The sequence below is a fragment of the Oceanimonas aquatica genome (assembly GCF_030732065.1).
Taxonomy (GTDB): domain Bacteria; phylum Pseudomonadota; class Gammaproteobacteria; order Enterobacterales; family Aeromonadaceae; genus Oceanimonas.
In genome coordinates, this window is sequence record NZ_JAVBHX010000006.1 from 111,470 (window position 1) to 222,789 (window position 111,320).

113 protein-coding genes and 6 tRNA genes (2 of these 119 running past the window's edge) are annotated in these 111,320 nt (G+C 61.6%); 59 read left to right on the plus strand and 60 right to left on the minus strand.

What is annotated here, in order from left to right; translation table 11 throughout:
* From Q9290_RS10125 to Q9290_RS10135, 3 genes are all read right to left on the minus strand, one after another.
* Positions 1–96, minus strand: the 5' end (the start) of a protein-coding gene (locus Q9290_RS10125; RefSeq protein WP_306079532.1) for a hypothetical protein. It extends 249 nt beyond the left edge of the window; only the first 96 of its 345 coding nucleotides appear in the window; its start codon is at positions 94–96; its stop codon lies off the left edge, out of view.
* Positions 97–177: 81 nt separating this feature from the next.
* Positions 178–1,641: an aminoacyl-histidine dipeptidase gene (locus Q9290_RS10130; RefSeq protein ID WP_306079533.1), complete on the minus strand. Its 1,464-nt coding sequence runs from the start codon at positions 1,639–1,641 to the stop codon at positions 178–180.
* Positions 1,642–1,719: 78 nt separating this feature from the next.
* A complete protein-coding gene (locus Q9290_RS10135) occupies positions 1,720–3,354 on the minus strand; it encodes a methyl-accepting chemotaxis protein (protein WP_306079534.1) in 1,635 nt (544 codons plus the stop codon).
* A gap of 324 nt (positions 3,355–3,678) precedes the next feature.
* On the opposite strand from Q9290_RS10135, the gene gpt reads away from it, so the two are divergent.
* The 6 genes from gpt (at position 3,679) to Q9290_RS10165 (ending at position 8,902) form a co-directional block, all read left to right on the plus strand.
* The gene (gene gpt, locus Q9290_RS10140; RefSeq protein ID WP_306079535.1) at positions 3,679–4,149 is read left to right on the plus strand and encodes a xanthine phosphoribosyltransferase; all 471 of its coding nucleotides are present in this window, start codon (positions 3,679–3,681) and stop codon (positions 4,147–4,149) included.
* Between the two features lie 48 nt (positions 4,150–4,197).
* Positions 4,198–5,445 (plus strand): esterase FrsA, encoded by a 1,248-nt coding sequence (frsA, locus tag Q9290_RS10145; protein ID WP_306079536.1) that lies wholly within the window; start codon positions 4,198–4,200, stop codon positions 5,443–5,445.
* A gap of 106 nt (positions 5,446–5,551) precedes the next feature.
* Positions 5,552–5,950: a sigma factor-binding protein Crl gene (crl, locus tag Q9290_RS10150; protein WP_306079537.1), complete on the plus strand. Its 399-nt coding sequence runs from the start codon at positions 5,552–5,554 to the stop codon at positions 5,948–5,950.
* A gap of 102 nt (positions 5,951–6,052) precedes the next feature.
* Positions 6,053–7,156 (plus strand): glutamate 5-kinase, encoded by a 1,104-nt coding sequence (gene proB, locus Q9290_RS10155; RefSeq protein WP_306079538.1) that lies wholly within the window; start codon positions 6,053–6,055, stop codon positions 7,154–7,156.
* A gap of 8 nt (positions 7,157–7,164) precedes the next feature.
* Positions 7,165–8,421 (plus strand): glutamate-5-semialdehyde dehydrogenase, encoded by a 1,257-nt coding sequence (locus Q9290_RS10160; protein ID WP_306079539.1) that lies wholly within the window; start codon positions 7,165–7,167, stop codon positions 8,419–8,421.
* Positions 8,422–8,473: 52 nt separating this feature from the next.
* Positions 8,474–8,902, plus strand: coding sequence for a hypothetical protein (locus Q9290_RS10165; RefSeq protein ID WP_306079540.1), 429 nt, complete (start codon positions 8,474–8,476; stop codon positions 8,900–8,902).
* Positions 8,903–8,936: 34 nt separating this feature from the next.
* Here the strand turns inward: Q9290_RS10165 and Q9290_RS10170 are convergent, their stop codons facing one another.
* The 8 genes from Q9290_RS10170 to Q9290_RS10205 all read right to left on the minus strand — a co-directional run bounded on the left by Q9290_RS10170 (position 8,937) and on the right by Q9290_RS10205 (position 14,263).
* Positions 8,937–9,422: a protein disulfide oxidoreductase gene (locus Q9290_RS10170; RefSeq protein WP_306079541.1), complete on the minus strand. Its 486-nt coding sequence runs from the start codon at positions 9,420–9,422 to the stop codon at positions 8,937–8,939.
* Positions 9,419–11,458 (minus strand): protein-disulfide reductase DsbD family protein, encoded by a 2,040-nt coding sequence (locus Q9290_RS10175; protein ID WP_306079542.1) that lies wholly within the window; start codon positions 11,456–11,458, stop codon positions 9,419–9,421. Before Q9290_RS10175 ends, Q9290_RS10170 begins: the two co-directional genes overlap by 4 nt.
* A 52-nt stretch (positions 11,459–11,510) precedes the next feature.
* Entirely contained in the window at positions 11,511–11,828 is a 318-nt protein-coding gene (locus Q9290_RS10180) for a hypothetical protein (RefSeq protein WP_306079543.1), read from the minus strand.
* A gap of 11 nt (positions 11,829–11,839) precedes the next feature.
* Positions 11,840–12,442: a LysE family translocator gene (locus tag Q9290_RS10185; protein ID WP_306079544.1), complete on the minus strand. Its 603-nt coding sequence runs from the start codon at positions 12,440–12,442 to the stop codon at positions 11,840–11,842.
* Positions 12,443–12,558: 116 nt separating this feature from the next.
* Positions 12,559–13,104 carry a DUF1439 domain-containing protein gene (locus Q9290_RS10190; protein WP_306079545.1) on the minus strand — a complete coding sequence of 182 codons (546 nt, stop codon included), beginning with the start codon at positions 13,102–13,104 and terminating at the stop codon, positions 12,559–12,561.
* Positions 13,105–13,190: 86 nt separating this feature from the next.
* Positions 13,191–13,628, minus strand: a complete 438-nt coding sequence (locus Q9290_RS10195; protein WP_306079546.1) for a YaiI/YqxD family protein — start codon at positions 13,626–13,628, stop codon at positions 13,191–13,193.
* A complete protein-coding gene (locus Q9290_RS10200; RefSeq protein WP_306079547.1) occupies positions 13,628–14,029 on the minus strand; it encodes a DUF2750 domain-containing protein in 402 nt (133 codons plus the stop codon). The genes Q9290_RS10195 and Q9290_RS10200 overlap by 1 nt, the downstream gene beginning before the upstream one ends.
* 33 nt (positions 14,030–14,062) lie before the next feature.
* Positions 14,063–14,263, minus strand: a complete 201-nt coding sequence (locus tag Q9290_RS10205) for a DUF2061 domain-containing protein (RefSeq protein WP_306079548.1) — start codon at positions 14,261–14,263, stop codon at positions 14,063–14,065.
* 213 nt (positions 14,264–14,476) lie between these two features.
* On the opposite strand from Q9290_RS10205, the gene aroG reads away from it, so the two are divergent.
* On the plus strand, positions 14,477–15,532 hold the full coding sequence (aroG, locus tag Q9290_RS10210; protein ID WP_306079549.1) for a 3-deoxy-7-phosphoheptulonate synthase AroG: 1,056 nt from the start codon (positions 14,477–14,479) through the stop codon (positions 15,530–15,532).
* A gap of 148 nt (positions 15,533–15,680) precedes the next feature.
* Here aroG and lipA read toward each other — a convergent pair whose 3' ends face one another.
* From lipA to leuS, 14 genes are all read right to left on the minus strand, one after another.
* The gene (lipA, locus tag Q9290_RS10215; protein ID WP_306079550.1) at positions 15,681–16,646 is read right to left on the minus strand and encodes a lipoyl synthase; all 966 of its coding nucleotides are present in this window, start codon (positions 16,644–16,646) and stop codon (positions 15,681–15,683) included.
* On the minus strand, positions 16,643–17,296 hold the full coding sequence (gene lipB / locus Q9290_RS10220) for a lipoyl(octanoyl) transferase LipB (RefSeq protein WP_306079551.1): 654 nt from the start codon (positions 17,294–17,296) through the stop codon (positions 16,643–16,645). The genes lipA and lipB overlap by 4 nt, the downstream gene beginning before the upstream one ends.
* Positions 17,297–17,305: 9 nt before the next feature.
* Entirely contained in the window at positions 17,306–17,569 is a 264-nt protein-coding gene (gene ybeD, locus Q9290_RS10225; RefSeq protein WP_306079552.1) for a DUF493 family protein YbeD, read from the minus strand.
* Positions 17,570–17,736: 167 nt separating this feature from the next.
* Positions 17,737–18,909, minus strand: a complete 1,173-nt coding sequence (locus tag Q9290_RS10230; RefSeq protein ID WP_306079553.1) for a serine hydrolase — start codon at positions 18,907–18,909, stop codon at positions 17,737–17,739.
* 70 nt (positions 18,910–18,979) lie between these two features.
* Positions 18,980–19,804 (minus strand): septal ring lytic transglycosylase RlpA family protein, encoded by an 825-nt coding sequence (locus Q9290_RS10235; RefSeq protein ID WP_306079554.1) that lies wholly within the window; start codon positions 19,802–19,804, stop codon positions 18,980–18,982.
* Entirely contained in the window at positions 19,788–20,759 is a 972-nt protein-coding gene (mltB, locus tag Q9290_RS10240) for a lytic murein transglycosylase B (protein WP_306079555.1), read from the minus strand. Before mltB ends, Q9290_RS10235 begins: the two co-directional genes overlap by 17 nt.
* 18 nt (positions 20,760–20,777) lie before the next feature.
* Positions 20,778–21,878, minus strand: a complete 1,101-nt coding sequence (gene rodA, locus Q9290_RS10245) for a rod shape-determining protein RodA (protein WP_306079556.1) — start codon at positions 21,876–21,878, stop codon at positions 20,778–20,780.
* Positions 21,868–23,757 (minus strand): penicillin-binding protein 2, encoded by a 1,890-nt coding sequence (gene mrdA, locus Q9290_RS10250; RefSeq protein WP_306079557.1) that lies wholly within the window; start codon positions 23,755–23,757, stop codon positions 21,868–21,870. The genes rodA and mrdA overlap by 11 nt, the downstream gene beginning before the upstream one ends.
* Positions 23,758–23,760: 3 nt before the next feature.
* Complete coding sequence (gene rlmH, locus Q9290_RS10255) at positions 23,761–24,231, minus strand: 23S rRNA (pseudouridine(1915)-N(3))-methyltransferase RlmH (protein WP_306079558.1); 471 nt, start codon at positions 24,229–24,231, stop codon at positions 23,761–23,763.
* Entirely contained in the window at positions 24,228–24,572 is a 345-nt protein-coding gene (gene rsfS / locus Q9290_RS10260) for a ribosome silencing factor (RefSeq protein WP_306079559.1), read from the minus strand. The genes rlmH and rsfS overlap by 4 nt, the downstream gene beginning before the upstream one ends.
* Positions 24,573–24,604: 32 nt before the next feature.
* Positions 24,605–25,252: a nicotinate-nucleotide adenylyltransferase gene (nadD, locus tag Q9290_RS10265; protein WP_306079560.1), complete on the minus strand. Its 648-nt coding sequence runs from the start codon at positions 25,250–25,252 to the stop codon at positions 24,605–24,607.
* Positions 25,249–26,271 (minus strand): DNA polymerase III subunit delta, encoded by a 1,023-nt coding sequence (holA, locus tag Q9290_RS10270; RefSeq protein WP_306079561.1) that lies wholly within the window; start codon positions 26,269–26,271, stop codon positions 25,249–25,251. Before holA ends, nadD begins: the two co-directional genes overlap by 4 nt.
* On the minus strand, positions 26,271–26,759 hold the full coding sequence (locus tag Q9290_RS10275) for an LPS-assembly lipoprotein LptE (RefSeq protein ID WP_306079562.1): 489 nt from the start codon (positions 26,757–26,759) through the stop codon (positions 26,271–26,273). Before Q9290_RS10275 ends, holA begins: the two co-directional genes overlap by 1 nt.
* Before the next feature lie 89 nt (positions 26,760–26,848).
* Positions 26,849–29,428 (minus strand): leucine--tRNA ligase, encoded by a 2,580-nt coding sequence (leuS, locus tag Q9290_RS10280; RefSeq protein ID WP_306079563.1) that lies wholly within the window; start codon positions 29,426–29,428, stop codon positions 26,849–26,851.
* A gap of 115 nt (positions 29,429–29,543) precedes the next feature.
* Here leuS and Q9290_RS10285 point away from each other — a divergent pair, with 115 nt between their 5' ends.
* Positions 29,544–30,029 (plus strand): zinc ribbon-containing protein, encoded by a 486-nt coding sequence (locus Q9290_RS10285; protein ID WP_306079564.1) that lies wholly within the window; start codon positions 29,544–29,546, stop codon positions 30,027–30,029.
* A gap of 130 nt (positions 30,030–30,159) precedes the next feature.
* On the opposite strand, the gene lnt is transcribed toward Q9290_RS10285, so the two are convergent.
* The 5 genes from lnt to miaB form a co-directional block, all read right to left on the minus strand.
* Complete coding sequence (gene lnt, locus Q9290_RS10290) at positions 30,160–31,677, minus strand: apolipoprotein N-acyltransferase (protein ID WP_306079565.1); 1,518 nt, start codon at positions 31,675–31,677, stop codon at positions 30,160–30,162.
* Positions 31,678–32,559, minus strand: coding sequence for a CNNM family magnesium/cobalt transport protein CorC (corC, locus tag Q9290_RS10295; RefSeq protein ID WP_306079566.1), 882 nt, complete (start codon positions 32,557–32,559; stop codon positions 31,678–31,680). It lies immediately after the preceding gene.
* Positions 32,560–32,562: 3 nt separating this feature from the next.
* Positions 32,563–33,030, minus strand: a complete 468-nt coding sequence (gene ybeY, locus Q9290_RS10300; protein WP_306079567.1) for an rRNA maturation RNase YbeY — start codon at positions 33,028–33,030, stop codon at positions 32,563–32,565.
* A complete protein-coding gene (locus Q9290_RS10305; protein WP_306079568.1) occupies positions 33,027–34,091 on the minus strand; it encodes a PhoH family protein in 1,065 nt (354 codons plus the stop codon). Before Q9290_RS10305 ends, ybeY begins: the two co-directional genes overlap by 4 nt.
* A 102-nt stretch (positions 34,092–34,193) precedes the next feature.
* Positions 34,194–35,624 carry a tRNA (N6-isopentenyl adenosine(37)-C2)-methylthiotransferase MiaB gene (gene miaB / locus Q9290_RS10310; RefSeq protein ID WP_306079569.1) on the minus strand — a complete coding sequence of 477 codons (1,431 nt, stop codon included), beginning with the start codon at positions 35,622–35,624 and terminating at the stop codon, positions 34,194–34,196.
* A gap of 171 nt (positions 35,625–35,795) precedes the next feature.
* Here miaB and Q9290_RS10315 point away from each other — a divergent pair, with 171 nt between their 5' ends.
* Positions 35,796–36,965 carry an FAD-dependent monooxygenase gene (locus Q9290_RS10315; RefSeq protein ID WP_306079570.1) on the plus strand — a complete coding sequence of 390 codons (1,170 nt, stop codon included), beginning with the start codon at positions 35,796–35,798 and terminating at the stop codon, positions 36,963–36,965.
* A 170-nt stretch (positions 36,966–37,135) separates the two neighbouring features.
* On the opposite strand, the gene Q9290_RS10320 is transcribed toward Q9290_RS10315, so the two are convergent.
* From Q9290_RS10320 to pth, 8 genes are all read right to left on the minus strand, one after another.
* Positions 37,136–37,210: transfer RNA gene (locus Q9290_RS10320), tRNA-Gln, on the minus strand.
* Between the two features lie 9 nt (positions 37,211–37,219).
* A tRNA-Leu gene (locus tag Q9290_RS10325) sits at positions 37,220–37,304 on the minus strand.
* Positions 37,305–37,311: 7 nt separating this feature from the next.
* Positions 37,312–37,388 (minus strand) — tRNA-Met (locus Q9290_RS10330).
* A 134-nt stretch (positions 37,389–37,522) separates the two neighbouring features.
* A tRNA-Gln gene (locus tag Q9290_RS10335) sits at positions 37,523–37,597 on the minus strand.
* Between the two features lie 46 nt (positions 37,598–37,643).
* Positions 37,644–37,718: transfer RNA gene (locus Q9290_RS10340), tRNA-Gln, on the minus strand.
* 4 nt (positions 37,719–37,722) lie between these two features.
* A tRNA-Met gene (locus Q9290_RS10345) sits at positions 37,723–37,799 on the minus strand.
* A 228-nt stretch (positions 37,800–38,027) separates the two neighbouring features.
* Positions 38,028–39,119, minus strand: coding sequence for a redox-regulated ATPase YchF (gene ychF / locus Q9290_RS10350; RefSeq protein WP_306079571.1), 1,092 nt, complete (start codon positions 39,117–39,119; stop codon positions 38,028–38,030).
* A gap of 15 nt (positions 39,120–39,134) precedes the next feature.
* Entirely contained in the window at positions 39,135–39,731 is a 597-nt protein-coding gene (pth, locus tag Q9290_RS10355) for an aminoacyl-tRNA hydrolase (protein ID WP_306079572.1), read from the minus strand.
* 202 nt (positions 39,732–39,933) lie between these two features.
* On the opposite strand from pth, the gene Q9290_RS10360 reads away from it, so the two are divergent.
* Positions 39,934–40,662: a TSUP family transporter gene (locus Q9290_RS10360; RefSeq protein ID WP_306079573.1), complete on the plus strand. Its 729-nt coding sequence runs from the start codon at positions 39,934–39,936 to the stop codon at positions 40,660–40,662.
* A 120-nt stretch (positions 40,663–40,782) separates the two neighbouring features.
* Here Q9290_RS10360 and Q9290_RS10365 read toward each other — a convergent pair whose 3' ends face one another.
* The 3 genes from Q9290_RS10365 to lolB all read right to left on the minus strand — a co-directional run bounded on the left by Q9290_RS10365 (position 40,783) and on the right by lolB (position 43,419).
* Positions 40,783–41,730, minus strand: a complete 948-nt coding sequence (locus Q9290_RS10365) for a ribose-phosphate pyrophosphokinase (protein WP_306079574.1) — start codon at positions 41,728–41,730, stop codon at positions 40,783–40,785.
* 283 nt (positions 41,731–42,013) lie between these two features.
* The gene (gene ispE / locus Q9290_RS10370; RefSeq protein ID WP_306079576.1) at positions 42,014–42,844 is read right to left on the minus strand and encodes a 4-(cytidine 5'-diphospho)-2-C-methyl-D-erythritol kinase; all 831 of its coding nucleotides are present in this window, start codon (positions 42,842–42,844) and stop codon (positions 42,014–42,016) included.
* Positions 42,841–43,419 (minus strand): lipoprotein insertase outer membrane protein LolB, encoded by a 579-nt coding sequence (gene lolB / locus Q9290_RS10375; RefSeq protein ID WP_306079577.1) that lies wholly within the window; start codon positions 43,417–43,419, stop codon positions 42,841–42,843. The genes ispE and lolB overlap by 4 nt, the downstream gene beginning before the upstream one ends.
* A gap of 125 nt (positions 43,420–43,544) precedes the next feature.
* Here lolB and hemA point away from each other — a divergent pair, with 125 nt between their 5' ends.
* Genes hemA through kdsA form a run of 5 tightly spaced genes read left to right on the plus strand, consistent with a single transcriptional unit; the run spans position 43,545 to position 48,410 of the window.
* A complete protein-coding gene (gene hemA, locus Q9290_RS10380) occupies positions 43,545–44,804 on the plus strand; it encodes a glutamyl-tRNA reductase (RefSeq protein ID WP_306079578.1) in 1,260 nt (419 codons plus the stop codon).
* A 24-nt stretch (positions 44,805–44,828) separates the two neighbouring features.
* Positions 44,829–45,914: a peptide chain release factor 1 gene (gene prfA, locus Q9290_RS10385; protein WP_306079579.1), complete on the plus strand. Its 1,086-nt coding sequence runs from the start codon at positions 44,829–44,831 to the stop codon at positions 45,912–45,914.
* Positions 45,914–46,756: a peptide chain release factor N(5)-glutamine methyltransferase gene (prmC, locus tag Q9290_RS10390; RefSeq protein ID WP_306079580.1), complete on the plus strand. Its 843-nt coding sequence runs from the start codon at positions 45,914–45,916 to the stop codon at positions 46,754–46,756. The genes prfA and prmC overlap by 1 nt, the downstream gene beginning before the upstream one ends.
* A complete protein-coding gene (locus Q9290_RS10395; RefSeq protein WP_306079581.1) occupies positions 46,749–47,555 on the plus strand; it encodes a SirB1 family protein in 807 nt (268 codons plus the stop codon). Before prmC ends, Q9290_RS10395 begins: the two co-directional genes overlap by 8 nt.
* Before the next feature lie 9 nt (positions 47,556–47,564).
* Positions 47,565–48,410, plus strand: a complete 846-nt coding sequence (kdsA, locus tag Q9290_RS10400) for a 3-deoxy-8-phosphooctulonate synthase (RefSeq protein ID WP_306079582.1) — start codon at positions 47,565–47,567, stop codon at positions 48,408–48,410.
* Positions 48,411–48,518: 108 nt separating this feature from the next.
* Here the strand turns inward: kdsA and Q9290_RS10405 are convergent, their stop codons facing one another.
* A complete protein-coding gene (locus Q9290_RS10405) occupies positions 48,519–49,319 on the minus strand; it encodes a slipin family protein (RefSeq protein WP_306079583.1) in 801 nt (266 codons plus the stop codon).
* Positions 49,316–50,665 (minus strand): NfeD family protein, encoded by a 1,350-nt coding sequence (locus Q9290_RS10410; protein WP_306079584.1) that lies wholly within the window; start codon positions 50,663–50,665, stop codon positions 49,316–49,318. Before Q9290_RS10410 ends, Q9290_RS10405 begins: the two co-directional genes overlap by 4 nt.
* Positions 50,666–50,795: 130 nt before the next feature.
* On the opposite strand from Q9290_RS10410, the gene Q9290_RS10415 reads away from it, so the two are divergent.
* Positions 50,796–51,230: a GNAT family N-acetyltransferase gene (locus Q9290_RS10415; RefSeq protein ID WP_306079585.1), complete on the plus strand. Its 435-nt coding sequence runs from the start codon at positions 50,796–50,798 to the stop codon at positions 51,228–51,230.
* On the opposite strand, the gene Q9290_RS10420 is transcribed toward Q9290_RS10415, so the two are convergent.
* Entirely contained in the window at positions 51,227–52,651 is a 1,425-nt protein-coding gene (locus tag Q9290_RS10420; protein WP_306079586.1) for a vWA domain-containing protein, read from the minus strand. The two genes, Q9290_RS10415 and Q9290_RS10420, sit on opposite strands and share 4 nt — an antisense overlap.
* A gap of 1 nt (position 52,652) precedes the next feature.
* Positions 52,653–54,107 carry an AAA family ATPase gene (locus tag Q9290_RS10425; RefSeq protein ID WP_306079587.1) on the minus strand — a complete coding sequence of 485 codons (1,455 nt, stop codon included), beginning with the start codon at positions 54,105–54,107 and terminating at the stop codon, positions 52,653–52,655.
* Between the two features lie 183 nt (positions 54,108–54,290).
* Here Q9290_RS10425 and lpcA point away from each other — a divergent pair, with 183 nt between their 5' ends.
* Genes lpcA through Q9290_RS10445 form a run of 4 tightly spaced genes read left to right on the plus strand, consistent with a single transcriptional unit; the run spans position 54,291 to position 58,876 of the window.
* Positions 54,291–54,872 carry a D-sedoheptulose 7-phosphate isomerase gene (lpcA, locus tag Q9290_RS10430; RefSeq protein ID WP_306079588.1) on the plus strand — a complete coding sequence of 194 codons (582 nt, stop codon included), beginning with the start codon at positions 54,291–54,293 and terminating at the stop codon, positions 54,870–54,872.
* Positions 54,873–54,877: 5 nt separating this feature from the next.
* Entirely contained in the window at positions 54,878–55,669 is a 792-nt protein-coding gene (locus tag Q9290_RS10435) for a class II glutamine amidotransferase (RefSeq protein ID WP_306079589.1), read from the plus strand.
* Positions 55,670–55,715: 46 nt separating this feature from the next.
* Positions 55,716–58,121, plus strand: a complete 2,406-nt coding sequence (locus Q9290_RS10440; protein WP_306079590.1) for a Lon protease family protein — start codon at positions 55,716–55,718, stop codon at positions 58,119–58,121.
* A complete protein-coding gene (locus tag Q9290_RS10445) occupies positions 58,118–58,876 on the plus strand; it encodes a hypothetical protein (RefSeq protein WP_306079591.1) in 759 nt (252 codons plus the stop codon). The genes Q9290_RS10440 and Q9290_RS10445 overlap by 4 nt, the downstream gene beginning before the upstream one ends.
* A gap of 72 nt (positions 58,877–58,948) precedes the next feature.
* On the opposite strand, the gene purN is transcribed toward Q9290_RS10445, so the two are convergent.
* On the minus strand, positions 58,949–59,587 hold the full coding sequence (gene purN / locus Q9290_RS10450) for a phosphoribosylglycinamide formyltransferase (protein WP_306079592.1): 639 nt from the start codon (positions 59,585–59,587) through the stop codon (positions 58,949–58,951).
* Entirely contained in the window at positions 59,584–60,621 is a 1,038-nt protein-coding gene (purM, locus tag Q9290_RS10455; protein WP_306079593.1) for a phosphoribosylformylglycinamidine cyclo-ligase, read from the minus strand. The genes purN and purM overlap by 4 nt, the downstream gene beginning before the upstream one ends.
* Before the next feature lie 290 nt (positions 60,622–60,911).
* Between purM and upp the strand changes: the two genes are divergently transcribed.
* From upp to hda, 4 genes are all read left to right on the plus strand, one after another.
* A complete protein-coding gene (gene upp, locus Q9290_RS10460) occupies positions 60,912–61,538 on the plus strand; it encodes a uracil phosphoribosyltransferase (RefSeq protein ID WP_306079594.1) in 627 nt (208 codons plus the stop codon).
* A gap of 57 nt (positions 61,539–61,595) precedes the next feature.
* Positions 61,596–62,864, plus strand: a complete 1,269-nt coding sequence (locus Q9290_RS10465) for a uracil-xanthine permease family protein (RefSeq protein ID WP_306079595.1) — start codon at positions 61,596–61,598, stop codon at positions 62,862–62,864.
* Positions 62,865–62,926: 62 nt separating this feature from the next.
* Positions 62,927–63,889: a DUF2066 domain-containing protein gene (locus tag Q9290_RS10470; RefSeq protein WP_306079596.1), complete on the plus strand. Its 963-nt coding sequence runs from the start codon at positions 62,927–62,929 to the stop codon at positions 63,887–63,889.
* A complete protein-coding gene (gene hda, locus Q9290_RS10475; protein ID WP_306079597.1) occupies positions 63,886–64,608 on the plus strand; it encodes a DnaA inactivator Hda in 723 nt (240 codons plus the stop codon). The genes Q9290_RS10470 and hda overlap by 4 nt, the downstream gene beginning before the upstream one ends.
* A 19-nt stretch (positions 64,609–64,627) precedes the next feature.
* On the opposite strand, the gene Q9290_RS10480 is transcribed toward hda, so the two are convergent.
* Together Q9290_RS10480 and arsC are read right to left on the minus strand one after the other, a co-directional pair.
* Positions 64,628–65,005: a DUF2069 domain-containing protein gene (locus Q9290_RS10480; protein ID WP_306079598.1), complete on the minus strand. Its 378-nt coding sequence runs from the start codon at positions 65,003–65,005 to the stop codon at positions 64,628–64,630.
* Positions 65,002–65,352, minus strand: a complete 351-nt coding sequence (gene arsC, locus Q9290_RS10485) for an arsenate reductase (glutaredoxin) (RefSeq protein ID WP_306079599.1) — start codon at positions 65,350–65,352, stop codon at positions 65,002–65,004. The genes Q9290_RS10480 and arsC overlap by 4 nt, the downstream gene beginning before the upstream one ends.
* A gap of 50 nt (positions 65,353–65,402) precedes the next feature.
* Between arsC and Q9290_RS10490 the strand changes: the two genes are divergently transcribed.
* Positions 65,403–65,852, plus strand: coding sequence for a TlpA family protein disulfide reductase (locus Q9290_RS10490; RefSeq protein WP_306079600.1), 450 nt, complete (start codon positions 65,403–65,405; stop codon positions 65,850–65,852).
* On the opposite strand, the gene bepA is transcribed toward Q9290_RS10490, so the two are convergent.
* A complete protein-coding gene (gene bepA, locus Q9290_RS10495) occupies positions 65,849–67,291 on the minus strand; it encodes a beta-barrel assembly-enhancing protease (protein ID WP_306079601.1) in 1,443 nt (480 codons plus the stop codon). The two genes, Q9290_RS10490 and bepA, sit on opposite strands and share 4 nt — an antisense overlap.
* A gap of 116 nt (positions 67,292–67,407) precedes the next feature.
* Here bepA and Q9290_RS10500 point away from each other — a divergent pair, with 116 nt between their 5' ends.
* The 3 genes from Q9290_RS10500 to Q9290_RS10510 are packed head-to-tail and all read left to right on the plus strand — an operon-like array spanning position 67,408 to position 70,080.
* Positions 67,408–67,629 (plus strand): sulfurtransferase TusA family protein, encoded by a 222-nt coding sequence (locus tag Q9290_RS10500; RefSeq protein ID WP_306079602.1) that lies wholly within the window; start codon positions 67,408–67,410, stop codon positions 67,627–67,629.
* An 11-nt stretch (positions 67,630–67,640) separates the two neighbouring features.
* Entirely contained in the window at positions 67,641–68,711 is a 1,071-nt protein-coding gene (locus tag Q9290_RS10505) for an AI-2E family transporter (RefSeq protein WP_306079603.1), read from the plus strand.
* 31 nt (positions 68,712–68,742) lie between these two features.
* Positions 68,743–70,080 carry a sodium-dependent transporter gene (locus Q9290_RS10510; RefSeq protein ID WP_306079604.1) on the plus strand — a complete coding sequence of 446 codons (1,338 nt, stop codon included), beginning with the start codon at positions 68,743–68,745 and terminating at the stop codon, positions 70,078–70,080.
* 96 nt (positions 70,081–70,176) lie between these two features.
* On the opposite strand, the gene Q9290_RS10515 is transcribed toward Q9290_RS10510, so the two are convergent.
* Positions 70,177–71,013, minus strand: coding sequence for a tetratricopeptide repeat protein (locus Q9290_RS10515; RefSeq protein ID WP_306079605.1), 837 nt, complete (start codon positions 71,011–71,013; stop codon positions 70,177–70,179).
* A 12-nt stretch (positions 71,014–71,025) separates the two neighbouring features.
* A complete protein-coding gene (locus Q9290_RS10520; RefSeq protein ID WP_306079606.1) occupies positions 71,026–71,742 on the minus strand; it encodes a 4'-phosphopantetheinyl transferase family protein in 717 nt (238 codons plus the stop codon).
* A 152-nt stretch (positions 71,743–71,894) separates the two neighbouring features.
* Between Q9290_RS10520 and Q9290_RS10525 the strand changes: the two genes are divergently transcribed.
* Complete coding sequence (locus tag Q9290_RS10525) at positions 71,895–72,338, plus strand: NlpC/P60 family protein (protein ID WP_306079607.1); 444 nt, start codon at positions 71,895–71,897, stop codon at positions 72,336–72,338.
* An 86-nt stretch (positions 72,339–72,424) separates the two neighbouring features.
* Here Q9290_RS10525 and Q9290_RS10530 read toward each other — a convergent pair whose 3' ends face one another.
* A complete protein-coding gene (locus tag Q9290_RS10530; protein WP_306079608.1) occupies positions 72,425–74,278 on the minus strand; it encodes a DUF3413 domain-containing protein in 1,854 nt (617 codons plus the stop codon).
* A 33-nt stretch (positions 74,279–74,311) separates the two neighbouring features.
* Positions 74,312–74,539: a YejL family protein gene (locus Q9290_RS10535; protein ID WP_107851616.1), complete on the minus strand. Its 228-nt coding sequence runs from the start codon at positions 74,537–74,539 to the stop codon at positions 74,312–74,314.
* A gap of 77 nt (positions 74,540–74,616) precedes the next feature.
* Between Q9290_RS10535 and yejK the strand changes: the two genes are divergently transcribed.
* Positions 74,617–75,612: a nucleoid-associated protein YejK gene (yejK, locus tag Q9290_RS10540; protein WP_306079609.1), complete on the plus strand. Its 996-nt coding sequence runs from the start codon at positions 74,617–74,619 to the stop codon at positions 75,610–75,612.
* A gap of 61 nt (positions 75,613–75,673) precedes the next feature.
* Here yejK and ahpF read toward each other — a convergent pair whose 3' ends face one another.
* Together ahpF and ahpC are read right to left on the minus strand one after the other, a co-directional pair.
* Positions 75,674–77,215 carry an alkyl hydroperoxide reductase subunit F gene (gene ahpF / locus Q9290_RS10545; RefSeq protein WP_306079610.1) on the minus strand — a complete coding sequence of 514 codons (1,542 nt, stop codon included), beginning with the start codon at positions 77,213–77,215 and terminating at the stop codon, positions 75,674–75,676.
* 95 nt (positions 77,216–77,310) lie between these two features.
* Complete coding sequence (gene ahpC / locus Q9290_RS10550) at positions 77,311–77,877, minus strand: alkyl hydroperoxide reductase subunit C (RefSeq protein WP_306079611.1); 567 nt, start codon at positions 77,875–77,877, stop codon at positions 77,311–77,313.
* 850 nt (positions 77,878–78,727) lie between these two features.
* Between ahpC and Q9290_RS10555 the strand changes: the two genes are divergently transcribed.
* From Q9290_RS10555 to Q9290_RS10575, 5 genes are all read left to right on the plus strand, one after another.
* On the plus strand, positions 78,728–80,326 hold the full coding sequence (locus tag Q9290_RS10555) for an isocitrate lyase (protein ID WP_306079612.1): 1,599 nt from the start codon (positions 78,728–78,730) through the stop codon (positions 80,324–80,326).
* A 144-nt stretch (positions 80,327–80,470) separates the two neighbouring features.
* Positions 80,471–81,655, plus strand: a complete 1,185-nt coding sequence (locus tag Q9290_RS10560; RefSeq protein ID WP_306079613.1) for a thiamine pyrophosphate-dependent dehydrogenase E1 component subunit alpha — start codon at positions 80,471–80,473, stop codon at positions 81,653–81,655.
* Positions 81,655–82,632, plus strand: coding sequence for an alpha-ketoacid dehydrogenase subunit beta (locus Q9290_RS10565; protein WP_306079669.1), 978 nt, complete (start codon positions 81,655–81,657; stop codon positions 82,630–82,632). Before Q9290_RS10560 ends, Q9290_RS10565 begins: the two co-directional genes overlap by 1 nt.
* 9 nt (positions 82,633–82,641) lie before the next feature.
* Entirely contained in the window at positions 82,642–83,892 is a 1,251-nt protein-coding gene (locus Q9290_RS10570; RefSeq protein WP_306079614.1) for a 2-oxo acid dehydrogenase subunit E2, read from the plus strand.
* A 17-nt stretch (positions 83,893–83,909) separates the two neighbouring features.
* Positions 83,910–85,733, plus strand: coding sequence for a protein kinase domain-containing protein (locus Q9290_RS10575; RefSeq protein WP_306079615.1), 1,824 nt, complete (start codon positions 83,910–83,912; stop codon positions 85,731–85,733).
* Positions 85,734–85,951: 218 nt separating this feature from the next.
* Here the strand turns inward: Q9290_RS10575 and Q9290_RS10580 are convergent, their stop codons facing one another.
* Positions 85,952–86,560 (minus strand): acyl carrier protein phosphodiesterase, encoded by a 609-nt coding sequence (locus Q9290_RS10580; protein WP_306079616.1) that lies wholly within the window; start codon positions 86,558–86,560, stop codon positions 85,952–85,954.
* Positions 86,561–87,073: a CBS domain-containing protein gene (locus Q9290_RS10585; protein WP_306079617.1), complete on the minus strand. Its 513-nt coding sequence runs from the start codon at positions 87,071–87,073 to the stop codon at positions 86,561–86,563.
* A gap of 183 nt (positions 87,074–87,256) precedes the next feature.
* On the opposite strand from Q9290_RS10585, the gene queA reads away from it, so the two are divergent.
* From queA to nlpI, 6 genes are all read left to right on the plus strand, one after another.
* Positions 87,257–88,318 (plus strand): tRNA preQ1(34) S-adenosylmethionine ribosyltransferase-isomerase QueA, encoded by a 1,062-nt coding sequence (gene queA, locus Q9290_RS10590; RefSeq protein WP_306079618.1) that lies wholly within the window; start codon positions 87,257–87,259, stop codon positions 88,316–88,318.
* Positions 88,319–88,397: 79 nt separating this feature from the next.
* Positions 88,398–89,540: a tRNA guanosine(34) transglycosylase Tgt gene (gene tgt / locus Q9290_RS10595; protein WP_306079619.1), complete on the plus strand. Its 1,143-nt coding sequence runs from the start codon at positions 88,398–88,400 to the stop codon at positions 89,538–89,540.
* A gap of 32 nt (positions 89,541–89,572) precedes the next feature.
* Complete coding sequence (gene yajC / locus Q9290_RS10600) at positions 89,573–89,902, plus strand: preprotein translocase subunit YajC (protein ID WP_306079620.1); 330 nt, start codon at positions 89,573–89,575, stop codon at positions 89,900–89,902.
* Positions 89,903–89,926: 24 nt separating this feature from the next.
* Positions 89,927–91,780, plus strand: coding sequence for a protein translocase subunit SecD (secD, locus tag Q9290_RS10605; protein WP_306079621.1), 1,854 nt, complete (start codon positions 89,927–89,929; stop codon positions 91,778–91,780).
* Between the two features lie 12 nt (positions 91,781–91,792).
* Positions 91,793–92,737 carry a protein translocase subunit SecF gene (secF, locus tag Q9290_RS10610; protein ID WP_306079622.1) on the plus strand — a complete coding sequence of 315 codons (945 nt, stop codon included), beginning with the start codon at positions 91,793–91,795 and terminating at the stop codon, positions 92,735–92,737.
* A gap of 143 nt (positions 92,738–92,880) precedes the next feature.
* Positions 92,881–93,756: a lipoprotein NlpI gene (nlpI, locus tag Q9290_RS10615; protein WP_306079623.1), complete on the plus strand. Its 876-nt coding sequence runs from the start codon at positions 92,881–92,883 to the stop codon at positions 93,754–93,756.
* Between the two features lie 23 nt (positions 93,757–93,779).
* On the opposite strand, the gene Q9290_RS10620 is transcribed toward nlpI, so the two are convergent.
* Both Q9290_RS10620 and ubiU read right to left on the minus strand, forming a co-directional pair.
* Positions 93,780–94,679, minus strand: coding sequence for a U32 family peptidase (locus Q9290_RS10620; RefSeq protein ID WP_306079624.1), 900 nt, complete (start codon positions 94,677–94,679; stop codon positions 93,780–93,782).
* A 9-nt stretch (positions 94,680–94,688) separates the two neighbouring features.
* Positions 94,689–95,684, minus strand: coding sequence for a ubiquinone anaerobic biosynthesis protein UbiU (gene ubiU, locus Q9290_RS10625; RefSeq protein WP_306079625.1), 996 nt, complete (start codon positions 95,682–95,684; stop codon positions 94,689–94,691).
* A 149-nt stretch (positions 95,685–95,833) separates the two neighbouring features.
* Between ubiU and ubiT the strand changes: the two genes are divergently transcribed.
* The 18 genes from ubiT to hisS form a co-directional block, all read left to right on the plus strand.
* Complete coding sequence (gene ubiT / locus Q9290_RS10630) at positions 95,834–96,355, plus strand: ubiquinone anaerobic biosynthesis accessory factor UbiT (protein ID WP_306079626.1); 522 nt, start codon at positions 95,834–95,836, stop codon at positions 96,353–96,355.
* 59 nt (positions 96,356–96,414) lie between these two features.
* Positions 96,415–97,143 carry a tRNA (cytosine(32)/uridine(32)-2'-O)-methyltransferase TrmJ gene (gene trmJ / locus Q9290_RS10635; RefSeq protein WP_306079627.1) on the plus strand — a complete coding sequence of 243 codons (729 nt, stop codon included), beginning with the start codon at positions 96,415–96,417 and terminating at the stop codon, positions 97,141–97,143.
* Positions 97,144–97,226: 83 nt separating this feature from the next.
* Positions 97,227–97,724 carry a Fe-S cluster assembly transcriptional regulator IscR gene (iscR, locus tag Q9290_RS10640; RefSeq protein ID WP_306079628.1) on the plus strand — a complete coding sequence of 166 codons (498 nt, stop codon included), beginning with the start codon at positions 97,227–97,229 and terminating at the stop codon, positions 97,722–97,724.
* A gap of 51 nt (positions 97,725–97,775) precedes the next feature.
* Complete coding sequence (locus tag Q9290_RS10645) at positions 97,776–98,990, plus strand: IscS subfamily cysteine desulfurase (RefSeq protein WP_306079629.1); 1,215 nt, start codon at positions 97,776–97,778, stop codon at positions 98,988–98,990.
* 29 nt (positions 98,991–99,019) lie between these two features.
* Positions 99,020–99,406: a Fe-S cluster assembly scaffold IscU gene (gene iscU / locus Q9290_RS10650; protein ID WP_306079630.1), complete on the plus strand. Its 387-nt coding sequence runs from the start codon at positions 99,020–99,022 to the stop codon at positions 99,404–99,406.
* A gap of 12 nt (positions 99,407–99,418) precedes the next feature.
* Positions 99,419–99,742 (plus strand): iron-sulfur cluster assembly protein IscA, encoded by a 324-nt coding sequence (iscA, locus tag Q9290_RS10655; RefSeq protein WP_306079631.1) that lies wholly within the window; start codon positions 99,419–99,421, stop codon positions 99,740–99,742.
* Between the two features lie 10 nt (positions 99,743–99,752).
* A complete protein-coding gene (hscB, locus tag Q9290_RS10660; protein ID WP_306079632.1) occupies positions 99,753–100,271 on the plus strand; it encodes a co-chaperone HscB in 519 nt (172 codons plus the stop codon).
* 5 nt (positions 100,272–100,276) lie between these two features.
* A complete protein-coding gene (hscA, locus tag Q9290_RS10665) occupies positions 100,277–102,121 on the plus strand; it encodes a Fe-S protein assembly chaperone HscA (protein WP_306079633.1) in 1,845 nt (614 codons plus the stop codon).
* A 2-nt stretch (positions 102,122–102,123) separates the two neighbouring features.
* Complete coding sequence (gene fdx, locus Q9290_RS10670) at positions 102,124–102,462, plus strand: ISC system 2Fe-2S type ferredoxin (RefSeq protein WP_306079634.1); 339 nt, start codon at positions 102,124–102,126, stop codon at positions 102,460–102,462.
* A 32-nt stretch (positions 102,463–102,494) separates the two neighbouring features.
* Entirely contained in the window at positions 102,495–102,695 is a 201-nt protein-coding gene (gene iscX / locus Q9290_RS10675) for a Fe-S cluster assembly protein IscX (protein ID WP_306079635.1), read from the plus strand.
* Between the two features lie 153 nt (positions 102,696–102,848).
* Positions 102,849–104,147 (plus strand): aminopeptidase PepB, encoded by a 1,299-nt coding sequence (gene pepB / locus Q9290_RS10680; protein WP_306079636.1) that lies wholly within the window; start codon positions 102,849–102,851, stop codon positions 104,145–104,147.
* A gap of 113 nt (positions 104,148–104,260) precedes the next feature.
* Positions 104,261–104,692: a nucleoside-diphosphate kinase gene (gene ndk / locus Q9290_RS10685; RefSeq protein WP_019934284.1), complete on the plus strand. Its 432-nt coding sequence runs from the start codon at positions 104,261–104,263 to the stop codon at positions 104,690–104,692.
* 186 nt (positions 104,693–104,878) lie between these two features.
* Positions 104,879–106,396, plus strand: a complete 1,518-nt coding sequence (locus tag Q9290_RS10690) for a nucleobase:cation symporter-2 family protein (protein WP_306079637.1) — start codon at positions 104,879–104,881, stop codon at positions 106,394–106,396.
* Positions 106,397–106,549: 153 nt separating this feature from the next.
* Complete coding sequence (rlmN, locus tag Q9290_RS10695; protein WP_306079638.1) at positions 106,550–107,668, plus strand: dual-specificity RNA methyltransferase RlmN; 1,119 nt, start codon at positions 106,550–106,552, stop codon at positions 107,666–107,668.
* Positions 107,669–107,696: 28 nt separating this feature from the next.
* A complete protein-coding gene (gene pilW / locus Q9290_RS10700; RefSeq protein WP_306079639.1) occupies positions 107,697–108,476 on the plus strand; it encodes a type IV pilus biogenesis/stability protein PilW in 780 nt (259 codons plus the stop codon).
* Positions 108,466–109,431 carry a cytoskeleton protein RodZ gene (rodZ, locus tag Q9290_RS10705; protein ID WP_306079640.1) on the plus strand — a complete coding sequence of 322 codons (966 nt, stop codon included), beginning with the start codon at positions 108,466–108,468 and terminating at the stop codon, positions 109,429–109,431. Before pilW ends, rodZ begins: the two co-directional genes overlap by 11 nt.
* A 21-nt stretch (positions 109,432–109,452) precedes the next feature.
* Entirely contained in the window at positions 109,453–110,571 is a 1,119-nt protein-coding gene (ispG, locus tag Q9290_RS10710) for a flavodoxin-dependent (E)-4-hydroxy-3-methylbut-2-enyl-diphosphate synthase (RefSeq protein WP_306079641.1), read from the plus strand.
* Positions 110,572–110,612: 41 nt separating this feature from the next.
* Positions 110,613–111,320, plus strand: the 5' portion of a protein-coding gene (gene hisS, locus Q9290_RS10715) for a histidine--tRNA ligase (RefSeq protein ID WP_306079642.1). The gene runs 570 nt beyond the window's last position; only the first 708 of its 1,278 coding nucleotides appear in the window; the start codon lies at positions 110,613–110,615; its stop codon lies beyond the right edge, outside the window.

The following is a 111,320-nucleotide window of genomic DNA, read 5'->3' on the forward strand; positions in this document are numbered from 1 at the left end:
CTCGCGGCCAAAATCGACCGCCCGGCTGAGAATGTTGTCGGCCAGGGCCGGTGTGGCGACCAGCGCCAGCATCAGTAACAGAGCTTTTGATTTCATGACGCCTCCTGAGCATTGAACTGCTCAAAGCATAAGCGAAAACGCACGGGCTGAATACGCCCGCCTGATGGCGGTTTGTCGTTAGCTGACGCGCGCAGGAATGCGCTCCAGCACTTGTACCAGCAACTGCCAGAAGCGAGCCACCGCGTCTATGCTGACCCGCTCGTCCGGAGAGTGGGCGCCCTGGATGGTGGGGCCGAAAGACACCATGTCCCAGTGGGGATAGACGCTTTTCAGCAGGCCGCATTCCAGCCCGGCATGGATCACCTTGACCGCCGGCAGATGACCAAACACCTGCTTGTGGGTGTCGAGCACCAGCTGCATCACCGGCGAGTCCGGATCGGGCTGCCAGCCCGGATAGGCGCCGTCAAACTGTACCTTGGCCCCGGCCAGCTCAAAGGCCGCCGCCGTCATGGCTGCCACTCGCTGACGACCGGCGTCGTTCAGGGAGCGGATCAGACATTGCACATGCACGTGATCAGCGTGGGTTTCAATGACGCCCAGGTTGGTGGAGGTCTGGGGTACGTCCGCCATGGTGCGGCTCATGGCCATCACCCCGTGAGGGCAGGCCAGCAGGGCGCGGGTCAGCCGCTGCTGCATGGCCTTGCTCATGACGCGGGCGGGCGGCTCGGCCGGGTTCAGTTCAAGGCGAATAAAATCATCCACGCCGGCAAACTCGGCGGCGTATTGCTGCCGGCAGGCTTCAAGCAGGAAGGGCAGACGTTCGCATTCGGCTTCGGGCACCAGCAGCAGGGCCGAGGCTTCCCGGGCGATGGCATTGCGCAGGGTGCCGCCGCTGAGGCTGGCCAGGCGCACGCCGTGCTCTGCCGTGACGGCGTGCAGCAGCTCGGCCAGCAGCTTGGTGGCGCTGGCCCGGCCTTCATGAATGTTGATGCCGGAATGGCCGCCGCGCAGACCGGTGATGGCGAGCCGGAAGGCCTGATAACCGGCGGGCACCGGCTCGGCCTCATAGGGCAGGGTGATATTGGCATCCACGCCACCGGCGCAGCCCATGTACACATCGCCGTCCTGCTCCGAGTCGGTGTTCAGCAATATCTCTCCCGTCAGCAGTTCTGGTTTCAGGCCAAAGGCGCCGGTCATGCCGCTTTCCTCATCCACCGTCAGCAGCACTTCCAGCGGGCCGTGCTTGAGCTGGTTGGCGGCCAGCACCGCCAGACAGGCGGCCATGCCGATGCCGTTGTCGGCACCCAGGGTGGTACCGGTGGCATACACCCAGTCGCCGTCGATACGCGGACGAATGGGATGCTGAGTAAAGTCGTGCCCGGTGTCGGCATTGGCCTGGGGCACCATGTCGAGATGGGCCTGCAGCACCACGCCCTTGCGGTTTTCCATGCCGGGACTGGCAGATTTTTTAATGATGAGGTTGCCGATGTCGTCCTGATGCACAACCAGACCCCGCTCGCGGGCCCAGTCGGCTATCCAGCGGCGCAGCGCCGCTTCGTGGCCGGAAGGGTGGGGAATGCTGCAGATGGTGTCGAAAAAGCCCCACAGGCTGGTGGGGGACAGGCTACGAATGGACATCATGGGATCACCGGCAAGAAAACGAATGCGGTAAGCTTACCTCGCTCTTGCCGGTGTTCGCCATGGTTATCACTGTGGTGGTCAGGCCTTGAAGCCGTTTACCTCGTCGGTCAGGCGCTGGCCCAGGCTGAACAGGGCCTCACCGGCGCTGTCGGTTTCCTGGGTCTTGCTGCGTACCTCTTCCGCCAGCTCGCTCAGGCGCGTGAGGTTGCGGCTCATTTCCTCGGTGGTCTGGCGCTGCTGCTCGGCGGCGGTGGCAATCTGGTTGTTCATGTCGTTGATCAGCCCCATGCGCTGGGTGATGGTGGCCAGGGCCTCGCCCGCCTGCACCGCGCTGCCCTGGGTCTCCTCGGCCCGCTGCATCAGGGTGTTCATGCGGCTGACAGTGTCATCCGATTCCTTTTGCAGTCCGAGAATGATCTGCTCGATTTCGTTGGTGGAGCTTTGGGTGCGGGTGGCCAGCTCACGTACCTCGTCGGCCACCACCGCAAAGCCCCGGCCCTGCTCGCCGGCCCGGGCCGCCTCGATGGCGGCGTTCAGGGCCAGCAGGTTGGTCTGCTCGGCAATGGTGCGAATGACTTCCAGCACTGTGCCAATGGTCTGGGTACGCTCGGCAAGAGCCCCCAGCCGCTGCTGGGCCTGCCCCAGCTCCTCCACCAGCGCCGAGGAATATTCACAGGTGTCGGCCACCCGTTGCGAGCCCTGCTCGGCCGCCTGGGCCGATTCCTCGCTGGCGCTGGCGGCCTGCTCGGCGGAGCGGGCCACCTCGCTGCTGGTGGCCAGCATTTCCTGCATGGCGGTGGCCACCTGCTCGGTTTCTTCCGACTGCTGCTCCGACACGCTGCGGTTGTGGCGCACTATGTCCGACAGCCGGCTCGAGGCCTGGTTGACCTCCTGACTGATGGGGGAAAGCCGGCGAATGGTGTCACTCAGACGAGAGCAGAACTGGTTGAAGCTTTGGCTGAGCTGGGTGATCTCGTCCCGCCCGCTTTCATCCAGCCGGCGGCGCAGATCCGCCTCACCGTGGGAAATATCGCGCAGGGCGCTGACGGTCTGGCCCACCGGGTTCAGTATGCTGCGGATCAGCACCACGGCCACCAGCACCGCCAGAGTCCCCAGGCCCAGCATCAAGGTCATCACCTTGCCGGCCAGGGCCATCAGCTGGGTTTCCACGTCGTCGATATAAATGCCGGTGCCGATGATCCAGCCCCAGGGCTTGAACAGCTGCACGTAGGAGACCTTTTCTACCGGCGCCTCATGGCCGGGCTTGGGCCAGAGATAATGCACAAAGCCCTGGCCGGCCTCGTCGACCCGGCGCACCATTTCCACAAACAGCTTTTTGCCGTCGGGATCCGCAAAGCCGCTCAGGTCGCCGCCATTGAGCTCCGGTTTCATGGGATGCAGTATCATGCGCGGCTGATGATCGTTGATCCAGAAGTAGTCGTTGTCGCCGTAGCGCAGGCCGGCAATGGCTGCCATGGCCTGCTCCTGAGCCTGGGCCGCGGACAGCTGACCGCCCTGCTGCAGTTCATGGTAGTGGCCGGCGAGGCTCACCACCGACTGCACCTGGCGCATGGCCTGCACGCGTTTTTCTTCCACCAGGCCCTGGTAAAAGAACCACAGCATCAGCAGGGTGACCCCGAGAATGCCGGCGGAAAGCAGTATCAGATTGAGGTAAAGCCGTTTTGCGATGGTCAGAGAGCGTAGCCAGTTCACATTCATCTTCCTTGATTGAGTCCGGGAATGCCGCATGTTCACGCATTTTAGACAGCCGCGAGAGGGAGGGATGTAAGCAAAATGTAAAAACGGGATCTGGTCGTCTGAGACTTTGGTCTAACCTATAAGCGTTGTGGCCCGCCGGCAAAAAAAGCTGTTTAGCTGGTCAAGAATGGGCGTGATCTCTATAATGCGCCCATTGTTTGCTCGCTGCTTTCAATGGCAGGCGTTTCTTCGTTCGTGAAGGGGTGTCGGCTGGCGCCATTTTGCGTGAGGCGGCAAGCGGCCATTCTGTTTTAAAGCCAACACCCAAAGGTTCTCTCTATGTCCAACAAATTCGTCGTCACCTGGGACTCATTTCAGCGCGAAGCGCGTAAGCTGGCCGCCCGTCAGCTGCCCGCCAGCCAGTGGAAAGGCATTATTGCCGTCAGCCGCGGTGGTCTGGTACCTGCCGCCATTCTGGCCCGTGAGCTGGGCATTCGCCACGTCGACACCCTGTGCATCTCCAGCTACGACCACAAGCAGCAGCGTGATGATCTGCAGGTGCTGAAGCAGGTAAAGGGTGACGGTGAAGGCTTCCTGATCGTTGACGATCTGGTGGACACCGGCAACACCGCCCGGGTGATCCGCGAGCTTTACCCCAAGGCCAAGTTCATTACCGTGTTTGCCAAGCCCAAGGGTGAGCCGCTGGTGGATGACTTTGAAGTGCGCGTGGGTCAGGACACCTGGATTGAACAGCCCTGGGACATGAGCGTGACTTTCTTACCGCCCCTGTGCGAGCAGGACGAGGCGTGATAAAAAGGCTCTTCGGAGCCTTTTTTACGTTTTAACGCCGGAGTCTTCATGACAAGCCAGCAGAGCAACCTGAGCGAGCGGCTGTTTTCCACCGTGCAGCACGCCCCGGAAACCTCCACCATCGCCTTTGTCGGCCGCCGGCCGCATACGCAGCAGGAGCCGGCGCCCTACGTGGATGGTGCCGACCTGCCCGGTTTTTACCGCTTGCAAAAGCGGGCTTTCTGGCACTGGCTGGGGTTCGACAGCATCGAAGTCGAGGCGACCCTGGCCCGCATGGCGGCCGCTCCCGGGCCCCGCTCCGTGGATGGCTGGCTCGACACAGTGAATGAATACCGGCCCGGCAACTGGGTGTTTGAGTGGAGCCGGCTGGGCGCGGAGGCGCAACAGCGCGCCCGCGAGGCCGACACCCCCGAACAGACCCGGCGAGAGTGTCTGGCGGCGGCCCGTTATTTTTCCCTCGCCAGCTACCCGCACCTGAAGGGCGATCGGCTGGCGCTGCAGGCCCAGTTGCTGGCCAATCAGGCCTACCGGGAAGCGGGCCGGCTGCTGCCGGTGCCACTGAAGGAGTTGCGCATTCCCTTTAACGGCAAGGAGGTACAGGGCTACCTGCACCTGCCGGCCAACGACCGGCCGCTGCCATTGGTGATCGTCAGCGGCAGCCTCGACAGCCTGCAGCTCGACTTCTGGCGCTTTTACGAGCGTTACCTGGCGCCCGCCGGCATTGCCATGCTCACCGTTGACATGCCCGGGGTGGGGTATTCGTCCCACTGGCCGCTGGTGCAGGACAGCAGCCGGCTGCATCAGGCGGTGCTGCATCATGTACCCAACATTCCCTGGGTGGACGAGCGCCGGGTGGCCATGCTGGGGGTGCGCATGGGCGGCAATGTGGCCGCCCGGCTGGCCAGCCTGGAGCCGTTTCGGCTGCGGGCCGTGGTCAGCATTGCCGGCGCCGCCAACCTGTTCTTTACCGAGCGGGACCGCTTTATGCGGGCCCCGGCCATGCTGCGGGACAGCATCGCCAATCGTATGGGCATGAAAAGCAACGACTGGGAAGGGGTCTATCAGCACTGTCGCGGCCTGTCTCTCAAGACCCAGGGGCTGATGGGGCGTTCCTCACCGGTGCCCCTGCTCAGCATTGGTCATCGCCACGACTTTCTTTGCCCCGAGCCCGAGATCCAGGCCCTGGCCGCCGCCAGTCGCTGCGGTGAAGCGCTGGTGCTCGACAAGCTGCCCCTGCTTCAGGTGTATGAAACCTCGCTGGCCCGTACCCGGGATTGGCTGTTAGCCCACCTTTAACCCCTGCACAAGCCATGGCTGCGGCTTTTTTGGCCACCAAGGGCGGCCAACCTTTATTATTGGGTGAAAAAGCGTTACATATAGGCCAGTTACCAGGGAGGTGGTTATGAGTACTGAAACGGTGAGTCATCAGAAACTGTTGCGCGTGTTTACGGCCATTGGTCCTTACCTGCGCAGTGAGCAGTCTACGGAAAACAGCTATTTCTTTGATTGCCTGGCGGTGTGCGCCAGTGCCAAGGCCGCGCCGGAAAAACGCGAGTTCTGGGGCTGGTGGCTGAAACTGTCGCCCAAGAGCGAGCAACACTTTGAATTCCACTACCGGCTGGGCTATTACGACGTCGATGGCCAGTGGCGGGATCGGGCGATTCCCCGCAAGCACGAAGACGAAGTGGCGCGCACGTTGCGCGATTTTTACGACAAGCTGGCCACCTGCCTTGATGAACTCTCCCTCAGTGCCGGCCCGGCGCCGGAGCTTGGCGACAAGCACCTGCTGAGCCCCGCCTGATGGCCCGGCGGCCGAGCGCCGCGAGGGCCGTATTCTGTCCATCTTGATTCTGCCGGCATCATGCCGGCATTGCTGTGTTGTAAAGGAGCCGCAGGGCGTTCCATGAAAGGCAAAACCATTGTTGTAAAACTGGGTACCAGTGTGCTCACCGGCGGCACCCGCCATCTCGACAAGGCACACATGGTGGAGCTGGTGCGCCAGTGCGCCAGTCTGCACCGGGCTGGCCACCGCATTATTGTGGTGACCTCGGCGGCCATTGCCGCCGGGCGCGAGCATCTGGGCTTTCCCGAGGTGGCCGGCACCATGGCCAACAAGCAGATGCTGGCGGCGGTGGGGCAGACCCAGCTGATCCAGACCTGGCAGTCGCTGTTTAATATTTATGGCCTGCACGTGGGCCAGCTGCTGCTGACCCGGGCCGATCTGGAAGACCGGGAGCGCTACCTCAACGCCCGGGACAGCCTGCGCGCCCTGCTCGATCACCGTATTATTCCGGTGATCAACGAAAACGACGCCGTCGCCACCAACGAGATCAAGGTGGGCGACAACGACAACCTGTCGGCCCGGGCCGCCATTCTGGCCGAGGCCGATCTGCTGATCCTGCTTACCGATCAGCGTGGCCTGTTTACCGCCGATCCGCGCAACAACCCCGACGCCCAGCTGATCGAGGAAGTACAGACCATCGACGATACCCTGCGCAAACTGGCCGGCGGCAGCGTCAGTGGCCTGGGCACCGGCGGCATGGCCACCAAGCTGCAGGCCGCCGACGTGGCCCGTCGCGCCGGGGTGGACGTGGTGATCGCCACCGGCCAGATCCCGGAAGTGGTGGGCCGGCTGGCCGCCGGTGACCGGGTGGGCACCCGCTTTCCGGCCCTGGCCACACCGCTGGAAAGCCGCAAGCGCTGGATCCTGGCGGGGCCGCCCCCTCACGGCGAAATTCATATCGACGCCGGTGCGGTCAGGGCGGTGATGGACAAGGGCTCCAGCCTGCTGCCCAAGGGCATAGTACAGGTGGAAGGACGCTTTCGCCGGGGTGAGGCGGTGCGCATCGTCAACCCCGACGGCCGCGAGCTGGCCCGGGGCATCTGCCGCTACGACGCTCAGGATCTGGAGCGCATCAAAGGACAACACTCAGACCAGATTGAAACCCTGTTGGGCTATGGCTACGGCAGCGTCGCCATTCACCGCGACGATCTGGTGCTTTTGTAGGAGATACCATGGATTTGCAACACATGGGCCGAGCGGCCCGCGACGCCTCGTACCTGCTGGCCGAAGCCAGCACTCAAACCAAGAACGCCGCCCTGGTGGCCATGGCCGACGCCCTGGAAACTCATGCCGAGGCCATTCTGGCGGCCAACGCCAGAGATCTGGATGCCGCCCGGGCCAATGGCACCGGTGACGCCATGCTCGACCGGCTGATGCTGAACTCACAGCGGCTCACCGCCATTGCCGATGATGTGCGCAACGTGGTGCGGCTGCCGGATCCGGTGGGCGCCGAGCTGGAGTCCCGGGTGCTGGAAAACGGCATGCGCCTGTCCCGCCGTCGGGTGCCCCTGGGCGTGGTGGGGGTGATCTACGAGGCCCGTCCCAATGTCACCATCGACATTGCCGCCCTCTGCCTGAAAACCGGCAATGCCAGCATTCTGCGCGGTGGCCGGGAAACCTTTCACACCAATCAGGAGCTGGTGAAGGTCATTCGTCAGGCGCTGGCGGCCTGTGAGCTGCCCGAGTCCTGCGTCCAGTACATCGGCGAGCCGGGCCGGGAATGGGTGAGCGGTCTGCTGAAACTGGATCAGTACGTGGACATGATCATTCCTCGTGGCGGCCCCGGTCTGCACCAGCTCTGCAAGGAGCAGGCCACCATACCGGTCATTATCGGTGGCTTTGGTATCGGCCACATCTTCGTGGACCAAAGCGCCGATCTGACACGGGCTGTGGACGTAATCGACAACGCCAAGACCCAGCGCCCCAGTGTGTGCAACGCCATCGATACTCTGCTGGTGCATGAGCAGGCCGCCGCCGAGCTGCTGCCGGCCCTGAGTGCGCGCATGGCCGACAAGGGCGTGACCCTGGTGGCCGAGCCCAGGGCGCTGGCGCTGCTGAAGGACGGTCCGGCGACCGTGCGCGCCGCCGAAGACGGCGATTTTGATACCGAGTGGCTGGGCCTGACCCTGGGGGTCAAGCTGGTCAGCGACGTGAACGCGGCACTGGCACACCTGCGGGCGCACAATGCGGCGCATTCCGATGCCATTCTCACCAACTGCCTGACCAGCGCCGAGCGCTTTGTAAACGGTGCCCCGTCGGCGGCGGTGTATGTGAACGCATCCACCCGCTTTACCGACGGTGCCCAGTTCGGCCTGGGCGCCGAGGTGGCGGTCTCCACCCAGAAGCTGCACGCCCGGGGCCCCATGGGGCTGGAAGAGCTGACCAGCTATAAATGGGTGGGTCAGGCGGATTACCTGATCCGCCAGTAAGAGCCAGGGGTCGGCAGACCCCGGTTTTTTGTTGCGAGGGGAGAGGAGTATTATGCCGTCCAAGTTGCTGGATGCCCTGTTGCTGGCGATGCCCTTGTCGCCCACGCTGGAGTCCTGGCGTCAGCACCTGATCAACCATCTTAATTACCCGGTCCAGGGCGCCCAGAGTCTGTTTATCGGTGACCCTGTGCTGGTGATAGTGTCGTTTCAGCAGGACAGGGCCGAGGTACTGTTGCCGTCCATGGAATGGCGCCATCACGACATGCAGACCACCAAACCCAGCTCACGGGGCGTGGTGGATGAGCACAGCGGCAGCCTGGAGCAGTTGCTGGCGCTGGTGGAGGAATGCATTGCGTTGCGGCTGAAGTCGTTTCATGAATGCAGCCGCTGCGGCAAGCGCTGCGCCCCCGAAGCGCTGGGATCCTTGATGGGCGAGCCCACCTGCCGGGACTGCCTCAAGGGCCGGCGAGTATTGTTCTGATCAAAAAGGGAGCCTGAGGCTCCCTTTTTTGATCCTACAGCCAGCTTATCAGCCAGCGTCTGAGCAGCATGCCCGGCAATGTGGTGAAACCGGTGGTGGCCAATTTCAGCTCGCCCTGGTGCACCACCATCAGGGTGGGGGTGACGCCAATGCTCAAGCTGCGCGCCAGCCGGTTGTCGGCGTCGTTAATCACCGCAAAGTCATACCCTTTTCCGCGCATATACGCCGTGACCCTGGCATCGCTGCCCGAGGCGATGGCAATGCTCATGACCGGGCCGGGCACCAGGTTCACCATGGGGGAAACCAGCCGGCAGATGCCGCACCAGCTGGCCCACACATAGAGCAGCACGGGCTCACTGTGGCTTTGGGCGGCCAGATCCACCGCCTGGCCTTTCAGGGTGATCTGTTCGCCCAGTATGCCGGCCGAGGCAGGCAGATCCCGGCTGCGCCACAGATCCACCGCCGTCATGAGCACCAGCCCCACCAGGCCATAGCCCAGCCACCGTGTCAGTGACCTCATTGGGCGGCATCCAGCGCCGACAGCACCCGCTCCGTGGTCAGCAATACCTCCAGCTCCCGGCCGTCGGGCAAACCCGGGCCAAACACCTGATTAAAGGGAATGCCGGCCCGGCCGTGAGCGCGCAGGTAGTCGGTGATCACCGGATCGGGACGAGTCCAGTCGCCGCGCATCAGCACCACATTGGGCTGTTGCAGGGCGCTGTACACCGGATCCCGCTGGATCACGCCAATCTTGTTGGCCTGGCAGGTAATGCACCAGTCGGCGGTAATGTCCACGAATACCCGGTTGCCGGCGGCCACTTCCCGTTCGATGCGGGGAATGTCCAGGGGCTGCCAGGCCAGCTCCGGCTTGGCCGGGCTGACCCAGCGCTCCTGAGTCAGCAGTGCCACGCCGCCGAGCACGGCACCGGCCAGGCTGAGCCCGGCCAGGCCAAACACCAGCGCCTGGGCGCCGTGGCGACGCAGCAGTGACCACAGCGGCAGCACCACCAGCAGAGTGCCCAGTAACAGGCTCAAGGTAGAGCCCAGGGTGGAAGAAAGCAGCGACAGCAACCACAGGCTGGTGGCCAGCAACATGAGGCCAAACAGCCACTTGACCTTCACCATCCAGGGGCCGGGGGTGGGCATAAAGCGCACAAAGCCCGGAAAGGCCGCCAGCAGCAGCCAGGGCAGGGCCATGCCCAGCCCCAGACCGGTAAAGATGGCAATCAATATTAACGGTGAGGACGCCAGCGCCGCGGCCACTGCCGTGCCCAGAAAGGGCGCACTGCAGGGCGTGGCCAGCAGGGTGGCGAACATGCCCTGCATCAGATGGCTGCCGCCGCCGCCGGGGCCCGTGGCCAGCCAGGTGCTAAGCCGGCTGGGCAGGTGAATTTCAAACAGGCCAAACAGGTTGAGGGAAAACAGTGCGGTGACCGCCAGCATAAAGCCGATAAAGCCCGGCTGCTGAAACTGGATGCCCCAGCCCAGTTGCGCGCCGGACCAGGTCAGCGCCAGCATAAAGGCGGCCAGTCCCCAGAACGACAGCAGAATGCCGGCGGCCGAAAGCAGCAGCGGCCGGCGCACCTCGGCGCGGCTGCGATGGCCCAGCAGCAGGCTGTTGAGCTTGAGCCCCAGCACCGGCAACACGCAGGGCATGATGTTGAGAACAAGGCCACCCAGCAGGGCATAGCCGAGCGCCAGCCACAGCCCGGGCTGCGTGCTGCTGTTCGGCAGGGCGCCCCTGGCCAGGGTCACGCTCAGCTCTTCGGCCAGGTTGGTGTCGGCCACGGTCACGGTGAGGGACTCGCCGTCAAGGTTGAGCCCGGGATCCCAGCTGCTGACCAGAAAGCGGGCGTCCAGCCGGTCGCCGTCCACGCTGAGATCGGGCTGACTGAACACCGAGGTGTCGGTGTCGTCGATAAACACCACCGGCTCATTCCAGCCGGCGGGGTTCTCAAGGATCACCGAGACCCGTTCCTGGCTGGCATCCCAGCGGCCGTCGGTCGCCTGTATGCGGCTGGCCGGGCGCGGCACTCGGGACAGGGCCTGCTGAAACGCGTGGTTGGTGGTTTCATTCAGGGCAAGACCGGGATCGAGCGGCAGCGACAGGGAATACTCGGTGAGCACGCAGATGGTGGTACAGCTCGGCAGGGTCAGGGTGGCGTTCAGCATCGCCGGCTGGCCGGCATTCGCCGGCGTGATCAGCAGCGGAAAGTTTACATCGTGCTGATAGCCCTGGGTTTCTATGCCCAGCAGGTGAAAGCGGTCGGGCAGGGGCCAGCGCCAGTCCAGCCCGGCAATGTTTTGCGAGTCCTGCCACTCCAGCCGGGGCGCAATGCCACCTTCACCGGGGGAGCGCCAGTAGGTTTTCCAGTCGTCGGCCAGTTTTACCTGCAGCAGGGCGGCATATTGTCCGCTGGTATCATTCAGCGGGCCGTTTTGCACCAGCCGCACCTGCACCGGTGGATGGTCGGGGGACTGCAGCCAGCCGGTGTCGGCGGCGTGCGCGGTCAGGCTGGCAAGCAGCAGTAAGCACAGTGAAAAAAGTCGGTACACGTTAAATTCTCCGGTCGTCAACGCCAAGCATAAGATGAGAGGGCCTTGACTGTCATTCCCGGAATACGCAAAGCACCAGATGGCGCCGCTGTTCGGGCACCGGCTCGGGAGGCGGCACGGGCCGGCGGCCAGGGCGGCCGGCCGGAGCCAGCCACCAGCAGAGCAGGGCGATCAGGCCCAGCAACAGACTGTCGGCGTGATCCCAGAACTTGGTGAGCAACTGCTCCGACAGCGAGCAGCCTTCACTGTCGGCCGTGCCGGCAGTGTCATGGGGTTGTTCTACCTGGGCCTGCTGGCCACAGTGGTCCATGAGGCCGATGCGCTGGCCCAGGCAGAGCACGCCCACCAGCAGTACCAGTGCAATGGCCACACGGCCACGGTTCAGCCCAGTGCCAGCCACAGAGCGACTCCCAGCATCAGGCTGCCGGCAATGCGGTTCATCAGCTGAACCTTGCCTTTTTGCTGCAGCACCCGGCTGAGGGTGCGGCCGCCGCTGGCGTACAGCAGCAGGCAGATAAATTCCAGGGTCAGAATGATCGACACCAGGGTGGCCAGCTGGCCGGCCAGGGGCGCCTGGTTATTGATAAAGGGGGGCAGCAGGGCGATAAAAAAGGCCCAGCCCTTGGGGTTGGCAATGGCGGTCACAAAGCCCTGGCTGATCAGGGTGGCGGCGGGAATATGGCGCGGGCCGGCGTCCATCGGACTCAGGGCCAGCTTGCCCCGGGAGCGCCACAACTGAATGCCGAGCCAGGCCAGGTACAGGCCGCCGCCGTACTTGAGCAGCAGAAACAGCTCGGGGTATTGCAGCATCAGCGCGGCCACACCGATCACCGCCAGGCAGGCCACCAGGCCCACACCGGCGAGCTCGCCCAGCATCATCCACAGGGCGCGCTTCACCCCGACCGTCATGCCCAGAGACAGGGCCAGGGTCATGCACATGCCGGGGGTGATCGACACAAAGAAAAAGGTGGGAACAAACACCATTAAAACTGTCGCGTTAATAGGTCACCTGCCTGACAATATCGCTGAAGTTAAACACAATCTGCGCCATTGTAGGTCAGGTGCCGTATATTAAGCCAGCCTTGATAGTGGGGATTGCATCAGTCGCTGAAGCGGGGGCTGAACACCAGCCGGCCGGGGGCGATGTCCATGGCCACAGGCACATTTTTCAGCCAGCTGTAGCGGCCGTCGTCGAGCCGGTACACCGGCTGGTTTTCCAGTACGGCGCGCACCAGCTGCATCATGCCCGCCGAGGCGGCTCCCACATCGCCCTGATAGCCAAAGGCGTTGACCCGGCTTTGCAGCAGGTCGAGATCCCGAATAAAGATGGCGTTTTTCTGCCGGTCGTACACCGGGCGGCCTTCAATCTGCAGATCCAGGGCGGCGGGAAAGCGGGCAATCAGGGCATTGATGGCGGTTTCGCCACGAATGTCAAGGCGCACTACCTGACGGTTGTCGGGCCCGATGGTGAGGTCGAGTTCGTCGATGCGGGTTTCCACCAGCCCCTGGGTAAAGCGGGGCGCCTGCTCTTCCAGTTGGGTGTAGAGCGCCTTTTCCAGCTCGGTTTCGGAGACACTGTACTGGCTGAAACTGGCGCAGGCGCTCAGTAGCAGCGCACTCAGGGCAAGGGTAAGAGTTCTGAACATGGTGTTACCTCTTTAAAAAGTGTGAGGAGTGAGGGGAAGGGGTGAGAAGACCCCATTTATCCCTCACACTTTACTCCTCACCGTCGTTAACGCAGCAGCCGATCGAGCTGGTTGGCAAAGACCTGGCGGTCGGCCTGGCTCAGGGTGGGCGGGCCGCCGGTCTGCACGCCGCTGGCGCGCAGGGTATCCATAAAGTCGCGCATGGTCAGCTTGGCGCGAATGGTACCTCTGTCAAAGCGCTCACCCCGGGGGCTCAGTACCTCGGCGCCCTTGTCCAGGGCCTCGGCCGCCAGGGGAATATCGGCGGTGATCAGCAGATCGCCGGGCTCAATACGTTGCACTATCTCGTTATCGGCTACGTCAAAGCCTTTCGCGACCTGCAGCTGGCGCACCAGTTTTGACGCCGGCACCGGCAGCGCATGGTTGGCCACCAGGATCATTGGTGTGCCGGTACGCTCGGCGGCGCGCAGCAAAATCTCCCGAATGACCTTGGGACAGGCGTCCGCATCCACCCAGATCTGCATCAGTTACGCCGCCCCAGTGACTTTTTGCGATCCAGGGCGTCTTTCAGTTCATAAGGGTCTACCACCACGCCGGTTTCGTTGGGGGTGGGGAACACCGCCACCAGCAGTTCGTCGTCGGTCATGCCCGGCACCCAGCGCTTGAGCCACACATTCAGGCTGATGGCCTCGGGGATGCAGTGTTGCCAGTCACCCTCTGCCCAGTCCCGCGCGAAGTCGGCATGGGGCCACACCGGAATGCAGTCTTCGTCATCGTCTGTGGTCAGCATCATGCAGCCGTGCTCGTCGGTCAGGATCCAGATTTCATCCTGCTCGCACACCCGGTTGACGAAATGGTTGAAACGCTCGTCATCGCGCAGGGCGAGCACGGCGGCCTTGTCTTGTTCGGTGAGGGAATAACTCATGCAACTTCTCGCTAAGGGATATGTGACGCATGTTCACATTGCCGCCCCGGTCTTGTCCAGCTTCGCCTTGTCAAAGCGGCGCCAGGCCTGCTCGTGAAAGAAATAGGCCACGGTGTTGATCATGGGCTCCACCAGGGCGATAAGACCGCCTACCAGCAGGCTGCCGGACAGCAGCCAGGCCACACTGAAGGCCACGGTAAAATGCACCAGGGCAAAGGTCAGGGTCTTGTACATGACACACTCCTTATGCGTCGAAGTTATGGTATAGATAATAATGATTATCACTTAATTCGCTAATCGTTCTTTTTTATCGGGCCCATTGGTGTTTCCTGTCAAACAAATGGCGTGCGGCGGCAATCCAGCGTTTACAGCCGGTCCCCGCTCGGGATAGATTGAAAACAGTTTTTAATACGGGCCAGGGGCTCATCAGTACAAGCAGGGTTGCTCATGCATTTTCAGACCGACGATATCCGCATTAACGAAATCAAAGAATTACTGCCACCGGTGGCGGTGCTGGAGAAATATCCGGCCACCGATACCGCGTCGGCCACGGTGTTTGAATCGCGCCAGGCAATCCACCGTATTCTGGCCGGCGAGGATGATCGTTTGCTGGTGGTGGTGGGTCCCTGCTCCATTCACGATACTCAGGCCGCCATTGAATATGGTAAGCGCCTCAAGGTGCTGCGCGAGCGTTATGCCGATACCCTGGAAGTGGTGATGCGGGTATATTTTGAAAAGCCGCGCACCACAGTGGGCTGGAAGGGACTGATCAACGACCCCTATCTCGACAACAGCTTTCAGATCAACGACGGTCTGCGCATCGGTCGCAAGCTGCTGCTGGATCTCAACGACATGGGTCTGCCCACTGCCAGCGAATTCCTCGACATGATCACGCCCCAGTATTTGGCGGATTTGATGAGCTGGGGCGCCATTGGCGCGCGTACCACCGAATCCCAGGTGCACCGTGAGCTGGCTTCAGGTCTGTCGTGCCCGGTGGGCTTCAAGAACGGCACCGACGGCACCATCAAGGTGGCCGCCGACGCCATTGGCGCCGCCAGCGCTTCGCACCACTTCCTGTCGGTGACCAAGTTCGGCCACTCGGCCATTGTGTCCACTGCCGGCAACCCGGACTGCCACATTATTCTGCGTGGCGGCAAGGAGCCCAACTACAGCGCCGATCATGTGGCCACCGTGTGCACCGGACTGGAAAAAGCCAGCCTGCCGCAAAAGCTGATGATCGACTTCAGCCACGCCAACAGCAGCAAGCAGTACCAGCGCCAGATGGTGGTGGCCGAGGATGTGTGCGGCCAGATCGCCGCCGGTCAGCAGGCTATTATGGGGGTGATGGTGGAAAGCCACCTGGTGGAAGGCCGCCAGGATCTGAAGGAAGGCTGCGAGCTGACTTACGGCCAGAGCATTACCGACGCCTGCATTGGCTGGGGAGATACCGAGAAGATGCTGGCGCAACTGGCCGAGGCCGTCGCCGCCCGCCGTCAGGCCTGACTGATGTGAGGGGTAAGGTGTGAGGCCTTGCCCTGAGCTGAACGACAAAAAGGAGCCGAAAGGCTCCTTTTTTATGTCTGATGGGTCTGACCAAAGGGCGAGGAATGTTTCTCCCCACCCCTCACGTCGACCCCCTCAGATGTGAGGCTTACTTTACTTCCACACCCTGCGCCTGCAGATCGGCGTGGTAGGACGAGCGCACGAAGGGGCCACAGGCGGCGTGGGTAAAGCCGATGCTGTCTGCAATCTCTTTCAGCTCGTCAAACTCGGCGGGCGGCACATAGCGCTTCACCGGCAGGTGGTGACGGCTGGGCTGCAGGTACTGGCCCAGGGTCAGCATGGTGACGTTGTGCTCGCGCAGATCCTTGAGCACTTCCACGATTTCCTCGTTGGTTTCACCTAGGCCCATCATCAGGCCGGACTTGGTGGCCACCTGAGGGTGCATTTCCTTGAACCGGCGCAGCAGCTCCAGCGACCACTTGTAGTCGGCGCCGGGGCGGGCCATGCGGTACAGGCGCGGGGCGGTTTCCAGGTTGTGGTTGAACACGTCCGGCGGCGTGTCCTTGAGGATCTCCAGCGCGGTGTCCATGCGGCCACGGAAGTCCGGGGTCAGGATCTCGATTTTGGTGTTGGGGCTCTGCTCGCGAATGGCGCGAATGCAGTCGGCAAAGTGCTGGGCACCGCCGTCGCGCAGATCGTCCCGGTCCACCGAGGTGATCACCACGTATTTGAGGCCCAGCTCCTTGATGGTCTTGGCGAGCTTGGCGGGCTCTTCCGGATCCACCGGCAGCGGGCGGCCGTGGGCCACATCGCAGAAGGGGCAGCGGCGCGTACAGATGGCACCCAGGATCATAAAGGTGGCGGTGCCGTGGTTGAAGCATTCGGCCAGGTTGGGGCAGGACGCCTCCTCACACACCGAGTGCAGCTTGTTCTCGCGCATGATGTTTTTGAGGCCCTGTATGCGCTGGCTGCTGGGAGGAAGCTTGATCTTCATCCACTCCGGCTTGCGCAGCACTTCCTCTTCCTGATCGGGCAGGTGTTTGACCGGAATAAGGGCCATCTTGTCGGCGTCACGCAATTTTACGCCGGGTTCGACGCGTACGGGTTTGCTCATAATTTTACTTTCTCTGTGGTGTAGAAGAGATGTTGATAGCCAAGCCGGTCCGCCAGCAGGGGCACCAGGCGGGACTGGGCTTCTTCGAGGGTCTGGGGGCCACCCAGGGTGCTGCACTGGGTCATGGCCATGCCCGCATAACCACAGGGGTTGATACGCAGGAAAGGGCTCAGATCCATATTGACGTTCAGGGCCAGGCCATGAAAGGAGCAGCCCCGGCGCACTCGCAGGCCGAGCGAGGCGATCTTGCTGTCGGCCACATACACGCCCGGGGCGTCGGGCTTGGCATAGGCCTCAATCCGGTATTCATTCAGCAGGCTGACAATGGACTCTTCCATGGCGGTCACCAGGTTGCGCACGCCCAGTTTCTTGCGGCGTACGTCCAGCAGCAGATACAGCACCAGCTGGCCGGGGCCGTGATAGGTCACCTGGCCGCCGCGGTCGGCCTGTACCACCGGTATATCACCGGTATTGAGCACATGCTCGGCCTTGCCGGCCTGCCCTTGAGTGAACACCGGCAGGTGCTCCACCAGCCAGAATTCATCGCCGGTGTCTTCATCACGCTGATCGGTGAAGGTCTGCATGGTGTGCCAGACGTGCTCGTAAGACGAAAGGCCCCAGTGCCGAATGGTCAGTTTATCCTGCTGCATGAGTCAGCCTCAGAGCACGTATTTGACCAGCTCGATCTTGCCGAGCTCGGTATACAGCAGCTCGACATGCTCCTTGCTCTGCACCGTGACATGCACGCTCACAGAGTGGTAGTTGCCCTTGCTGCTGGGGCGTACCTGGGGGCTGTAGTCACCGGGAGCGTGTTGCTGCAGTACTTCCACTACCAGTCCGGGCAGGCGCTCATCGGCCAGGCCCAGTACCTTGAACGGAAAACGGCAGGGAAATTCGAGCAACTCATCAAATTTGGTATTCATGGCAACCTTTGAAAACGGCAGTATTCAATTGGGAATGGAGGCAATTTCCACCATCCTTGTCGCATTTTTATCATAAATGCGGTTAATCTGAAACCGACAACTTGCAGGGTCTTTTGAGGGTGGGGCAGGGCAAGTGGGGCCGAATGAATATCGGCCCCGTGGTGCTATCAGTCGAACAGCCCTTGAATCAGCAAGGTGATGTAGTCGATCAACCGGCTGAACAGGCCACCCTGTTCAATGTCTTCCAGCGCCACCAGCGGCACAGTGGCCACGTCCTTGTCACCCAGCTTGAGGTGCAGGGTGCCTACCTGCTCGCCCTTGGCCAGCGGCGCTTTCAGAGCCTGATCCAGAGTGAAGTCGGCCTGCAGGCTCTGGGCCTGACCGCGGGGAATGGTGACCGCCACGGCCTTGTCCACCCCCAGGGCGACCGTACTCTTGTCGCCCATCCAGATCTTCTGATCCACCAGCTTGCTGCCAGCCTCGTAAGGAGTCAGGGTCTGGTAGAAACGAAAGCCGTAGGTCAGCAGCTTTTTGCTTTCCGCCGCCCGGGCGCGTTCGTTGGCGGCCCCCATGACCACGGCGATCAGACGCATGTCATCCTTGGTGGCGGACGACACCAGGTTGTAACCCACGGCGCTGACGTGACCGGTCTTGATGCCGTCCACGTTGAGGGACTGATCCCACAGCAGCGAGTTGCGGTTGTGCTGGGTGATGCCGTTAAAGGTAAACGACTTCTCGGCGTAGATGGCGTATTCCTCCGGCACATCGCGGATCAGGGCCTGGCCCAGCAGCGCCATGTCGTGGGCGGTGGTGTACATGTCATCGCTGTGCAGGCCGTGAGGGGTCACGAAGTGGCTGTCGTTCATGCCCAGTCGCGCGGCCCAGGAGTTCATCAGATCGGCAAAGGAGTTGACGCTGCCGGCCAGATGTTCGGCCACCGCCACGGTGGCGTCATTGCCGGACTGAATAATGATGCCGCGGTTGAGATCGTCAATGCTGACCTGCTTGCCCACTTCCAGAAACATCACAGAGGAGCCGGGGAAGTTCTGGGCCCAGGCGGCCTCGCTGATGGTCACCAGGTCGTCACGCTTGACCTTGCCTTCTTCCAGGGCCTGGCCCAGCACATAAGAGGTGAGCATTTTGGTCAGGCTGGCCGGGGGCAGCTTCTGATCGGCATTTTCTGCCACCAGCAGCTGGCCGCTGGCGTAGTCCATCAGTACGTAGGATTTGGCGGCAATGGCCGGCGGCTCGGGGATCATGGACACCGAGGTTTGTGCCTGGGCGGCAAAGGACATCAGGCCGGCAATGGCGAGACTGGACAGAGTGTTAACCGTACGCATAAGGTGAGTCAGACCCTTGTTTGAAAAATAAATGGGCAGTGAATGCCGTTGAAAATACATCGAAATCCGTTCACTTCAGGAAATATGCCTGTTCGTAGCCGGCGGCGATCAGCCGGGTCAGAATGTCGTCCGTCTGGGTGACCGGGATAGGTCCCATTTGCAACTTGTACCAGTCGGACTGGTGCTCTACCCGGGCCGGAAAACCATACTCTCTGCTCAGCCGGGCCGCAAGCTCCCTGGCCTTGTCGCCGGAGCGGGTGGCCAGCAGCTGAATGTGCCGGCCCGGCCCCTGGTTGGCCAGACGAACGTCTTCCTTGCTGGGGGCCACCTTGATCAGCTCCACCTTTACCGGTGCCGTGCCCTTGCCGAGCATGCCCAGCTTCCAGGCGGCGGCGTAGGACAGGTCGATAATGCGGCCGTCGTGAAAGGGGCCCCGATCATTGACCCGCACCAACACCTGCTTGCCGTTCTCGGTATTGGTCACTTTGACAAAGGAGGGCAACGGCAGGTTCTTGTGGGCGGCGGTCATGGTGTACATGTCGTACACCTCGCCGTTGGAGGTGTGATAGCCGTGAAACTTGGCGCCATACCAGGACGCCATGCCTTCGTCCTTGTAGTTTTGCACGTCGCGCCACACCTGGTAGTCCTGGCCCCAGACATTGTAGTCCTTGTTGCCCTGGCGGCTGTAGGGTTCAAAGCGGGGCTGGGCATCCTTGACGTGAGACATGTCCGGCATTTCGCCCGGGGCCTTGTCCTGGCGCAGGGAATAACGGCCGCCGGCAGTTTCCCGGTCGTAGCTGTCGTCCTGAGTCTGCTCGGGGGGCTCGGGCTGGCTGCCGCAGGCGGCCAGCAACAGGGCGGCCAGCGGAAGTAGACGTTTAAGGTTGTTGTTCATGGGCTTGCCTGATTGCCTCGCTCAGTTGGTAGACCGCCATGGCATAGAGCGGGCTGCGGTTGTAACGGGTGATCACGTAAAAGTTGTGGCGTACCACCCAGTATTCCGGGCCGTCGGCGCCGTCCAGCTTCAGCAGCTTGACCGGGGTGTCCGGTGCCAGCTCGGCGTCGGTGCTGACGCCGGCAGCGGCCAGTTCGGCCCAGCTGTAGTCGAGCTCCAGCGCAGGCGAAAGCAGCGCCTCGGCGGCCTGTTCGTCGGTGACCACCGCCCGGTGGGCCACGGGCTCGCCCGGTTGCCATTTATGCTCGTGAAAGTAATTGGCGACGCTGCCGATGGCGTCGGTGGCGTCAAACAAATTGGTGTGGCCGTCTTCGTTGAAGTCCACCGCATAGTGGCGGTAGCTGGAAGAAATAAACTGGCCCATGCCCATGGCTCCGGCGTAGGAGCCCTTTTGTTCATCCAGGCTCCACTGCTGCTGTTCGGCCAGCTTCAGATAATGGCCCAGCTCGGAGCGGAAAAAGGCCCCCCGGGGCGGATAGTGAAAGCCGAGGGTATAGAGGGCATCGAGTACCTTGTAGGTGCCCATGTGGGCGCCGTAATAGGTTTCCACGCCGATGATGGCGGTGATGATCTGCGCCGGCACCGCCAGCTCTCGCTCGGCCCGGGCCAGCAGCGTATCGTGCTCGTGCCAGAAGGCCGCGCCCTGTTCAATGCGCTTGTCGGTAAGAAAGATGGGCCGGTACTGGTGCCAGGGCTTGCCTTCGGCGGGCCGGGTCATGGCGTCGATGATGGCTTGCTGGTACTGCGCCTCAGCCAGGGCCTGGTTTAATGCGTCCTGGCTCAGTTCGAACTTGCCGGCCAGCTCATCAAGCCACTGTTGTTGCTCGGGCACGGTCGGTGCCGCCGAGGCTGCCGTTGATAACCACACTGCCGCAGAAAGAAGGGCGAGGCGCATTAAAAGGTTCCTTGTCTGTTATTTCGCCAACAGGCGTTTGTGAGTATGAACGGACATGAGAATGCCAAATCCCGCCATCAGTGTCACCATGGAGGTACCGCCGAAGCTGATTAACGGCAGGGGCACCCCCACCACCGGCAGCAGGCCGCTGACCATGCCGATGTTGACGAACACGTACACGAAAAAGGTCAGGGTCAGGGCGCCGGCCAGCAGGCGGGGAAAGGCCCCCTGCGCCTGTACCGAGATCTGCAGGCCGCGGCCGATAATAAACAGGTACATCAGCATCAGCAGGCTGACCCCAACCAGGCCGAATTCCTCGGCCAGCACCGCGAAAATAAAGTCGGTATGGCGCTCGGGCAGGAACTCCAGCTGGGACTGGGTGCCGTGCAGCCAGCCCTTGCCCCACAGGCCGCCGGAGCCGATGGCAATCTTGGACTGAATGATATGATACCCGGCGCCCAGGGGGTCGCTTTCCGGGTTGAGCAGGGTCAGCACTCGTCGCTTCTGGTAGTCGTGCATCAGAAAGTACCAGAGCGCCGGCAGAAAGGCGGCCAGGCCCGCCAGCGCCAGCAGGATCAGCCGCCAGGGCAGGCCGGCGAGAAAGATCACGAACAGGCCGGAGGCGGCCACCAGCAGCGAGGTGCCCAGATCCGGCTGTTTGGCGATCAGCAGGGTGGGTACCATCACCAGCAAAAACGCCAGAAACACGTGCAGCAGGCCGGGAGGAAGGGGATAGCGGCTGATGTAGGCGGCAATGGTGATGGGCATGGCGAGCTTGAGGGCTTCCGATGGCTGAAAACGGAAACTGCCGATTTCCAGCCAGCGCTGGGCGCCCTTGCCGATGTCCCCCACCAGCAGCACCAGTACCAGCAGGAGCACCCCGATAATAAACACCGGCGGTGCCCAGCGGGCATAAAAGCTCGGGGAAAACTGGGCCAGTACCATCATGACGGTGAGCGACAGGCCGATACGCATGCCCTGGCGGGTGACCGCCTGCAGATCCTCACCGGTGGCGGAATAGAGGACCACCATGCTGGCGCCGAGCAGCAGCAGCAGGCCCGCCAGCAGCGGCCAGTCCAGGTGCAGGCGCTCTCCCAGAGTACGGCGATCATTGTTCATGGGCGATGACTTCCTCGTTGGGCAGGGATTCCGGGGCCAGGTAGGCGTCGAGCATGGCGCGGGCGATGGGGGCGGCGTGGGAGCTGCCGCCGCCGGCGTTTTCCAGCACCACCGACACCACCGCCTGTGGATTTTCAAAGGGCGCAAAGGCCACGAACAGGGCGTTGTCGCGCAGGTGTTCGCGCAGGCTCTTGTGATCGTACTGCTGATTTTCCGCCAGGCTGAACACCTGAGCGGTGCCCGACTTGCCGCCGGCCACATAGGCGGTGTCCTTGAAGGCCTTGCGGGCCGTCCCTTCGCTGCCGTTCACCACCCGCCACATGCCGGTCAGGGCCACCTTCCAGTAGTTTTCCTGTTTAAGCCGAATGGGCTCGCCGTGGCTGATGGGCATGCTCACCTTGTTGCCGTTGAGCACGATGCCGTTGAGCAGGCGCGGATGCACGGTGTCGCCGTGATCCACCATGATGGAGGTGGCCCGGGCCAGCTGCAGCGGGGTGGCGGTCCAGTAGCCCTGGCCGATGCCCACCGAGATGGTGTCGCCCTGATACCAGGGCTGCTTGTGGCGGCGCTGTTTCCAGTCCCGGGACGGCATGGTGCCGGAGGCTTCCTCGTGCAGATCGATGCCCGAGGCCTGGCCAAAGCCAAAGCGGCTCATGTAGTCGTGAATGGTGTCGATGCCGGTGCGGTAGGCCAGATCGTAGAAAAAGGTATCGGCGGAGATTTCGATGGCCCGGTACACGTCCATCCAGCCATGGCCCCAGCGGCGCCAGTCGCGGAACTTGCGTTTGGTGTTGGGAATTTGAAAGTAGGGGCCCCCGAAATAGCGGGTGGAGGGCGTGATGGCGCCCTCGTTCAGGCCCATCACCGACATCATGGGCTTGACCGTGGAAGCCGGCGCGTAAATGCCCTGGCTGGCGCGGTTGATCAGCGGGCGATCCGGGTTTTGCAGAAGCGCCTTGTAGTCGGGGCTGCTGATGCCGTGCACGAACAGGTTGGGGTCGTAGCTGGGGTTGGACATGATGGCCAGCACCTGGCCGTCTTTCGGGGTCATCAGCACGATGGCACCGCGCTTGCCGTCCAGCAGTTTCTGGGCCTGTTGCTGCAGCTTGATGTCGAGGTTCAGATAAATGTCACTGCCGGGCACCGGCGGCTCGTATTTCAGGGTGCGGATCACCCGGCCCCGGTTGTTGACCTCCACTTCCTGATAACCGACGTGGCCGTGCAGCAGATCCTCGTAATAGCGCTCCACGCCCAGCTTGCCGATGTCGCGGGTGGCGGCGTAGTTGGCCAGCTTGTTGTCTTCCCCGAGGCGGTCCAGATCCCGGTCGTTGATCTTGGCCATGTAACCCAGCACGTGGGTCAGGGTGTCCTTGTAGGGATAATGGCGCTTGAGATAGGCCTCGATGGCGGCGCCGGGAAATTTGTGTTGGTTGATGCTGAAGCGGGCCACCTGCTGTTCGTCCAGCCGGTTGACCAGTACCACGGGGTTAAACCGGCGCTGGCGGCGTACGTCCTGAAAAAAGCGCTCGCGAATGTCGGGATCCAGCCCCAGCAGCTCGATCAGACCGTCGACGGTGGCGTCCAGATCCGCCACCTTTTCCGGGGTGATTTCCAGGCTGTAAATGGGCCGGTTCTCCGCCAGCAGCACGCCGTTGCGATCGTAGATCAGGCCCCGGGTGGGGGCGATGGGCACGACCTTGATGCGGTTGTCGTTGGAGCGGGTCTGGTAGCTCTGGTGCTGGTTGACCTGCAGGTGATAGAGGTTGGCAAACAGCACGCCCATCAGCAGTACGATACCGATAAAGGACACCAGAGTGCGGCGCCAGTGCAAGGAAGACTCGGCGACATGGTCGCGCATTTTTACCCGGGACCTGGCCATGACTTACTCGCGGTGGTAGGGGTGGTTGTTGTTGATGCTCCATGCGCGGTAGAGGCTTTCTGCCGCCACTACCCGCACCAGGGGGTGGGGCAGGGTCAGCGGCGACAGCGACCAGCTTTGCTCGGCCGCGGCCTTGCATGCCGGTGCCAGCCCTTCGGGGCCGCCAATGAGGATGGCCACGTCGCGACCGTCGTGCTGCCAGCGGGTGAGCTGACCGGCCAGTTGTTCCGTGGTCCAGGGTTTGCCGGGAATGTCGAGGGTAACAATACACGCCGACTTGCTCACGGCGGCCAGCATCTGTTCGCCTTCCTTGTACAGAATGCGATCGATGTCGGCATTCTTGCCGCGCTTGCCGGCGGCAATTTCAACCAGTTCCAGGGGCATGTCCCGGGGAAAGCGGCGCTGATATTCCTGAAAGCCCGTGGTTACCCAGGCCGGCATTCTGGTGCCGACCGCCACCAGCTGCAGCTTCATCCGGCCATGGCTCCGGCCGTGCTGCCGCCCCAGAGTTTTTCCAGCTGATAGAAGTCACGGGTTTCTTCCTGCATCACATGCACGATGGCGTCACCCAGGTCTACCAGTACCCACTCACCCGCGCCCTGGCCTTCAATACCCAGCAGATTCAGGCCGGCGTGCTTGGCCTCGGTGGCCAGGTGATCGGCAATGGAGTTGACGTGGCGGCTGGAGTTGCCGGAGCAGATGATCATGCAGTCGGTGATGGTGGATTTGCCGGTGACGTCCAGTACACGAATATCACGGGCCTTGAGATCGTCCAGTTTGTCGACGATAAAGTCGTGCAGTTCTTTGTCTTGCAAGAGTGCCTTCTCCTCGGTGAAACAACGTCAGATTATACCACGGACCCGGTATAGAGTCCCTGTTGTCGAATATAGTTCGCTACCGCATCCGGCAACAAATATTGCGGATTGTTCCCGCGGCGTACACCCTCGCGGATCTGGGTGGATGACACCTCCAGCTCCGGGTTGTCGAGCAGAAAAATATGCCCGGCGGGGGTGCGGTGCAGGCGTTCACGATCCTGGGTGCCGTGGTTCTGGTAGAGCTGCTCAAGGGTGTCGTCAAAGGTAGGTTTCCACCCGGGCCTGTGGCTCACCACCAGGTGGGCATGTTCCAGCAGCTCCTGCCAGCGGTGCCATTTATTCAGGCTGCACAGTGAGTCCATGCCCATGATAAAGCACAGCGGCTGCTGGCCCAGCTCGGCGCGCAGCTCGATCAGGGTGTCGATGGTATAGGACGGCGTGGTGCGGTTAAGCTCGCGCTCATCTACCGTCAGCCCCGGCGTGGCTGCCGCCGCCAGCCGGGCCATGGCCAGCCGGTGCTTTGGTGCGCTGTCCGGCGTGGCCCTGTGGGGCGGAATATGGTTGGGCAACAGCCGCACTTCACTCAGGCCCAGTTGCTCCTGGGCCTGAATGGCGGTGCGCAGATGGCCGACGTGAATGGGGTCAAAGGTACCCCCCAGTAATCCGATGGGTGCAGTCATGGCAATATGATGGGTGTGTTGTCGTCAAAAAATCCGACGCACAGGGCCTGCAGCCAGCGCCAGGCGCTGTCGTCATCAAATGCCGCCACGGCAGCATCGGCGGCGGCCAGCATGCGCGAGAGCGCGTCGAGCTTGGGGGCGCTGAGCCGGTTCAGCGCCGTTTGCATCAGCGGCTGGCGGCTGGACCACACATGCAGGGCGGCCGCCGCCTGGTGAAAGGACTGGCCGTCCGTCAGTGCCATCTGCAGGCTTTGCAGGGTGGTGAGCTCTTTCGCCAGCAAATGGCAGAGCATGCCCGCTTCCACCCCTTCCTGGCGCAGTTGCAGCAAAATGCGGCAGCCCCGTTTGACCTTGCCCTGCAGCAGGGGATCCAGCAGCTGAAAAGGGTTGAAGTGATAATGGGGCTGCACGTGCTGCTGCAGCGCCTGCAATGTCAGCGGCTGGGGCAGGCTGAGAAGGGCCAGCTTTTCAATTTCTCCGGCGGCGGCCAGCAGGTTGCCCTCAAAGGCCAGGGTCAGCCAGTGCAGGGCATCGGGCTCGGCGCTCAGGTGATGGCGGCGCAGGCGCAGTTCCAGCCAGCGCGCCAGGTGGCGGGCGTCCGGCGTGAACACCGGCACCACCGGGCCGGCCTCGGCCAGGGCCTTGTACCAGGCGGTTTTCTGCTGTTGCTGATTGAGGCGGGGGCCGCTTATCAGCAGCAGCAGATCGGGGTGGCACTGGCGCAGCAGCTCACGCAGCCGGTCCGAGCCGGTGCGATCCAGCTTGTCGGGCAGGGTCAGCTCGATGATCTGCCGGCTGCTGAACAGGCTCAGGGTCTGGCTCGCATCAAAAATGGCGTCCCAGTCCAGGCCGTCGTCGGCATCGAACTTGTGGCGCTCGTCAAAGCCCTGGGCCCGGGCGGCCCGGCGCAGCTCGTCGAGGGCTTCCTGTTTGAGCAGGGGCTCGTCGCCATAAATGAAATAGCAGGGCGCGAGCCCTGCCTGAAGATGTTTGCCCAGTTGCTCGGGATAGAGACGCATCAGAACGACAGGCGGCTCAGCTGACGCAAAATCTGCTCGGCGGCCTCGTGCTCCATCTGCTCCCGCAGCTGCTGCTGTTCCCGGCTGGAGGCCAGGGCCTGGGCCGACTTGTCGAGAAAGCTGCGGTTAAAGGCTACGTTAAAGACCTGGCGCGGCTCGTCGGGCATGTCGAGAGTAAAGCGGGTACCAAAGCGCATGGCGTATTCCAGGGTATCGCCCCTGGGGTTGACCGAGGCGGTGGTGTTGGCCTGGCCCACGCCTGAGATGGTCAGTACCGGGGTGTCGCCGTCGTTCTCCACCAGTACCACGCCGGCGCGCAGCAGCCGGGCCGACACCAGCCGGTAGAACTGGGTCTTGTCGTCACCGCTGAGTACCAGCCGTTGCAGCTCGGGCGGCAGGTTGTCGCCGCTTCTGAGCTGAAAGCCACAACCGGTGATCAGCATCAGGGTCAGTGACAACAGCACAATGGCCTTGATTCGAGTGAGCATAACTACTCCTTGATTCACCGTGAGGAGTGAAGGGTGAGGAGTGAGGTGTTTTCTCCTCACTCCTTTCTTCATCACTCCTCACCGTCTGGTCAGTTGGCTACTATGTTCAGCAGCTTGCCCGGTACGTAAATCACCTTGCGAATGGTCTTGCCATCCAGGTGACGGGCGACGTTGTCGTCGGCCTTGCCGGCACGTTCAACCGCGTCCTTGTCGGCATCGGCGGGCACGGTGATCTTGCCCCGTACCTTGCCGTTGACCTGTACCACCACCAGTTTCTCGTCTTCCACCAGGGCGTCGGCGTCCACGATCGGCCACTGGGCGTGGTCGATGTCGTCGTGGCCCAGGGCGCGCCACAGCTCAAAGCAGGTGTGCGGCACTATGGGGTGCAGCATCACTACCACGGCTTCCAGCGCTTCCTGCAGCAGGGCACGGTTCTGCTCGTCGCTCATGTCCACCTTGGCCAGGTGGTTAAGCAGCTCCATGATGGCGGCGATGGCGGTGTTGAAGGTCTGGCGGCGGCCGATGTCGTCGCTCACCTTGCTGATGGTCTTGTGCACTTCCCGGCGCAGGGTTTTCTGGGCACCGTTCAGGCCGGTCAGGCTCAGGGCCGGGGCGGCGCCGTGGGACTGGTGCTCAAACACCAGCTTCCACACCCGCTTGAGGAAGCGCTGAGCGCCTTCCACACCGGAGTCGGACCATTCCAGGGTCATGTCGGCGGGGGAGGCGAACATCATGAACAGACGCACGGTGTCGGCGCCGTACTTGTCCACCATCACCTGGGGGTCGATGCCGTTGTTCTTGGACTTGGACATCTTGGTCATGCCGGTGTGCACCAGCTCGCGGCCGTCGGCGTCCATGGCCTTTTTGATGCGGCCCTTTTCATCCCGCTCCACGGTCACGTCCAGCGGGCTCACCCAGGTGCGGGCACCCTTGTCGTCGGTGTGGTAGAAGGCATCGGCCAGCACCATGCCCTGGCACAGCAGGCGCTTGAACGGCTCGTCGGATTCCACCAGGCCGGTGTCGCGCAGCAGCTTGTGGAAGAAGCGGGCATAGAGCAGGTGCATACAGGCGTGCTCGATGCCGCCGATGTACTGATCCACCGGCAGCCAGTAGTTGGCCTTTTCCACGTCCAGCATGCCCTGGTCGTATTCCGGGCTGCAGTAGCGGGCGTAGTACCAGGACGACTCCATAAAGGTGTCGAAGGTGTCGGTTTCACGCAACGCCGGCTGGCCCTTGTAAGTAGTCTTGGCCCACTCGGGATCGGCCTTGATCGGGCTCTGAATGCCGTCCATCACCACGTCTTCCGGCAGGATCACCGGCAGGCTGTCTTCCGGCGCGCCGACCACTGAGCCGTCTTCCAGGTTGAGCATGGGAATGGGCGCACCCCAGTAACGCTGGCGGCTGACACCCCAGTCGCGCAGACGGAAGTTGACGGTCTTGTGGCCCAGACCTTTTTCTTCCAGGGTTTTGGCAATGGCGTCAAAGGCCTGCTCGAAGTTGAGGCCGTCGAACTCAGCAGAGTGGAACAGCACGCCTTTTTCGGTATAGGCCTCGCTGCTTACATCCAGCTCGCTGCCGTCGGCGGGTTTGATCACGGGTACTATGTCGAGGCCGTATTTGCCGGCAAACTCATAGTCGCGTTGATCGTGGGCGGGTACCGCCATCACGGCGCCGGAGCCGTAATCCATCAGCACGAAGTTGGCGACCCACACCGGCACCTGCTTGCCGGTGAGCGGGTGTACCGCCATCAGACCGGTGGCCATGCCTTTTTTCTCCATGGTGGCCATCTCGGCCTCGGCGACCTTGTTGTGCTTGCAGTCGTCGATAAAGGCGGCCAGCTCCGGATTGTTTTCGGCGGCCTTGGCGGCCAGCGGGTGGCCGGCGGCAATACCCACGTAGGTGACGCCGAACAGGGTGTCGGGACGGGTGGTGTAGACCTCGAAGCTGTCGTCGCTACCGGCCACGTCAAAGCGCAGGGTCACGCCCTCGCTGCGGCCAATCCAGTTACGCTGCATGGTCTTGACCTGCTCGGGCCAGCCTTCCAGCTCGTCGATGTCGCGCAGCAGCTCGTCGGCGTATTCGGTGATCTTGATAAACCACTGGGGAATTTCCTTTTGCTCCACCGGGGTGTCGCAGCGCCAGCAGCAGCCGTCGTTGACCTGTTCGTTGGCAAGCACGGTTTCGTCGTTGGGGCACCAGTTCACCGAAGAGGTCTTCTTGTACACCAGGCCTTTTTCATACAGCTTGGTAAAGAACCATTGCTCCCAGCGGTAGTATTCCGGCGTACAGGTGGCCAGCTCCCGGTCCCAGTCGTATCCAAAGCCCAGTCGCTTGAGCTGGTTTTTCATATAATCGATGTTTTCGTAGGTCCAGGGTGCCGGCGCCGTCTTGTTGTTGATGGCGGCGTTTTCGGCGGGCAGGCCAAAGGCGTCCCAACCAATGGGCTGGAGCACGTTTTTACCCTGAAGCCGTTGATAGCGAGAGATAACGTCGCCTATGGTGTAGTTACGGACGTGCCCCATATGTAGCCGACCTGAAGGGTAGGGGAACATCGACAGGCAATAGAACTTGTCTTTGCCGGCTTGCTCCGTGGCCTTGAAGGTCTGCTGCTCGTCCCAGTGGCGTTGCACCTGGGGCTCGATATTCTGGGGATTGTATTGCTCTTGCATTATGACGTCCGGTTCCGTAAATGAGTGGTAACACCAGCGATAAATCGGCATAGAATACCCTAGGGGGTAGCAAGCAACAATAGTTCACCCCGGCCCTGCCTGAGAGGATAAAGCCATGAGCGAGCAAGACGACAAGCACAAAAAAGGTTACGACGCCTTTGTGGAAGAGCTGCAGCGCCAGTGGGAGATGGCGGAAACCACCACCCTGCGCGAAGCGGTGGAAAAAACCCAGGCCTACATGGAAGCGGCGGGGGATCTGACCAAGGACGAGCTGGCGCTGATCGCCGAGTATGTGAAGCGGGATCTGGCTGCCTTTGGCGATGAAAAGGGCGGCTTTCGCGATAGCCTGTTTTACCGGCGCATCAGCGAAACCGTGTGGGGCTGGCTGGCCGGCGTGACCGACAAGAGCCAGCTGGAATGGCAGGAGCTAAGTGAAGATCTGGCCCATCACGGTGAATATCAGGCCGGCGAGGTAGTGGGGCCGGGCCTGTACGATTGTACCCTGTGCGCTCACCGCCACGAAGTCACGCACCCGGTAACCCTGACCACCTGCCTGGAGTGCGGCCATCATTCCTTTATTCGCCATCCGCTCACACCCTGAGGACAGTTACGGAATACCGTCACTCCGGGCTTGACCCGGAGTCCATCGCATAAAGCGCAGTTCCCAGCAAACTACACCCTTGTCTGCAGTATGGATTCCGGCTCAAGGGCCGGAATGACTACCTCTGTGGTCACTTGAACAGTTGTCGCTCGGCCATCAGTGGCCGAGCCGCCGGCTGGCGGCAGCGAACGGCGATCAGCAGGCTTAACCCCAGTACCGCCAGCAGCGGCAGGTTGCCAAAGCGGGCGTAGGGGGTGAGCCCGGTCATGCCGATGATCTCGGCGGTGAGCACGCCCTGCTCAAACTGGGGCAGGCTGGCGGTCATGCGGCCTTTTTCATCGGTGACCAGGGTGACGCCGTTGTTGGTGGCGCGGATCATGGGGCGGCCCAGCTCCAGAGCGCGCATGCGGGCGATCTGCTGATGCTGCCAGGGACCGATGGAACGGCCAAACCAGGTATCGTTCGACACCGTCAGCAGAAAGTCGGTACTCGGCTTCATGTTATCGCGTACCAGCCCCGGAAAGGCCACCTCGTAGCAGATGGCGACGCTCATGTCCCGGCCGGCGGCGTTAATGTCGGCCTGGCCACGCTCACCCCGGGCAAAGGAGGACATGGGCAGGTTGAAAAACGGCGCCAGCGGCCGCAGCAGGCTGCCAAGGGGGACGAACTCACCGATGGGCACCAGCTGCTGCTTGTAATAACGATTGCCCTGACCCGCCTGATAATGGCCGCTGCCCAGCCCCAGCACGGCGTTGTACACCTCGCCCTGACCCGGGCGCGACACCAGACCGGTGATCAGATCCTGGCCCCGCTCAAACATAAAGCGGTCAACCTGCTCCAGCCAGGGCGCCAGCTGCTGCTCCGAGGCGGGCAGGGCCGACTCGGGCCAGATCACCACGTCGGCATTCAGCGCCGGCCGGGTCAGCTCCAGATAGCGCTTCAGGCTCAGCTCCAGCTGGCCCGGAATCCATTTTAACGACTGCTCGATATTGCCCTGTACCAGGGCCACGCGCAGCGGCTGAGTGGGCGATACCCATTGCAGTTGCTGGCTGGCCACGCCCAGGGCCCACAGCATCCCGGCAAAGGCGGTGGCGCGCCAGCGTTGCTCTCGACCCAGCCACCACAGGGCGGCGGCGGAAAAGGTCAGCAGCCAGCTGATGCCCTGCACTCCCAGCATGGGCGCCAGTCCCGCCAAGGGGCCGTCGAGCTGGGAGTAGCCGAACCACAGCCAGGGAAAGCCGGTGAGCATCCAGCCCCGCAGCCAGTCGGCACCGATCAGTAACACCGGCAGCACCCACAGCAGCCGCGCCCGGGGGGAAGCCACAAAGCGATGGGCCAGCCACAGGGCCAAACCGGTGTAGAGGCTGAGGTAGGCGGCCAGCAGAGCCACCAGCACAAAGGCCACCGGCAGCGGCAGGCCGCCGAACATCGTCATGCTGTTGTGGATCCACCACAGGCCGGGCAGAAACAGGCCCAGGCTCCAGACAAAGCCACGACGGGCGGCGGGACCGGGGGCACACTGGTGAGTGACGGCGAACAGGCCTGTCAGCGACACCAGCGCCAATGGCCAGATATCAAAGGGACTGAAGGCTAAAACGCCAAGGGCCCCGCACAGCAGGGCCCCGAACAATGGCAACAATTTACGCACTTATACCGGCTCCGAGGAGGAGGTTTCCTGATTGTCCGGTATCTTAACCTGCAACTGCAGCAGGCGTCGACGGTCGGCGTGGGCCACCTTGAACACAAAGCCGTTAAGCTCGACCTGTTCGCCCTTGCCGGGCAGGTGACCAAAGGCGTGCATGACCATGCCACCCACGGTGTCGGCCTCTTCGTCGCTGAAGCCGGTCTGAAAGAAGTCGTTGAAATCCTCGATGTCGGTGAGCGCGGCGACCGAATAGACCCGCTTGCTGATCTGACGGATTTCGGCGCTTTCCTCGGCGTCGTACTCGTCTTCAATGTCGCCGACAATCAGCTCGAGAATGTCCTCAATGGTGACCAGGCCGGAGACGCCGCCAAATTCGTCCACCACAATGGCCATGTGATAGCGCTCTTCGCGGAACTCCTTGAGCAGCTTGTCGAGGCGCTTGCTCTCGGGGACCACCACCGCCGGGCGCAGCACCTTGTCGATGGAGAAGTCCTCCTCGGTGAGGCCAAAGCCATAGGGCAGTAGATCCTTGGCCAGCAATATGCCTTCGATATGATCCTTGTCTTCGTTGACCACCGGAAAGCGGGAGTGGGTCGACTCGATGATCATGGGCAGAAAGCTGGATACCGGCTGGGATTTTTCCACCGTCACCATCTGGGAGCGGGGGATCATGATGTCGCGAACCCTTAGTTCGCTCACTTCCAGCACGCCTTCGATCATGTCCTTGGTGTCCTGATCGATGAGCTCGCGCTCACCGGCGTCCATGATCACTTCTACCAGTTCTTCCCGGTTCTTCGGTTCGCCCTGAAACATCTGGCCCAGTCGCTCCAGCCAGTTTTTCTTTGCGGACGAACCGTTGTCTGAGTGTGAATTGTCGTCGTTCACTGCTTAACCTTCATCGTCGTCTTGATAGGGGTTGTCCATGCCCAGCCCGGCCAGAATGACAATCTCTCTGGCCTCCATTACTTCGGCTTCATCATCCTTAATATGGTCAAAACCGAGCAAATGCAAGCAACCGTGCACCACCATGTGGGCCCAGTGGGCCTGCAACGGCTTGTTTTGCTCGGCCGCTTCCCGCTCCACTACCTGGCGGCAGATGACCAGATCGCCCAGCAGCGGCAGCTCTACCCCGGGGGGCGCTTCGAAGGGAAACGACAGCACATTGGTGGGCTTGTTCTTGCCGCGGTAGTCCCGGTTGAGCTCCTGGCTTTCGGCCTCGTCCACCAGGCGCACAGTGACTTCGGTTTCATCACGCTCGCCCTCAAGGGCGGCGGCAAGCCAGGTTTCAAAGTCCTGCTCCGTGGGCAGGCCGGGAGCCTGGTCACAGGCGATTTGCAGATCCAGCCACAGGGTCATGCTTGAGGCTCCTCACCGGATGAAGGCGTTGGCTCTTTTTGTTTCTGTTCTTTCTGTTGCTTCTGAGCGTCGTCAAAGGCCTCATAGGCACGTACGATGCGGGCCACCACCGGGTGGCGTACCACGTCTTCGGCCCGAAAGAAGTTGAACGACAGGCCTTCGACGCCGCTCAGCACTTCAATGGCGTGGCGCAGGCCGGAGCGGGCGTTGCGGGGCAGGTCGATCTGGGTGATATCGCCGGTGATCACCGCCTTGGAGTTAAAGCCGATACGGGTGAGGAACATTTTCATCTGCTCCACCGTGGTGTTCTGGCTTTCATCCAGAATGATAAAGGCATCGTTCAGGGTGCGGCCGCGCATGTAGGCCAGCGGCGCCACTTCAATGACGTTGCGCTCAATGAGCTTTTCCACCCGCTCAAAGCCCAGCATTTCAAACAGGGCGTCATACAGGGGGCGCAGGTAGGGGTCAACCTTTTGGCTCAGATCGCCGGGCAGAAAGCCGAGTTTTTCACCCGCTTCCACCGCCGGCCGGGTCAGCAGAATACGACGGATCTCCTGACGCTCCAGGGCGTCGACTGCCGCGGCCACCGCCAGGTAGGTTTTGCCGGTGCCCGCCGGGCCGATGCCAAAGGTGATGTCGTGGCTGAGAATGTGGGCCACATAGTGGGCCTGGTTGGGGCTGCGCGGCTTGATCAGGCCCCGTTTGGTCTTGATCACCACTTCCTTGCCATAGCGATAACCGGAGTCGGCTTCTTCCTCGTCCTGCTCCAGTACTCTGGCTTCCTTGATCGCCAGGTGCACCTGCTCGGGAGTGATGTCGGGCACGGGCTGGCCCTTGATCGACTGGGTCTCTACGTAGAGGCGGGTAAGAATGTCGTGGACCACCCGGGCCAGGCGTTCGGGGCCGACGATCTGAAAGTGCTGATCCTGGTGGTTGATTTCCACACCCAGGCGGCGCTCCAGCTGCTTGATATTATCGTCAAAGGGGCCGCACAGGCTGGCCAGGCGCTGGCCGTCGGCGGGTTGCAGTTCAAGGTCCAGATGAGTGACGTTGGCTGTCAAGGTAACTCCTGTTCAAAAGCCGGAAGCGATGAGCCCGAAGCCGGAAGCGGGGATGACTTGCTGTTGACTTCCAGCTTCCGGCTTCCAGCTTCAAGCCGCTGTTTAAGGGGTAAAGGTGGCCACGCCGCTGTCGTCGGGCACGCCGTCGGGGCGACGGGCCAGAATGCTTTGGGGCGATACCTGGGTGCGCAAATCCATTTCGTCCTCGCCGCGCAGGAAGGTGCCGCGCAGACTGTGGGGCATGACCTCGGTGATCTCCACGTCGGCAAACCCGCCAATCAGGTGATGGGGCCCTTCAAAGTTCACTACCCGGTTGTTCTCGGTGCGGCCACGCAGCTCCATGGGGTTCAGCTTGGACGGGCCTTCCACCAGAATGCGCTGAACAGAGCCCAGCATCTGGCGGCTGATCAGCTGCGCCTGATTGTTGATGGTGTTCTGCAGCCGGTACAGACGTTCCTTTTTCTCTTCCATCGGAATATCGTCGGGCAGATCCGCCGCTGGCGTGCCCGGGCGCGGGCTGTAGATAAAGCTGAAGCTCATGTCAAAGCCCACGTCCTCAATGAGTTTCATGGTCTTCTCGAAGTCGTCCGCCTCTTCACCGGGAAAGCCCACGATAAAGTCGGAGCTGATGGTAATGTCGGGGCGGGCGGCACGCAGCCGGCGGATCTTGGACTTGTATTCAATGGCGGTGTGCGGGCGCTTCATCAGCGTCAGAATGCGATCCGAACCGCTCTGCACCGGCAGGTGCAGGAAGCTCACCACCTCGGGGGTGTCTTTATACACCTCGATGATGTCGTCGGTGAACTCGATGGGATGACTGGTGGTGTAGCGAATGCGGTCGATGCCGTCGATGGCGGCTACCAAGCGCAGCAGCTCGGCAAAGGTGCAGATGTCGCCGTCATGGGTCTCGCCCCGGTAGGCGTTGACGTTCTGACCCAGCAGGTTCACCTCACGCACGCCCTGCTCGGCGAGCTGGGCAATTTCGTAAAGGACGTCGTCGAGCGGGCGGCTCACTTCCTCGCCACGGGTGTAGGGCACCACGCAGAAGGAGCAATACTTGGAGCAGCCTTCCATGATGGAAACAAAGGCGGTGGCGCCTTCGGCCCTGGGCTCGGGCAGACTGTCGAATTTCTCAATCTCCGGAAACTCAACGTCGACCTGAGCACCGCGCCCTTCCAGCACGGACTTGATCATGGCCGGCAGCCGGTGCAGGGTTTGCGGGCCGAATACGATGTCGACAAAAGGCGCACGGGCACGAATGGCGTCCCCTTCCTGTGAGGCCACGCAGCCGCCCACGCCAATCACCAGTTTGGGGTTGGCTTCCTTGAGCGGGCGCCAGCGCCCGAGCTGATGAAAGACCTTCTCCTGGGCCTTCTCGCGAATGGAGCAGGTGTTTAGCAGCAGGACGTCGGCCTGCTCTGCTTCTTCGGTGAGCTGGTAGCCGTGGCTGGCGTCCAGCAGATCGGCCATCTTGGATGAATCGTATTCGTTCATCTGACAGCCCCAGGTCTTGATATGAAGTTTTTTGCTCATGGCGCTCTAGTTACTGCTGTGGGTCGTGCATTTTGGACCGGGCATTCTACTCCTTTCTCCCGTGAGTGGCCAGATAATATCCAGCCACACAGGGGGCTCGAGTGAGCAAATTGACCCCGGCGAAACAGGGGGAATTGGGGTAGAATGGCCGAAAAATCCGGAGGTTGAACAATGCAAGAGTGTGATATCGCCATTATCGGCGGTGGCATGGTAGGTGCCCTGGCTGCGGCCCTGCTGGCGCCTGCCGGGCTGACCATTCGCGTGCTGGAAAGCCGGCAGCCAACGGCGTTTTCACCCAGCGAGCCCCATGATCTGCGCATTTCCTCGATCAGCGCCGCCTCGGTGCGGTTGCTGCAGCAGGCCGGCGCCTGGGATGCCATTATCACCATGCGCGCCTGGCCCTATCAACGGCTGGAAGCCAGCGAATGGCAAGGCTTTGCCACTCACTTCAGTGCCGAAGAGCTGGATTGCGAGCACCTGGGCTACATGCTGGAAAACCGGGTGATTCAGCTCGGCCTGTGGCAGGCGCTGGAGCAGTGGCATAACGTCACCCTCGACTGCCCTCGAACGCTGGATACGGTTGAGCAAAATCCCGAAGGTGCGTTGCTGACACTCGGGGATGGCACTCGGTTGCAGGCGCGGCTGGTGCTGGCCTGTGACGGGGCCGAATCCCGCGTGCGGCAACTGGCCGGCATTGGCGTCACCGCCTGGGATTATGCCCAGCAGTGCATGCTGATAAGTGTCGAAGGCGAGCAACTGGAGCAGAACATTACCTGGCAGCAATTTTGCTCCTCCGGCCCCCGGGCGCTGCTGCCCCTGGGGCATGGTAAAGCCTCGCTGGTGTGGTATGACAGCAAGGCGCGTATTGAACAACTGGCGGCCATGAACAACGAGGCCCTGGCGCGTGAGGTGGCGGCGCATTTTCCACCCCGGCTCGGGCCGGTGACCGTGTTCGACAAGGGCCACTTTCCCCTGCGCCGGCGCCACGCCAACCAGTATGTAAAGGGAAGCGTGGTACTGCTGGGGGATGCCGCCCACACCATCAACCCGCTGGCGGGGCAGGGGGTGAACCTCGGCTTCAAGGACGTGGCGATGCTGAGCGAACTTATCCATCAGGCGATAGAGCGAGGCGAGGACTTTACCGCTTCTGAATTGCTGAAGCGCTTTGAATGCCGCCGCCGTCCCGACAATCTGCTGATGCAGGGGGCCATGGATGTATTTTACCAGGCCTTCAGCAACGAATTGCCGCCGCTCAGGCTGCTGCGCAATCTGGGGCTCAAGGCCGCCGAGCACAGCGGACCGCTGAAAAAGCGGGTAATGCAATACGCCATGGGGTTGTAACTGCGGGGAAGCAGGGAGTGGGGAATAGGGACTGGTTCGATTCCCTAATCCCAGAAAGCAAAAAACCAGCCGAAGGCTGGTTTTTTGTAGATGGCTGGAGTACCAGGGTTCGAATCTGGGCACTGATGCCGAGATAAAAAAACCGGCTCAGAGGCCGGCTTTTCGATATATGGCTGGGGTACCAGGATTCGAACCTGGGAATGGCGAGATCAAAACCCGCTGCCTTACCGCTTGGCGATACCCCAATTTTTTAATGGTGCGGGAGGCGAGACTTGAACTCGCACACCTTGCGGCGCCAGAACCTAAATCTGGTGCGTCTACCAATTTCGCCACTCCCGCTAAAGAGTGGTGGCTATGGCGGGATTCGAACCTGCGACCCCATCATTATGAGTGATGTGCTCTAACCAACTGAGCTACATAGCCACATAAAGCATTGAGTCGCCTCAATGTTCCGGCACGTTTGGCACGCGTCGTATTAAAATGGCTGAAGTTGCAGTTCGTACCTGGGCATGAATGCCGAGATCAAAACCCGCGTTGTCTTCAACATTTCTTTAAAATGGCTGGGGTACCAGGATTCGAACCTGGGAATGGCGAGATCAAAACCCGCTGCCTTACCGCTTGGCGATACCCCAACAGTGATGGGCGACATTTATAACATATTGTCAGCCATCTTGAAAATGGCTGGGGTACCAGGATTCGAACCTGGGAATGGCGAGATCAAAACCCGCTGCCTTACCGCTTGGCGATACCCCAGCAATGGTGGCTATGGCGGGATTCGAACCTGCGACCCCATCATTATGAGTGATGTGCTCTAACCAACTGAGCTACATAGCCACTGCTTGTTGATGACCTTCCGTCACCGAACGGGGCGCATTATGCGTATCCGGGCCGACAGCGTCAACCGTTTTTCCGTAAAAAATTGGCCCGGCGCTGCCGGTTGGCCATAAAACCGGCATGGTGATGAAGGGGTGGTCAGCGAGGTCGGTTTTTTGTGCAAAAACAACAGTCGATACAAAAAAGGCCGGGCGTATGCCCGGCCTTTCAAAGGAACTATCGTCAGCGTCAGACGTTGAACAGGAAGTTCATGACATCGCCGTCTTTCACGATGTAGTCCTTGCCTTCGGAGCGCATCTTGCCGGCTTCCTTGGCGCCTTGCTCACCCTTGTAGGTGATGTAGTCGTCATAACCGATGGTCTGGGCACGAATAAAGCCCTTCTCAAAGTCGGTGTGAATTTTGCCAGCGGCCTGAGGGGCGGTGGCGCCCACGGGGATGGTCCAGGCGCGTACTTCCTTCACCCCGGCGGTGAAGTAGGTCTGCAGGTTGAGCAGCTCGTAACCGGCGCGGATCACCCGGTTCAGGCCCGGCTCTTCCAGACCCATGTCGTCCATGAACTCGGCGGCTTCTTCCGCATCCAGCTCGGCAATTTCCGACTCCATGGCGGCACACACCGGCACCACGATGGCGTTTTCGGCGGCGGCAATGGCTTCCACCTCGGCCAGGTAGGGGTTGTCCTCAAAGCCGTCTTCATTGACGTTGGCAATGTACATGGTCGGCTTGATGGTGAGGAAGTTCAGGTAGTCGATGGCGGCCTTTTCTTCCTTGGTCAGCTCAACGCTGCGCAGCACCTTGGCTTCTTCCAGCACCGGCAAGAGCTTTTCCAGTACGGTAATTTCGAACTTGGCGTCCTTGTCACCGCCCTTGGCCTTTTTGGCATTGCGGGTAATGGCGCGCTCGCAGGTGTCCAGATCCGAAAGGGCCAGCTCGGTGTTGATCACCTCGATGTCATCTTTCGGTGAGACCTGGCCGGCCACGTGCACGATATTGTCGTTCTCAAAGCAGCGCACCACATGGCCGATGGCGTCGGTTTCGCGAATGTTGGCCAGGAACTTGTTACCCAGGCCTTCGCCCTTGGAGGCTCCGGCGACCAGGCCGGCAATGTCCACAAATTCCATGGTGGTGGGCAGCACCCGCTGGGGGGTGACGATCTCGGCCAGGGCGTCGAGACGCTTGTCCGGCACCGGCACCACGCCGGTGTTCGGCTCAATGGTGCAGAAAGGGAAGTTGGCGGCTTCGATGCCGGCCTTGGTCAGTGCGTTGAACAGGGTGGATTTGCCCACGTTGGGCAGACCCACAATACCGCATTTAAAACCCATGATGGTGTCCTGAAATTACTTGGTGGAATCGGCGTTGAAGGCATGCAGGCGGTTCATCGCCTTGACCATGCCGTCACTGAATAAAATATCGGTGGCGCGGGCGGCTTCGTCCACGGTGGCGTCGAGCAGGGTTTGCTCGGCGGCCGGCGCCTTGGTCAGCACAAAACCGGCCACCCGGGACTTGTCACCCGGGTGACCGATACCGAGCCGCAGCCGGTAAAAGTTCTTGTTGTTGCCCAGGCTGCTGATGATGTCACGCAGGCCGTTGTGGCCGCCATGGCCACCGCCCTGTTTGAAGCGGGCGGTGCCCGGCGGCAGATCCAGCTCGTCATGGGCCACCAGAATCGACTCGGGCGGGATCTGGTAAAAATTGGCCAGGGCCGCCACCGCCTTGCCCGAGCGGTTCATAAAGGTGGCCGGGATCAGCAGACGCACATCGCGGCCGCCAATGCGTACGCGGCCGGTCCAGCCGAAGAACTTGCCTTCTTCCTTGAGCTGGGCGCCGTGCATGCGGGCCAGTTCGGCCAGATACCAGGCGCCGGCGTTATGCCGGGTGTGGGCGTATTCCGGGCCGGGGTTAGCCAGCCCGACAATGAGTTCGATAGGTTGCATAGCAGAATCGGCCGTTAAAATGACGCCATATTCTAATGAAGCGCGGCGATAATGGCCACCTCAAGGGCCGGATTTGGCATTCTGTTCGCCCAGCGTCGATTTCAAATGAATTGTTTACAATCTGTGCTATTATTGTGCATTCAAAAGCGGACCCTTCTGCTTTACCTTGCTTTTCTGCACACGATATTTCACGGAAACCACCATGTTTGAACTGTTGGGTTGGTCCCTGCTGGCCGGCGTGGTCAACGCGCTTGCCGGTGGCGGTCTGTTCTTTACCCTGCCGGCGCTGCTGGGCGCCGGCATTCCCAGCACCGGGGCCGTGGCCACCGCCAGTGTGGCGTCCTGGCCCGGTTATGTGAGCGCCTTCTGGGGCATGCGCAAGCGCCTGCGGGGTGGGCCCTTGCTGGGTCTGACCGTGACTGGTCTGGCCGGTGGCGGTCTGGGCGCCTTTGCCCTGACCCGGTTTCACGCCGACAACTTCAACTACCTGGTGCCCTGGCTGTTGCTTGGTGTCAGCCTGCTGTATGGCCGCCAGCTGCTGAGCAGCCAGGGCTTTGAAGGCCCCCTTGCCATGAAGCCCAAAGCCTGGCCGGTACTCTTGAGTGGCAGTTTTTACGGCGGCTTTTTTGGTGGTGGCCTTGGCGTGCTGCTGATGGCGCTGACCGGTCAGCTGCGCATGGGCTCCAGCCTGCAGCAGCATGCGATCAAGCTGTATCTGTCGATGCTGGCGAGTGGCGCCACCATTGTGGTGTATTCCCTGTCGGGGCTGGTGTACTGGCACCAGGCCCTGCTGCTGGCGCTGGGCTATCTGCTTGGCGGCAAGCTGGGCGCACGGGTGCTGGAATGGATTAAGCCCAAACTGCTGGCCTGGGGCATCGTCGCCTTTGGTGTGGTGTTGAGCGGATATTATTTTATGCGCTTCTACGGATGATGTGAGGAGTGAGGAGACAGGGGCGAGGTGATTTACTCCTCCCCTCTCACGTTTACCCCTCACCTTCCATCGCCCACAAAAAAGCCCGCTTGCGCGGGCTTTTTGCTTCATGTTGCGAACTTAGTGTTCGAACATGGCGGAGATGGATTCTTCGTTGCTGATGCGACGAATGGCCTCGGCCAGCATGGGGGACAGGGTCAGCTGCTTGACGTTGTCCAGCGCCTGAATTTCCGGGCTCAGGGGCACGGAGTCGGTGATGATGACTTCATCGATCACGGAGTCGCGAATGTTTTCAACGGCCTTGCCGGAGAACACGGCGTGGGTGGCGTAGGCAAATACGCGCTTGGCACCGCGCTCTTTCAGGGCTTCGGCGGCCTTGCACAGGGTGCCGCCGGTATCGATCATGTCGTCGACGATCACGCAGTCACGGCCTTCCACGTCACCGATCAGGTGCATTACCTGAGAGACGTTGGCGCGGGGGCGACGCTTGTCGATGATGGCAATGTCGGTTTCGTCCAGCAGCTTGGCCACGGCACGGGCACGCACCACGCCACCGATGTCGGGAGAGACTACCACGGCGTCCTGCAGACCCTTGGCCTTCATGTCTTCCAGCAGTACCGGAGTACCGAACACATTGTCTACCGGCACGTCAAAGAAGCCCTGAATCTGCTCGGCGTGCAGATCCACGGTCAGTACCCGATCCACGCCCACGCTGGACAGGAAGTCGGCCACCACCTTGGCGGTGATCGGCACCCGGGCGGAGCGCACGCGGCGATCCTGACGAGCGTAACCGAAGTAGGGAATGACAGCGGTAATGCGACCGGCAGAAGCACGACGCAGGGCGTCGACCATGACGATCAGTTCCATCAGGTTGTCGTTGGTGGGCGCACAGGTGGACTGGATGATGAAGACATCGCCGCCGCGTACATTTTCGTTGATTTGCACGCTGATTTCGCCGTCGCTGAAACGGCCGACATCGGCAGCGCTCAGTTTGATGAAAAGACGATCGGCGATACGTTGGGCGAGTTCCGGCGTTGCATTACCAGCAAACAGCTTCATGTCGGGCACGGTTTAAAACCTCGGGGTTGCTTCGTGGGTGGCGAGACTGGACGGGGCCGTGAACCCGTGTCACGAAAATCGTTTTCGCTATCCAGCCCGTTTTCGAAATTATTCTGGTTCGGTGCGCCAGTCAGGGGGGTTGAGTGAGAGCACTCAACGGTGAGTCGGCCAAGGCCGTGACTTCCTGCCGGCGACCGCCGGCAGCGAACTGACCCTTGGGATAAGGGAGAAAACGAGCCCACCCCGTTTTCATGCCATCGCTGCCTGGTCTGTCTTGCTCAATAACGGGTGCTTACAGGGCGTCCAGTGCCGTCAGCAGCGGCGATTGGTTGCAGCCTCTGGCAACAAAACCGAAGGTGCCATCCGGCGCTTTTTTCAGCGTGTTTTCAGCCGCCTCGCGGCTGTCAAAGGTGCCGAAAATACAGGCGCCGGTGCCCGTCATTCGTGACGGCGCATATTCTAGCAACCAGCTCAGAAGTTTGGCAACCTCGGGGTGTCGCTTTTTGACCAGCGCCTCGCAGTCGTTTTGCCAGGGTAAAGACAGGCGTTGTTCAAGGCTTAACACCGGGCTGTTACGGGGCAGATCCGGGTCGGTAAAGATGGCCGCCGTGGCCACTTCCACGCCCGGATTCAGCACCAGATACCAGGGTTCAGGCGGCGCCGCATCGGTGAAAATATCGCCCACGCCCTCGGCAAAGGCGGCGCGGCCATGCACAAATACCGGCACATCGGCCCCCAGCTGCAGGCCCAGGGTTGCCAGCTCGTCGGCGGGCACATTCAGCTGCCAGAGCCGGTTCAGTCCCACCAGGGCAGTGGCGGCATCGCTGGAGCCGCCGCCCAGGCCGCCGCCCATGGGCAGGCGCTTGGTGAGCCGAATGCGCGCGCCCCGAGTGCAGCCGGTGTGGCTTTGCAGCAGTCGCGCCGCCTTGATGATGAGGTTGTTGTCGGTGGCCACGCCGGGCAGAGCCGGAGACAGGGTGAGCTCATCGGCTTCTTCAAAACTCAGCTCGTCGCCAAAGTCCACAAACTGAAACAGGGTCTGCAGATCGTGGTAGCCGTTATCGCGGCGGCCAGTAATGTACAGAAACAGATTGAGCTTGGCGGGGGCGGGCAGGCGTATCACGGCATCAGCTCCCACCGGCTCACGGCCAGTTTCAGGGTGGTGGTGTCGTGGCTCAGCTCCAGCCGGCTGGGCAGCCAGAGCTCGCCGATCTGGGTATAGCCCAGGTAGCGGAGCTGCCAGCCGTGGGCCAGCACCCGGGCCGGGCGGCCGTCTTCGTCAAAGCTGACGGTGGCGGCGTCACCGGGCAGGCCCTTGATCCAGTCGGCCAGCTGCTCCACCGGCAGATCCCAGCCGGTGAGGGCATACACCAGGTCGCGGGCGTTGGTGGCGGTGTGGCGCTGGCCTTCACTGTCGATGAGTTCAATGCGACCGTTGCGACGGCTGAGATCAAATACCCGCTTGCCCACCACATTGGTGAGGTTCAGGCGGTAGTCATCACTGTTCTGGCGCCAGAACAGGCTCAGGCTGCCGCGCTCATCGGGGGTGATGATGCCGAGCCTGGCGGCCAGCTGCCAGTCATCCAGCTCGGCCAGCTGTTGCTTCTGGGCTTGCCAGGAGCCGGCCGGTGCCTCTTCGGCCCGGTAGGCACAGCCCGTAACCAGCAACATCCCAAGGCAGATCAATACAGTACGCACGGCGACTTCTCCGCTTTTAAAAGAGGCGGCCAGTATAAGGGCAAGGCCGGTGCCTTTTAAAGATTTGGCCTTTCTCGTACAATAGCCGGCTACACAAAGAACGATGTGAGCCGCACCAAATCCTCATGAGCCTGCTGGTACTGGGAATCAATCATAAGACAGCGTCCGTCGCCCTGCGCGAGCGGGTGGCGTTTGGCCCTGATCTTGCCCCCCGGGCACTGCAGGAGCTGATGAACACGCAGGGCGTGGCGGAAAGCGTGATCCTCTCCACCTGTAACCGCACCGAGCTGTATTGCAGCCTGAATGACGACGGCGACAGTGATGTGGTGCGCCACTGGTTGCAGCAGTTCCACCAGCTGGACGAAGACGAGCTCACCGCCTGCCTGTATCAGCATCAGGGCGAAGAGGCCATTCGTCACCTGATGCGGGTGGCCTGCGGCCTCGACTCCCTGGTGCTGGGTGAACCGCAGATACTGGGCCAGATCAAGCAGGCCTACAGTCAGTCGCACCAGTCCGGCACCCTCAAGGGATTGCTGGAGCGGCTGTTTCAGAAGTCGTTTTCCGTGGCCAAACGGGTGCGCACCGAAACCGATATCGGCGCCAGTGCCGTGTCCGTGGCCTTTGCCGCAGTTAGCCTGGCCAAGCGCATTTTCTCGGATCTGGGCCGCACCAAGGTGCTGCTGGTGGGCGCCGGCGAAACCGTCGAGCTGGTGGCGCGCCACCTTAAAGAGCAGTCGGTCACGCGCATGATGGTGGCCAACCGTACCCTGGAGCGGGCCCAGAACCTGGCGCAGGAATTTGAGGCCGAGGTGATGACCCTGGAGCAGATACCCGACTTTCTGCCTCAGGCCGACATTGTCATCAGCTCCACCGCCAGTCCATTGCCCATCATCGGCAAGGGCATGGTGGAGCGGGCGCTCAAGGCCCGCCGGCACAAGCCCATTCTGCTGGTGGATATCGCCGTTCCCCGGGACATCGAGCCCGAGGTGGACGAACTTAACGACGCCTATCTCTATACCGTGGATGATCTGCAGGGCATCATCGAGCAGAACCTGGAAGCCCGCAAACGGGCCGCCGCCCAGGCCGAGCGCATCATCATGGAAGAGCGGGATCAGTTTATGGCCTGGTACCGCTCGTTGCGCTCGGTGGACATGATTCGCGACTACCGGGCCCAGGCCGAAAGCGTGCGCGAGCAGGAGCTGGCCCGGGCGCTGCAGGCCCTGGCTCAGGGCGACGACGCCACCCAGGTGATGCAGCAGCTGACCCGGCGGCTGACCAACAAGCTTATTCATACCCCCACCCAGGCCCTGAGCCAGGCCGGCAAGGACGGCGATCAGGACATGCTGGCGGTGCTGTCCCGCACCCTGGGCATCGGCCGGCCCTGAGCCGGCATAACGGCGAGACCCTCGATGAACGAATCCGTACTGAAGAAACTGGAAGGCCTGGAAGAACGCTACCAGGAAGTGCAGGCGCTGCTGGGCGAGGCAACGGTTATCAACAACCAGGAGCAATACCGGGCCCTGACCCGGGAATATGCCCAGCTGGAAGACGTAGTGGCCTGTTTTCAGCGCTACCGCCAGGCCGAGCAAGACCTGGCCGAAGCCCGGGAAATGCTGGCCGAAGACGATGCCGAGCTCAAAGCCATGGCCCGGGAAGAGATCGACGCCGCCGAGGCCGCCATCGAGACCCTGAGCCAGGAACTGCAGATTTTACTGCTGCCCAAAGACCCGCGAGACGACAACAACTGTTTTCTGGAAATTCGTGCCGGTGCCGGCGGCGACGAGGCCGCCATCTTTGCCGGTGATTTGTTTCGCATGTACAGCCGCTATGCCGAGACCCAGCGCTGGCGGGTGGAAATCGTCAGCGCCAGCGAGGGCGAGCACGGCGGCTTCAAGGAAATCATCGCCCGCATCGAAGGGGCCGGCGTCTATGGCCAGCTCAAGTTCGAGTCCGGCGGCCACCGGGTACAGCGGGTGCCCGAGACCGAATCCCAGGGTCGCATTCATACCTCCGCCTGCACGGTGGCGGTGATGCCCGAGATCCCCGAGGCCGAGGCCCCGGAGATCAACCCGGCGGATCTGAAGGTGGACACCTTTCGCGCTTCCGGTGCCGGTGGTCAGCACGTCAACAAGACCGACTCGGCCATTCGCATTACTCATCTGCCCACCGGCATGGTGGTGGAATGCCAGGACGAGCGCTCCCAGCACAAGAACCGGGCCAAGGCCATGGCGGTGCTGGCCTCGCGCCTGGCTCAGGCCGAGCAGGACAAGCGCCATGCCGAAGAGCAGAGCGAGCGGCGCAACCTGCTGGGCAGCGGCGATCGCTCCGATCGCATTCGCACCTACAACTACCCGCAAGGGCGAGTATCGGATCACCGCATCAACCTCACCCTGTACCGGCTGAGCGAAGTGCTGGAAGGCCAGCTTGAGATGTTGACCCAGCCCATTTTGCAGGAGCACCAGGCCGACCTGCTCGCCGCCCTGGCGGGACAGTAATGCTTCTGAGTGAACTGCGCGCAGAGCTGCGCGAACAGCTGGCCGGGGGCGAGTCGCCGGCCCTGGATGCCGACGTGTTGCTGTGCCACGTGCTGAACAAGCCGCGCAGCTTTTTGCTGGCCTGGCCCGAGTACGAGGTGCCTGCGCAACAGCAGGACACGCTTTCGCAACTGGTGGCCCGCCGCCAGGCCGGCGAGCCGGTGGCTCATCTTACCGGCCAGCGAGAGTTCTGGTCGCTGATGCTGGAAGTATCCCCCGATACCCTGATCCCGAGGCCCGATACCGAGGTGCTGGTCGAAGCTGCGCTGGCGCGTCTGCCCGAGGGACCAGCGCGAGTGGTGGATCTTGGTACCGGCACCGGCGCCATTGCGCTGTCGCTGAAAAGCGAACGTCCCCTCGATACCGTGCTGGCGGTGGAATTCAATCTGCAAGCCGCCGCCCTGGCCCGGCGCAATGCCGCGCGCCTGGGGCTTGAGGTGGAGGTGCGGGAAGGTAGCTGGCTGGCGCCCCTGACCGGGCTCACCTTTGACATGATCGTGTCCAACCCGCCTTATATCGACGCGACCGATCCGCACTTGGCGCAAGGCGATGTGCGCTTCGAGCCGCTGTCGGCATTGGTGGCTGAGGATCAGGGCCTCGCCGATATTCGCCATATTGCCAGCCGAGCGCCGGCACACCTGGTGGCCGGCGGCTGGCTGCTGGTAGAACACGGCTGGCAGCAGAGTGAAGCTGTGCAATCCATTTTTATCGACAACGGTTTTGAACAGGTCACCACCCTGCGCGACTATGGCGGGCAGGACAGGGTGACACTGGGCCGCTGGCCCGGGAGAGAGCATGCTTGAAAGCAATATCAGTGCGCGCTGGCAGAGCGAGGAACCCCTCGATCTGATGACCCTGGCGCTGGACGTGGTGGAAAGCCTGGCGGGTCTGAAGGCCCGGGACGAGGCCGAGCGGGAACTGTTCGCCCTCGAGCGGGCCCTGGCCGAGGAGCTGGAAGGCATGGTGATGCCCCTGCACCTGCTGCCCTGCCTGTATCAGGGCCTGGGCCTTGCCGGGGACAGCGAGACCTTTTTCTCCATCGATAATTGCCTGATGAACCGGGTACTGGCGCGGCGGGAAGGCATTCCGGTGAGCCTGGGCATTTTGCTTATTCACTTGTGCCGGCGCTTTGGCGTAGAAGCCGAGGGCATCTGCTTTCCCGGTCACTTTCTGGTGCGGGTCTTCTCGGAAGAAGAGGGGGCCGTTATCGATCCCTTTACCGGCCGGCAGCTGTCCCGTAATGAAATCGAGCAGTTGCTGCGGGGCGCGCAGGGCAATCTGGCCCGGCTGACGCCGCAGCATCTCAAGGGCGCCGATGATGCGGACATCCTGGCGCGGCTGCTGAACGTGACCAAGGCGGCCTTTATCAACGACCAGCAGTTTGGCAAGGCGCTGGCCTGCAGCGAACTGCTGCTGCGGCTCAAGCCCGACTGCCCCTTTGAACGGCGGGACAGGGGCTTTTTGTATGAGCAGCTGGACTGCGGACAACTGGCCGCCGACGACTTTGAATTCTTTATTGAGCACTGCCCGGACGATCCCATCGCCGACGTGCTGAAAGCCCAGATAGCGGGCCTCGATCTGAGCCCCAAAATCCTCCACTAAGGAGCCGAGATGAAAACCGTACATATCAATGACATTGCGGTCGCCAACGACCAGCCCATGGTGCTGTTTGGCGGCATTAATGTATTGGAATCCCGGGATCTGGCCATGCAGGCCTGTGAGCACTATGTGAAAGTGACCGAGAAACTGGGCATTCCCTATGTGTTCAAGGCCAGCTGGGACAAGGCCAACCGCTCGTCCATTCATTCCTTTCGTGGTCCGGGCCTGGAAGAGGGCATGAAGCTGCTGCAGGAAGTGAAGGATACCTTCAAGGTACCGGTGATTACCGATCTGCACGAGCCCCACCAGGCGGCCCCGGTGGCCGAAGTGGCGGACGTGATCCAGCTGCCCGCTTTTCTGGCCCGTCAGACCGATCTGGTCAAGGCCATGGCCGACACCGGCCGGGTGATCAACATCAAGAAACCCCAGTTTCTGAGCCCTGGTCAGATGATGAACATCACCGACAAGTTCATCGAGTGTGGCAACGACCAGTTAATCCTGTGCGAGCGGGGCAGCAACTTCGGTTACGACAACCTGGTAGTGGATATGCTCGGTTTTGGGGTGATGAAAAAGGCCACCGCTGATGCGCCCATCATCTTTGATGTGACCCACGCCCTGCAGTGCCGTGATCCGCTGGGTGAGGCCTCGGGCGGCCGCCGCGAGCAGGTGCTGGATCTGGCCCGCGCCGGGCTTTCCACCGGTCTGGCCGGTCTGTTTCTGGAAGCCCACCCGAACCCGGAGCAGGCTCGCTGCGACGGCCCCAGCGCCCTGCCGCTCGACAAGCTCGAGCCTTTCCTGGCCCAGCTCAAGGCCCTGGACGAGCTGATTAAAGGCTTTGAACCCTTGAATATTCGGTAATCCTCTTCACAACCCCACCCTGACCCTCCCCTTGAAAAGGGGAGGGAATAAAGCGCGCCTTCCTTTTATGCACCTCTCCCCTGCCAAGGGGTAGGCTGTGAAGGAGACTCACGTCATTTGCGTGGGTGCTTCGGGATCTTCCGGGGGCTCGTCTGCGATCATTTTCTGCAGGATCTTGCCCAGCTCCATGGGCAGGGGGAATACCACTATTTTGCTGTTATCGCTGCTGATTTCGGTGAGGGTTTGCAGGTAACGCAGCTGAATCGCCTCCGGCTGCTGGCCCAGCATGCGGGCCGCCTCCAGCAGTTGTTTCGACGCCTCCAGCTCACCGGTGGCATGGATCACCTTGGCCCGGCGGGAGCGCTCTGCTTCGGCCTGGCGGGCAATGGCCCGGATCATGGATTCGTCCAGATCCACGTGCTTGATCTCTACCGCCGTTACCTTGATCCCCCAGCCGTCGGTACTTTGATCGAGAATGCGCTGCAGATCCGCGTTCAGGGTGTCCCGGGCCGAGAGGATCTCGTCCAGCTCGTGCTGACCGAGCACGGATCGCATGGTGGTCTGGGCCAGCTGGCTGGTAGCTTCCAGGTAATTCTCCACGTTGATGATCGCCTTTTGCGGATCCAGCACGCGAAAATACAGCACGGCGTTCACCCGCACGGTGACGTTGTCTTTGGAGATCAGATCCTGGGAGGGCACATCCATGGTCACGATCCGCAGATCCACCCGCACCATTTGCTGCACAAAGGGGATCAGAATAATAAAGCCCGGCCCCTTGACCCTGTAAAAGCGGCCCAGCAGAAACACCACGCCCCGCTCATATTCCCGCAGAATGCGGAACATGCTGGCAAACAGCATGACCACCAGAATGACGATCAGCAGCTGAAAATAAAGTAGGTCGATGATCATGCCTGTGTCTCCTTCACTGGTTCCACTTCAAGTTCAAGATCCCGTACCGCCACCACGATAACGGGACGGTTTGCGGCCACGGCGGTCTGGCTCTGGGCCTGCCAGCGCTCTCCCTGTACCAGCACGGTGCCGGCGGGATCCAGTGCGGTGAGCGTGATGCCTTGTTCGCCGATCATGGCACCGGCGCCCGACACCGGTGCCGCCCGGCGCTGTTTTACGATCATGCGTACCACCACCAGGATCAGGGTGAGGGAAAATACCGTAAAGGCGGCAATAAAGGGCCAGGCCACGCGAAAGGCCTCGTCGGGGGTGTCGAACAGCAATACCGAGCCGAGCACAAAGGCCACCAGGCCGCCGCCGCCGAGAATACCAAAACTGGGCGACAGCCCTTCCGCCACCATCAGCGCCAGCCCCAGGGCCAGCAGCCCCAGCCCCACGGTATTGAATGGCAGCATCTGCAACGACAGCATGGCCAGCAGCAGGCAGATGGCACCGATCACGCCCGACACGCCAAAGCCCGGGCTGTAAAACTCCAGCAGCAAGCCGTATACCCCCACCAGCATCAAGAGGTAGGCAATATTGGGATTGCTGATGATAATGATGAATTGCTGGCGCCAGTCGGGCTGGCGCTGTTCGGCGATGAGCCCCGCCGTAACCAGGGTAACGACACCGTCTTTAAGGGCGATTTCGCGGCCATCCAGTTGCTGCAGCAGATCGGGAATATCACTGGCCAGCAACTCGATCACGTTTTGCTCCAGCGCCTCGCTGCCGGTGAGGGTGGCGGCGTCGCGTACCGCCTGCTCGGCCCACTCCACATTGCGGCCGCGCAACTGGGCCAGGCTGCGCAGGTAGGCAATGGCGTCATTGAGGGACTTGCGCTCCATGGCGCTGCCATCCGGTGAAGGAGAGGCTTCGCCGTCATGTTCGTCCTTGTCTTGCTCGCCGGGAGACGGCGTGCCGGTGGGCATCATCTGTACCGGGGTGGCGGCACCCAGGTGGGTGCCCGGCGCCATGGCGGCCACATGGCTGGCGTAAAGAATATAGGTACCGGCGGAAGCGGCGCGGGCGCCGCCGGGAGAAACATAGACCACCACCGGCACGCTGGATTCCAGCATGGCGCTGATAATGTCGCGGGTGGCGCTGTACAGGCCACCGGGGGTGTCCATGGTCATCAGGATCAGCGCCGGGCGCTCAACCTGAGCCCGGTTGAGTTCGGTGACCAGATAATCGGAAATACCGGGACCGATGGCGCCTTTAATATCCAGTTGCCAGTAGCGTTCCTGAGCCGGTGCCATGGCGCTGAACAGTAGCAGCCACAGCCACCACCAGCCTTTTTTCCATTCCATGCGGCCTCCTTGTGTTCACTCACTGAAGCTTAGTCGCCTGCTCATTATTTAAACAGCCATAAACACGAAGGAAGCGAGCGGAGGGCCTTTGCCTTACCATAACGCCCGACATAGCGGAAAGGGTAAAAAGATGAACATCAGAACCGCAACCAGGGCCGATCTCGCGGCGGTCTACGGCCTGGAATGCGACGCCTTTGGCGAACACGGCTACCCGGACTTTTTTCTGCGCCAGGCCTGGGATCTTTGGCCGGGCTCACTGCTGGTGGCCGAGGAGAAGAGCGAACTGTTGGGTTATGTCCTGGCGGGCCGGGGCGAAGCGACTGGTGAGGGCTGGATATTGTCCCTGGCGGTGGCACCGGCGGCCCGCGGACAAGGGCTGGGACGGCAGCTGCTGCAGGCGGCGGTGAACGCACTGGAAAGCCAGGGCTGTCGAAAAATTAAATTGACGGTGTTGCCCGACAACCCGGCCCTGCAGCTTTACCGACGTCTTGGCTTTGCCGAAGCCGGTAGGGAAGAAGATTACTTCGGCCCCGGCGAGCCCCGGCTGGTGATGGTGAAAAGTTAGGCTCTGGCCGCCTGCTCCAGGCTGCGCCAGTCGCTGAACAGGTGCACGGGGTCGCACACCTTGCGCATGGCGTGCAGGGCAGTGGCGTAACCCAGTTGCAGGCCAAACAGGCGCACGCCCAGCGCCTCCTTGCCGTGCTCTACCTGATCCTGCAGTTCTCTGGACACTTCAAACTCCCCGTCGCTTACCAGCAGAATGTCGGCCTGGCGCCATTCCTGCTGTTGCAGCCGGGTCAGGGCAGCGTTCAGCGGTGTGCTCACATCGGTGCCGCCGCTGAAAGAGCCGCGCAGCATGTCGAGCAGCTCGGGCAGGGTCAGGGTCTGATTGTCGAGCACCAGCAGCTCATTGGCACCGCCAAACAGATACACCAAGCAGCCGCGCTGCTGATTTTTGGCCATGCGCAGGGCTTCCAGCACCATGGCCTTGGACACCTGTTCGGCCAGGCCGTGCATGGAGGCAGAGGTGTCCAGGCACAGAATAATGGGACCCTGCTGGGTGCCCTTGCCGTCGCCTTCGCCCTTGCCGGCCCGGGGGAGGGGCCAGTCGTTGCCCGAGTCGATGGGCATGACTCCGGCCACGGCATAGCTGAGCAGGCTTTGCTCGGCCCGGCGGGCATGCCACAGCATGTGCAATGACGGGTGTCCCAGCAGGGCCGCTTCCAGTGCCAGCATACGCGACAGATTATCGGAGCGGGTAATGCCCTGGGTTTCCATGGGAATGCCCGGTAATCGCCGTTCCCGGGGGCCGTTATCACGGGGGCTCATCATTTGCTGCAGCTGGCTTAAGGTTGCGCTTTGCTCCGGATCCGGGCGCTGCTGGCCCATGAGTTTGAGCAGGTTTTGCAGCTGGCGAATGTCCGCCACCCAGCGGGCCAGGCGCAGTAGATCGAACCAGGCCCGGTCGCGCAGGTTGCCGCTGTCCTTGTCGGTGCCGATGGCCGGTGCAATGCCGAATTCCTCGGCCACGTCATCCAGCGCCTGCCACAGACTGATGCGCTGCTGCCACTGCTCCGCCAGTTTGGCGATGGCTTTGCGCGTGTGCCGGGCCCGGGCGCGGCGCTCGGCCCGCTCGGGCGAGATGCCCTGTTGCGTTAGCAGACCGGCGGTGGCCGGCCAGGTCAGCTCCACCTGCTCCAGTACCAGCAAAATATCCTGCACGATGGCTCGGGCCACATCCGGGGTGTCCTTGCAGTACTCCAGTGCACTGGATCGCACCAGCAGCTGGCGAATACGCCGCTCTGTGCTGGTGCCGAGCCAGTCACCGGGAGAAGGCAGCCGGCCCTTGTCGAGCTCACTCAGCAGGGCCAGCACCCGGTTGGCCCGGGGCAAGAGGCTGCCCAGGGGATGGGTCACCACCAGGCTGAACAGGCTCTCGGGCAGCTCGCTTAAGGGAGCCAAACCGGCGCTTTGGGCGGGAGCCATATCAGTCTTCAACCGGCAGGTCGGCAAAGGCCAGGCGCAGCGCCTGCAGCCGCTCATGCTGGCTGCTCAGTGCGGCTTGCTGTTGTTCCAGCTGACTGCGGGCGCGCTCGCCCAGCTCCGGGCTCAGCCACAGGTGCTGGCGCAGGCGCTGGCCCAGACCCTGCTGTTGGGTTTCAAGCCAGGCCAGATACTGGGCCAGCTCGTCGATGCGTTCATCCAGCTGGCGCAGGCGCGAGGCCACATGGCTGGCGGGCCAGGCCTTGGGTTGCAGGGCGCTGGGGCGCACATATTCTTCCATCAGCGGCTGATACTGATCCCGGTTGCCGCCCAAATTTTGAATTTCCTGCTCGGTAAATACCGAGTCCGGCAGCCGGGGCTGGCGATAGAGCAGTTGTCCGGCTTCGTTGCGTTTCTGGCGCTGGCCCTTGGCTTCGGTGACCGGCTGGCCCTGTTCGTCGAGATAAAGCTGATAGCCCTGCTCGTTAAGGGACGGCAGCACCGGGTCGGCGTCCTGATCCAGCCGCTCCTGCCAGCTGTCCACCATGTCGCTTACCAGTTGCGGGCTGAAGCCCGGATCGGCGGCAATGTGTTCGTGCAGCCAGTCGGCGAGGCGGCCCTGTTGCTCCGGCTGTTGCCACAGGCAGTGGGGCAGCAGCCAGGCGTCGAGCAAGTCTGCCTGTTGCTGACCGTTGCAGCAGGCCGACACCTTGAGCAGCTTGACCACCTTGCGCCAGCGCCGGTCGGATACCGGAATTTCCTGCTCGGCGAGAAAACGGCGCAGGCTGTGCAGCAGGCGGATCAGCGCCGGCGACAGCGGCAGCTGTTCGGCTTCCTGGCGCAGGGCGGAAAGCTCGGCGCCGGTCAGCTTCAGCTCGGCCGCCGGATCCTGATAGGCACTGTTCAGGGTGAGCAGGCCGGTAAAGGCGTCGTCGCCCACCGGGGCCACCTGAAAACGCAGCAGAAAACGGTCATACAGGGCGTTGAGCTCGGCTCCGTCCGGCAGCTCGTTACTGGCGGCAATCACCGATACCAGCGGCACCGGCAGGCGCTCGTTGCCGTTGTCGAACTGGCGCTCGTTCAGCAGGGTCAGCAGGCTGTTGAGAATGGCGCTGTTGGCCTTGAAAATCTCGTCGATAAAGGCGATGGAGGCCTCGGGCAGGTAGCCCCTGGTCTGGCGCAGGTAGCGGTCCTGCTCCAGCGCCTTGATGGAGAGCGGGCCAAACAGCTCTTCCGGCACCGAGAAGCGGGTCAGCAGCCGTTCAAAATAGCTGCCGTCGGCCATCAGGGTGTGCAGCCGCCGCGACAGCTCGCTCTTGGCGGTGCCGGGCGGGCCCAGCAGCAGCAGGTGCTCGCCGGAAAGGGCCGCCAGCAGGGCCAGCCGGGCCGGGGTTTCCCGCTCCAGCAGGCCATGCTGGAGGTGTTCGATTAATGCGGCGATACGGTTTTTTGCGTCCATGTGCCAGACCTGTGAGTAATTTGTATTAAAAGCTTGGCAATATTGTACTTAAAAAGCCGAGTGTGACCAATGTCACGTATTGCCGGCGGACGTTTGCACGCCCCAGGCCCCGGACTCCTTCGGCTTTGCGCCTTGAGCCACTTGTGCCAAAATGCGCTTTTACCGCAAGCAAGAGGCCACTACATGTATCAGAGTCTGATCCGCAGCGAGCTGAACGAAGCCGCCGAGGTGCTGAACCGCTTTCTGGCCGATGACGCCAATCTCGCCGCCATTGAACGGGCCGCCAAATTATTGGCCGACAGCTTCAAGGCCGGCGGCAAGGTGCTGTCTTGCGGCAATGGCGGCTCTCATTGCGATGCCATGCACTTCGCCGAAGAGCTGACCGGTCGTTACCGGGAAAACCGTCCCGGCTACCCGGCCATCGCCATTTCCGATCCCAGCCATTTGTCCTGCGTGTCCAACGACTTTGGTTACGAGTTTGTATTCTCCCGCTACCTGGAAGCCGTGGGCCGGGAAGGGGACGTATTGCTGGGGCTGTCGACCAGCGGTAATTCGGCCAATATTCTCAAGGCTATCGAGGTAGCCAAAGCCGAAGGCATCAAGACCATAGCGCTGACCGGCAAGGACGGCGGCAAAATGGCGGGACTGGCAGACGTGGAAATTCGCGTGCCGCACTTCGGTTATGCCGATCGCATTCAGGAAGTGCACATCAAGATCATTCACATCCTGATCCAGCTGGTCGAAAAGGAAATGGAGCAAGGGTAAGCCGCATGTGTGAATTGCTAGGGATGAGCGCTAACGTTCCCACCGATATCTGTTTCAGTTTTACCGGCCTGATGCAACGGGGCGGGCGCACCGGCCCCCACAAGGACGGCTGGGGTATTGTATTTTACGAAGGCAAGGGGCTGCGAACCTTCAAGGACCCGCAGCCGTCCAGCCAGTCGCGCATTGCCCAGCTGGTGCAGGAATACCCCATCAAGAGCTGCGCCGTGGTCAGCCACATTCGCCAGGCCAACCGGGGCGGCATTGCCCTGGAAAACACCCATCCCTTTACCCGGGAGCTGTGGGGCCGTTACTGGACCTTTGCCCACAATGGCCAGCTCAGCGGTTATAAAAAGCTCAAGACCGGCCGCCACAAGCCGGTGGGCGACACCGACAGCGAGCTGGCCTTTTGCTGGCTGCTGAACGAGCTGGAGCGAAAGTACCCGCGCAAACCCGGCAACATGGCCGCCATGTTCCGCTATGTGGCCAAATTGTGCGATCAGCTGCGCGCCCTGGGGGTATTCAACATGCTGCTCTCCGACGGCGAATACCTGATGACCTATTGCACCAACAACCTGCACTGGATCACCCGCCGCGCGCCCTTTGGCCCGGCCAGGCTGATTGACGAGGACGTGGAGATCGATTTTCAGCAGGAAACTACCCCCAACGACATCGTTACCGTGATCGCCACCCAGCCGCTTACCAACAACGAGCATTGGCACAAAATGCAGCCCGGCGAATACAGCCTGTTCTGGCTGGGCGAGCGGGTGGCGAGTAACGGCGCCGAGCCCACGCCTTAAGGCTTATTGGCTAAGCTTGGTGCAGAGTTTCTGCACGAGGCTGGTCATGACTGCTGCATCCCCCCTTGAACCGCACCGGCTTTATCGCGCCTGCGATGAGGCCCTGTTTACCTTTACCACCACCGACGAGCTCACCGACAGTGGCGCCCTGGTGGGTCAGGAGCAACTGCTGGAAGCGCTGTCGTTCGGCACCGGCATTCGTCGGCAGGGCTTTAACATCTACATGATGGCGCCGGAAACCTGTAACCGGCACACTCTGGTCCGGCGTTTTCTCGCCGGCCGCGCTGAAGCCGAGCCGGTGCCGGCGGACTTGTGTTACGTGCACGGCTTTGAAGAAGCGACACGTCCCGAGCTGCTGGTGCTGCCGGCGGGCGTGGGGCGGCGCTTTCGCGCCAGTCTCGACAAGCTGGTGGAAGAGTTGCTGTTGTCGATTCCGGCGATTTTTGAAACCGAGGAATACCACAACCGGCTGGACGAACTGAACCAGCAGCTGGCCGAGCGCCAGAGCACGGCCATGAGCGAAATCAAGGCCCTGGCCGAGGCCGAAGAAGTAGCGCTGATCAATACCCCCACCGGCTTTACCCTGGCGCCGAAAAAGGACGGTGACGTGCTTGATGCCAAGCACTTTCGCCAGCTGCCCGAAACGGAACGCCTCGCCATGGAGCAGGCCATCGAGCGGGTGGAAGCGCGGCTGCAGGAAGTATTGCAGCAGTTTCCCCAGTGGAAGCGGGAAACCCAGCAGCACATTCAGTGGCTGAACGAAGAAATGGTCATGTTCGCCGGCGGTAACCTGATCGATGAACTGCGCACCGAATATGCCGGCTGCGAGCCGGCCATTCATCACTTGGAAGCCATTCAGCAGGACTTGTCGGGCAACGTCAACCTGCTGCTGGCGCACATGCGCGAAGGGGAGCTGCCGGCTCACCTGCTTACCCGCTACCGGCTCAATCTGCTGGTAGACAACGCCGACACCCAGGGGGCCCCCGTAGTTTACGAAGACTGGCCCAGCCTGGTCCGGTTGCTGGGCCGGGTGGAGCATCATGTGGAGCAGGGGGCGCTAATCACCGACTTTACCCTGATCCGCGCCGGCGCCCTGCACAAGGCCAACGGCGGCTACCTGATCCTCGACGTACAGCGGCTGCTGCAGCAACCCATGGTATGGGAGGTGCTCAAGCGGGCCTTGTATGCCGAGGAGATCCGCATCGAATCACTGGAGCGCTTTTACAGCCTGGCCAGCACCGTCAGTCTGGAGCCGGAGCCGGTGCCGCTGGAGCTCAAGGTGATCCTGATCGGCGATCGCCGGCTTTATTACCTGCTGGCGGCCTACGATCCGGACTTTGGCAAGCTGTTCAAGGTACAGGCCGATTATAACGACGACATTGAAGTCAGTAGTGAAAGCCTGCAGCGCTATGCCCGCTTTATTGGCTGGCTGGCGCGTCAGCAGGATCTACGCCCGCTTACCCGTTGTGGGGTGGCCCGCATGATCGAGTATGCCGGCCGGCTGGCGGACGATCAGCAGCGGCTGTCGGCGCTGACCGAGGAGCTGACCGACGTGCTGCAGGAGGCCAACTACCTGACTGAAAGCGAAAGCCAGGCCCACATCAATGGCGAGGCGGTGGAGCGGGCGCTGAGTGCCGGGCAGCGGAGGGCCGCACGCATACACAGGCGTATGGAAGAGTCGATTCTGCGCGGCAGCAAGCTCATCGATACACAAGACGCCGTGGTCGGTCAGGTCAACGGCCTGACGGTGCTGGATCTGGGCAATTACCGTTTTGGCCAGCCGGCGCGCATTACTGCCACCGCCCGGCTGGGCACAGGATCTGTGCTCGATATTGAACGGGAAGTGAAATTAAGCGGCGCCGTGCACGCCAAGGCCATGCTGATTTTGTCCCGTTTTCTCAGTCACCGCTATGCCGCCGAAGGCCCCATGCCGGTGTCCGCCAGTCTGGCCTTTGAGCAGTCCTACGGCATGATTGAAGGCGACAGTGCCTCCATTGCCGAGTGTTGTGCCCTGATCTCCGCCATGGGGGAAGTGCCGATCAACCAGGCGCTGGCGGTGACCGGCTCCATTAACCAGTTTGGCCGGGTGCAGCCCATTGGTGGTGTGAACGAAAAGATTGAAGGCTTTTTCGAGGTGTGCCGAGCCCGGGGGCTGGCGCCCGGCCAGGGAGTGATTATTCCCGCCGCCAACACCGACAACCTGATGCTGAACCGGGAGGTGCGCAAGGCGGTGGCCGAGGGTCAGTTTCGCGTGTATACGGTATCGACCCTGGATGAGGCGCTGGCCCTGCTCACCGGCATGGAAGTGGGCGAGGTCAATGCCCGGGGCGACTTTCCTGCGAACTCGGTGAATGGCCGGGTGCAGCAGCGCCTGGCGCGGCTGGCCGAGGTGCAGCGCAAGCTGCACCGGCACGATGACGACCAGGACGACGCCGGGGAGAAAACGTCATGATGCAGCGCCTTGTCTGGTATCTGGAGCTCAATGGCGGGGAGCTGGAGCGGCTGGAGGCGGTGGTGGAGTTTGCCGCCGGCCAGGGTGCCAGCCTGCGCACCGTGTTTATGGAGGATGAGTTTCTGCTGCGTTGCGGCGAGCTACCCTGCAGCCGTGAAATCAGCCTGCTGACCGGGCGGGTGCGGCCGCTCAGCACCGAGCAACTGGCGCGGCAACTGCGCCGGCGCAGAGAGCGGGCCGAGCAGCGCTTGGCGACCCTGGCCCGGCAGCGGCAGCTGGAGTGGAGCCGGGAAGTGACCCGGGGAAGGCGAGAGCAGTTGCTGAGCGCCGGCAGCGGCGACGAGCTGGCAGTGCTGATGCTGGCAGAAGGCGAGCCGCTGCCGGCCTGGCTCGGCGGACTGCGCCGGCCCCTGTTGCTGCTGGGCGCGCGGTTTCGCTCTCTGAGCCAGGTGCTGGTGGCGCTGGACAGCCCAGACGATAGCGAGCTGCTGGAGCAGGGGCAGGCGCTGGCCGGACAGGGGGGCTGGCCCCTGTGGGTAATGGTGCCGGCAGCAAAGATGGATGTGCTGGCACCGGTGCTGGTTCAACAGGGACTGAGTGATGCGGTATTGCCGCTGCGGCGCTGGTCGCTGGCCGCCTGGCTGGCCGCCGCCACCGACAGGGCCAGCTTGCTGCTGGCGCGGGCCGGCAACCCAACGCTGGCGGGCGCCACCAGCACCGGCATCAACGCCATGCTGTTGTTGCCTGCCCGTTAGCCATCGTTGTACTCATCGCCATAAAAAAAGAATGCCGAAGCATTCTTTTTTTTACGTCAGGTCCGGGGCGACTCAGTCGCCGGCGTGGCCATTCAAGGGCAGGGGCTGGCCGTCGAGCCAGGCCAGGCCGCCCTTCATCGCCAGGCGGCCGTCACAGAACCAGCGCACCGCCAGCGGGTAGATGGCGTGCTCCTGCACCTGCACCCGGGCCGCCACGGCGGCGGCATCGTCTTCCGCAAATACCGGCACCCGGGCCTGCAGAATCACCGGACCGCCGTCCAGCTCTTCGGTCACAAAGTGCACACTGCAGCCGTGCTCGTCGTCACCGGCGTCAATGGCCCGCTGATGGGTGTTCAGCCCCTGATATTTGGGCAGCAGGGAAGGATGAATGTTGAGCATTCGTCCTTCATAGTGGCGCACAAAGCCGGGAGTGAGAATACGCATAAAGCCGGCCAGCACCACCAGATCCGGGGCATAACCGTCAATCAGCTGCATCAGGGCGGCGTCAAAGCTTTCCCGGTCGGCAAAGTCCTTGCCCGGCAGTACCTCGGTGGCCACACCGGCCAGCCTGGCCCGCTCCAGGCCAAAGGCATCGGCCTTGTTGCTGATCACCGCCACCACGTCGCCGCCGAGACGACGCTCTGCCGCCTGATCCAGCAGGGCCTGCAGATTGCTGCCGTTGCCGGAGATCAGCACCAGGACGCGTTTCATTTGATGTCGACCTGCTCTTCGCCGTCGGCGGCCTGCTCGATGTGACCGATCACCCAGGCGTTCTCGCCGGCGTTCTGCATGAACTTGACGGCGGCCTCGGCCTGGTCGGCGGGCAGGGCAATGACCATGCCCACACCACAGTTGAAGGTGCGGTACATTTCATGGGTTTCCACGTTGCCGGCCTGCTGCAGCCAGGTGAACACCTCCGGCCACTGCCAGCTGGCGCCGTCGATGACGGCCTTGGCACCTTCGGGCAGCACACGGGGAATGTTTTCCCAGAAACCGCCGCCGGTGATGTGGCTCAGGGCGTGAATGTCGAACTGCTTGATCAGTTCCAGCGCCGGCTTCACATAGATGCGGGTGGGGGCCATCAGGGCATCGGCCAGGGTGGCGTTGTCCAGGGGCTGGGTCAGATCGGCTTTGCTGACTTCCAGGATCTTGCGGATCAGCGAATAGCCGTTGGAGTGCGGGCCGCTTGACCCCAGGGCGATCAGGGCGTCACCGGCGGCCACCTTGGTGCCGTCGATAATGCCGCTCTTTTCAACCACACCCACACAAAATCCTGCCAGGTCGTAGTCGCCGGCTTCGTACATGCCGGGCATTTCCGCGGTCTCGCCGCCGATCAGGGCACAGCCGCTCAGCTCACAACCTTCACCAATGCCGGTCACCACGTCGGCGGCGGTGTCTACATCCAGCTTGCCGGTGGCGTAGTAATCGAGGAAGAACAGCGGCTCGGCGCCCTGTACGATCAGATCGTTGACGCACATGGCCACCAGATCGATGCCCACGCCCTGGTGACGTTTCAGGTCGATGGCCAGGCGCAGCTTGGTGCCCACGCCGTCGGTACCGGCCACCAGCACAGGTTCTTTGTAACCGGTGGGCAACTGGCACAGGGCGCCAAAGCCCCCGAGACCGCCCATGACTTCCGGGCGCTGAGTGCGGCGGCTGACGCCCTTGATGCGTTCAACCAGGGCGTTACCGGCGTCGATGTCGACACCGGCGTCTTTGTAGCTCAGGGGTTTGTTCTGCGTCACGTGTTATTACCTTGTCATTGGTGTTAAGCCCGCCCGGCGCTCTTTGGCACCGTTGCCGGCCTGAGGGTAAGGGTTTCGCCGGCTATTCTAATTTAATGCGTGGATCAGTGCCACTGGCAGCGGCTGTTGAGAGCGGCTTTGGAGCCGTGAAACCTCCCCCGGCCACAACGGACGCCGGCCCCGGTCAGCTTTTGCTAAAATTGGTGCTGAAAGTCTGCCGCCGGGCGCTATTTTATGCTAAAGTCCCGCGGTTTTTTGTGTCGTTATTCAGTGCGTCGGGAGAGTTGTCGATGAAAGTCGTTGAGGTCAAGCACCCTTTGGTGAAACACAAGCTGGGTCTGATGCGGGAAGCCGACATCAGCACCAAACGCTTTCGTGAACTGGCAAAGGAAGTCGGCAGCCTGCTGACTTACGAAGCCACTGCCGATTTTGAAACCGAGAAAACCACCATCGACGGCTGGACCGGTCCCACCGAGGTGGACAAGCTCAAGGGCAAAAAGGTCACCGTCGTGCCCATTCTGCGTGCCGGTCTGGGCATGATGGACGGCGTGCTGGAGCACATGCCCAGTGCCCGGGTCAGTGTGGTAGGGGTGTACCGGGACGAGCAAACCCTGCAGCCGGTGTCCTACTTCAACAAGCTGGTCAGCCACATCGACGAGCGCATGGCGCTGATCGTGGATCCCATGCTGGCCACCGGTGGTTCCATGATCGCCACCATCGATCTGCTCAAGCAGCATGGCTGCACTCACTTCAAGGTGATCGTGCTGGTGGCGGCCCCGGAAGGGGTGAAGGCGCTCGAAGCGGCCCATCCGGATGTGGAGCTGTACTGTGCGTCGGTGGATGAGCGGCTCGATGAGCACGGCTATATCATTCCCGGGCTGGGCGATGCCGGCGACAAGATTTTTGGTACCAAGTAAGTAATGTCAAAACCGGCGCAGGCCGGTTTTTTTCCGTTTGTTTGAGGTTTGCAGTCAATGAATTCCGCTGAACGCACCCAGGAGCTGGCCCCCGGTCAGCCGGTGGTGAATACTCCCCTGCGCCAGGCTCTGGCCGGCTCCCAGATGCTGTTTGTGGCCTTTGGTGCCCTGGTGCTGATGCCGTTGATCACCGGTCTGGATCCGAACGTGGCACTGTTCACCGCCGGTATCGGTACCCTGGTGTTTCAGGTGTGCACCAAGCGTCAGATCCCCATCTTTCTGGCGTCGTCCTTTGCCTTTATCGCGCCCATTCTTTACGGCGTGCAGACCTGGGGCATTCCCGCCACCATGAGTGGCCTGATGGCGGCCGGCATCATGTATGTACTGCTCAGCCAGCTGGTGCGCTGGCGCGGCACCGCCCTGCTGACCCGCTTGCTGCCGCCGGTGGTGGTGGGCCCGGTGATCATGGTCATCGGCCTCGGCCTGGCGCCCATGGCGGTGAACATGGCCATCGGCAAGAGCGGTGACGGCAGTGCCGTACTGGTGGCGCACGACACTGCTCTGTGGCTGTCGCTGGCGTCCCTCATTACCACTTTGCTGGTGTCTACCGTGGCCAAAGGCGTGTTCCGGCTGGTGCCCATTACCGCGGGCATTGCCGTGGGTTACGCCATGGCCCTGGCCATGGGCGTGGTGGACTTCACCCCGGTACGGGAAGCGCCCTGGTTCTCGCTGCCCAACTTCGTGGCGCCGGAATGGCACTGGCAGGCGGTGCTGTTCATGATCCCGGTGGCCATTGCCCCGGCCATTGAACACATTGGCGATGTGCTGGCCATCGGCTCGGTGACCGGAAAGGATTATCTGAAAAAGCCCGGTCTGCACCGCACCCTGCTGGGCGACGGCCTGGCCACCGGCGCCGCTTCGCTGTTTGGCGGTCCGCCCAACACCACCTATTCCGAGGTGACCGGCGCCGTTATGCTGACCAAGAACTTCAACCCGGTGATCATGACCTGGGCCGCCGGCTTTGCCATTGCCCTGGCCTTTGTGGGCAAGTTTGGCGCCCTGATGCTGAGCATTCCGGTGCCGGTGATGGGGGGTATCATGATTTTGCTGTTCGGCTCCATCGCCACCGTTGGCCTCAACAGCCTGATCAAACACCAGGTGGATCTGTCCCACGCCCGCAACCTGTGCATTGTGGCGGTGATTTTGGTGTTCGGCATTGGCGGCATGGCCTTTGGCATTGGCGACTTCAGCCTGCAGGGCATCAGCCTGTGCGGCATTGTCGGCATTTTGCTGAACCTGGTGCTGCCCAAAGAGCGGCCTCATTGATTCTGGCATGAGTCCCGGTCAGTGGTTATCATGAGCGCCCGATTTTCGACAATGGCCCTGTCATGCTGAAACAATTGCTGCTGTCGCTGATGTTGCTGGGTTTTGCCGGCGTGTCGGCCGCTTCCGTGTTCGAAGTACAACTCGACGCCGCTCCCTACAGCCGGGCCCAGGCCCGGCAGCAGGCGGTGGATCTGTTGCTGGTCCGCCTTGCCGGTGAGCCGGGGAAAGCCTCCTGGGTGCGCGACGAAATCCTGGAAAACTGGTCCCGCTATCAGCAGCAGGAGCGCACTCAGGGCGGTTACCGGGTGCAGTTTGATCAGGCCGAGCTGCTGGCTCTGCTGGACAGTGCCGGCCTGAACGCCTGGACCGGTCAGCGCCCGGCGCTGCTGGTGTGGCAGGTTGACGGCGAGCGGGTGCAGGACGGAGCCGATGCCGGCTGGCGCAAGGCGTCCGGCGATTACGATATTCCGCTGTTATGGCCGCTGTGGGATCTGCAGGAGCACATGCAGGTGAACAAGGGCGCTTTGCTGAAAGGCGAGCAACTGGTTGAGGCCAGCGGTCGCTACGGCGCCGACACCTGGCTGGCGGTACAGCAACAGCACAACCGGCTGAGCTGGCGCCTGTTCGACAAGCACAGTGAGCGCTTCCTTACGCAGGGCGACGTCGATACGCCGGCCGAGGTGCTGGCGGCGGTGAATGCCTACTGGATTGCTCACCGGACCGGGCAACAGGCCCCCCGGGCGGGCAATACCGCTCCCGCCGAGGCCCTGACGGCGGGGGCCGATGCGCCGGGTGAGCTGACCATTATCGTCAGCGGCCTGACACAGTTCTCCGACATGGTGCGGCTGGAGCAGCGCCTGGGCAAACTGGATGGCATTACGGATGTGCAGTTGCTTGAGAGTGCCGGCGATCAGGCCCGGTTCCGCCTGCAGCTGTCGACGCCGGTGGCCACCCCGGCACTGAGCGGTGCCGGCCTGTCGGCATCGGGCGAGCGGCGCTACCGGCTGGCGGAGGCGGGCCGGTGAGCCGGGACGGCGACGACGAGCAGCAACCGGCGCAGCTGGCGCTGGCGGTGCAGCTGCCCGATGATGAAACCTTTGCCAGTTTTTACCCGGGTGACAATGCCCAGCTGATCACCGCCCTCAAGAATGCCGCGCTGGGGCAGGGTGACGATGTCATCTATCTCTGGGGCCAGCCCGGCTCCGGGCGCTCCCACCTGCTGCATGCCACCTGTGCCGAGGTTAACGCCGGTGGCGAGGCGGCCACCTGCCTGCCACTGCATGCGTACCGGCGCATGTCGCCCCGGCTGCTGGACGGTATGGAGCTGCTGCCACTGGTATGTCTGGATAACCTGGACGCCATTGCCGGGGTGGATGAATGGGAGCGGGCGGTGTTCAACTTCTTTAATCGCCGCCGGGAGCGGGCGGCGGGCACCCTGGTGATCAGCGCCTCGGCGCCATCGCGCAACCTGGGACTGGCACTGCCGGATCTGGCCTCGCGGCTGGACTGGGGGGTGGCCTATCAGCTGAAGACCCTGGATGACGAAGGCAAGCTCAGTGCCCTGCAGCTCAGGGCCGAGCTGCGCGGCTTCAAACTGCCCACTGATGTGGGCAGATTGTTGCTGAGCCGCCTGTCCCGGGACATGAGTACCCTGCTGGCGGCATTGGATCTGCTCGACAACGCTTCGTTTCAGGCCCGGCGCAAGCTGAGCCTGCCCTTCACCCGGGAAATACTGGGGCTGTAAAACCAGCCCCCTATATTCATTAATCCTTTTTCTTCTTGCGAATGCTCAGGCCCAGCTCGCGGCCGCGCAGCTTGGCGTAATAGCTGTTGCCCACAAACATGGTGGTGGCCAGCAGCAGCTCTACCAGTGCCAGCCAGCGCTCCCCTTCATCCACCCACACCAGGGTGAGGGAATGCAGAAAGTAGGGCATGATCAGAAACACCGCCCAGGCATGGGTATAGGGGTTGCCCTTGAGCATGCCGCGCATGGGAATAAACAGCCAGGGCAGCCACATGATCAGCATAAAGCCGGCACCCAGCTCCGGGTGCGGCGACAGCACACCGTGCCAGAGGGCCACCCAGACGATCAGCCCCAGGTAGCCGGTGAGTGCCAGTTTGCGGGCGAAAGCGGTGGTCATGCCAGAATGTCCAGTACTTGCTCGGGCGGGCGGCCCAGGGCAGCCTTGCCGTTGCATACCACGATGGGACGCTCAATCAGTTTGGGATTGGCCACCATGGCGGCGATCAGGGCGTCTTCGTCGCTGACGTCTGCCAGTTCCAGGCTCTTGTAGATATCTTCCTTGGTGCGCATCAGCTCGCGGGCCGAGTTCATGCCCAGCTGCGTCAGCAGGGTTTTTATTTGCGCTGCATCAGGGGGCGTGTCCAGGTATTTGATAATCTCGGGTTCCAGACCTTGTTGCTCCAGCAGGGCCAGGGTTTCCCGGCTTTTGGAGCAGCGGGGATTATGGTAGATAAACAGACTCATTATTCACTCCTGTGGCGTGGCTGCGGGCATTGTATAGAAGGGGAGCCGGAATGGGCAAACTTCAGCTTGGGTTTTTGACGGCGCTGCTGATGCTGACGGGGTGTCGTGAAGCGGCCACCCTGACCCTGGCCGACGGTGAGCAGCAAAGGCTAAAGGATTACCGGGGCGAATGGCTGGTGGTGAACTATTTTGCCGAGTGGTGCGCGCCCTGCCTGCGCGAGCTGCCGCTGCTGAATCAGCTGGGGGAGGCCGACGGGCCGGCGGTGCTGGCGGTGAGTTTTGATACCATGCCGGCGCAGGACCTGCAGGCGCTGCAACAACGACTGGCGATAACCGTGCCGGTGGTGGCCAGCCTGGCGGGTCCCTGGCCCTTTGAGTTGCCCCGCGTGCTGCCCACTACCTTTGTGCTCGATCCCGACGGCAAGCTGGCCGAGCGCCATCAGGGTGAGCTCAAGGCCGAGGACATTGCGCGCTGGCGGGATAATTATTGGGGTGATTAATTCCTCAACGCATCCCATTCCTGCTGCTGCTGGCGCAGCTGCTCCAGCCGGGCGCCGAGGCGGGCCCGCTGCATGGCATCCTGTGACAGGGTGGCGGCCAGCTCCATCTGCTGCACCGCCACGTCAAAGCGGCCCTCCAGGGCTGCCAGCTCGGCCTGAGCCCGGCGAAAGGCGGACTCGTCACCCAGGGGGCGCAGCGCCTGGGCCAGCAGTTCCCACACCAGCGCATTGTCGCCGTGACGGCGGGCGTAGTCGTCGAGCAGGGTGGCGGCATCCTGATGGCGGCCGGCCTGCAGCAGGGTGTCGGCCAGGTTGATCACCACCACCCGGTTGTCCGGCAGGCGCTTGTGAGCCCGCTCCAGCCGCTTGATAGCGGCACTGTGGCGGCCTTCGGCATTGTCGAGATCGGTGAGAGCATCGAGCACGAACAGGTTGTTGCCGTGAGCTTTGGCCACGCGCTCCAGCAGCGGCCGGGCCGCTTCGGGCCGGTTGATGGCCATCAGTCCAAGGGCCTGGCCGTAGCGGGCGGCATCCGGCAGCCAGGCATCACTCTTGGCGGCTTCATTTTCAAAATACTTGTGCAGCTCCCGAGTGCCGGCCTGCTGCAGCCGCACCATGATGCGGGCTTTGGCCAGCTGAAAATTCAGCGACGGCGGCAGGGGCCGCACCGCGTATTCCGCCGCCCGGGTGCGGGCTTCGGCAATCCGGCTGACAGGCAGAGGGTGGGTCAGCAGCATCGGAGGCGGCGTGCTGGCAAACTGGTACTTGTCGGACAGCTTCTGAAAGAAACCGGCCATGGCGTTGGGATCGAAGCCGGCGTTGTGCAGCAGGCGCAGGCCCAGCCGGTCGGCCTCGAACTCGTTGTCGCGGGTGTAGTTGATGGCCGACTGCATGCGCAGCCCCAGGGTGGTCTGCAGCGCGGCCATGCCCGCCTGGGGGTTGACCACCGCCAGTGCCACCGAGCCCACCAGGCCGGCAATGGTGAGCGGTGTGCTGCGTGACTGGGATTCCAGATAGCGGGCAATATGGCGCTGGGTGACGTGGGTGATCTCGTGGGCCATGACCGAGGCCAGCTCGCTTTCGTTTTCCGCATACAGAAACAGGCCGGTATGCAGCTGCAACACACCGCCGAGAAAGGCGCTGGCATTGATGCTGTCATCCCGGATCAGCAAAAAGCGAAACGGAAAGCGTACCGAATCGGCCTGGGACAGCAGTTTCAGTCCCAGATCACTGATGTATTCGTTGAGCACCGGATCGTCCACCACCGGCTGGTTGGCCCGGGCAAAGCGGCTGAAGGCCTCGCCAAAGCGCACCTCGCGCTCCACCGACATGGCGCTGACCCCGGCGGTGCCGATATCGGGCAGGCTGTTGTCGGCCTGAGCGGGCAGGGCCGGGAGCAGGGAAAGAGCCAGGAACAGGGGCGCGGAGCGTAACCTCATAGATAAACCTTTTGCCGGTGCATGGCTGGCAGAATAACCGTCTGTATCGGGCGTCACAAGCATTGTTTGCGGGCCGCAGGCGGGGGATAATACTTTCTTTTTTCAGGAATTGAGTCATGGATCAGCTCGATGCCAGTGCCCTGCGCTGCCCCTTGCCGCTGCTGGAGCTCAAGCTCTGGCTGAAGGCGGCCGGGAACGGGCAACGGCTCAGGCTGGTGCTGACCGACCCGGGGTCACGCCAGGATATTCCCGCCTATCTCGAGCGTATCGGGCAGGGGCTTGAGGTGGTGGAGAACAACAACCACCGGCTCGAGCTCATCGTTACCAAACACCCATAAGGACAGATCGCATGTTGGATATTCTCAGGCACTGGTACCGGCAGCGCTTTTCCGATCCGGGCGCGGTCGTGCTGTTTTTGCTGCTGTTGTTCGGCTTTGTGGTGGTGTATTTCATGGGGCGCATTCTGGCGCCGTTTTTTGCCGCCGTGGTGATCGCCTACCTGCTGGAATGGCCGGTGGGCCGGTTGCGCCGGCTGGGCCTGGGCAGAGGGCCGGCGGCGGGCGTGGTGCTGCTGTTGTTTGCGGTGCTGCTGGTGTTATCGCTGGTGAGTCTGGTGCCCTCCATTCTGACTCAGAGCGCGAACCTGGCACGGGAAATTCCCACCATGATCAACCGGGCCCAGGAGGTGCTGCTGACCCTGCCCGAGCAGTACCCCGAACTGGTGGACGTGACCCTGGTGCAAACCCTGCTCGACGACGTGCGTGGCCGCCTGCTGGGCTCGGCGGATGCCATTCTCAGCGTGTCCATCAGCTCGCTGACCAATGTGGCGGTGCTGCTGGTGTATTTCATTCTGGTGTCGGTACTGGTGTTTTTCATGCTGAAAGACAAGCCGGCGCTGCTCCGCAGCATGAGCCGCTTTTTGCCCGAAAACCGCGAGCTGATTTCCCGGGTGTGGCACGAGATGAACGTGCAGATCGCCAATTATGTTCGGGGCAAGGTGATTGAAATTCTGATCGTGGGCGGGGTCAGCTACGTCACTTTTGCCCTGCTGGGGCTCAACTATGCGCTGCTGCTGGCGGTGCTGGTGGGCTTTTCGGTGCTTATTCCCTATATCGGCGCCGCCGCCGCCACCGTGCCTGTGGCCATGGTGGGGCTGTTTCAGTGGGGGTTTACGCCGCCATTCTTCTACCTGATTGTGGCCTACGGCATCATTCAGGCGCTGGACGGCAACGTGCTGGTGCCGGTGCTGTTTTCCGAAGCGGTCAACCTGCATCCCATCGCCATTATTGTGGCGGTGCTGGTGTTTGGCGGCTTCTGGGGCTTCTGGGGCGTGTTTTTTGCCATTCCCCTGGCCACCCTGGTCAAGGCAGTGATCAACGCCTGGCCCCATCATGACACGGTTCCGTCCGGGCCGGTCTGATTTCAAACCAAAATACATCAAGGACTACAGAGTGAGAGAACATTTCGCTTCCCGCTTCGGGTTTATCATGGCGGCCGCGGGCGCGGCGGTGGGCCTGGGTAATATCTGGGGCTTTCCCACCCAGGCGGCCAGCAACGGCGGCGGCGCCTTTCTGGTGGCCTACCTGGTGCTGGTGCTGATCCTGGCTTTTCCCATGCTGGTGATGGAAGTGGCCATTGGCCGTCATGGCCAGGCCAACCCGGTGGACTCGGTGCGCAAGCTGGGTAAAGGTCCGCTGCAACAGCGGTTTGCGTCTCTGGTGGGCTACGCCGGCATGCTGGTGCCGAGTCTGGTGCTGTCGTTTTACGCCATTGTGGCGGGCTGGCTGCTGGCCTTTCTGGCCGCCAGCATCACCCGCATGCTGGGCTGGCAGGCAGCCACCGACTGGCTCGAGGCCTTTGGTCTGGGCCGCAACATTCTCTGGACCCTGGTGTTTTACCTGCTCACCATACTGGTGGTGCAGGCCGGAGTACGCCGGGGTATTGAGCGCTGGTCGGCCCGGCTGATGCCGGCCCTGTTCCTGCTGTTTGTACTGCTGTTCTGCTACATCCTTACTCAGAACGGCGCCCTGGAAGGGCTGCGCCATTATCTGATCCCCGATTTCAGCAAGGTGATGGACAGCCAGCTGCTGATCAGCGCCATGGGCCAGGCCTTTTTCTCGCTCACCATCGGCGGCTGCTCCATGCTGATGTACGGCTCCTATCTGAGCCGGCAGGAAAGTATTCCCGCCACCGCCTTTCAGGTGACCCTGATCGACACAGGCGTGGCCTTTCTGGCGGGCCTGGTGATTTTGCCGGCCATGTTTGTGGCCATGCACAACGGCGTCACCATCTACGGCGAAGACGGCAGCCTGCTGAGCAGCGACACCCTGGTGTTCCAGGTGTTGCCGGCCCTGTTCGACACCATGGGCCCCATCGGTCTATTGATGGCGCTGGTGTTTTTCGTGCTGATGGGTATTGCCGCCCTGACCTCTTCCATTTCCATGCTGGAAGTGCCTGTGTCCTATGCCACCGAGCGCTTTCAGGCGCCGCGGCCGCTGATGACCTGGCTGCTGGGCGGCGCACTGGCGCTGTTCAGTGTGGTGATCTGCCTGAATTTCGGCGCCCTGTTCGGTTTTGTCATTCGCTTGTCTACCCAGAATATTCAGCCGCTGGTGGGATTGGGTTTCTGTGTACTGGGGGGCTGGATGTGGGGCCGGGCCAGTCTGTTTGAGGAGCTGGTGAAGGGTACACCGGAACTGGCCGGCAGTACTTTCTGGCGCATCTGGCCCTGGTATGTGCGGCTGATCTGCCCGCTGCTGGTGGTGCTGGTGATCGGTGCCAGCTGGTGATGTGGTGAGGGAGCGAAAGTGAGGGGAAAGGTGTGAGGAGAGAGGAGAAAAATACCGGCGGCTTGGAGCCGCCTCACCCCCCACCCCTCACCGATATCAATACAGCATGCTGTACAGCTTGCGACGATAACGGGAGGCCACCGGATCGGCGCCCATGCTGGTGAGCATGTCGAGCAGGTGCTTTCTGGCTTCGCCAAACGACAGGTCTTGTTGCAGGATCTCGGTCAGCAGCTGCAGTGCTTCTTCCTGGCGGCCGGCCTGAAAATACTGCACCGCCAGCTCTTCCTTCAGCTCCAGATTGTCGGGGGAGGCCGCCAGCTTCTGCTCCAGCTCACGCAGCTCGGGGCTGTCGGCAGCTTCCCGGGCCAGCTCCAGCCGGGCCAGCACATGCTGATACTGGCTGTCCTGATCCGCCATGCCAATGGTCTCCAGCAATTGCTGGGTTTCTTCCAGCTTGTTCAGCGCCAGGGCCGTTTCGGCCAGGGTCAGGCGAATGGCCGGCGTGTCTTCCAGCGCCCGGGCCTGTTGCAGCAGGCCATAGGCGGCTTTCGGATCCATGCCCAGCATTTGCTTGGCCTGATCCAGCAGCAGCTCGGCCTCGTTGGGCAGATAGGGCTTGATAAACGCCTTGAGGGCAGCTTCGTCCTGGGGGCCTTCCAGCATATCGACCGGTTGGCCGCCCTTGAACGCCACCAGCGCCGGCAGTGCCTGCAGGCCAAGCTGTACGGCCAGGCTCTGCAACTGGGGATCGGCCACGTCCACCCGGGCCAGATCCACATGGCCGTTGTCGGCGCCGACCAGCTGCTCCACCAGGCCACTCATGGGCTGGCACTCGGGCACCTGCTCGGCGTGGAAGAAAATCACCACCGTCTTGTCCATGGATGCCTGGATCAGCGCCTGCTGAAAATTCTCTACCGTGATATCGACGATCATTGAAAAGCCTCTTTAGGGGTTTATGGCTAGATTGGGTTGCGGACCGGTGATTTCAAGCGCCGGCATGCAATCGGCGAGCTCCAGCCGGCGCAGCCGGCTGTGTTCACCGGCCACCGCCAGGGTCAGGCTGGCATCGGCCAGCCTGCCCTGAAACAGCCGGTAACACTGGCCGTTAAAGCGAGCCCGAGGCTGGCCGGGGTGCCACTCTACCCGGTCGAGGTTGTTGGCAATGCCGCCGCCCTCGGCCTTGAGCACGGCTTCCTTTACCGTCCACAACTGCTGAAAGTCATGGGCCGGGTGAGGGCTGTTGGCCAGCCGGCGCTGCTCGGCGCCGGCGAGATAACGTCCGGCCAGGCGCGCGATGCGCGGGGCGTCCAGTCGCCGGGTTTCCAGATCCACGCCCACCGCCGTTCGCGGGCTTAGCGCCAGGGCCAGCAGGGAGCCGCTGTGGCTCAGATTGAACTGCCAGTCGCCGCTGGCCAGCTCGGGCTTGCCCCGGTTGTTCAGGCTGATATCGAAGGCGGCAGGATCATGGTGCAGCAACTGACTCAGGCGCTGGCGCAACAGGTAGCGCCCCAGCAAAAACAGCCGGGCCTGAGTGACATTGGTGATGCTGTCAAGGCGCCGGCGCTCTGCCAAAGAGAGTGTTTTATCGGCGCTTTGTGGCGGTTTTATCGCCACGGCGTCGCAAATCAGAAGTTCGACGACAATATCGTTGTTTTCGCTCATTTTTCGCTTTGCAAAATACGCAGAAACTGGACTATGCTGAAGCCCATTCTTCGGTTGCCATTGTTCATATGATCAAACATATCATTGTTATCGGCAGTCTGCTTGTGATGGCCGGATGCAGCAGTACGCCGAGTCCCGAGTCAGGCAAAAGGATGACTGGCAAAAAGCCGTCCTCTTCCCTGACTTACAGCATCAGCACCGGTCCCGCCAAACCCAAGCGTACGCTGGCCTCGGTCAGTGATCTGCAGCAGGTGTATCAGCGCTGGCGTGGCGTGCCGTATCGCTTTGGCGGTGAGAGCGAGCAGGGCATTGACTGCTCCGCCTTTACTCAGACCCTGTATCAGGAAGCCTTTGGCATGTCGCTGCCGCGCAGCACCCGCGAGCAGGTGTTGCTGGGACGGGAAGTAGAGCGGAACGAATTGCGCCCCGGCGATCTGGTGTTCTTTCGCACCGGCCGAAGCACGCGTCACAACGGGGTGTATATCGGTAATGGCAGGTTTGCCCATGCCTCATCCAGCGTGGGCGTGACCATTTCCAGACTCGACAATGTCTACTGGCGCAGCCGCTACTGGCAGGCCCGCCGGGTGCTGGACTAAAAGCAGGGAACAGGGACTGGTGAATAGAGAATCGTAACCGATAATCCCTAATCCCTAATCCCTAATCCCTAATCCCTAATCCCTAATCACTTCCCCTGAAACCGGTTCAGCTCGTTCATGACCTGCATCAGCAGGGTCAGCTCGGGATTGTTTCCTTCCCGCTCACCGTAATCGGCGGCATTCAGCAACTGTAAATCGCCGCGCCGGTTGAACAGGGTAATATCACCGTTCTGGTAAATGGCGTATTCCTCTTCGTCCGAGGCCAGCCGCCAGCGGTTCGGGCGCGCCGTAAACAGCGACTGGCCGCTGGCGTAGCTGCGCAGCGGATTGCTCACTCCCAGCGCCTGTTGCAGCAGGGTGGGGGCCAGGTCCAGGTGGCTGGTGGGGTGGTCAAAGCGCTGAGGGGCGTCGCGCCCGGGCCAGGCCATCACCAGCGGCACCCGTAACTGAGCCGGCGAATAGCCGTTGCCAAAGCCCCAGGAATTGTTGCCGTTGTCGTTGAATTCCATGCCGTGGCCGGAGGTCACCACCACCAGGGTATCCCGCTCCAGACCGCGTACCAGGCCCAGCAGGCCACCCAGTAACTGATCGGTGTAAAACACCGCGTTGCGATAGCGGTTAAGCAGGGCGTCGTGCTGCTCGGCCCGGTAGCTGTCGGCGGGATTCAGCCGCTCCAGCGACGGCTGAAACGGGCCGCGCATGCCCTCGGGCAGCGACAGCGAGTTGAGCGCATCGAGATAAACGTAGGAAAACCAGGGCCGGTCATCGGGCTGCTGGTTCATCCAGCCGGCAAAGCGGCCCAGCATTTGGCGATCGCCCTCGGCGCCCCCCGGTGCCGGTTGCATGCCCGGATTGCGCAATGTGGTGAAAATGGCATCCCGGTACAGGGCCGAGTCGGTGCCGCCGCTGACAAACAGGCCAATACGGTAATCCTGGCGCTGCAGTTCATCGATCAGTACCGGGGCCGTCCGTTCCAGCTCCGCTTCCCGCCGGTAGTGGGCGGGCAGGCTGTAGAACAGGCTGAACAGCGCCGGCTCCGGCCGGTTGCCGGCGCTGAGATGATTGTCAAAGCGCAGGTGCCGGGCGGCAAAGCGGCTCAGGTTGGGCATGGTGATGTGGTCAAGCTGATCGGCCCGCAGGCCGTCGGCCACCACCAGCAGAATATTGGGTGCCTGCACCGGCGGCTGCACCGACAGCGGCCGCAGCGGATAATTCAGCCGCTGTTGCGGGCTGTCGGCCACTTGTTCCGAGCGCTCCCGGTATTCGTCTTCATCCAGCCAGCCCTGGCGGATCAAAAAGCCCTTGGCGGTCATGGGGTAGGACAGCGGAAAGTTGGCTTTTTGCAGGGTTATGGGCGTATACAGAGTGGCGTCGGCCCAGATATGCACGCTGTGAGTCAGAAAAAAGCACACCAGCAGCGGCAGGGTCAGCGGCCGCGACAGCCGGCGGGAGCGGCGCGGGCTCCAGCGCCACAGCCAGGTGCCCAGCCACAGCTCCAGCACAAACAACACAGGTACCCAGGCAAACAGCCAGCCCCAGCCCGGCGCCCCTTCCGCCTGGGCCTGATCCAGCAACAGCCGCCATACCGCCGGGTTGAGGTGAAAGCCGAACAGGCTGAACACCTGGGTATCCACCAGCAGCAGGGTCAGGGCGCCGGTGGCGATACCGGCCCCCAGAAACTGCACCGCCCTGAGTTTGGGAAACACAAAGGTCAACGGAAACAGGGTCAGCAGGTAGGTACAGAAGGTGAGAAAGGCAAAATGCCCGACCCAGCTTACCAGCATGTAGCCAATGCCGGCGGCGGTATCGGGCAGGCCGGCCGCGAACAGGTAACGGGTGGACACGCCCATGGCCAGCAATATGTTGAAAAACACAAACCAGTGGCCCCAGCCGATCAGGCGGGAGACGTTGTCGCGGAACTGGGGGCCGGTTTCAACCATGGGCGTGGTGGATCTCGGTGAATCAAGGGGCGCTCAGTGCGCCCCTTTTTGTGTATCGACGGATGAAGTCAGCACACTGGCGAACTTGTCGGCAATGGCCTTGCGCTGACCGGGGGCAATCTGATGATTGATGATATGCGTGGCCAGGTTACCCAGAACCATCAGCCGCAGATCCGCCGGCGCCTGGTGCTTGTCCATCACCGCTTCCAGCTCGCTCAGCAGCTGGTCGAATTGTTTGTCGTACTTGGAAATAACAGGCATGGGCGTTCAATCATTTAACTTGGTAACAGGGCGACTATAATACCCCACCCTATTCGGCAACTCTATGGCAATCTGACATGAGCCTGGACATCGAACACATCATAGTGCACTCCCTGTTTTTAAATGAGCAGGGGCAGACCGAGCTTGCCAAGCGCGACGACGAGCTGGCCACGGGCCCGGCGGTGACGCAGCTGATGAGCGAGCTGCATCATATATACAACACCAAGGCCGGCAAGGTGTTTGGCTATTTCAGCGACGAGGACACCGGCTTTCGTGATCTGGTGCGGCGCATGGAAGATCAGAGCCTGGGCTTTGCGTCTTTTTCCCATCAGGCCGCCGAGCGGCTGCTGGGCGAGCTGAACCGGCTGGAGATGCAGGAAGAGGGTGTGTTGCTGTGTGTGCGTTATCAGTGGCTGGGTGCCCGCTACCTGCTGATTGCCCTGCTCGACAATAAGGACAGCGTCACCGTCACCGAAAAGCTGGACGTCAGCCGGGCCAGCTACCTGGATCTGGGGCGCATGCAGCTGGCGGCGCGGCTGGATCTCACCGAGCTGCAGACCCGGCCCGAGTCAAAGCGTTACTTCTCCTTTATCAAGGGCCGGGCCGGACGCAAGGTGTCGGACTTCTTTCTCAACTTTCTGTCCTGTGTCGAGGGCATGGATCCCAAGGTTCAGAGCCAGGGGCTGATGAAAGCGGTGGACGAGTATTGCGAGGCCCGCCAGCTGAGCAAGGAAGAGCGGGAAGAAAGCAAGGCCACCATCAGCAAGTATTGCCGGGAGCAGCTGAAGGAAGGGGAAGAGCTGGAATTGCGCGAGCTGTCGGCGGAGCTGGGCAGCGACGACGATCTCGACTTTTACCAGTTTGTCAGCGAGGAATATGAGCTGGAGGAGCGTTTTCCGGTGGACCGCTCGTCACTCAAGGGGCTGACCAAGTACGTGGGCTCGGGGGGCGGCCTGACCATCAGCTTTGATCAAAAGCTGCTGGGCGAGCGCATTGAATACGATCCGGCCACCGACACCCTCACCATCAAGGGCACGCCGCCCAACCTCAAGGCGCAATTGCAGAAAGGCTGAAAAAATCGTGAGGAGTAAGGTGTGAGGAGCTTCATCGCCTCACGCCTCACCCCTCACGCTCTTACGAGCGAATTAGGTGATCAAAGGCCCCCAGTGCGGCGGTGGCGCCGGCACCCATGGAGATGATGATCTGCTTGTAGGGCACGGTAGTGGCATCGCCGGCGGCAAACACGCCGTCCAGGGAGGTGGCGCCTCGGGCATCGATGATCACCTCGCCAAAGCGGCTCAGCTCCACTTCCGAGCCTTTCAGGAACTCGGTATTGGGTACCAGGCCGATCTGCACGAAGATGCCGGCTACGTCCAGCCGCTTGCTCTCACCGCTGACCCTGTCGGTGTATTGCATGCCGGTGACCTTGCTGCCGTCACCCAGCACTTCGGTGGTCTGGGCATTCATGATGATGTCTATGTTGCCCATGGAACGGGCCTTGCGCTGCAATACCTCGTCGGCCCGCAGGCTGTCGGCAAATTCCACCACGGTGACGTGCTCGACAATGCCCGCCAGATCGATGGCTGCTTCAATGCCGGAGTTGCCACCGCCCACCACGGCCACCCGCTTGCCCTTGAAGAAGGGACCGTCACAGTGGGGGCAGTAGGCCACGCCTTTGTTGCGGTATTCAGCCTCGCCGGGCACGTTCAGCTCGCGCCAGCGGGCGCCGGTGGCCAGAATGACCGACTTGCTTTTAAGTACGGCGCCGCTTGCCAGCGGCACCTCAATCAGCTCGCGCTGCTGAATGCCGGCGGCACGCTGGTTGGTAACCAGCTCCACGTCATACTCTTTCACATGCTGCTCCAGGCTGGCCGCCAGTTTGGGGCCCTCGGTGTAGGGCACGGAAATAAAGTTTTCAATGCCCATGGTGTCCATCACCTGACCGCCAAAGCGCTCGGCCACCAGACCGGTGCGCACTCCCTTGCGGGCGGCGTAAATGGCGGCGGCGGCACCGGCGGGGCCACCGCCCACCACCAGCACGTCAAAGGGAGCCTGTTCATTCAGGGTGGCGGCCTGACGCTCGGCGGCGCCGGTGTCCAGCTTGCCGACGATTTCTTCAAGGCTCATGCGGCCCTGACCAAAATGCTCACCGTTCAGGTAAACGGCGGGTACCGCCATCACCTGGCGCTGGTTGACCTCGTCCTGGAACAGGGCGCCGTCAATCATCACATGGGTGATGTTGGGATTCAGGTGCGCCATCAGGTTAAGCGCCTGCACTACATCCGGGCAGTTCTGACAGGACAGGGAGATATAGGTTTCAAAATGGTACTCGCCTTCCAGGTTGCGGATCTGCTCCAGCAACGCCGGGTCGGCCTTGGACGGGTGTCCCCCCGCCTGCAGCAGGGCCAGTACCAGGGAAGTAAATTCATGACCCATGGGAATGCCGGCAAAGCTGACCCGCGGGGTCTGGCCGGCCGGGGCCACGCCCATGCTCGGTGTACGGCTGGCGCGGGTTTCCATGAGTTCAATCTTGCCGGACAGCTCACTGATTTCAGTGGCCAGCTCCAGCAATTCCTTTGATTTCGGGGTGTCATCACCGGACACGCTGATCGCTATCGGCGAGACGATGTGCTGCAGATAGGTGTCCAGTTGCTTTTTAAGATTGGTATCTAACATGGGCGTGTCCTGTGCTGAATGTGATGTACAAAAAAACCGGCCCGCCGACCGGATAAGAAAGTTATCGCCGCGGGCCGGGGAAGTGCGTTCAGGTCTTAAATTTTGCCGACCAGGTCCAGAGACGGGGCCAGAGTGGCTTCGCCTTCCTGCCATTTGGCGGGGCAGACTTCACCCGGGTGAGCGGCAACATACTGGGCTGCCTTGATCTTGCGTACCAGGTCGGCGGCGTCGCGGCCGATGCCTTCGGCGGTCACTTCAATGGCCTGGATGACGCCCTGCGGATCGATGATGAAAGTGGCGCGGTCGGCCAGGCCCTGACCTTCACGCATGACACCAAAGTTGTTGGTGATGGTGCCGGTCTGGTCGCCCACCATGTAGTACTGGATCTTGCCGATGGTCTCGGAGCTGTCGTGCCAGGCTTTGTGAGTGAAGTGGGTATCGGTGGATACGGAGAACACTTCCACGCCCATTTTCTGCAGCTCGTCGTAGTGGTCTGCCAGATCGCCCAGCTCGGTGGGGCAGACAAAGGTGAAGTCGGCCGGGTAGAAGAACACCACGGACCACTTGCCCTTGAGGTCGGCCTCGGTGACCTTGACGAAATCGCCCTGGAAGTAAGCGTCAGCGGTAAAGGGTTTGATTTCGGTATTGATGGAAACAGCCATGAACAGCTCCTTTTTGTTTCTCTGTGTGTATGTGTGTTTCGAACGCTGCTCATGTTAGGGAAAGCTCTTCGTTTGGTGAAGTCATTCATTTCTATTGAATTGATTGCTTTTAACAATCGTTAAGGCGGCAAGCCCCCCGGCTACCTTTCCGGGAATAATACTTTTTTATTTCTTCTGACAGGCCTTGTTCTGGGGCTTTTGCGGCACAGTTGCGCCTGCATGGCGGCTGGCGGCCGTTTTCGCCTTCGACACTAACAAAACAACATCGGGGCCTTCCGGTGTGCCATCCGGATTATCCGTCGTGCTTTTTTTGCAGTCGCAAAAAAATATCGTGAAACGGGTGAAGGTCCCGGCATAAGCGGGAGCAGGGCGATTAGGCCGGGAGGGAATATATTAAGCTTAAGGTTTTATTCAGCTCCAACCTTTTTTGGTTTTGTGTTTATTTATTACGTTTTTAAATTACTTTTTAAGGTTCTGGTGGTGTTCTTTAGAGGGAGTGGAAGTGGCTTTTATCAACGATTTAGAGCCAGTTATGCTTTAGTCTTAGGCCAGCCGGGTTATGTGATGTGTGTTGTGTTTTAGTTAAATTGGATCTTGATCGAACCTGTTTTTTTGCGCAACGTAATAGTCACACCGCAACGCAGAAGAAAGCGGCAACTGTTCGGTAAAACCTTTTTGCTGTAACAAGCCAGACAAACGGAAGCGAGCTGCAAAGCCGCAACATAAAAACAAAAATTGAAGAAGATGTACTGCCAAGCCAGCCGAACGGCGGTGTTGAACGCTGGTTTGACAGGGATGTGTAACTGTTTGAGACCCGATTGCTCAACAACAACAAGACAGGACTGGAACCATGCCATACGCCAACGAGATTGATACCCTGGCCACTCTGATTAAGCAGAACCCGACCTGGGGTGCCATTAAGCCCGAACACGCCGCCCGCATGCGGGTGCAGAACCAATTCAAGACCGGCCTCGACATTGCCAAGTACACCGCCAAAATCATGCGTGAAGACATGGCCGCCTATGACGCGGATCCGGCGCAATACACTCAGTCTCTGGGCTGCTGGCACGGCTTTATCGGTCAACAGAAGCTGATTTCCATCAAGAAGCACTTCGGCAGCACCAAGCGCCGCTACCTCTATCTGTCCGGCTGGATGGTAGCCGCCCTGCGCTCCGAGTTCGGCCCGCTGCCGGATCAGTCCATGCACGAGAAAACCTCTGTGCCTGCCCTGATTGAAGAGCTGTACACCTTCCTGCGTCAGGCCGACTCCTGGGAGCTGAACCACCTGTTCCGCGCTCTGGAAGATGCCCAGAACGCCGGTGACGCCGCCAAGGTGAAGGAAATCGAAGCCCAGATCGACAACCACGAAACTCACATTGTGCCGATTGTTGCCGATATCGACGCCGGTTTTGGTAACGCCGAAGCCACCTATCTGCTGGCCAAGAAGATGATTGAAGCCGGTGCCTGCTGTATTCAGCTGGAAAACCAGGTATCCGACGAGAAGCAGTGTGGCCACCAGGATGGCAAGGTGACCGTGCCTCACGCCGACTTCCTGGCCAAGATCAACGCCGTGCGTCTGGCCTTCCTCGAACTGGGTGTGGACGACGGTGTCATCGTGGCCCGTACCGATTCCCTGGGTGCCGGCCTCACCAAGCAGATTGCCGTGACCAACGAGCCGGGCGACCTGGGTGACCAGTACAACAGCTTCATTGACGGCGACGTGATTGAAAGCGCCGACGACATCGCCAACGGCGACGTGGTCATCAAGCAGAACGGCAAGCTGGTTCGTCCCAAGCGCCTGGCCTCCGGTCTGTTCCAGTTCAAGGCCGGCTCCGGTGAAGACCGCGTGGTAATGGACTGTATTGCCAGCCTGCAAAACGGTGCCGACCTGCTGTGGATTGAAACCGAGAAGCCTCACATCGGCCAGATTAAAGGCATGGTTGACCGCATTCGCGCCGTAGTGCCCGATGCCAAGCTGGTGTATAACAACAGCCCGTCCTTCAACTGGACCCTGAACTTCCGTCAGCAGGTATTCGACGCCTGGGCTGCCGAAGGCAAGGATGTGTCCGCCTACGACCGCGACAAGCTGATGAGCGCCGACTACGACACCACCGAACTGGCCCAGCTGGCCGACGAGTGGACGGCCAACTTCCAGCGTGACGCCGCCCGTGAAGCCGGTATCTTCCACCACCTGATCACTCTACCGACCTATCACACCGCGGCCCTGTCCACCGACAACCTGGCCAAGGGTTACTTCGGCGACGAAGGCATGCTGGCCTACGTGGCGGGTGTACAGCGCAAGGAAATCCGTCAGGGCATCGCCACCGTCAAGCACCAGGACATGGCCGGCTCCAACATCGGTGACGACCACAAGGAATTCTTTGCCGGTGACGCCGCCCTCAAGGCCGGCGGTAAAGACAACACCATGGGTCAGTTCGAAAACATCTGAGCCGGGTAACCGCACAACAACAATATTTCAAGGTCCATCTCGTTTTTGGCAGCCCTTTCGGGCTGCCTTTTTTCGTTTTAAGCCCGGTCCGGGCCCCTCGACTAGACTTAGCGACGAGGTTCCAGTCTGGACTGCGAGGGCGGCATGACCAATCCCAACAACGCCACCATTACCATGGTGCACCGGGTCCGGTTCGTGGACGGCCACGGCCTGACCATTCCCACCTTTCGGCTGCTGAAGGACGACGGCCATCTTTATGCCGATGCTACCGCGCCGGAGCTCGACAAAGACCGGGCGCTGGCCATGTATCACAGCATGGTGGCCACCCGGCTGCTGGACGAGCGCATGCTGGCGGCCCAGCGCCAGGGGCGCATCAGCTTTTATCTGCAAAGCCTGGGGGAAGAAGCCCAGGCGGTGGCCAGTGCTGCGGCACTGGCGCCCCAGGACATGATCCTGGCCCAGTACCGGGAGCAGGGGGCCCTGTTGCACCGGGGCTTTACCCTGGATCAATTCATGAACCAGCTGTTTTCCAACGCCGACGATCTCGGCAAGGGCCGGCAGATGCCGGTGCACTACGGCTGCCGTGAACTCAACTTCATGACCATTTCTTCCCCCCTGGCCACACAAATTCCTCAGGCCACGGGCTTTGCCTACGGCCAGCGACTGGCGGACGAGCAGAGCATTACCCTGTGTTATTTCGGCGAAGGGGCGGCCTCGGAAGGAGACTTTCACGCTGGCCTCAACATGGCGGCGGTGCTGAAAACCCCGGTGATCTTCTTTTGCCGCAACAATGGTTACGCCATTTCCACGCCGGCCAGCGAGCAGTTTGTGGGGGATGGTATTGCCAGTCGTGCCGTGGGCTATGGCATTCGCACCCTGCGGGTGGACGGGGCCGACACCCTGGCGGTGTATGAGGCCACGCGCCAGGCCCGGGAGCTGATGCTGAAAGAGCCTCAGCCGGTGTTGATTGAAGCCATGTCCTACAGGCTGGGGGCACATTCGTCGTCGGATGATCCCAGCGGCTACCGTTCGCAGCAGGAAGAAGAGCGCTGGCGCAAGCGGGATCCCATCGGCCGCTACCGGCTGTGGCTGCAACATCAGGGCTGGCTCAACGAAGAGGACGACCGCCGCCAGACGGATGCACTGCGCCGGCAAATACTGGAGGCCATGAAGCTGGCCGAGCAGCGTCCCAGACCACCTTTGGAAAGCATTATCGAAGACGTGTATGCCAGTCCGCCGGCATACCTTGAACGTCAGCTCGAGCAACTGGAGCGGCAGACAACCGTCCACCCGGAACATTATTCCGTCGGTCAGGGAGGGGGACGGTGATGAAGCAGATGAACCTGTTGCAGGCGGTCAATAACGCCCTGGATCTGGCCATGGAACAAGACAAGGGGGTGCTCTGTTTTGGTGAAGACGTAGGTCACTTTGGCGGTGTATTCCGGGCCACCAGTGGCCTGCAGGACAAATACGGCGAAGACCGCTGCTTTAATACTCCGCTGACCGAGCAGGGCATTGTCGGCTTTGCCAACGGCCTGGCGGCAAAGGGGCTGAAACCGGTGGCGGAAATTCAGTTCGCCGATTACATCTTTCCTGCCTTTGATCAGCTGGTGAACGAAACCGCCAAGTTTCGCTACCGCTCCGGCAACCAGTTCAATGTGGGCGGGCTGGTGGTACGCACGCCCTACGGTGGCGGCATTGCAGGCGGCCATTACCACAGTCAGTCGCCGGAAGCCTATTTTGTGCACACGCCCGGCCTGAGGGTGGTGGTGCCGCGCGGGCCGGTGCAGGCCAAGGGGCTCTTGCTGGCGGCCATCGTCTGCCCGGATCCGGTGATTTTTTTCGAGCCCAAGCGTCTGTACCGGGCGGCGGTGGCCGAAGTGGATGAGGGCTATTATCAGCTTCCCCTGGACCAGGCCGAGGTGCTGCAGGAAGGGGCCGACATCACCTTGCTGGCTTGGGGCGCCCAGATGGATTATTTGCTGAAGGCGGCGGAGCTGGCCGAAAAACAAGGCATTTCCTGCGAGGTGATCGATCTGCAGAGCCTGTTGCCCTGGGACGAAGACACAGTGGTGGCCTCCGTGCTCAAGACCGGGCGCTTGCTTATCAGCCACGAGGCGCCGCTCACCGGTGGCGTGGGCGCGGAGATCGCCGCCACCGTACAGGCGCGCTGTTTTCTGTATCTGGAAAGCCCCATCGCCCGGGTGTGCGGGCTCGATACGCCCTTTCCGCTGGCACTGGAAAAGGAATATATGCCCGATCAGTACAAGATTCTGGACGCCATTCACGCCACGGTGAACTTTTAGGAGCACGGCATGAAACAGGACTTTTTTCTGCCGGATATCGGCGAAGGCATAGTGGAATGCGAGCTGGTGGAGTGGCTGGTGGCCGAGGGCGACCGGGTGGAGGAAGATCAGGCCATTTGCGATGTGATGACCGACAAGGCCCTGGTGCAGATCCCGGCGGTGCATGCCGGCATTATTACTCGGTTGCACGTGAACAAGGGCGACATGGCGAAAGTCCATGCGCCCCTGTTTGAAATGGAGCTGGCGGGCGAGGGGAGTACCGGGGCTGAAGCGCAGCCGGAGCCGAAACCAGAACCGAAACCGGAGCCGAAACCGGAGCCGCAAGCTGGGCCGGTGAACGAGCCTTTACCCGCGCCGGCAAACGCCCCCACGGCCCGTTCCGAGCCGGCCGCGATGGCCGGTAACCGGGCCGTGGCCAGTCCGGCGGTGCGAAGGCTGGCCCGGGAGCACAATGTGGATCTGACGCAAGTGCCCGGCTCCGGCGACAAGGGCCGGGTCTACAAGGAAGATGTGGAAGCCTGGCTGCACGCTCAGGGCACAACAGGGGGGCAGGAAAGCTCAGTCTGGCGCGAGCCGGTCACCGGCGTGCGTGCCGCCATGGCCCGGCACATGACCGCCAGCCTCTCCATTCCCCGCTTTACCTATTGCGAGGAGTTTTGCCTCGATGAATTACTCACCCTGAAAGCCCGGCTGGCGCCCGAGTTTGAACGGGAAGGGGTAAAACTGACCCTGTTGCCGTTTTTTATCAAGGCGCTGTCACTGGCGTTGTCGGACTATCCGCTGCTGGGCGCCCGGCTCGACGACGACGGTCAGACCCTGGTGTATGAAGACGGCCACCATGTGGGGGTGGCGGTGGATACTCAGGCCGGCCTGCTGGTACCTGTGTTGCACCATTGCGAAGACAAGTCATTGCTGAACCTGGCGCGAGAGCTCAACCGTCTGTCCGAGGCGGCCCGGGCCGGGCGGCTGACGCAAAGCGAGTTGGCCGGTGCCACCATCAGCCTGTCCAATATTGGCGTGCTGGGGGGCACCGTATCCACGCCCATCGTTAACCCGCCCCAGCTGGCCATTGCCGCCCTTGGGCGGATGCAACGCTTGCCCCGCTTCGACGAGCAGGATGCGGTGGTGGCCCGGCATATCATGACGGTGTGCTGGTCGGCGGATCACCGGGTGGTGGATGGCGCCACCCTGGCCCGCTTTAACCGTTGCTGGCAGCAGTACCTGGAGCAGCCCGAACGCATGCTGGCCCGGCTGCATTAACTGAAGCGGAGCCGGCCATGGATGCCCTGGGCAACTTTTATATTCCCGAAGAGCAGTCCATCTACCTGCTGAGCGCCAACGACGCGCAAAAGCTGAAAGACTGGATTGCCCTGTGCATCGCCGAGCTGGAAAAGCTGGGTTACCGGAACATCAGCCTGGCGGGCAAGGGGGTGTACGGTTTTACCTTTGCCGGCACCGGTACCCATGGCGAGCAGGTGGCATTCAAGTTTTCCCGTATCGACCTGCCCGAGGCCGTGCGCGAACGACTGGCCGACGAAGCCTATATGCTGTCCTGCGTGCAGCATCCGCTGGTGCCGAAGTACCTGGCCTACGCCCTGCGCGGTCGCCAGGGCGTGTTGCTGATGAGCCGGGCGCCAGGGGAAGATCTGGAACACTACAGCCTGCGCCGGGGCCGGCTGTCGGCCCGGGAAGTCATCGACATTGCCGCCCAGCTGGCGGACATTTTGCAGGCATTGCGCCGGCATACTCGTGACGGCGAGCCCGCGCCCGTGGTGCATGGCGATATCAAGCCTTCAAACATCATGTATGACACGAGCACCGGCCGCATCAGCCTGGTGGACTGGGGCTCGTCGGTGTTTGCTCAGCTGGACGCCAAGGGCCACTGGGCCGGCGCTCAGGGGCTGGCGCTGCTGTCGGGGGATTTGCAGCAGTCCAATGCCCGCATGGGGGATGTGTATTTTATCGGCCCGGAGCAGCTCGCCGGGGCCTTGTCGAGCCCCCGTTTTGATGAGCAGGGCGTGGCTGGCACCCTTTACGCTCTGGCCTCGGGCCAGGCCTGCCGCTTTGGCCGCAAGGCCGTGCCCGCCACCAGCCTGGGGCTGCCAAAAGAGTTTGCCCTGTTGCTCGATGCCCTGCTCGACGACGATCCCGAGCGTCGCCGCCGGGCCGGGGACTATTGGCTGAACGCCATGCCCCGGCTCAGGCAACTGGTACTGCCCGAGCTGCCGCTGTTTGACGACAGTCCGCAACTGCCTGTGTGGCCAAGCATTGGCGGTCGCGACATCGACACAGTGGTGTATTCCTCGCGCAAGTCGTTTCTGCGCGAGCGCAGCGAGCGGGAAGACATTCACCAGGTGGCCGACGCCCAGCTGGAGCGTTACTACAAGCAATACCTCGAAGGCATGGGCGAAACCGAAAAGGCCTTTGTGGCCGCGGTCAGCCGGCTGGGGCGCTACCCGGTAATGGGCGGACTGGCCATTCACTGGCATGAACAGGGTGTGGACATTGACTCCAGCCTTAATCTTTACGACCGGGCGTTGTTGCCGGCCTTTGGCGTGGCGGTCAACAACGTGGTAAGCCTGGCCCGGGCCATCACCAAAACCGGGGTGTTCAAGGCCTGTCTGTTCAATGCACGCAACACCCTGCACCTGAGCCGCTGTGACGCAACACAGCCCTTTGTGCCACCACCGGGCATGGCTATTCCCTACCGGCTGGCGGACCGGCCCGACACCGGTGCCGATCGCCAGCCTCATTCCTATTTTGAGGATGGCCGGGATCCGGACGAACAACTGGTGTTGCCCGCCGCCATTATGGAGGTGATTGCCCGGCTTAACCCGATCCACCACACCGGCTGCATTATTTTTGAAGTCACGTCCGAACATCTCAAGCTGCACAGCTATTACCGCTTGCTGGATGCTGCGGCCGAAGCGGAGTTTGCCGCCCTGCTGGCACAGATTGTCGAGCTCATTCCGTTAATCGACGATCAGGGCGTGGGCGGCTTTATGAAACTGCCCTGCAAGAATACCCGCTTTTTTACTCACCAGCCGGTGCGGCCCGACTGCTTTTATCCCGCCAACCCCCGGGCCTGGTTATCTCAGTAAGCTTTGCTGGTGAGGGCTGGGCAAAGAATGCCGCTCGGCCGTACCCTCTGCGCCACTGCCGAAAATTGCTCCTGCATTTTCGGCATTCCCGCCATCCATGGCGATCAGAGGCGCAGTGGAGCCCCCATGGGGCGCACTTGTGAGCCGGGACGAGGCGTTTTGCCCGACCGAACATCCAGTGAATGTTCGCAGCGGGCTAAAACGACGAGTGGCAGATATTAACGGCGTGTCGGCCGAGTGGTTTCTTTGACCAACTCGGCTTCGTTCAGCACAAACTTTTCCAGCTCGGGGTAGAAGCCGAGAAAGGCGGTTTCCATATCGTGGTAGTACTGCTCCAGCAGGGAACGGCAGTAAGGCAGGGGCGTGGGGCACTTAAAGCGCCGGTCAATACGGGACAGCGCGGTGATAATGCCGTCGAATTCCCGGTAGTGCAGCAGCAGCCTGTTTTGCTTCATGCGGGACACCAGCAACACCATGGCCTCGGGCCAGTGCCGGTCGGGCTGCAATTCGGCATGGGCCTGTTGCACAAATGCCTCTAGGGGCTGAGCATGAAAACGTGGCCAGTGCCGGGCCAGAAAGTGATCGAACATCATGTCGGTGATAATGCCGCCAAAGCGGCGAAACGGCGAGGGCAGAGCGCGTACTCTGCCCGCGTGCAATGGATGGGCGTCGGTGAAGCTGTCGATGCGCCGGTGCAGCAGTATGCCGGTTTGCAGGGCCACCGGCAGGGCAGGATTCAACGCGCCCCGGGCATATTCCCCCAGCAGGGCGCCGGCCAGGCTGGTGTGGCTGAGGTCGGCCAGATGCAGGTGGGCCAGGTAATTCATTCAGCTGGGCGAGTCATCGCGGTATTCAAAGCCCTCGGCCTCGGTTTGCAGTTCGTCCAGCTCGCTGGCGTCGAGGTCGTCATCCTGCTCGTTCAGCTGGTTGTCGAGCACTTCCAGCAGGTGAATGGCCACGGCCACAAAGTCGCTGTCGGTGACGATGCCCACCAGTTTGCCCTTGTCCACCACCGGCAGGCAGCCATATTTGTGCTTTTGCAGGTACAGCGCCGCCTCGCGAATGCCCGCATGGGGGCTGACGGTGGTGACCCCGGTGATCATGATTTCAGTGAGAGTATGCTGTTGCAGAAACTGGCCATTGCGGCCCTGCTCCAGGCTGGACTCCTGGGCGGCCAGAATATCCCGCTGGCTGATCAGCCCTACCAGTTGTTCATGCTCCACCACCGGCAGGTGACGAATATGATGGCGCTGCATAAAGGTACGGGCGTCGGCCAGGGTGGCCGAAGGAGGCAGCCCCAGCACGCGGGATGACATGATCTCGGAAACGATGGCGGGCATAGTGGTTCTCCTCTTTTTATATCAAGATAGCCCAACACCATGGGCCAGTAACCTGACCGGGATCACGCTCATTGCAAAGATTGCCCGGTTTCGGTGGCGGTGGGCCCTTGTTTCAACATCGAATTGCCTTGATCCCTCTGGGTGGCCTCACTAGACTAGCGCTCGTCTTATACAGAGGTGGTTATGCAGGTCCAAGATTTTTCCTTTGAACTTCCCGATGAACTCATTGCCCGTCATCCCATGCCCGAGCGCACCGCCAGCCGGTTGCTGCAGCTCGACGGCAACACCGGGAACCTGGTTCACGGCCGCTTTGGCGATATTCTGGATCTGATCAAGCCCGGCGATTTACTGGTGTTCAACAACACCCGGGTCATTCCGGCGCGGCTTTTTGGCCGCAAGGCCAGCGGCGGCAAGCTGGAAGTGCTGGTGGAGCGGGTACTCGACGACAAGCGGGTGCTGGCCCACGTCCGTTCCTCCAAATCGCCCAAACCCGGCACCGAGCTTATTCTTGAGCCCGACGTCAGCGCCACCATGGTGGCCCGTCACGACGCCCTGTTTGAAATCGAATTCAACGACGAGCGCTCCGTGCTGGACATCCTGGAAGCGGTGGGCCACATGCCCTTGCCGCCCTACATCGACCGGCCCGATACCGACGCCGACAAGGAACGCTACCAGACCGTTTACAATGAAAAGCCCGGCGCCGTGGCCGCGCCCACCGCCGGTCTGCATTTTGACGAGCCGCTCTTGAATGCCATTCGCGCCAAGGGCGCCGAGCTGGCCTTTATTACCCTGCACGTGGGCGCGGGCACCTTTCAGCCGGTGCGGGTCGACAATGTGCTCGAGCACAAGATGCATGCCGAATACATCGAAGTGCCGCCGGAGGTAGTGGCGCAAATCGAGGCCACTCGGGCGCGGGGCGGCCGCGTGATCGCCGTGGGCACCACCTCGGTGCGTTCACTGGAAAGCGCCGCTCAGGCCAGTCTCGCCAGGGGCGAGAGGCTGGCGCCGTTTTACGGCGATACCGATATCTTTATTTACCCCGGCTATCGCTTTCAGCTGGTGGATGCCATGGTCACCAATTTCCACCTGCCGGAGTCGACCCTGATCATGCTGGTCAGCGCCTTTGCCGGCCAGGACCATATTATGGAGGCCTACCGCCAGGCGGTGGCCGAGCGTTACCGTTTCTTCAGTTACGGCGACGCCATGTTTATTACCAAACAAGAGGGAATGGGGAATAGTGAATAGGGACTGCCATTCCCTAGTCCCTGCTCCCTATTCCCCCAAAAACAAAGGTCGGACTGTTTCTCCGGCCAGTGAGGTAACAATGAAATTTGAACTGGATACCACAGACGGACGCGCCCGCCGCGGCCGGCTTGTCTTTGATCGAGGCGTGGTGGAAACCCCGGCCTTTATGCCGGTGGGCACCTATGGCACCGTCAAGGGCATGACCCCGGAAGAAGTGGCCGCCACCGGCGCCCATATACTGCTGGGCAACACCTTTCACCTGTGGATCCGTCCCGGGCAGGAAGTGATGAAAATGCATGGCGACCTGCACGACTTTATGAACTGGCAGGGACCGATCCTCACCGACTCTGGCGGCTTTCAGGTGTTCAGCCTGGGTGACATTCGCAAGATCACCGAAGAAGGCGTGCATTTCCGCAACCCGGTCAACGGCGACAAGATCTTCCTGTCACCGGAAGTGTCCATGGAGATCCAGTACGATCTGGGCTCCGATGTGGTGATGATCATGGACGAGTGCACCCCGTACCCGGCGACCTGGGAAGAGGCCAAAAAGTCCATGGAAATGTCGCTGCGCTGGGCCAAACGCTCCCGGGATCACTTCGACAAGCAGGGCAACAAGAACGCCCTGTTCGGCATTATTCAGGGCAGTGTTTACGAAGATCTGCGGGATCAGTCCCTTGAAGGCCTGCTCGAGATCGGCTTTGACGGCTACGCCGTGGGCGGCCTGGCGGTGGGTGAGCCCAAGCACGAGATGCACAAGGTGCTGGAGCATACCTGCCCGAAAATTCCCGAAGACAAGCCCCGCTACCTGATGGGTGTGGGCAAGCCGGAAGATCTGGTGGAAGGCGTACGCCGGGGCATCGACATGTTCGACTGTGTGATGCCGACCCGCAACGCCCGTAACGGCCACCTGTTCACTACCGATGGCGTGGTCAAGATCCGCAACGCCAAACACAAGACCGACACCAGCCCGCTGGATGCCGATTGCGACTGCTATACCTGCAAGAATTACACTCGGGCCTACCTGTATCATCTCGACAAGTGCAACGAGATCCTGGGTGCGCGTTTAAACACCATTCACAACCTGCGTTTTTATCAGCGGGTGATGGAAGGTTTACGGGGCGCCATTGAGCAGGGTAAATTAGATGACTTTGTGGCAGAGTTCTATCGTCGGCAGGGCAAACCCGTGCCGCCGCTGGGTCAGCCAGAATCGACAAGTGAATAACGGCTTTTAACCATAACGAGGAAACTGCAAGAATGGATATTATCTCGAGTGCCTACGCCCAGGGTGGCGGCGCCGCCGGTGGCGGTATGGAAATGATCATCATGCTGGTGGTGTTTGGCCTGATTTTCTACTTCATGATTTTCCGCCCCCAGTCCAAGCGGGTCAAAGAGCACAAGAACCTGATGTCTTCCCTGAGCAAGGGCGACGAAGTGCTGACCAACGGTGGCCTGGTAGGCAAGATTGCCAAGATCTCCGCCGAAAACGACTACGTGGTACTGAGCCTGAGCGAGCAAAGCCAGGTGACCATCAAGAAGGACTTCATCACTGCCGTCCTGCCCAAGGGCTCCATTCAGTCCCTCTAATTCTTTCCTGTCGAGGAGCACAGCGTGTTGAATCGATATCCGCTGTGGAAATACTTGATGGTGGTCCTGGTGATCACCATCAGTTTTCTTTATGCAGCACCCAACCTGTTTGGTGAAGACCCGGCGCTTCAGGTGTCCGGCAGCCGCGGTACCCAGGTTTCTTCCGACATTCTGGTCAAGGCTCAGCAAAGCCTGACCCAGGCCGGCATCGACGTGAAAAGCGCCGCCCTGGAAAACGACCAGCTTCTTATTCGTTTCCGCAATACCGACGACCAGCTCAAGGGCAAGGATCTGGTTGCCGATGCGCTGGGGGATGATTACGTCACCGCCCTCAACCTGGCCCCCTCTACCCCCGCCTGGCTGGAAGCCATTGGTGCCGGCCCGCTCAAACTGGGCCTGGATCTGCGTGGCGGCGTGCATTTCCTGATGGAAGTGGACATGGACGAAGCCCTGAACCGAGTACAGGAGCAGACGGTACAGGACTTTCGGACCGAACTCCGCCAGGAGCGGCTGCGCTACTCCGGCGTACTCAATCGCGATGGTGGCACCCTGGTGGTGTTCCGCGACGAAGACACCCGCGACAAGGCCATCAGCCATTTGCGTCAGCGTAATCCCGAGCTGGTGTTCACCACTCGTGACAATGGCGACAGCTTTGGTCTGTTGGCGGTGATGAGCGAGCAGCGGCTGAAGGAAGTGAAGGAATACGCCCTGCAACAAAACATCACCATTATTCGTAACCGGGTGAACGAGCTGGGTGTGGCCGAACCGCTGGTACAGCGCCAGGGTGCCGACCGCATCGTGGTGCAGCTGCCGGGCATTCAGGACACCGCCCGCGCCAAGGAAATCCTCGGGGCCACCGCCACCCTGGAATTTCGTCTGGTGGATGAGCGCGCCGATGCCGCCGCCGCGGCGGCGGGCAGAGTACCGCCCGGCTCCGAGCTGTTCTCCGATCGCGATGGCCGGGCCGTGGTGCTGCAAAAGCGGGTGATCCTCACCGGTGAGCACATCGTCGACGCCAACTCCGGCATGGACGAGTTCAGCCGGCCGCAGGTGAACATCAGCCTGGATGCCCCGGGTGGCAGCCGCATGGCCGACTTTACCAAGGACAACGTGGGCCGGGCCATGGCAACGGTGTTCACCGAGTACAAGCCCGGAGACCAGCCCGGCAAGGATGGCAAGCCCAGCCTGCGCAAGGAGCAGGAAGTCATTAACGTGGCCACCATTCAGTCCCGGCTGGGCCGCAGCTTCCGCATCACCGGCATCGACTCCATGGCCGAAGCCCAGAACCTGGCGCTGCTGCTGCGGGCCGGTGCCCTGATTGCGCCCATTCAGATAGTGGAAGAGCGCACCATAGGTCCGAGCCTGGGGCAGCAGAATGTGGAAAACGGCCTGCTGGCCATGATCTACGGCCTGCTGGCGGTGGTGCTGTTCATGAGCATCTACTATCGCAAGTTTGGCCTGGTGGCCAACCTGGCATTGCTGGCCAACCTGGTGATCATCATCGGCGTCATGTCCATGGTGCCGGGAGCAACCATGACCCTACCAGGCATTGCCGGTATCGTGTTGACCATAGGTATGTCGGTGGATGCCAACGTGCTGATCTTCGAGCGTATTCGCGAGGAATTGCGGGATGGTCGCAGCATTCAGCAGGCCATTCACATGGGCTATGAAAAGGCCTTTGGCACCATTACCGATGCCAACATCACCACCTTTATTACCGCCATCATTCTGTTTGCGGTCGGCACCGGCCCCATCAAGGGCTTTGCCGTGACCCTGATGATCGGCATTCTGGCCTCCATGTTTACCGCCATTGTCGGTACCCGGGCCCTGGTCAACCTGCTCTGGGGCGGCAAGCGTCTCAAGAAGCTGTCGATATGAGGAGTTTGAGCGATGTTTGAAATCCTCAAGACCAAAAAGGCACTGCCCTTTATGCGCTTTTCAAAGGGCGCCACCGTGCTGTCGCTGGTGCTGATTGGCCTGTGCTTTTTCAGCCTGGCCACCCGCGGCCTGAACTGGGGCCTGGACTTTACCGGCGGCACCGTGGTGGAAGTGGCCTTTGAGCAGGCGGTAGAGCTGGATGGCGTGCGTGCAAAGCTGGAAGAGGCCGGCCTGGATGGCGCCACCGTGCAGCACTTTGGCACCAGCCGTGATCTGCTGATCCGCATGCCGCCTCAGGAAGGCGCCAATGTGCAGCAGCAGGGCGATGCGGCCATTGCCGCCATGCAGCAGTTGTCGGCGAATGCCGAGATGAAGCGGCTGGAATTTGTCGGCCCGTCCATCGGCAAGGAGCTGGCCGAGCAGGGCGGTCTGGCCATTCTGGTGGCGCTGCTGTGTATTCTGCTGTACGTGGGCATGCGCTTTGAATGGCGGCTGGCGTCCGGTGCCGTGCTGTCGCTGGGCCACGACGTTATCATCACCCTGGGGGTGTTTTCCTGGCTGCAGATCGAGGTGGATCTGACCATAGTCGCGGCGCTGCTGACGGTGGTGGGTTACTCCCTCAACGACACCATAGTGGTGTTTGACCGGGTGCGGGAAAACTTTCGCCGGGTACGCGAGGCCACCACTTCCATGGTCTTTGACGAAGCCATTACCGACACCCTGAGCCGGACCCTGATCACCTCGGCCACCACCCTGGTGGTAGTGGTGGCGCTGTTCATGAAGGGCGGCGCGCTGATCCACGGGTTTGCCACCGCCCTGCTGCTGGGCATTGGTTTCGGTACCTATTCCTCCATCTATATCGCCAGCGCCTGGGCCATGCTGCTCGGGGTCAAGCGGGAGCACATGCTGCCGCCGCCGGTGGAAAAGGAAGGAGCGGATCAGGAATCGCTGATGTAAGTGCCAGTGTGCAAACACAAGGAGCCTTCGGGCTCCTTTTTCTTTTTAAGCGCCTTTCTGGTGATTGATTGCATTTGCAGCATGACAAACGTCGTGCAGCTGCATAACATGGGGTCATAGAACAAGACAAGTTCGGAGCCTTCTTGAAACACAGATTTTTGCTCGGTCCGCTGACCCTGCTGGGCATGATGCTGACCGGTTGCAGTGCGCCCAAGGTACTGACGCCAACCCTGGTGTTGCCGGTACCGATGCAGGTTTCCTACCAGAGTGAACTGGGTATTGCCCGCCTGGGGCAGATGCTCAACGATCCCGGCCTCTCTCCGGAGCAACGTGCCGAGCTGTTTTTTCAGCGCGGTGTGGTGTTTGATCGGGTGGGTCTGCGGGCCATGGCCCGGCTCGACTTCAACCGGGCCCTGCGGGAGCAGCCGGACTTTGCCGATGCCTATAACCTGAACGGCGTTTACCTGACCCAGAATCAGGAATTTGACGAAGCCTACGAGTCCTTTGATTCGGCGCTGGAGCTGGCGCCGGGCTATGTATATGCCAACCTGAACCGGGGCATTGCCCTTTACTACGGCGGTCGGCCCGAGCTGGCGGCGCGGGATCTGAAAGTGTTTCTCGATGAAGAGCCCGACGATCCTTACCGCCTGCTGTGGTGGTACCTGGCGCTGGAGCGGGCCACCCCCGACACGGCGCTGGAGCACATGGCCGGGCACCGCGCTCAATATGGCAGCGAGGAATGGGCCTGGGATATCGTCGATGTTTACCTCGGCACCCTGACCCCGGCGGAATTGCTTAACCGTATATCCGAGCGTAGTCAGGACAACCAGGAGCTGGCCGAGATGTTATGCGAGGCCTATTTCTACCTGGCCAAGCTGGCTCAGCACCAGAACGAGCCGGAGCAGGCCGAGGTTTACCTCAAGCTGGCCCTGGCCACAAACATCTACGACTTTGTCGAGCACCGCTATGCCCTGCTGGAACTCGACCTGATGGGCCAGCAGGCCCGCCTGACCCGCTGAGGCCGAGAGCCGGCTCGCCTTGCTTATTCGCTGATTTCCATGGTTGCCGGTGACGGCAGCCACTCCATGCCCGGCAGCTGGTTCCAGTATCCGTTGCAATAGCGGGATTCAAGCGGCCAGCCATCCGGTTCGGCCGGTCCGGCAAAGCGTTCAATCCATGCCAGACACTCGGGGCTGTGGGCGCTGATGCGCACCGCATCCACCCAGCCTTGCATGCCGGCCACATCGTTGATCAGGTTGTAGCAATAGCCGGACTGGGTCTGAATGCCGTTCAGGTTGAACACCGGCTGACCTTCCTGCGTGTTGGCCAGGCGGCCGGCGGGATACTGAATGCACACCAGCTCGCATTCGTCCTTGGGCCGGTTTTCCGCCCGGGCGGTAAAGCAGCGCGCCGACCAGGCCAGGGGCAGGTGACCGTAGCCGAACACCTCCAGCTGAAAGTGGTCACGAATGCCGGCCGCGTCCGCCGCCTGATGAATACGCCACAGCCAGTCCCGGGACAGCTCCACCGGCGGCACCCAGGTGGTCATGCCCTTGTCCAGTAACAGCTGCAGTGTGTCCAGGTTGTACACATTGAGCGCCGGCCCGGCCACAAAGGGCAGGCCCCGCTCGTGGGCCAGTTGCACCGCACCCAGATCGTTGGCTTCAATCTGCAGTTCACCCTGCTCACACAGTTTTTGAATGATTTGCAGCTCCGCCGGCGCCTGGATCAGTGTCAGGGTGGACAACACCACTTCCTTGCCGGCGGCGGCCAGCGCCTGGGCCAGTTCCAGCCAGTCGCCGGTTTTCAGCTCGCGGCGTTTGGGGCAGACGGTTTCGCCCAGGTAAATACGCCGGCAGGGCGTATCGAGGGCGGCCTGGTAGAAGTCCTCAACCTGCTGGCGGGGCCAGAAAAACAGCAGGGGACCCAGATTAACGTGCATGCGCGGCTCCTATTGCCATTTGCGGTGGTAGGCACCCAGGGTGGTCTGGCTGCCTTCGGAGAGGGTGTCGAGCTGCTGTTGCCAGGCGGGCTCAATGCCATAAGCGCCGGGGCCATGCAGGCAGGCGTCCAGGGCTCGGCGCCAGACCTGAGTCACCTGACCCACATAGGCGGGGCTGCGTTGGCGGCCTTCGATTTTGACCGACTTCACCCCCAGCCGGGCCAGCTCGGGCAGCAAGCCCAGGGTGTTGAGGCTGGTGGGCTCTTCCAGGGTGTGATAGTGCTTGCCATCCACCTCAAAGCGGCCCTTGCACAGGGTGGGGTAGCCGGCCTGCTCATCCTCGGCAAAGCGGTCGATCAGCACGTTATTGAGGCGGGACTCTAGCCGGCCGCTTTTTTCTTCCCAGCGCACAAAGCGGGCCGGGGAGCAGGCGCCGACCGTGTTGGGACTTTCGCCGGTCAGGTAGGAAGACAGGTAGCAGCGCCCTTCGGCCATAATGCACAGGCTGCCAAAGGCGAATACCTCCAGTTCGACATCGGTGTCTCTGGCAATCTGGCGCACCTGCTGAATGGACAGCACCCGCGGCAGCACCACCCGGCGCACGCCGAAGTTTTGCTGAAAAAAGCGAATGGCGGCCGCATTGGTGGCGCTGGCCTGCACCGACAGGTGCAGCTCAGCACCGGGATAGCGGCGGGCGGCGTAGGCCAGTATGGCGGTATCGGCAATGATCAGGGCATCGGCGCCGAGGCTCATGGCCTGATCCACCGCTCCTTGCCAGACCTTTTCACGGCCCTGATGGGCAAAGGTGTTGATGGCCACATGCAGCTTGCGGTCGTGCCGGCGCAGGTAGTCGATACCCTGTTGCAGGCTGTGTGGCGTGAAATTCAGGCCGGCGAAATGACGGGCGTTGGTCTGATCCTTGAAGCCGATGTAAACCGCATCGGCACCCTGATCGACCGCAGATTTCAGTGCCGGCAGACTGCCGGCGGGACAGAGCAATTCCATGATAATGGCTCCCCGGTACAGAAGACGGTCACTCTAAAGGGGATGGCAACCGGGGAATTTGATTTGAAACAACTGCAGCCGATTTGATTTGGCGCAGGAACCGCAAGGTGGCGGCATGGTGAGATCAGGCCTTTTACAAGGGAGGCATTATGCTGCCGATCATTTGTCAACAGCTCAGCCAGCGGGGACCGGGCTGGCTCAGGATACCACTGGCGCGAGTGCCGGTGGCGCTGCAGGCACCACTGCTGGAGCCCGTGCTGCGTCGGGTGCTGGCCGAGCCGCTGCGCCAGGGCGAGCTGGGTTTTCTGCAGGGGCGACGGCTGCAGGTGTGGGTGCCGGATCTCGATTACCGGCTGACCCTGACCCTGGCCGGTGACACCCTGAGGGTGCTGCCCGAACAGCAGGCCGATGTGGTGGTTCGGGCCGGGTTTAATGATTTGATCCGCCTCAGCAACCGGGATTGCGATCCCGATACCCTGTTTTTTCAGCGCCGGCTGCTGATCACCGGCGACACCGAGCTGGGGCTGGAGTGCAAAAACCTGCTCGACCGGCTGGAGCCCGAGCAACAGCCGCTCTGGTTTCGTCGCTTGCTGGGGCTGATGGCAAGGGTGCTGCAGCAGGCCGGGCGCCGGCCCGGAGACGCGGGCAATGGCCGTAAGGATAAAACCTGACCCCCTTAGATGACTGTGTTACCATCCTGCGCCTTAAGCGCAACGGAATTAAAGTCAACATGCTTGAGCAAGTACGCATCGTGCTGGTAAACACCTCCCATACCGGCAACATGGGCTCTGCCGCCCGGGCCATGAAAACCATGGGCCTGAGCGATCTGTGCCTGGTGGATCCGGCCAGCCCCCCCGACGGCCAGTCGGTGGCACTGGCGGCCGGCGCCAGTGACATTCTGGCCAATGCCCGCACCGTGCCGACCCTGGCCGAGGCGGTGGCCGATTGTGGCCTGGTGATCGGCACCAGCGCCCGTTCCCGCACCTGGTCCTGGCCCATGCTCAATGCCCGCGAAGCGGGAGAGAAGGCGATGGCGGAAGCACCCAGGCACAAGGTGGCGCTGGTATTCGGCCGGGAGCGCACCGGGCTCACCAACGAAGAGCTACAGCAGTGCCATTATCATGTGGCCATTCCCGCCAACCCCGAGTACAGCTCGCTCAATCTGGCGATGGCGGTGCAGACCCTCAGTTACGAAGTGCGCATGGCCTGGCTGGCCGGTACCCAGGAACAGCCGGTCGCGGAAGATTACCCGCTGGCGTCGGATCTGGAACGGTTTTTTGAGCATCTGGAACAGACCCTGCTCGACACCGGCTTTATCATCAAGCCGCACCCGGGGCAGGTGATGACCAAGCTGCGCCGGCTGTTTAACCGGGCCCGGCCGGAAGATCACGAGCTCAACATACTGCGTGGTATCCTCACCTCGGTGCAGCGTAGCATTGCGCAAAAAAACACGGAATAACCGACTGTTGCACTGGGTTAAATACTTGACTGAAACACTCGGGTATGACACTCTGACGCCATGTTCGAAAACGGTTTGAATCCATGAGACTGACATCGAAAGGGCGTTATGCGGTTACTGCCATGCTGGACGTGGCGCTGCATGCCAACGAGGGTCCGGTATCCCTGGCCGACATCTCGGAGCGGCAGGGTATCTCCCTGTCCTATCTTGAACAGTTGTTCTCCCGCCTGCGCAAGCAGGGGCTGGTGAGCAGCGTACGCGGTCCGGGCGGCGGCTACCTGCTGGGACAGGACGCCGGCGACATTTCCGTGGGCGCGGTGATCGCCGCCGTGGATGAGTCGGTGGATGCCACCAAGTGTCAGGGCAAGGGTGACTGCCATGGCGGCAATCAGTGCCTGACCCACTCCCTGTGGTGTGCCCTGAGCGAGCGGATCAGCAATTTTCTCGACGCCATTACCCTGGCGGAGCTGGTCAGCCAGAACGAGGTCCGGCGCATATCTGGACAACAAGACAAACATCTGAGCATGCTGAACCTGGGAGAAAGCCAGGAACAGTCTGTGAGCGTTAAAGTTCAACTTTAAAATGTCGATGACAAGACTGCCGTACAGGGCAGCGTTGGAACGGAGAATATGATGAAACTGCCCATTTATCTCGACTATGCGGCTACCTGCCCGGTAGACCCTCGCGTCGCCGAAAAAATGATGCAATACCTGACCCCGGACGGCTTTTTCGGTAACCCGGCTTCCCGCTCCCACCGTTTTGGCTGGCAGGCGGAAGAGGCGGTCGATATCGCCCGCAACCAGATTGCCGATCTGATCAACGCCGACCCGCGGGAAATCGTGTTCACCTCCGGTGCCACCGAGTCCGACAACCTGGCCATCAAGGGCATTGCCCACTTCTATGGCAAGAAGGGCAAACACATCATCACGTCCAAGACCGAGCACAAGGCGGTACTGGATCCCTGCCGTCAGCTGGAGCGGGAAGGCTTTGAAGTGACCTATCTCGAGCCGCAGCCCAACGGTCTGTTCACTCTGGAACAAATCGAAGGCGCCCTGCGCGACGACACCATTCTGGTGAGCATCATGCACGTCAACAACGAAACCGGCGTGATTCAGGATGTGAAAGCCATTGGTGAGCTGTGCCGCAGCCGCAAGATCATGTTCCACGTGGATGCCGCCCAGAGCGCCGGCAAGATTCCGGTGGACGTCAAAGATATGAACATCGACCTGCTGTCGCTGTCGGCCCACAAGATTTACGGCCCCAAGGGCATTGGCGCCCTGTATGTGTGCCGCAAGCCCCGAGTACGTCTGGAAGCCCAGATGCACGGTGGCGGTCACGAGCGCGGCATGCGCTCCGGCACCCTGGCCACCCACCAGATTGTGGGCATGGGCGAGGCCTTCCGCATTGCCAAGGAAGAAATGCAGGCCGAGGGCGAGCGTATTCGCACTCTGCGTGACCGCCTTTACAACGGCGTGAAAAACATTGAAGAAGTCTACGTTAACGGTGACCTGGAACAACGGGTGCCGGGCATTTTCAACATCAGCTTTGCCTATGTAGAAGGCGAGTCCCTGATGATGGCCCTGAAAGATCTGGCGGTCTCCTCCGGCTCGGCCTGTACCTCCGCCAGCCTGGAGCCCTCCTACGTGCTGCGTGCCCTGGGCCTGAACGACGAACTGGCGCACAGCTCCATTCGTTTCAGCATCGGCCGCTTCACCACCGAGGAAGAAGTGGACTACGCGATTCAGCTGGTGAACGAGGCCATTGGCCGCCTGCGGGAAATGTCTCCGTTGTGGGAGATGTTCAAGGATGGCGTGGACCTGGAAAAAGTTGAGTGGGTACACCATTAAGGTGTGACGGACTGCAGAGGAATTGAATCATGGCTTACAGCGAAAAAGTAATCGATCACTACGAAAACCCCCGCAACGTTGGCGGTTTTGACAAGAATGACCCCGGTGTGGCCACCGGTATGGTGGGCGCGCCGGCCTGCGGCGACGTGATGAAGCTGCAACTGAAGATCAGCGAAGAAGGCATCATCGAGGATGCCAAGTTCAAGACCTACGGTTGTGGTTCGGCCATCGCCTCCAGCTCGCTGATCACCGAATGGGTGAAAGGCAAGAGCCTGGACGAAGCCGCCAGCATCAAGAACACCGACATTGCCGAAGAGCTGGCCCTGCCGCCGGTGAAGATCCACTGCTCCATTCTGGCGGAGGATGCCATCAAGGCGGCCATCGACGACTACAAGCAGAAAAAGAACCTGGCGTAAGACGGAGACATTATGGCGATCACCATTACCGACGCGGCCGCCCAGCGGGTGCAGACCTTTATGAACAACAGGGGCAAGGGCATTGGCCTGCGGCTGGGCGTAAAAACCTCCGGCTGCTCCGGCCTGGCCTATGTGCTGGAGTTCGTGGATGAGCTGTCCGAGGGCGATCAGGTGTTCGAGCATGGCGAGGTCAAGGTGATCGTCGACAGCAAGAGCCTGGTTTACCTGGATGGCACCGAGCTGGATTTCGTGAAGGAAGGCCTGAACGAAGGCTTCAGATTCAACAACCCCAATATCACCGGGGAGTGCGGTTGCGGCGAGAGCTTTAACGTTTAAGGATAGCGGCATGAACTACTTTGAGCTGTTTGACCTGCCCGCACAGTTCCAACTCGACGGCCAGGCCCTTTCCGAGGCCTATCGCCGGCTGCAGATGCAGTTCCATCCCGACAAATTCGCCTCCCGCCCCGAGCGGGAGCGTTTACAGGCGGTGCAACAGGCCGCCCGTATCAACGACGCTTTTTCCACCCTCAAGGATCCCCTCGGCCGGGCCGAATATCTGCTGTCGCTGCAGGGCGTGGATATTCGCGGCGAGCAGCAGACCCTCAAGGATCCCATGTTCCTGATGCAGCAAATGGAATGGCGCGAGCAGCTGGAAGAGATTCCCGCCGCCAGCGACGTCTTTGCCGCCATCATGGCCTTTGAGCGCGAGCTGAAGCAGGCTTCCGGCGACTACTATGGCGAGCTGGAACAACAGCTCGACGCCGGTCACTGGAGTGAGGCCGCCGACACGGTGCGCAAGCTCAAATTCATGGTCAAGCTGCACGCCGAACTTGAACGCGTGGAAGACGCCCAGCAGGAATTCTGAATCTCATGGCATTGTTACAAATTTCCGAGCCGGGCCAGAGCGCGGCTCCGCACGAGCACAAGTGGGCCGTTGGCATCGATCTTGGCACCACCAATTCCCTGGTGGCCGTGGTGCGCAGCGGCCTGGCCGACACCCTAGCCGACGATCAGGGCCGGGAACTGCTGCCGTCCGTGGTGCATTACACCCCGGAAGGGCTGCGGGTGGGCTTTGATGCCAAACACGAAGCCGAATTCGATCCGCAGAATACCATCGTCTCGGTCAAGCGCCTGCTGGGCAAGGCCCTGGCCGATGTGCCTCAAGGCAGACTGCCTTACGACTTTCGTGACACTCAGGACGGCATCATCGAGCTGAACACGCCTCAGGGCGCTGTCAATCCGGTGCAGGTCTCTGCCGAGATCCTGAAAACCCTGAGTGAGCGCGCCGAAACCGCCCTGGGCAATCCCCTGGAAGGGGCGGTGATCACGGTTCCCGCCTATTTCGATGATGCCCAGCGCCAGGGCACCAAGGACGCGGCCAAACTGGCCGGCCTGAACGTGCTGCGCCTGCTCAACGAGCCCACCGCCGCCGCCATTGCCTACGGCCTGGACTCCGGCCAGGAAGGAGTGATTGCGGTGTACGATCTGGGCGGCGGTACCTTTGATATCTCCATTCTGCGCCTGCACAAGGGCGTGTTTGAAGTGCTGGCCACCGGCGGCGACTCCTCTCTGGGCGGTGACGACTTCGATCACGCTCTTGGCGACTGGATTCAGGCCCAGGCTGGCGTCACCGAACTGACCCCGGCCCAGCAGCGCAACCTGCACGATGCCGCCACTGCTGCCAAAATTGCCCTGACCAGCAGCGACCTTGTCACCGTGAGCTGGGAAGGCTGGCAAGGGGAACTCAGCCGCGATCAGTTCAACAGCCTGATCCAGCCCTGGGTCAACAAGACCCTGATGGCCTGTCGCCGCGCCCTCAAGGATGCCGGTGTGGATCAGGACGAGGTACAGCAAGTGGTGATGGTCGGTGGCTCCACCCGGGTGCCGCTGGTGCGGGAGCGGGTAGGGGAGTTTTTTGCCCGCGAGCCGCTCACCAGCATTGACCCCGACAAGGTGGTGGCCATCGGTGCCAGCATTCAGGCGGACATTCTGATCGGCAACAAGCCCGACAGCGACATGCTGCTGCTGGACGTGATCCCGCTGTCGCTGGGTCTTGAAACCATGGGTGGGCTGGTGGAAAAGGTGATTCACCGCAACACCACCATTCCCGTGGCCAAGGCGCAGGAGTTCACCACCTTCAAGGACGGCCAGACCGCCATGGCCATTCACGTGGTGCAGGGCGAGCGCGAGCTGGTGGCCGACTGCCGCTCTCTGGCCCGCTTTGTGCTGACCGGCATTCCGCCCATGACCGCCGGCGCCGCCCATATTCGCGTGACCTTTCAGGTGGACGCCGACGGTCTGCTGTCGGTCAGTGCCATGGAAAAATCCTCCGGCGTGCAGGCCAGCATTGAGGTCAAGCCCTCCTACGGCCTGAAGGAAGAAGACATTTCCACCATGCTGAAAGCCTCTTTTGAGCATGCTCAGGAAGACATTGCCGCGCGCATGCTGGCCGAGCAGCGGGTGGAAGCCGCCCGGGTGGTGGAGAACATCATCAGTGCCCTGCATGCCGACGGCGACGAGCTGCTCAGCGAGCAGGAAAAGGCCGAGGTGGTGGTCAGCCTGGAAGCGCTGCAACAGGCGGCTCAGGGCGAAGACCCGGAGGCTATCAAGCGCGCCATTGAACAGACCGACAAACAAACCGCCGACTTTGCCGCCCGCCGAATGGATGCGTCCATTCGCAAGGCATTGGCCGGCCAACGAGTGGACAAGGTGTAACCATGCCTAAGATTGTATTTCTGCCCCATGCCGATCTGTGCCCCGAAGGCGCGGCCGTCGAGGCTCAAAATGGCGAAACCGTACTGGATGTGGCGCTGCGCAATGGGATCGACATTGAGCACGCCTGTGAAAAGTCCTGCGCCTGCACTACCTGCCACGTGATCGTGCGCGAAGGTTTTGACTCGCTGGAAGAAAGCACCGAGCTGGAAGACGACATGCTCGACAAGGCCTGGGGTCTGGAGCCGGAGTCCCGTCTGGGTTGCCAGGCAAAAGTCGACGACGAAGACCTGGTGGTGGAAATCCCGCGATATACTGTGAACATGGTGTCTGAAGGCCACTGATCACGGACAAGACCAAGGGAGAGGGGGAAAGCATGAGCCTGAAATGGACCGACAGTCTGGACATTGCCCTGGCGCTGATGGAACAGCACCCTGAGGTGGATCCCAAAACCGTGCGCTTTACCGATCTGCACCAGTGGATCTGTGAGCTGGACGAGTTCGATGATGAGCCCGAGCACTCCAACGAGCGCATCCTCGAAGCGGTGATCCTCGCCTGGATGGACGAAGCCGACTGAACTGAAGCTTGAAGCCAGAAGCTGTAAGTGAGCTTCCAACCCAAGACTTCCAGCTTCCAGCTCACCACTTCTAGCTTTATTGAGAGCCACAGTGATACTGTGGCTTTTTCCGTTTTGATAACCGAACTTATTTTGAGCAAACAAGGAGTCATGATGTCCGCGACCATGAAGGTGATGCTGACCACGGATGCCGCCCCGGCCTGTTGGGGCGACAAGGCACTGCTCAGCTTTCAGAATGACGAGGTGCGGGTGCACCTGGGTGAAAACGGTGAGCCGGCGCGCCGGGTGCAGCAGGCGGGGCGCAAGCTTGATGGCATGGGCATCAAGGACGTGGCGCTGGCTGGCGACGACTGGATCCTTGAACTGCGCTGGGCCTTTGCTCAGGGGTTTTACAACGCCAAGGGTGGCCAGCGGCTGGAATTCGGCGACATGAGCGCCGGGGAGCAGGCCGAGCTGGAGGCCCGCCGCACCGCGGTGAACTGGGTGCGGGAAATGATCAACGGTACCCCCGAAGATGTGTATCCGGCGTCGCTGGCCACCGAGGCCGGCAAGTTTATTCAGTCGCTGGCACCCGCGGCGGTGACCTACCGCATCTACAGCGGCGAGCAGCTCAAGGATCTGGGGCATATCGGCATTTACGAAGTGGGCCGGGGCAGTACCCGTCCGCCCACCCTGCTGGAGCTGGACTTCAACCCCACCGGCAATGCCGACGCCCCGGTGGCCGCTTGCCTGGTGGGCAAGGGCATTACCTTTGACTCCGGCGGCTACAGCATCAAGTCGTCCGACGGCATGTCGGTGATGAAGTCCGATATGGGCGGCGCCGCCACCGTTACCGGTGCCCTGGCGCTGGCCATTGGCCGTGGCCTGGCCAGCCGGGTGAAGCTGTTTTTGTGCTGCGCCGAAAACCTGGTGTCGGGTCACGCCTTCAAGCTGGGGGACATTCTCACCTACCGCAATGGCCTGAGTGTGGAGATCCTCAACACCGACGCCGAGGGTCGGCTGGTGCTGGCCGACGGCCTGCTGGCGGCGTCCGATACCGGCGCGCCCTTTATTCTGGATGCGGCCACCCTCACCGGCGCCGCCAAAATGGCCCTGGGCCGGGACTATAACGCCGTGTTCAGCATGAATGACGAGCTGGCGCTGCAAACAGTACAGGCGGCGAAAGACGAAGGCGAAAAGGCCTGGCCGCTGCCCCTGGAGCCGTTCCACCAGAATTTGCTGCCGTCTGCCTTTGCTGACATGGCCAACGTGCACGCGGGTGAGGGCCAGGCCGGCGCTTCTACCGCGGCCGCTTTTTTATCCCGCTTTGTGCCCGACAACGGTCGGCAGTGGGTGCACATGGACCTTTCCGGCTCTTACCAGAAGGTGCCCAGTGACCTCTGGGCCGCCGGTGGCAAGGGCCATGGCGTGCGCACCATTGCCGCCATGCTGGCGCGGGTGTGCGAGGGCTGAGCCGTTCCCCCAAGAAAATTACGTGCAGGCGGTGTTAACTCGCCGCCGCTTTACGTATAATCCGCGCGTTTTTACTGTCGAAAACAGAACCTGTTGATTTAAAGGATACCCCTATGGCTATCGAACGTACCTTTTCCATCGTCAAGCCCGACGCCGTTGCCAAGAACCTGATCGGTGCCATCTACGGCCGTTTTGAGTCTGCCGGCCTGAAAATCGTTGCCTCCAAAATGGTTCACCTGAGCCGTGAGCAGGCCGAAGGTTTCTACGCCGAGCACAGCGAGCGTCCTTTCTTCAAGGCCCTGGTTGACTTCATGACTTCCGGTCCGGTGATGGTTCAGGTGCTGGAAGGTGAAAACGCCATTCTGCGCAACCGTGAAATCATGGGCGCCACCAACCCCGCCGACGCCCTGGCCGGCACTCTGCGCGCCGACTACGCCGACAGCATCGACGAAAACGCCGTTCACGGCTCCGATGCTCCCGAGTCTGCAGCCCGCGAAATCGCTTATTTCTTCAGCGACGAAGAAATTTGCCCGCGCACTCGTTAATCGCGAGTCGAACGGCATGAAAAAGGCGCTTCGGCGCCTTTTTTTGTGCCCAGACGGCACGAATGACTGCCTGTTCTGTTAGTTATGTATACATTAAGTGTAAAAATTGTTTACATTGATTGCAACATAAAAGATGATATTGCCGTGGTTATGGTATACATCGATTAACATTTTCAGGGAGTGATAATGAATACAGAGTCACAAGTCAAGGCCGTTGGCCAGCGTCCGGAAGACGAAAACCTCGGCCTGGGTGCCAACATCGCCTACGGTTTTCAGCATGTGCTGACCATGTACGGCGGCATCATTGCGGTACCGCTGATCGTGGGCCAGGCCGCCGGTCTGGCCTCGGCGGAGATCGGCATGCTGATCGCCGCGTCCCTGTTTGTGGGCGGGGCCGCCACCCTGCTGCAGACCCTGGGCATTCGCTTTTTTGGCTGCCAGCTGCCCCTGGTGCAGGGCGTGTCCTTTGCCAGCGTGGCCACCATAGTGGCCATTGTCACCTCCGGTGGTGGTCTGCCTTCGGTGTTTGGCGCCGTGATCGGCGCGGCACTGATTGGCCTGCTGATCACGCCCATCTTTTCCAAAATCATCAAATTCTTTCCGCCGCTGGTGACCGGTGCGGTGATCACCACCATCGGCCTGACCCTGATGCCGGTCGCGGCCCGCTGGGCCATGGGCGGTAACAGCAAGGCCGAAGACTTCGGCAGCATGACCAACATCGGCCTGGCCGGTGCCACCCTGGCCGTGGTGCTGGTGCTGAGCAAGCTGGGCAATGCCGCCATCAGCCGGCTGTCCATTCTGCTGGCCATGGTGATCGGTACCCTGCTGGCCTGGTCAATGGGCCTGGTGGATTTCTCCCGCGTGCTGGAAGGCCCGGTGTTTGCGTTTCCCACGCCGTTCCATTTCGGCATGCCGGTGTTTGAGCTGGCCGCCATTATCTCCATGCTGATCGTGGTGCTGGTGATCCTGGTGGAAACCTCCGCCGACATTCTGGCGGTGGGTGACATTATCGACACCAAGGTGGACTCCCGCCGTCTGGGTGACGGCCTGCGTGCCGACATGATCTCCAGCGCCATTGCGCCCATGTTCGGCTCCTTTACCCAGAGCGCCTTTGCCCAGAACGTGGGCCTGGTGGCGGTTACCGGCGTCAAGAGCCGTTATGTGGTGGCCGCGGCCGGCTGTATTCTGGTGACCCTGGGTCTGATGCCCATCATGGGCCGCGTGATCGCCACCGTGCCCACTGCCGTACTGGGCGGCGCCGGCATCGTGCTGTTTGGCACCGTGGCCGCCAGCGGCATTCGTACCCTGGCCAAGGTGAACTACACCAACAACATGAACCTGATCATAGTGGCCACCTCCATCGGCTTTGGCATGCTGCCCATTGCAGCACCCAGCTTCTATCACCACTTTCCGGACTGGTTCGCCACCATCTTCCACTCCGGCATCAGCTCCACGGCCATTATGGCCATTGTGCTGAACCTGCTGTTTAACCACTTCAGCCTGGGCAATTCCGACAAGCAGTCGGTGTTTGCGGCCGGCACAGAGCGCACCATTCGCCAGGAAGACATCGCCAGCCTGCAGGACGGTGACTACTTCGTGGACGGCAAGCTGTTCGACGCCGACGGCGTTGAAGTGGCCATTGAGCCTGGCAAGAGTCGCCCCGCCAGGCAGCCGGCGCTGAAACCGGTGGCCCAGGGACACTGATCTCCCACGCCATCCCGTGTGAGGGCCGCCATTGAGCGGCCCTTTTTAGTGGGTGGCGTATGGCGCCGGTCTCGGCTGCCACTGGCAACCGACTGCTAAACTCTGTACAATTTCGCGCCCTGTGGGCTCTGGTCATAACGCGTGAGGCAACCGATGAGTGAAACCAAAATCAATCTGCTGGATCTGGATCGTGACGGCATGCGAGAACTCTTTCAGGAACTGGGAGAGAAACCTTTCCGTGCCGATCAGGTGATGAAGTGGATTTATCACTTTGGTTGCGACGACTTTGATCAGATGACCAACATCAACAAGGTGCTGCGGGCCAAGCTCAAGGAGCGAACCGAAATTCGTGCGCCCGAGATCAGTGTCGAGAAAAAATCCGCCGACGGCACCATCAAGTGGGCCATGCTGGTGGGCGGTCAGGAAGTGGAAACCGTGTACATTCCCGACGGCGACCGCGCCACCCTGTGCGTCTCGTCCCAGGTAGGCTGTGCCCTGGACTGCAAATTCTGCTCCACCGCCCAGCAGGGCTTTAACCGCAACCTCAAGGTGTCCGAGATCATCGGTCAGGTCTGGCGCGCCGCCAGCCGTGTAGGCTTTGTGCGTGACTCGGGCCGTAAGCCCATTACCAATGTGGTAATGATGGGCATGGGTGAGCCGCTGCTTAACCTCAACAACGTGGTGCCGGCCATGCGGCTGATGCTGGAAGACTACGGCTTTGGCTTGTCCAAGCGCCGGGTGACCCTGTCCACCTCCGGTGTGGTGCCGGCGCTGGACAAGATGGCCGGTATGATCGATGTGGCCCTGGCGGTCTCCCTGCATGCGCCCAACGACAAGCTGCGCTCCGAGATCATGCCGATCAACGACAAGTACAATATTGCCGAGCTGATCGCCAGCATTCGTCGCTACCTGGCGGTGTCCAATGCCAACCACGGCAAGGTCACCATTGAGTATGTGCTGCTCGATCATGTGAATGATGACATGCAGCATGCCCACGAGCTGGCCGAGCTGCTCAAGGACTTGCCCTGCAAGATCAACCTGATCCCGTTCAATCCGTTTCCGGGCAACCCCTACGGCAAGCCCAGCAACAGCCGCATTGACCGCTTCAACAAGGTGCTGATGCAGTACGGTAATACCGTGACCATTCGCAAGACCCGGGGGGACGACATCGACGCCGCCTGCGGTCAGCTGGTGGGCGATGTGATCGACAGAACCAAGCGCACCATGAAAAAACGGATGCAGGAACAAAATATATCCGTCACAATGGTTTAACTTCAAAAACCACTGGCGGAAGAAGGGAATGGCAAAGGCCGTTTTGGTGCCGGCATTGCTGCTGGCGAGTGCCCTGGCCGGCTGCGTGAGCGAAACCGTTCACCTGAGCCAGGGCCGGCAAACCGGGGAGGTGGTGTTCGAACCTTCTCAGGCGGCCCTGACCAGAATGAACCTGGGCCTGGAATACCTGCGCCGGGGCGACACCGGTCAGGCCAAGTTCAATCTGGAGCGGGCCCTGTCCCAGGATGTCGGCAACCCGGACATTCACCTGGCGCTGGCGTACTTTTTTCAGACCGTCTCTGAGTATGACAAGGCGGAACAGCACTACCGCCAAATGTTGCGGCTCGACCCGCAGCATGGTGACGGCCTGAACAACTACGGCGCTTTTCTGTGTGACCGGGAACGATTTGACGAAGCCGATGTCATGTTCAGGAAGGCCATTGCCGTGTTTGGCTATGCCAAGGTGGCAGATACCCTTGAAAACGCCGCTCTGTGTGCGCTGGACGGTGGCCGTGACGAGGCGGCACTGGATTATTTTCGCCGGGCGCTGGAATACAGTCCGGGCAAACCCCGGGCTCTGCTCGGCATGGCCGGGCTGGAGCTCGAGCGGGGCGACCCTGTGTTTGCCCAGCTTTACCTTGACCGTTACCGGCAACGGCATTCACCCACGGCGCAGAGTTTATGGCTGACAGTGCGTACCGCCCGGGCACGGGGGCTGGGCTCACAGGCTCAACAGGCCGGTGCCGAGCTGGTACGCTTATTTCCGGATTCAGAACAGGCCGAGCGATTGCTGACCCATGACAATTAACGAAGAGCAACCCCAACCCGGGGCCGAACCCGACGCCGCCAAGGCCGGCCCGGGCGACATGCTGCGCCAGGCGCGTGAAAGCAGGGGCTGGAGCCAGAACGAAGTGGCGCGCCGGCTCAACCTGCGTGTGGCGGTGATCGAGTCCATTGACGGTGATCATTACAAGGCCGGCGTGGCCATGACTTTTCTGCGTGGTTACGTCAAGGCCTATGCCCGCCTGGTGGGGGCAAACGAGCAACAGGCGCTGGCGGCCTTTGACGGCATGGCCGGCATGGAGCAACTGCGCAGCGCCGGTCCGGCGCCCATGCAGAGCTTCTCCAAAAAGACCCGTCAGCAGGCCAGCGACAAGTGGCTGAAGCGCATCAGCTGGCTGGTGCTGCTGGGGCTGCTGACGTCCCTGGTATTCTGGTGGTGGCAAAACAGCGGTGTCGGCTACGTGACCGGAGATACGGCCACCGAGCAAAGCCTGCCCGCCGAGCCGGCCCCGGCCGATGAGCCTGCACCGCGGGTGATGGCGCCTGAGATCACCACGCCGGACGTCGTCGTGCCGGGCGTTGCCACGCCCGCCGACGGTTCTCTGCCCGAGGCCGAGGCGCCGACGCCCGACACAGCCCCGGCCGAGGTCGCCGACATCGCGGTCACCGCCGGGGCGTCGGCCGAGCCGGCACAGGCCGAGCCGGTCATCGCGCCGCAACCGGAGCCTACCGCCGATCCCGAGCTGCTGGTGCTGGGCTTTACCGCCGACTGCTGGATAAAGATCACCGATGCCGAGGGCCGGGTGCTGTCGGAAGGGGTGAAAACCGCCGCCGACCGCCTTGAACTCAAGGGTCAGCCGCCGTTCCGGCTGGTGCTGGGCGCCCCCCAGGCCGCCAGTGTGGAATACCTGAACCGGGCGGTGGACTTGTCTTCCTTTCGCGCCGGCCGGGTGGCCCGCCTGACCGTTCCGCAATCCTGATGTAACGAACAAGAGCAAACCATGTCCCAACACGAATCCCCCATTATTCGCCGCAAGTCCAAGCAAATTCGTGTCGGCTCCGTGCTGGTGGGCGGCGATGCCCCCATCAGCGTGCAGACCATGACCAACACCTCCACCACCGACGTGGAGGCTACCCTGGCCCAGATTCGGGCGGTGGAAAGAGCCGGCGCCGATATCGTACGGGTGTCGGTGCCCACCATGGAGGCGGCGGAAGCCTTCAGGGCCATTCGTGCCGGCACCACCATGCCGCTGGTGGCCGACATTCATTTCGACTATCGCATCGCCCTGCAGGTGGCCGAGTACGGCGCCGACTGTCTGCGCATCAATCCGGGCAACATCGGCCGGGAAGATCGCGTGCGCGCCGTGGTGGATTGCGCCCGGGACAAGGGCATTCCGATTCGTATCGGGGTCAACGGTGGTTCACTGGAAAAGGACCTGCAGGAAAAATACGGTGAGCCCACGCCGGCGGCGCTGGTGGAATCGGCCCTGCGCCATGTGGATATTCTCGACCGGCTCAACTTCGATCAGTTCAAGGTCAGCGTCAAGGCGTCCGATGTGTTTCTGGCCGTCGGCGCCTACCGGGAGCTGGCCCGCCAGATTGAGCAACCCCTGCATCTGGGCATTACCGAAGCCGGCGGTTTTCGCAGCGGCGCGGTGAAGTCATCCATCGGGTTGGGCATGTTATTGGCCGAGGGCATCGGCGACACCCTGCGCATTTCCCTGGCCGCCGATCCGGTGGAAGAGGTCAAGGTCGGTTTCGACATTCTCAAGTCTCTGCGCATTCGCGCCCGGGGCATCAATTTTATCGCCTGTCCGTCCTGCTCCCGTCAGGAGTTTGATGTGATCGGTACCGTCAATGCGCTGGAAAACCGGCTGGAAGACATCATCACGCCCATGGATGTGTCCATTATCGGCTGTGTGGTCAACGGCCCGGGGGAGGCGCTGGTGTCCGATCTGGGTCTCGCCGGTGCCCAGCGCAAGAGCGCCTTCTACGATGGCGGCGAGCGGGTCGGCCGGCTCGACAATACCCAGCTGGTGGATGCCCTTGAAGCGCGCATTCGCGCCAAGGTCGCCATGATGGATCCCGCCGCCCGCATTCCGGTGCAGGACAAGGACTGAGCCCGCTTTTTACCTTATCGATTCAGAACAGAGATTTTTTTGTGGCCAAACAAATTCAAGCAATTCGAGGAATGAACGACTGCCTGCCGGAGCAAACACCGGCTTGGCAACAGGCGGAAGCCGTGCTGCGCAATACCATGAGCGCCTACGGCTACAGCGAAATCCGCCTGCCCATCATGGAAGTGACCGGGCTGTTTCAGCGCGCCATCGGCGAAGTGACCGACGTGGTGGAAAAGGAAATGTACACCTTTGAGGATCGCAGCGGCGACAGCCTGACCCTGCGCCCCGAAGGCACCGCCGGCTGTGTGCGTGCCGGCATCGAACACGGCCTGCTGTACAACCAGGAGCGGCGCATGTGGTACATGGGCCCCATGTTCCGCTACGAGCGTCCGCAAAAGGGCCGCTACCGCCAGTTTCACCAGTTCGGGGTGGAAGTGTTCGGCCTGAATGGTCCGGACATCGATGCCGAGCTGATTATGCTGACTGCCCGCTTCTGGAAGGCCCTGGGCGTGACCGAGCACCTGACCCTTCAGCTCAACAGCCTGGGTCAGCCCGAAGAGCGGGCGCAATACCGCCAGGCGCTGGTGGACTTTCTGCAGCAGCATGAAGAGCGCCTCGATGAAGACTGCCGCCGGCGCATGCACACCAATCCGCTGCGGGTGCTCGACAGCAAGAACCCCGAGGTGCAGGCCCTGCTGGCCGATGCGCCTGTGCTGTCCGACTACTTCGGTGAAGACACTCAAGCTCAC

Bases quoted from the DNA above. Each gene is read 5' to 3' on its own strand.
- Q9290_RS10575 (WP_306079615.1), top strand. From the start codon at position 83,910: ATGGATGCCCTGGGCAACTTTTATATTCCCGAAGAGCAGTCCATCTAC.
- Q9290_RS10190 (WP_306079545.1), bottom strand. From the start codon at position 13,104: ATGTTCAGAACTCTTACCCTTGCCCTGAGTGCGCTGCTACTGAGCGCC.
- Q9290_RS10580 (WP_306079616.1), bottom strand. From the start codon at position 86,560: ATGAATTACCTGGCCCACCTGCATCTGGCCGACCTCAGCCACACCAGC.
- ubiU (WP_306079625.1), bottom strand. From the start codon at position 95,684: ATGGAATTGCTCTGTCCCGCCGGCAGTCTGCCGGCACTGAAATCTGCG.
- ychF (WP_306079571.1), bottom strand. From the start codon at position 39,119: ATGGGTTTTAAATGCGGTATTGTGGGTCTGCCCAACGTGGGCAAATCC.
- Q9290_RS10395 (WP_306079581.1), top strand. From the start codon at position 46,749: ATGCTTGAAAGCAATATCAGTGCGCGCTGGCAGAGCGAGGAACCCCTC.
- ahpC (WP_306079611.1), bottom strand. From the start codon at position 77,877: ATGGCTGTTTCCATCAATACCGAAATCAAACCCTTTACCGCTGACGCT.
- aroG (WP_306079549.1), top strand. From the start codon at position 14,477: ATGCATTTTCAGACCGACGATATCCGCATTAACGAAATCAAAGAATTA.
- rodZ (WP_306079640.1), top strand. From the start codon at position 108,466: ATGACAATTAACGAAGAGCAACCCCAACCCGGGGCCGAACCCGACGCC.
- Q9290_RS10570 (WP_306079614.1), top strand. From the start codon at position 82,642: ATGAAACAGGACTTTTTTCTGCCGGATATCGGCGAAGGCATAGTGGAA.
- Q9290_RS10285 (WP_306079564.1), top strand. From the start codon at position 29,544: ATGAGCGAGCAAGACGACAAGCACAAAAAAGGTTACGACGCCTTTGTG.
- Q9290_RS10130 (WP_306079533.1), bottom strand. From the start codon at position 1,641: ATGATGTCCATTCGTAGCCTGTCCCCCACCAGCCTGTGGGGCTTTTTC.
- lipA (WP_306079550.1), bottom strand. From the start codon at position 16,646: ATGAGCAAACCCGTACGCGTCGAACCCGGCGTAAAATTGCGTGACGCC.
- Q9290_RS10435 (WP_306079589.1), top strand. From the start codon at position 54,878: ATGTGTGAATTGCTAGGGATGAGCGCTAACGTTCCCACCGATATCTGT.
- fdx (WP_306079634.1), top strand. From the start codon at position 102,124: ATGCCTAAGATTGTATTTCTGCCCCATGCCGATCTGTGCCCCGAAGGC.
- iscX (WP_306079635.1), top strand. From the start codon at position 102,495: ATGAGCCTGAAATGGACCGACAGTCTGGACATTGCCCTGGCGCTGATG.
- Q9290_RS10170 (WP_306079541.1), bottom strand. From the start codon at position 9,422: ATGAGGTCACTGACACGGTGGCTGGGCTATGGCCTGGTGGGGCTGGTG.
- arsC (WP_306079599.1), bottom strand. From the start codon at position 65,352: ATGAGTCTGTTTATCTACCATAATCCCCGCTGCTCCAAAAGCCGGGAA.
- Q9290_RS10560 (WP_306079613.1), top strand. From the start codon at position 80,471: ATGACCAATCCCAACAACGCCACCATTACCATGGTGCACCGGGTCCGG.
- yajC (WP_306079620.1), top strand. From the start codon at position 89,573: ATGGATATTATCTCGAGTGCCTACGCCCAGGGTGGCGGCGCCGCCGGT.
- frsA (WP_306079536.1), top strand. From the start codon at position 4,198: ATGACAAGCCAGCAGAGCAACCTGAGCGAGCGGCTGTTTTCCACCGTG.
- secF (WP_306079622.1), top strand. From the start codon at position 91,793: ATGTTTGAAATCCTCAAGACCAAAAAGGCACTGCCCTTTATGCGCTTT.
- Q9290_RS10620 (WP_306079624.1), bottom strand. From the start codon at position 94,679: ATGCACGTTAATCTGGGTCCCCTGCTGTTTTTCTGGCCCCGCCAGCAG.
- Q9290_RS10480 (WP_306079598.1), bottom strand. From the start codon at position 65,005: ATGACCACCGCTTTCGCCCGCAAACTGGCACTCACCGGCTACCTGGGG.
- ispG (WP_306079641.1), top strand. From the start codon at position 109,453: ATGTCCCAACACGAATCCCCCATTATTCGCCGCAAGTCCAAGCAAATT.
- Q9290_RS10275 (WP_306079562.1), bottom strand. From the start codon at position 26,759: ATGCTCACTCGAATCAAGGCCATTGTGCTGTTGTCACTGACCCTGATG.
- Q9290_RS10195 (WP_306079546.1), bottom strand. From the start codon at position 13,628: ATGCAGATCTGGGTGGATGCGGACGCCTGTCCCAAGGTCATTCGGGAG.
- Q9290_RS10535 (WP_107851616.1), bottom strand. From the start codon at position 74,539: ATGCCTGTTATTTCCAAGTACGACAAACAATTCGACCAGCTGCTGAGC.
- crl (WP_306079537.1), top strand. From the start codon at position 5,552: ATGAGTACTGAAACGGTGAGTCATCAGAAACTGTTGCGCGTGTTTACG.
- lpcA (WP_306079588.1), top strand. From the start codon at position 54,291: ATGTATCAGAGTCTGATCCGCAGCGAGCTGAACGAAGCCGCCGAGGTG.
- pepB (WP_306079636.1), top strand. From the start codon at position 102,849: ATGTCCGCGACCATGAAGGTGATGCTGACCACGGATGCCGCCCCGGCC.
- ybeY (WP_306079567.1), bottom strand. From the start codon at position 33,030: ATGACCCTGTGGCTGGATCTGCAAATCGCCTGTGACCAGGCTCCCGGC.
- prmC (WP_306079580.1), top strand. From the start codon at position 45,914: ATGCTTCTGAGTGAACTGCGCGCAGAGCTGCGCGAACAGCTGGCCGGG.
- Q9290_RS10360 (WP_306079573.1), top strand. From the start codon at position 39,934: ATGTTTGAACTGTTGGGTTGGTCCCTGCTGGCCGGCGTGGTCAACGCG.
- Q9290_RS10160 (WP_306079539.1), top strand. From the start codon at position 7,165: ATGGATTTGCAACACATGGGCCGAGCGGCCCGCGACGCCTCGTACCTG.
- Q9290_RS10520 (WP_306079606.1), bottom strand. From the start codon at position 71,742: ATGAGCGAAAACAACGATATTGTCGTCGAACTTCTGATTTGCGACGCC.
- Q9290_RS10555 (WP_306079612.1), top strand. From the start codon at position 78,728: ATGCCATACGCCAACGAGATTGATACCCTGGCCACTCTGATTAAGCAG.
- Q9290_RS10235 (WP_306079554.1), bottom strand. From the start codon at position 19,804: ATGAACAACAACCTTAAACGTCTACTTCCGCTGGCCGCCCTGTTGCTG.
- Q9290_RS10585 (WP_306079617.1), bottom strand. From the start codon at position 87,073: ATGCCCGCCATCGTTTCCGAGATCATGTCATCCCGCGTGCTGGGGCTG.
- rlmN (WP_306079638.1), top strand. From the start codon at position 106,550: ATGAGTGAAACCAAAATCAATCTGCTGGATCTGGATCGTGACGGCATG.
- hscA (WP_306079633.1), top strand. From the start codon at position 100,277: ATGGCATTGTTACAAATTTCCGAGCCGGGCCAGAGCGCGGCTCCGCAC.
- hemA (WP_306079578.1), top strand. From the start codon at position 43,545: ATGAGCCTGCTGGTACTGGGAATCAATCATAAGACAGCGTCCGTCGCC.
- holA (WP_306079561.1), bottom strand. From the start codon at position 26,271: ATGCGTCTCTATCCCGAGCAACTGGGCAAACATCTTCAGGCAGGGCTC.
- leuS (WP_306079563.1), bottom strand. From the start codon at position 29,428: ATGCAAGAGCAATACAATCCCCAGAATATCGAGCCCCAGGTGCAACGC.
- trmJ (WP_306079627.1), top strand. From the start codon at position 96,415: ATGCTTGAGCAAGTACGCATCGTGCTGGTAAACACCTCCCATACCGGC.
- Q9290_RS10525 (WP_306079607.1), top strand. From the start codon at position 71,895: ATGACTGGCAAAAAGCCGTCCTCTTCCCTGACTTACAGCATCAGCACC.
- Q9290_RS10230 (WP_306079553.1), bottom strand. From the start codon at position 18,909: ATGCGTACGGTTAACACTCTGTCCAGTCTCGCCATTGCCGGCCTGATG.
- queA (WP_306079618.1), top strand. From the start codon at position 87,257: ATGCAGGTCCAAGATTTTTCCTTTGAACTTCCCGATGAACTCATTGCC.
- proB (WP_306079538.1), top strand. From the start codon at position 6,053: ATGAAAGGCAAAACCATTGTTGTAAAACTGGGTACCAGTGTGCTCACC.
- Q9290_RS10515 (WP_306079605.1), bottom strand. From the start codon at position 71,013: ATGATCGTCGATATCACGGTAGAGAATTTTCAGCAGGCGCTGATCCAG.
- iscA (WP_306079631.1), top strand. From the start codon at position 99,419: ATGGCGATCACCATTACCGACGCGGCCGCCCAGCGGGTGCAGACCTTT.
- rlmH (WP_306079558.1), bottom strand. From the start codon at position 24,231: ATGAAGCTGCAGCTGGTGGCGGTCGGCACCAGAATGCCGGCCTGGGTA.
- Q9290_RS10690 (WP_306079637.1), top strand. From the start codon at position 104,879: ATGAATACAGAGTCACAAGTCAAGGCCGTTGGCCAGCGTCCGGAAGAC.
- Q9290_RS10465 (WP_306079595.1), top strand. From the start codon at position 61,596: ATGAATTCCGCTGAACGCACCCAGGAGCTGGCCCCCGGTCAGCCGGTG.
- rodA (WP_306079556.1), bottom strand. From the start codon at position 21,878: ATGAACAATGATCGCCGTACTCTGGGAGAGCGCCTGCACCTGGACTGG.
- ndk (WP_019934284.1), top strand. From the start codon at position 104,261: ATGGCTATCGAACGTACCTTTTCCATCGTCAAGCCCGACGCCGTTGCC.
- Q9290_RS10200 (WP_306079547.1), bottom strand. From the start codon at position 14,029: ATGAGTTATTCCCTCACCGAACAAGACAAGGCCGCCGTGCTCGCCCTG.
- bepA (WP_306079601.1), bottom strand. From the start codon at position 67,291: ATGAGGTTACGCTCCGCGCCCCTGTTCCTGGCTCTTTCCCTGCTCCCG.
- upp (WP_306079594.1), top strand. From the start codon at position 60,912: ATGAAAGTCGTTGAGGTCAAGCACCCTTTGGTGAAACACAAGCTGGGT.
- Q9290_RS10505 (WP_306079603.1), top strand. From the start codon at position 67,641: ATGTTGGATATTCTCAGGCACTGGTACCGGCAGCGCTTTTCCGATCCG.
- kdsA (WP_306079582.1), top strand. From the start codon at position 47,565: ATGAAAACCGTACATATCAATGACATTGCGGTCGCCAACGACCAGCCC.
- yejK (WP_306079609.1), top strand. From the start codon at position 74,617: ATGAGCCTGGACATCGAACACATCATAGTGCACTCCCTGTTTTTAAAT.
- Q9290_RS10410 (WP_306079584.1), bottom strand. From the start codon at position 50,665: ATGGAATGGAAAAAAGGCTGGTGGTGGCTGTGGCTGCTACTGTTCAGC.
- iscU (WP_306079630.1), top strand. From the start codon at position 99,020: ATGGCTTACAGCGAAAAAGTAATCGATCACTACGAAAACCCCCGCAAC.
- ybeD (WP_306079552.1), bottom strand. From the start codon at position 17,569: ATGAATACCAAATTTGATGAGTTGCTCGAATTTCCCTGCCGTTTTCCG.
- Q9290_RS10470 (WP_306079596.1), top strand. From the start codon at position 62,927: ATGCTGAAACAATTGCTGCTGTCGCTGATGTTGCTGGGTTTTGCCGGC.
- Q9290_RS10185 (WP_306079544.1), bottom strand. From the start codon at position 12,442: ATGGTGTTTGTTCCCACCTTTTTCTTTGTGTCGATCACCCCCGGCATG.
- mrdA (WP_306079557.1), bottom strand. From the start codon at position 23,757: ATGGCCAGGTCCCGGGTAAAAATGCGCGACCATGTCGCCGAGTCTTCC.
- Q9290_RS10315 (WP_306079570.1), top strand. From the start codon at position 35,796: ATGCAAGAGTGTGATATCGCCATTATCGGCGGTGGCATGGTAGGTGCC.
- ubiT (WP_306079626.1), top strand. From the start codon at position 95,834: ATGCTGCCGATCATTTGTCAACAGCTCAGCCAGCGGGGACCGGGCTGG.
- Q9290_RS10205 (WP_306079548.1), bottom strand. From the start codon at position 14,263: ATGTACAAGACCCTGACCTTTGCCCTGGTGCATTTTACCGTGGCCTTC.
- pilW (WP_306079639.1), top strand. From the start codon at position 107,697: ATGGCAAAGGCCGTTTTGGTGCCGGCATTGCTGCTGGCGAGTGCCCTG.
- tgt (WP_306079619.1), top strand. From the start codon at position 88,398: ATGAAATTTGAACTGGATACCACAGACGGACGCGCCCGCCGCGGCCGG.
- Q9290_RS10415 (WP_306079585.1), top strand. From the start codon at position 50,796: ATGAACATCAGAACCGCAACCAGGGCCGATCTCGCGGCGGTCTACGGC.
- Q9290_RS10165 (WP_306079540.1), top strand. From the start codon at position 8,474: ATGCCGTCCAAGTTGCTGGATGCCCTGTTGCTGGCGATGCCCTTGTCG.
- iscR (WP_306079628.1), top strand. From the start codon at position 97,227: ATGAGACTGACATCGAAAGGGCGTTATGCGGTTACTGCCATGCTGGAC.
- miaB (WP_306079569.1), bottom strand. From the start codon at position 35,624: ATGAGCAAAAAACTTCATATCAAGACCTGGGGCTGTCAGATGAACGAA.
- Q9290_RS10530 (WP_306079608.1), bottom strand. From the start codon at position 74,278: ATGGTTGAAACCGGCCCCCAGTTCCGCGACAACGTCTCCCGCCTGATC.
- Q9290_RS10490 (WP_306079600.1), top strand. From the start codon at position 65,403: ATGGGCAAACTTCAGCTTGGGTTTTTGACGGCGCTGCTGATGCTGACG.
- mltB (WP_306079555.1), bottom strand. From the start codon at position 20,759: ATGCGCCTCGCCCTTCTTTCTGCGGCAGTGTGGTTATCAACGGCAGCC.
- gpt (WP_306079535.1), top strand. From the start codon at position 3,679: ATGTCCAACAAATTCGTCGTCACCTGGGACTCATTTCAGCGCGAAGCG.
- Q9290_RS10445 (WP_306079591.1), top strand. From the start codon at position 58,118: ATGATGCAGCGCCTTGTCTGGTATCTGGAGCTCAATGGCGGGGAGCTG.
- pth (WP_306079572.1), bottom strand. From the start codon at position 39,731: ATGCAACCTATCGAACTCATTGTCGGGCTGGCTAACCCCGGCCCGGAA.
- Q9290_RS10645 (WP_306079629.1), top strand. From the start codon at position 97,776: ATGAAACTGCCCATTTATCTCGACTATGCGGCTACCTGCCCGGTAGAC.
- Q9290_RS10420 (WP_306079586.1), bottom strand. From the start codon at position 52,651: ATGGCTCCCGCCCAAAGCGCCGGTTTGGCTCCCTTAAGCGAGCTGCCC.
- ahpF (WP_306079610.1), bottom strand. From the start codon at position 77,215: ATGTTAGATACCAATCTTAAAAAGCAACTGGACACCTATCTGCAGCAC.
- purN (WP_306079592.1), bottom strand. From the start codon at position 59,587: ATGAAACGCGTCCTGGTGCTGATCTCCGGCAACGGCAGCAATCTGCAG.
- Q9290_RS10425 (WP_306079587.1), bottom strand. From the start codon at position 54,107: ATGGACGCAAAAAACCGTATCGCCGCATTAATCGAACACCTCCAGCAT.
- nadD (WP_306079560.1), bottom strand. From the start codon at position 25,252: ATGACTGCACCCATCGGATTACTGGGGGGTACCTTTGACCCCATTCAC.
- Q9290_RS10405 (WP_306079583.1), bottom strand. From the start codon at position 49,319: ATGATCATCGACCTACTTTATTTTCAGCTGCTGATCGTCATTCTGGTG.
- Q9290_RS10440 (WP_306079590.1), top strand. From the start codon at position 55,716: ATGACTGCTGCATCCCCCCTTGAACCGCACCGGCTTTATCGCGCCTGC.
- hscB (WP_306079632.1), top strand. From the start codon at position 99,753: ATGAACTACTTTGAGCTGTTTGACCTGCCCGCACAGTTCCAACTCGAC.
- prfA (WP_306079579.1), top strand. From the start codon at position 44,829: ATGAACGAATCCGTACTGAAGAAACTGGAAGGCCTGGAAGAACGCTAC.
- lipB (WP_306079551.1), bottom strand. From the start codon at position 17,296: ATGCAGCAGGATAAACTGACCATTCGGCACTGGGGCCTTTCGTCTTAC.
- Q9290_RS10500 (WP_306079602.1), top strand. From the start codon at position 67,408: ATGGATCAGCTCGATGCCAGTGCCCTGCGCTGCCCCTTGCCGCTGCTG.
- Q9290_RS10565 (WP_306079669.1), top strand. From the start codon at position 81,655: ATGAAGCAGATGAACCTGTTGCAGGCGGTCAATAACGCCCTGGATCTG.